Source organism: Acinetobacter variabilis (assembly GCF_000369625.1).
Classification (GTDB): Bacteria; Pseudomonadota; Gammaproteobacteria; order Pseudomonadales; family Moraxellaceae; genus Acinetobacter; species Acinetobacter variabilis.
The window spans coordinates 1-115,343 of sequence record NZ_KB850113.1 but is presented as its reverse complement, the minus strand read 5'-3'; the positions used below and the strand labels follow the sequence as shown (position 1 = coordinate 115,343).

The 115,343-nt window shown below is 43.7% G+C and carries 106 protein-coding genes, 2 rRNA genes and 2 pseudogenes (1 of these 110 running past the window's edge); 34 read left to right on the top strand and 76 right to left on the bottom strand.

Annotated features, from left to right (window positions below; all coding sequences use genetic code 11):
- Both rep and F897_RS06285 read right to left on the bottom strand, forming a co-directional pair.
- Positions 1–2,026, bottom strand: partial view of a DNA helicase Rep gene (gene rep, locus F897_RS06290; RefSeq protein ID WP_004783256.1) — the 5' portion only. It extends 14 nt beyond the left edge of the window; only the first 2,026 of its 2,040 coding nucleotides appear in the window; the start codon lies at positions 2,024–2,026; the stop codon falls past the left edge of the window.
- A gap of 135 nt (positions 2,027–2,161) precedes the next feature.
- Entirely contained in the window at positions 2,162–2,815 is a 654-nt protein-coding gene (locus F897_RS06285; protein WP_004783257.1) for a YiaD family glycine zipper/OmpA-like lipoprotein, read from the bottom strand.
- 253 nt (positions 2,816–3,068) lie between these two features.
- Between F897_RS06285 and F897_RS06280 the strand changes: the two genes are divergently transcribed.
- From F897_RS06280 to F897_RS06255, 6 genes are all read left to right on the top strand, one after another.
- Positions 3,069–4,010, top strand: a complete 942-nt coding sequence (locus F897_RS06280; protein WP_004783259.1) for an acyltransferase — start codon at positions 3,069–3,071, stop codon at positions 4,008–4,010.
- A 2-nt stretch (positions 4,011–4,012) separates the two neighbouring features.
- Positions 4,013–5,074 (top strand): hypothetical protein, encoded by a 1,062-nt coding sequence (locus F897_RS06275; RefSeq protein ID WP_005234308.1) that lies wholly within the window; start codon positions 4,013–4,015, stop codon positions 5,072–5,074.
- 163 nt (positions 5,075–5,237) lie between these two features.
- Positions 5,238–5,951: a septum site-determining protein MinC gene (gene minC, locus F897_RS06270; protein WP_004783263.1), complete on the top strand. Its 714-nt coding sequence runs from the start codon at positions 5,238–5,240 to the stop codon at positions 5,949–5,951.
- A 66-nt stretch (positions 5,952–6,017) separates the two neighbouring features.
- Entirely contained in the window at positions 6,018–6,830 is an 813-nt protein-coding gene (gene minD / locus F897_RS06265; RefSeq protein WP_004646120.1) for a septum site-determining protein MinD, read from the top strand.
- 2 nt (positions 6,831–6,832) lie between these two features.
- Positions 6,833–7,105 carry a cell division topological specificity factor MinE gene (gene minE, locus F897_RS06260; RefSeq protein ID WP_004783265.1) on the top strand — a complete coding sequence of 91 codons (273 nt, stop codon included), beginning with the start codon at positions 6,833–6,835 and terminating at the stop codon, positions 7,103–7,105.
- Positions 7,106–7,350: 245 nt separating this feature from the next.
- On the top strand, positions 7,351–7,638 hold the full coding sequence (locus tag F897_RS06255) for a PA4642 family protein (protein ID WP_004783267.1): 288 nt from the start codon (positions 7,351–7,353) through the stop codon (positions 7,636–7,638).
- Between the two features lie 61 nt (positions 7,639–7,699).
- Here F897_RS06255 and F897_RS06250 read toward each other — a convergent pair whose 3' ends face one another.
- On the bottom strand, positions 7,700–10,744 hold the full coding sequence (locus F897_RS06250; protein WP_005234305.1) for a DNA translocase FtsK: 3,045 nt from the start codon (positions 10,742–10,744) through the stop codon (positions 7,700–7,702).
- A gap of 238 nt (positions 10,745–10,982) precedes the next feature.
- Between F897_RS06250 and trxB the strand changes: the two genes are divergently transcribed.
- The 3 genes from trxB (at position 10,983) to F897_RS06230 (ending at position 13,594) form a co-directional block, all read left to right on the top strand.
- Positions 10,983–11,942, top strand: coding sequence for a thioredoxin-disulfide reductase (gene trxB, locus F897_RS06240; protein WP_004783272.1), 960 nt, complete (start codon positions 10,983–10,985; stop codon positions 11,940–11,942).
- 83 nt (positions 11,943–12,025) lie between these two features.
- Positions 12,026–12,757: a leucyl/phenylalanyl-tRNA--protein transferase gene (gene aat, locus F897_RS06235; protein WP_004783274.1), complete on the top strand. Its 732-nt coding sequence runs from the start codon at positions 12,026–12,028 to the stop codon at positions 12,755–12,757.
- Between the two features lie 21 nt (positions 12,758–12,778).
- Positions 12,779–13,594, top strand: coding sequence for an arginyltransferase (locus F897_RS06230; RefSeq protein WP_005234302.1), 816 nt, complete (start codon positions 12,779–12,781; stop codon positions 13,592–13,594).
- A 27-nt stretch (positions 13,595–13,621) separates the two neighbouring features.
- On the opposite strand, the gene rimI is transcribed toward F897_RS06230, so the two are convergent.
- From rimI to F897_RS06195, 7 genes and pseudogenes are all read right to left on the bottom strand, one after another.
- Positions 13,622–14,080 (bottom strand): ribosomal protein S18-alanine N-acetyltransferase, encoded by a 459-nt coding sequence (gene rimI, locus F897_RS06225; protein WP_005234300.1) that lies wholly within the window; start codon positions 14,078–14,080, stop codon positions 13,622–13,624.
- Between the two features lie 113 nt (positions 14,081–14,193).
- Positions 14,194–15,076, bottom strand: a pseudogene (locus F897_RS06220) (metal-dependent hydrolase).
- Positions 15,077–15,309: 233 nt separating this feature from the next.
- A complete protein-coding gene (tuf, locus tag F897_RS06215) occupies positions 15,310–16,500 on the bottom strand; it encodes an elongation factor Tu (protein WP_004781663.1) in 1,191 nt (396 codons plus the stop codon).
- 93 nt (positions 16,501–16,593) lie between these two features.
- Complete coding sequence (gene fusA / locus F897_RS06210) at positions 16,594–18,729, bottom strand: elongation factor G (protein ID WP_005234297.1); 2,136 nt, start codon at positions 18,727–18,729, stop codon at positions 16,594–16,596.
- A 131-nt stretch (positions 18,730–18,860) separates the two neighbouring features.
- On the bottom strand, positions 18,861–19,331 hold the full coding sequence (gene rpsG / locus F897_RS06205; protein ID WP_004783282.1) for a 30S ribosomal protein S7: 471 nt from the start codon (positions 19,329–19,331) through the stop codon (positions 18,861–18,863).
- 180 nt (positions 19,332–19,511) lie between these two features.
- Entirely contained in the window at positions 19,512–19,886 is a 375-nt protein-coding gene (gene rpsL / locus F897_RS06200) for a 30S ribosomal protein S12 (protein WP_004783283.1), read from the bottom strand.
- Positions 19,887–20,041: 155 nt separating this feature from the next.
- Positions 20,042–21,544, bottom strand: a complete 1,503-nt coding sequence (locus F897_RS06195; protein ID WP_005234295.1) for an EcsC family protein — start codon at positions 21,542–21,544, stop codon at positions 20,042–20,044.
- Between the two features lie 275 nt (positions 21,545–21,819).
- Here F897_RS06195 and F897_RS06190 point away from each other — a divergent pair, with 275 nt between their 5' ends.
- A complete protein-coding gene (locus F897_RS06190) occupies positions 21,820–23,049 on the top strand; it encodes a beta-ketoacyl synthase N-terminal-like domain-containing protein (protein WP_005234293.1) in 1,230 nt (409 codons plus the stop codon).
- Positions 23,050–23,072: 23 nt separating this feature from the next.
- Positions 23,073–23,525, top strand: coding sequence for a CopD family protein (locus tag F897_RS06185; RefSeq protein WP_005234291.1), 453 nt, complete (start codon positions 23,073–23,075; stop codon positions 23,523–23,525).
- A 61-nt stretch (positions 23,526–23,586) separates the two neighbouring features.
- Here the strand turns inward: F897_RS06185 and F897_RS06180 are convergent, their stop codons facing one another.
- The 4 genes from F897_RS06180 to F897_RS06165 form a co-directional block, all read right to left on the bottom strand.
- Positions 23,587–25,020 carry an amino acid permease gene (locus tag F897_RS06180; RefSeq protein ID WP_005234288.1) on the bottom strand — a complete coding sequence of 478 codons (1,434 nt, stop codon included), beginning with the start codon at positions 25,018–25,020 and terminating at the stop codon, positions 23,587–23,589.
- Positions 25,021–25,172: 152 nt separating this feature from the next.
- Positions 25,173–25,535 carry a RidA family protein gene (locus F897_RS06175; protein WP_005234286.1) on the bottom strand — a complete coding sequence of 121 codons (363 nt, stop codon included), beginning with the start codon at positions 25,533–25,535 and terminating at the stop codon, positions 25,173–25,175.
- A 20-nt stretch (positions 25,536–25,555) separates the two neighbouring features.
- A complete protein-coding gene (gene alr, locus F897_RS06170; protein ID WP_005234284.1) occupies positions 25,556–26,686 on the bottom strand; it encodes an alanine racemase in 1,131 nt (376 codons plus the stop codon).
- Between the two features lie 35 nt (positions 26,687–26,721).
- A complete protein-coding gene (locus F897_RS06165) occupies positions 26,722–27,981 on the bottom strand; it encodes a D-amino acid dehydrogenase (protein ID WP_005234282.1) in 1,260 nt (419 codons plus the stop codon).
- A 140-nt stretch (positions 27,982–28,121) separates the two neighbouring features.
- Here F897_RS06165 and F897_RS06160 point away from each other — a divergent pair, with 140 nt between their 5' ends.
- Positions 28,122–28,589, top strand: coding sequence for an Lrp/AsnC ligand binding domain-containing protein (locus tag F897_RS06160; RefSeq protein WP_004783295.1), 468 nt, complete (start codon positions 28,122–28,124; stop codon positions 28,587–28,589).
- Between the two features lie 124 nt (positions 28,590–28,713).
- Here the strand turns inward: F897_RS06160 and lysM are convergent, their stop codons facing one another.
- The 6 genes from lysM to F897_RS06130 all read right to left on the bottom strand — a co-directional run bounded on the left by lysM (position 28,714) and on the right by F897_RS06130 (position 32,510).
- On the bottom strand, positions 28,714–29,223 hold the full coding sequence (gene lysM / locus F897_RS06155; RefSeq protein WP_005234280.1) for a peptidoglycan-binding protein LysM: 510 nt from the start codon (positions 29,221–29,223) through the stop codon (positions 28,714–28,716).
- 182 nt (positions 29,224–29,405) lie between these two features.
- Complete coding sequence (acpP, locus tag F897_RS06150; RefSeq protein WP_004783299.1) at positions 29,406–29,642, bottom strand: acyl carrier protein; 237 nt, start codon at positions 29,640–29,642, stop codon at positions 29,406–29,408.
- An 86-nt stretch (positions 29,643–29,728) separates the two neighbouring features.
- On the bottom strand, positions 29,729–30,463 hold the full coding sequence (gene fabG, locus F897_RS06145) for a 3-oxoacyl-ACP reductase FabG (RefSeq protein ID WP_004783301.1): 735 nt from the start codon (positions 30,461–30,463) through the stop codon (positions 29,729–29,731).
- Positions 30,460–31,446: an ACP S-malonyltransferase gene (gene fabD / locus F897_RS06140; protein ID WP_005234277.1), complete on the bottom strand. Its 987-nt coding sequence runs from the start codon at positions 31,444–31,446 to the stop codon at positions 30,460–30,462. Before fabD ends, fabG begins: the two co-directional genes overlap by 4 nt.
- 246 nt (positions 31,447–31,692) lie before the next feature.
- Entirely contained in the window at positions 31,693–31,875 is a 183-nt protein-coding gene (gene rpmF / locus F897_RS06135) for a 50S ribosomal protein L32 (RefSeq protein WP_004783304.1), read from the bottom strand.
- A 77-nt stretch (positions 31,876–31,952) separates the two neighbouring features.
- Entirely contained in the window at positions 31,953–32,510 is a 558-nt protein-coding gene (locus F897_RS06130; protein ID WP_004783305.1) for a YceD family protein, read from the bottom strand.
- Between the two features lie 99 nt (positions 32,511–32,609).
- Between F897_RS06130 and F897_RS06125 the strand changes: the two genes are divergently transcribed.
- The 3 genes from F897_RS06125 to F897_RS06115 all read left to right on the top strand — a co-directional run bounded on the left by F897_RS06125 (position 32,610) and on the right by F897_RS06115 (position 34,283).
- Positions 32,610–33,272, top strand: a complete 663-nt coding sequence (locus tag F897_RS06125; RefSeq protein WP_005234275.1) for an elongation factor P hydroxylase — start codon at positions 32,610–32,612, stop codon at positions 33,270–33,272.
- An 84-nt stretch (positions 33,273–33,356) separates the two neighbouring features.
- Positions 33,357–33,974: an L-threonylcarbamoyladenylate synthase gene (locus F897_RS06120; protein WP_005234273.1), complete on the top strand. Its 618-nt coding sequence runs from the start codon at positions 33,357–33,359 to the stop codon at positions 33,972–33,974.
- A 36-nt stretch (positions 33,975–34,010) separates the two neighbouring features.
- Positions 34,011–34,283 carry a hypothetical protein gene (locus tag F897_RS06115; RefSeq protein WP_005234272.1) on the top strand — a complete coding sequence of 91 codons (273 nt, stop codon included), beginning with the start codon at positions 34,011–34,013 and terminating at the stop codon, positions 34,281–34,283.
- Between the two features lie 26 nt (positions 34,284–34,309).
- On the opposite strand, the gene F897_RS06110 is transcribed toward F897_RS06115, so the two are convergent.
- Positions 34,310–34,873 (bottom strand): hypothetical protein, encoded by a 564-nt coding sequence (locus F897_RS06110; RefSeq protein WP_005234271.1) that lies wholly within the window; start codon positions 34,871–34,873, stop codon positions 34,310–34,312.
- Between the two features lie 449 nt (positions 34,874–35,322).
- Between F897_RS06110 and F897_RS06105 the strand changes: the two genes are divergently transcribed.
- From F897_RS06105 to F897_RS06090, 4 genes are read left to right on the top strand one after another with little or no spacing between them, the layout of a single operon-like run.
- Positions 35,323–36,117, top strand: a complete 795-nt coding sequence (locus F897_RS06105; RefSeq protein WP_034580827.1) for a segregation and condensation protein A — start codon at positions 35,323–35,325, stop codon at positions 36,115–36,117.
- Entirely contained in the window at positions 36,114–36,704 is a 591-nt protein-coding gene (gene scpB, locus F897_RS06100; RefSeq protein ID WP_005234269.1) for an SMC-Scp complex subunit ScpB, read from the top strand. Before F897_RS06105 ends, scpB begins: the two co-directional genes overlap by 4 nt.
- A 42-nt stretch (positions 36,705–36,746) precedes the next feature.
- Positions 36,747–37,787, top strand: coding sequence for a 23S rRNA pseudouridine(2605) synthase RluB (rluB, locus tag F897_RS06095; protein ID WP_005234268.1), 1,041 nt, complete (start codon positions 36,747–36,749; stop codon positions 37,785–37,787).
- Between the two features lie 56 nt (positions 37,788–37,843).
- Complete coding sequence (locus F897_RS06090) at positions 37,844–38,365, top strand: hypothetical protein (protein ID WP_158651679.1); 522 nt, start codon at positions 37,844–37,846, stop codon at positions 38,363–38,365.
- A 43-nt stretch (positions 38,366–38,408) separates the two neighbouring features.
- Here the strand turns inward: F897_RS06090 and F897_RS06085 are convergent, their stop codons facing one another.
- The 6 genes from F897_RS06085 to F897_RS06060 are packed head-to-tail and all read right to left on the bottom strand — an operon-like array spanning position 38,409 to position 47,864.
- A complete protein-coding gene (locus tag F897_RS06085) occupies positions 38,409–40,136 on the bottom strand; it encodes an ABC transporter ATP-binding protein (protein WP_005234263.1) in 1,728 nt (575 codons plus the stop codon).
- 10 nt (positions 40,137–40,146) lie between these two features.
- Positions 40,147–41,295, bottom strand: coding sequence for an ABC transporter permease (locus F897_RS06080; RefSeq protein ID WP_005234262.1), 1,149 nt, complete (start codon positions 41,293–41,295; stop codon positions 40,147–40,149).
- Between the two features lie 7 nt (positions 41,296–41,302).
- Entirely contained in the window at positions 41,303–42,241 is a 939-nt protein-coding gene (locus tag F897_RS06075) for an ABC transporter permease (protein WP_004783323.1), read from the bottom strand.
- 17 nt (positions 42,242–42,258) lie between these two features.
- Positions 42,259–44,262, bottom strand: coding sequence for a M3 family metallopeptidase (locus F897_RS06070; RefSeq protein ID WP_005234261.1), 2,004 nt, complete (start codon positions 44,260–44,262; stop codon positions 42,259–42,261).
- 19 nt (positions 44,263–44,281) lie between these two features.
- Positions 44,282–46,084, bottom strand: a complete 1,803-nt coding sequence (locus tag F897_RS06065; protein WP_005234260.1) for an ABC transporter substrate-binding protein — start codon at positions 46,082–46,084, stop codon at positions 44,282–44,284.
- Between the two features lie 22 nt (positions 46,085–46,106).
- Complete coding sequence (locus F897_RS06060) at positions 46,107–47,864, bottom strand: ABC transporter substrate-binding protein (protein WP_005234259.1); 1,758 nt, start codon at positions 47,862–47,864, stop codon at positions 46,107–46,109.
- A gap of 725 nt (positions 47,865–48,589) precedes the next feature.
- Between F897_RS06060 and F897_RS06055 the strand changes: the two genes are divergently transcribed.
- From F897_RS06055 to F897_RS06035, 5 genes are all read left to right on the top strand, one after another.
- Positions 48,590–51,247 carry a TonB-dependent receptor gene (locus F897_RS06055; RefSeq protein WP_005234258.1) on the top strand — a complete coding sequence of 886 codons (2,658 nt, stop codon included), beginning with the start codon at positions 48,590–48,592 and terminating at the stop codon, positions 51,245–51,247.
- Between the two features lie 137 nt (positions 51,248–51,384).
- Entirely contained in the window at positions 51,385–52,089 is a 705-nt protein-coding gene (locus F897_RS06050) for an energy transducer TonB (protein WP_005234257.1), read from the top strand.
- A gap of 40 nt (positions 52,090–52,129) precedes the next feature.
- Entirely contained in the window at positions 52,130–53,014 is an 885-nt protein-coding gene (locus F897_RS06045; RefSeq protein ID WP_005234256.1) for a MotA/TolQ/ExbB proton channel family protein, read from the top strand.
- A gap of 15 nt (positions 53,015–53,029) precedes the next feature.
- Positions 53,030–53,455: an ExbD/TolR family protein gene (locus F897_RS06040; RefSeq protein WP_005234255.1), complete on the top strand. Its 426-nt coding sequence runs from the start codon at positions 53,030–53,032 to the stop codon at positions 53,453–53,455.
- Positions 53,456–53,475: 20 nt separating this feature from the next.
- Entirely contained in the window at positions 53,476–53,895 is a 420-nt protein-coding gene (locus tag F897_RS06035) for an ExbD/TolR family protein (RefSeq protein WP_004783336.1), read from the top strand.
- A 54-nt stretch (positions 53,896–53,949) separates the two neighbouring features.
- Here the strand turns inward: F897_RS06035 and ftn are convergent, their stop codons facing one another.
- A complete protein-coding gene (gene ftn, locus F897_RS06030) occupies positions 53,950–54,414 on the bottom strand; it encodes a heteropolymeric bacterioferritin subunit Ftn (RefSeq protein WP_004783337.1) in 465 nt (154 codons plus the stop codon).
- A gap of 338 nt (positions 54,415–54,752) precedes the next feature.
- On the opposite strand from ftn, the gene F897_RS06025 reads away from it, so the two are divergent.
- Positions 54,753–55,820 carry an SDR family oxidoreductase gene (locus F897_RS06025; protein ID WP_005234253.1) on the top strand — a complete coding sequence of 356 codons (1,068 nt, stop codon included), beginning with the start codon at positions 54,753–54,755 and terminating at the stop codon, positions 55,818–55,820.
- A gap of 120 nt (positions 55,821–55,940) precedes the next feature.
- Here the strand turns inward: F897_RS06025 and rlmF are convergent, their stop codons facing one another.
- The 6 genes from rlmF to F897_RS05995 form a co-directional block, all read right to left on the bottom strand.
- Complete coding sequence (gene rlmF / locus F897_RS06020; protein ID WP_005234251.1) at positions 55,941–56,915, bottom strand: 23S rRNA (adenine(1618)-N(6))-methyltransferase RlmF; 975 nt, start codon at positions 56,913–56,915, stop codon at positions 55,941–55,943.
- 224 nt (positions 56,916–57,139) lie between these two features.
- Positions 57,140–59,179, bottom strand: coding sequence for an NAD-dependent DNA ligase LigA (ligA, locus tag F897_RS06015; RefSeq protein ID WP_005234249.1), 2,040 nt, complete (start codon positions 59,177–59,179; stop codon positions 57,140–57,142).
- Between the two features lie 96 nt (positions 59,180–59,275).
- Positions 59,276–60,283 (bottom strand): cell division protein ZipA C-terminal FtsZ-binding domain-containing protein, encoded by a 1,008-nt coding sequence (locus F897_RS06010; protein WP_005234248.1) that lies wholly within the window; start codon positions 60,281–60,283, stop codon positions 59,276–59,278.
- Position 60,284: 1 nt separating this feature from the next.
- On the bottom strand, positions 60,285–63,737 hold the full coding sequence (smc, locus tag F897_RS06005; RefSeq protein ID WP_005234247.1) for a chromosome segregation protein SMC: 3,453 nt from the start codon (positions 63,735–63,737) through the stop codon (positions 60,285–60,287).
- 11 nt (positions 63,738–63,748) lie between these two features.
- Positions 63,749–64,444: a GntR family transcriptional regulator gene (locus tag F897_RS06000; protein WP_005234246.1), complete on the bottom strand. Its 696-nt coding sequence runs from the start codon at positions 64,442–64,444 to the stop codon at positions 63,749–63,751.
- 194 nt (positions 64,445–64,638) lie between these two features.
- On the bottom strand, positions 64,639–65,442 hold the full coding sequence (locus F897_RS05995; protein WP_005234245.1) for a sulfite exporter TauE/SafE family protein: 804 nt from the start codon (positions 65,440–65,442) through the stop codon (positions 64,639–64,641).
- 27 nt (positions 65,443–65,469) lie between these two features.
- On the opposite strand from F897_RS05995, the gene F897_RS05990 reads away from it, so the two are divergent.
- A complete protein-coding gene (locus F897_RS05990) occupies positions 65,470–66,225 on the top strand; it encodes a biotin--[acetyl-CoA-carboxylase] ligase (RefSeq protein ID WP_005234244.1) in 756 nt (251 codons plus the stop codon).
- A 14-nt stretch (positions 66,226–66,239) separates the two neighbouring features.
- Positions 66,240–66,980, top strand: coding sequence for a type III pantothenate kinase (locus F897_RS05985; RefSeq protein WP_005234243.1), 741 nt, complete (start codon positions 66,240–66,242; stop codon positions 66,978–66,980).
- Here the strand turns inward: F897_RS05985 and F897_RS05980 are convergent.
- The 3 genes from F897_RS05980 to ffh all read right to left on the bottom strand — a co-directional run bounded on the left by F897_RS05980 (position 66,934) and on the right by ffh (position 69,818).
- Positions 66,934–67,539, bottom strand: a complete 606-nt coding sequence (locus tag F897_RS05980) for an RBBP9/YdeN family alpha/beta hydrolase (RefSeq protein WP_005234241.1) — start codon at positions 67,537–67,539, stop codon at positions 66,934–66,936. The genes F897_RS05985 and F897_RS05980 overlap by 47 nt on opposite strands.
- Before the next feature lie 137 nt (positions 67,540–67,676).
- A complete protein-coding gene (locus tag F897_RS05975; RefSeq protein ID WP_005234240.1) occupies positions 67,677–68,252 on the bottom strand; it encodes an RBBP9/YdeN family alpha/beta hydrolase in 576 nt (191 codons plus the stop codon).
- A gap of 159 nt (positions 68,253–68,411) precedes the next feature.
- Entirely contained in the window at positions 68,412–69,818 is a 1,407-nt protein-coding gene (gene ffh, locus F897_RS05970; protein WP_004783356.1) for a signal recognition particle protein, read from the bottom strand.
- Positions 69,819–69,956: 138 nt separating this feature from the next.
- On the opposite strand from ffh, the gene F897_RS05965 reads away from it, so the two are divergent.
- Positions 69,957–70,766, top strand: a complete 810-nt coding sequence (locus F897_RS05965) for a cytochrome C assembly family protein (protein ID WP_005234238.1) — start codon at positions 69,957–69,959, stop codon at positions 70,764–70,766.
- A 51-nt stretch (positions 70,767–70,817) separates the two neighbouring features.
- Here the strand turns inward: F897_RS05965 and F897_RS05960 are convergent, their stop codons facing one another.
- The 11 genes from F897_RS05960 to paaA form a co-directional block, all read right to left on the bottom strand.
- Positions 70,818–71,597: a class I SAM-dependent methyltransferase gene (locus F897_RS05960; RefSeq protein WP_005234236.1), complete on the bottom strand. Its 780-nt coding sequence runs from the start codon at positions 71,595–71,597 to the stop codon at positions 70,818–70,820.
- Between the two features lie 140 nt (positions 71,598–71,737).
- Complete coding sequence (locus F897_RS05955) at positions 71,738–72,337, bottom strand: hypothetical protein (RefSeq protein ID WP_005234234.1); 600 nt, start codon at positions 72,335–72,337, stop codon at positions 71,738–71,740.
- A gap of 41 nt (positions 72,338–72,378) precedes the next feature.
- Positions 72,379–73,320 carry a phenylacetic acid degradation operon negative regulatory protein PaaX gene (gene paaX, locus F897_RS05950; protein WP_005234232.1) on the bottom strand — a complete coding sequence of 314 codons (942 nt, stop codon included), beginning with the start codon at positions 73,318–73,320 and terminating at the stop codon, positions 72,379–72,381.
- A gap of 60 nt (positions 73,321–73,380) precedes the next feature.
- Complete coding sequence (gene paaK, locus F897_RS05945) at positions 73,381–74,673, bottom strand: phenylacetate--CoA ligase PaaK (RefSeq protein ID WP_005234230.1); 1,293 nt, start codon at positions 74,671–74,673, stop codon at positions 73,381–73,383.
- 60 nt (positions 74,674–74,733) lie between these two features.
- Positions 74,734–75,936 (bottom strand): 3-oxoadipyl-CoA thiolase, encoded by a 1,203-nt coding sequence (gene pcaF / locus F897_RS05940; RefSeq protein ID WP_005234228.1) that lies wholly within the window; start codon positions 75,934–75,936, stop codon positions 74,734–74,736.
- Between the two features lie 441 nt (positions 75,937–76,377).
- Positions 76,378–77,169, bottom strand: a complete 792-nt coding sequence (gene paaG, locus F897_RS05935; RefSeq protein ID WP_005234227.1) for a 2-(1,2-epoxy-1,2-dihydrophenyl)acetyl-CoA isomerase PaaG — start codon at positions 77,167–77,169, stop codon at positions 76,378–76,380.
- A gap of 64 nt (positions 77,170–77,233) precedes the next feature.
- Positions 77,234–78,292 carry a 1,2-phenylacetyl-CoA epoxidase subunit PaaE gene (paaE, locus tag F897_RS05930; RefSeq protein ID WP_005234225.1) on the bottom strand — a complete coding sequence of 353 codons (1,059 nt, stop codon included), beginning with the start codon at positions 78,290–78,292 and terminating at the stop codon, positions 77,234–77,236.
- Positions 78,293–78,357: 65 nt separating this feature from the next.
- Positions 78,358–78,858: a 1,2-phenylacetyl-CoA epoxidase subunit PaaD gene (paaD, locus tag F897_RS05925; RefSeq protein WP_005234222.1), complete on the bottom strand. Its 501-nt coding sequence runs from the start codon at positions 78,856–78,858 to the stop codon at positions 78,358–78,360.
- A 28-nt stretch (positions 78,859–78,886) separates the two neighbouring features.
- Positions 78,887–79,642: a 1,2-phenylacetyl-CoA epoxidase subunit PaaC gene (paaC, locus tag F897_RS05920; RefSeq protein WP_005234220.1), complete on the bottom strand. Its 756-nt coding sequence runs from the start codon at positions 79,640–79,642 to the stop codon at positions 78,887–78,889.
- A gap of 16 nt (positions 79,643–79,658) precedes the next feature.
- Positions 79,659–79,946 carry a 1,2-phenylacetyl-CoA epoxidase subunit PaaB gene (gene paaB, locus F897_RS05915; RefSeq protein ID WP_005234219.1) on the bottom strand — a complete coding sequence of 96 codons (288 nt, stop codon included), beginning with the start codon at positions 79,944–79,946 and terminating at the stop codon, positions 79,659–79,661.
- A 28-nt stretch (positions 79,947–79,974) separates the two neighbouring features.
- Complete coding sequence (paaA, locus tag F897_RS05910) at positions 79,975–80,919, bottom strand: 1,2-phenylacetyl-CoA epoxidase subunit PaaA (protein ID WP_005234218.1); 945 nt, start codon at positions 80,917–80,919, stop codon at positions 79,975–79,977.
- Positions 80,920–81,181: 262 nt separating this feature from the next.
- On the opposite strand from paaA, the gene paaZ reads away from it, so the two are divergent.
- The 3 genes from paaZ to F897_RS05895 all read left to right on the top strand — a co-directional run bounded on the left by paaZ (position 81,182) and on the right by F897_RS05895 (position 86,076).
- On the top strand, positions 81,182–83,293 hold the full coding sequence (gene paaZ / locus F897_RS05905) for a phenylacetic acid degradation bifunctional protein PaaZ (RefSeq protein WP_005234217.1): 2,112 nt from the start codon (positions 81,182–81,184) through the stop codon (positions 83,291–83,293).
- A 206-nt stretch (positions 83,294–83,499) separates the two neighbouring features.
- Positions 83,500–84,939 carry a spinster family MFS transporter gene (locus F897_RS05900; RefSeq protein WP_005234216.1) on the top strand — a complete coding sequence of 480 codons (1,440 nt, stop codon included), beginning with the start codon at positions 83,500–83,502 and terminating at the stop codon, positions 84,937–84,939.
- A 198-nt stretch (positions 84,940–85,137) separates the two neighbouring features.
- Positions 85,138–86,076 carry a tRNA dihydrouridine synthase gene (locus F897_RS05895; RefSeq protein WP_005234215.1) on the top strand — a complete coding sequence of 313 codons (939 nt, stop codon included), beginning with the start codon at positions 85,138–85,140 and terminating at the stop codon, positions 86,074–86,076.
- Between the two features lie 19 nt (positions 86,077–86,095).
- On the opposite strand, the gene F897_RS05890 is transcribed toward F897_RS05895, so the two are convergent.
- The 4 genes from F897_RS05890 to rpe form a co-directional block, all read right to left on the bottom strand.
- The gene (locus F897_RS05890) at positions 86,096–86,770 is read right to left on the bottom strand and encodes a nuclease-related domain-containing protein (protein ID WP_005234214.1); all 675 of its coding nucleotides are present in this window, start codon (positions 86,768–86,770) and stop codon (positions 86,096–86,098) included.
- 33 nt (positions 86,771–86,803) lie between these two features.
- Positions 86,804–87,286 carry a methylated-DNA--[protein]-cysteine S-methyltransferase gene (locus tag F897_RS05885; RefSeq protein WP_005234212.1) on the bottom strand — a complete coding sequence of 161 codons (483 nt, stop codon included), beginning with the start codon at positions 87,284–87,286 and terminating at the stop codon, positions 86,804–86,806.
- A gap of 69 nt (positions 87,287–87,355) precedes the next feature.
- Entirely contained in the window at positions 87,356–87,673 is a 318-nt protein-coding gene (gene sugE / locus F897_RS05880; RefSeq protein WP_005234210.1) for a quaternary ammonium compound efflux SMR transporter SugE, read from the bottom strand.
- 628 nt (positions 87,674–88,301) lie between these two features.
- A complete protein-coding gene (gene rpe / locus F897_RS05875; RefSeq protein WP_005234194.1) occupies positions 88,302–88,988 on the bottom strand; it encodes a ribulose-phosphate 3-epimerase in 687 nt (228 codons plus the stop codon).
- A gap of 168 nt (positions 88,989–89,156) precedes the next feature.
- Here rpe and F897_RS05870 point away from each other — a divergent pair, with 168 nt between their 5' ends.
- On the top strand, positions 89,157–89,435 hold the full coding sequence (locus tag F897_RS05870) for a DUF2218 domain-containing protein (protein WP_005234191.1): 279 nt from the start codon (positions 89,157–89,159) through the stop codon (positions 89,433–89,435).
- 44 nt (positions 89,436–89,479) lie between these two features.
- On the opposite strand, the gene F897_RS17840 is transcribed toward F897_RS05870, so the two are convergent.
- The 9 genes and pseudogenes from F897_RS17840 to F897_RS05820 all read right to left on the bottom strand — a co-directional run bounded on the left by F897_RS17840 (position 89,480) and on the right by F897_RS05820 (position 96,870).
- Positions 89,480–90,478 carry a M48 family metallopeptidase gene (locus F897_RS17840; RefSeq protein WP_005234189.1) on the bottom strand — a complete coding sequence of 333 codons (999 nt, stop codon included), beginning with the start codon at positions 90,476–90,478 and terminating at the stop codon, positions 89,480–89,482.
- Positions 90,438–90,690, bottom strand: a pseudogene (locus F897_RS05855) (DUF898 family protein); the annotation flags it as partial. The pseudogene F897_RS05855 and the gene F897_RS17840, both read right to left, overlap by 41 nt.
- 160 nt (positions 90,691–90,850) lie before the next feature.
- Complete coding sequence (fghA, locus tag F897_RS05850) at positions 90,851–91,687, bottom strand: S-formylglutathione hydrolase (protein WP_005234179.1); 837 nt, start codon at positions 91,685–91,687, stop codon at positions 90,851–90,853.
- A 39-nt stretch (positions 91,688–91,726) separates the two neighbouring features.
- On the bottom strand, positions 91,727–93,127 hold the full coding sequence (locus F897_RS05845) for a C13 family peptidase (RefSeq protein ID WP_005234177.1): 1,401 nt from the start codon (positions 93,125–93,127) through the stop codon (positions 91,727–91,729).
- Between the two features lie 124 nt (positions 93,128–93,251).
- The gene (locus F897_RS05840) at positions 93,252–94,070 is read right to left on the bottom strand and encodes a class I SAM-dependent methyltransferase (RefSeq protein ID WP_005234175.1); all 819 of its coding nucleotides are present in this window, start codon (positions 94,068–94,070) and stop codon (positions 93,252–93,254) included.
- Positions 94,064–94,888, bottom strand: coding sequence for an undecaprenyl-diphosphate phosphatase (locus tag F897_RS05835; RefSeq protein ID WP_005234173.1), 825 nt, complete (start codon positions 94,886–94,888; stop codon positions 94,064–94,066). The genes F897_RS05840 and F897_RS05835 overlap by 7 nt, the downstream gene beginning before the upstream one ends.
- Positions 94,889–94,904: 16 nt before the next feature.
- The gene (gene tsaB / locus F897_RS05830; RefSeq protein WP_005234171.1) at positions 94,905–95,570 is read right to left on the bottom strand and encodes a tRNA (adenosine(37)-N6)-threonylcarbamoyltransferase complex dimerization subunit type 1 TsaB; all 666 of its coding nucleotides are present in this window, start codon (positions 95,568–95,570) and stop codon (positions 94,905–94,907) included.
- A gap of 140 nt (positions 95,571–95,710) precedes the next feature.
- Positions 95,711–96,241, bottom strand: coding sequence for a gamma carbonic anhydrase family protein (locus F897_RS05825; RefSeq protein WP_005234166.1), 531 nt, complete (start codon positions 96,239–96,241; stop codon positions 95,711–95,713).
- A 14-nt stretch (positions 96,242–96,255) separates the two neighbouring features.
- Positions 96,256–96,870, bottom strand: coding sequence for a CoA pyrophosphatase (locus tag F897_RS05820; protein WP_004783401.1), 615 nt, complete (start codon positions 96,868–96,870; stop codon positions 96,256–96,258).
- Positions 96,871–96,993: 123 nt separating this feature from the next.
- On the opposite strand from F897_RS05820, the gene F897_RS05815 reads away from it, so the two are divergent.
- Positions 96,994–97,542, top strand: a complete 549-nt coding sequence (locus F897_RS05815; RefSeq protein WP_122959126.1) for an NUDIX hydrolase — start codon at positions 96,994–96,996, stop codon at positions 97,540–97,542.
- A 45-nt stretch (positions 97,543–97,587) separates the two neighbouring features.
- Here the strand turns inward: F897_RS05815 and filF are convergent, their stop codons facing one another.
- The 6 genes from filF to filA form a co-directional block, all read right to left on the bottom strand.
- Positions 97,588–99,513, bottom strand: a complete 1,926-nt coding sequence (filF, locus tag F897_RS05810; protein WP_005234164.1) for a putative pilus system protein FilF — start codon at positions 99,511–99,513, stop codon at positions 97,588–97,590.
- Between the two features lie 21 nt (positions 99,514–99,534).
- Positions 99,535–100,674 carry a putative pilus assembly protein FilE gene (filE, locus tag F897_RS05805; RefSeq protein WP_034580820.1) on the bottom strand — a complete coding sequence of 380 codons (1,140 nt, stop codon included), beginning with the start codon at positions 100,672–100,674 and terminating at the stop codon, positions 99,535–99,537.
- A gap of 7 nt (positions 100,675–100,681) precedes the next feature.
- Positions 100,682–102,346, bottom strand: a complete 1,665-nt coding sequence (gene filD, locus F897_RS05800) for a putative pilus system OmpP1/FadL family transporter FilD (RefSeq protein ID WP_005234148.1) — start codon at positions 102,344–102,346, stop codon at positions 100,682–100,684.
- A gap of 12 nt (positions 102,347–102,358) precedes the next feature.
- Entirely contained in the window at positions 102,359–103,564 is a 1,206-nt protein-coding gene (filC, locus tag F897_RS05795) for a putative pilus system protein FilC (RefSeq protein ID WP_005234147.1), read from the bottom strand.
- 38 nt (positions 103,565–103,602) lie between these two features.
- Complete coding sequence (filB, locus tag F897_RS05790; protein ID WP_005234137.1) at positions 103,603–104,436, bottom strand: putative pilus system C39 family peptidase FilB; 834 nt, start codon at positions 104,434–104,436, stop codon at positions 103,603–103,605.
- A 189-nt stretch (positions 104,437–104,625) separates the two neighbouring features.
- Positions 104,626–105,693 carry a putative pilus system protein FilA gene (gene filA, locus F897_RS05785; RefSeq protein WP_005234135.1) on the bottom strand — a complete coding sequence of 356 codons (1,068 nt, stop codon included), beginning with the start codon at positions 105,691–105,693 and terminating at the stop codon, positions 104,626–104,628.
- A 260-nt stretch (positions 105,694–105,953) separates the two neighbouring features.
- On the opposite strand from filA, the gene F897_RS05780 reads away from it, so the two are divergent.
- Positions 105,954–107,285, top strand: coding sequence for an anthranilate synthase component I family protein (locus F897_RS05780; protein ID WP_005234133.1), 1,332 nt, complete (start codon positions 105,954–105,956; stop codon positions 107,283–107,285).
- A gap of 107 nt (positions 107,286–107,392) precedes the next feature.
- Here F897_RS05780 and hisC read toward each other — a convergent pair whose 3' ends face one another.
- From hisC to F897_RS05735, 9 genes are all read right to left on the bottom strand, one after another.
- The gene (gene hisC, locus F897_RS05775; RefSeq protein ID WP_005234132.1) at positions 107,393–108,484 is read right to left on the bottom strand and encodes a histidinol-phosphate transaminase; all 1,092 of its coding nucleotides are present in this window, start codon (positions 108,482–108,484) and stop codon (positions 107,393–107,395) included.
- Between the two features lie 118 nt (positions 108,485–108,602).
- Positions 108,603–109,904: a histidinol dehydrogenase gene (gene hisD / locus F897_RS05770; protein ID WP_164071347.1), complete on the bottom strand. Its 1,302-nt coding sequence runs from the start codon at positions 109,902–109,904 to the stop codon at positions 108,603–108,605.
- Positions 109,905–110,092: 188 nt separating this feature from the next.
- Positions 110,093–110,794 carry an ATP phosphoribosyltransferase gene (gene hisG / locus F897_RS05765; RefSeq protein WP_005234128.1) on the bottom strand — a complete coding sequence of 234 codons (702 nt, stop codon included), beginning with the start codon at positions 110,792–110,794 and terminating at the stop codon, positions 110,093–110,095.
- Positions 110,794–112,050, bottom strand: coding sequence for a UDP-N-acetylglucosamine 1-carboxyvinyltransferase (gene murA / locus F897_RS05760; RefSeq protein ID WP_005234126.1), 1,257 nt, complete (start codon positions 112,048–112,050; stop codon positions 110,794–110,796). The genes hisG and murA overlap by 1 nt, the downstream gene beginning before the upstream one ends.
- Before the next feature lie 7 nt (positions 112,051–112,057).
- Entirely contained in the window at positions 112,058–112,309 is a 252-nt protein-coding gene (gene ibaG / locus F897_RS05755) for a BolA family iron metabolism protein IbaG (protein WP_004783413.1), read from the bottom strand.
- 135 nt (positions 112,310–112,444) lie between these two features.
- Positions 112,445–112,777 (bottom strand): ribosome hibernation-promoting factor, HPF/YfiA family, encoded by a 333-nt coding sequence (hpf, locus tag F897_RS05750; RefSeq protein WP_005234124.1) that lies wholly within the window; start codon positions 112,775–112,777, stop codon positions 112,445–112,447.
- 185 nt (positions 112,778–112,962) lie between these two features.
- The gene (locus F897_RS05745; protein WP_005234121.1) at positions 112,963–114,408 is read right to left on the bottom strand and encodes an RNA polymerase factor sigma-54; all 1,446 of its coding nucleotides are present in this window, start codon (positions 114,406–114,408) and stop codon (positions 112,963–112,965) included.
- Between the two features lie 268 nt (positions 114,409–114,676).
- Positions 114,677–114,791: ribosomal RNA gene (rrf, locus tag F897_RS05740) — 5S ribosomal RNA — on the bottom strand.
- A gap of 202 nt (positions 114,792–114,993) precedes the next feature.
- Positions 114,994–115,343 (bottom strand): 23S ribosomal RNA (locus F897_RS05735); the annotation flags it as partial.

Here is a 115,343-nt window from a genome sequence, read left to right as displayed (position 1 = left end):
AGGCACGTAAATTATCCAGATAATGCTGAGCCTGCTGTTTTGGATCAATATTACCAGCCAGTTTTTTCTTACGGCCCAACCATTCCAGCTCATCTTCTGGAAGCTCATCCAGGAAGCGGCTTGGGGTCATCTGTTTCATCTGCCCACCCGCCTTACGTTGCTCAGCCAAGGTAATAGTCAAGCCCTGACGCGCACGGGTAATCCCCACATACATTAAACGCCGTTCTTCTTCGACTGTTTCCGCAGCAATCGAGTTTTTATGCGGCAGAATTTCTTCTTCCAGGCCGATCAGATAGACATACGGGAATTCCAGTCCTTTAGATGCATGTAAGGTCAGAAGGTTGACCTTATCGGTATCTTCTTCTTCCTGCTGCTGTTCCAGCATATCTAGGAGCACCATTTTACGGATGACACTTTCGATATTCTTTTCATCGACATCTTCTGCACGATTGATCAGACTCTGAATACTGCTATACAGCACTTCAATATTATCGAGTTTAGTTTTTTCCTGTGCCGGCGTCGCTGCGGATTCCTTGATATAGTCGATATAGCCTGCTTCCACCATCATCTGACGGATGATCGGTACCGGCTCATCATCTTCCAGCAAGTTACGGGTAAAGTTATTAATAAAATCGGAAAATTCTGCCAGTTGTGTCGTTGCTTTCTTTGGAATGACCATGGTTAGACGTTGATCGCCTGCTGCTGACAGTAGAGACAGATTATTTTCCTGGGCAAACAGACCGAGTTTTTCCAGCGTTACCGGGCCAATGGCACGTTTCGGCGTGTTAATAATTCGCAGGAAAGCGCTGTCATCTTCTGGGTTAATGATCAAGCGCAAGTAACTCATGATGTCCTTGATCTCTGCACGCGCAAAGAAGGACTGACCACCAGAAAGCTTGTAAGGAATCTGCATCTGGCGCAGCTGGGTTTCCAGAATACGTGCCTGGAAATTACCACGATACAGAATCGCGTAATCTTTCCAATTTTTACCATTCATCAGCTTATGCGTGATCAGGTCTTTGACTACGCGTTCTGCTTCATCGTCATCATTACGACAAGTGATGACCCGAATCACTTCACCGTGACCTTTATCTGACCAAAGCTTTTTATCAAAGATATGCGGGTTGTTGCCAATCACGGTATTGGCAGCTTTCAGAATACGACTGGTAGAACGATAGTTCTGTTCCAGCTTGATCACTTTCAGATTCGGGAAATCCTGTTGTAACAGCGCCATATTTTCTGGCTTGGCACCACGCCAGGCATAAATCGACTGATCATCATCGCCTACCGCGGTGAACTGGCCCATGACCCCGACCAATAATTTTACCAGAATATACTGTGCCGTATTGGTATCCTGATATTCGTCAACCAGCAAATAACGTACACGGTTCTGCCATTTATCTCGGACTTCAGCATTTTCCTGTAGCAGACGCGTTGGCATCACAATCAGGTCATCAAAATCGACGGCGTTATAGGCACGCAGATTTCGCTCATAGAGCTGGTATAAATGCGCAAACTGAATATCTTCTGGAGTTTCACAAGTCGTGTGAGCCTGTTCTGGCGGAATCAGATCGTTTTTCCAGTCGGAAATCATCTTCATCGCTTTGGCAATCAGTTCTTTGCTTTCAGCACCAGATAAGTTATCGCGATGCATCAGATCCATCAAAATCCGCTTACAATCATCTGCATCCAGAATCGAGAAATTATTTTTTAGCGGTGTGTGTTTGAGCTCTAAACGTAATAAATTTAAACCAAAAGTATGGAAGGTAGAGACTGAAAGGCCTTTGGCTTCTTCTCGGGTCAGCAATTTGGTGACACGCTCTTTCATTTCACGTGCCGCCTTGTTGGTAAAGGTCATTGCCGTGATCCGGTGGGCCGGAATACCACAATGCTTGACCAAGTACGCGATTTTTCTTGTAATTACCGAGGTCTTGCCTGAACCCGCTCCGGCAAGTACTAACAAGGGTCCTTGAGTATATTTCATTGCTTCAAGTTGCTTGTCATTTAACTGACTGGCGAGTGACATATGGCTTCCTCTTCTAGATTCGGCTCCGATTATAGTCATCTCATGCCCAGATGCCTAATTGAAAATTCATTTTCCTGCGTCATCTTTCAGACATAAAAAAACCACCCGAAGGTGGTTTTTCTGCAAAATCAGTGATTACTGAACGGCATATACTGCAATTTCTACACGACGGTTTTGTTCTTTACCAGCCGCAGTTGAGTTGTCTGCGATCGGGTTCGCTGAACCAAGACCTTGTGCATTAATACGAGTACGTGCTACGCCTTGACCAGCAAGGTAGTTCGCAACAGATTGTGCACGTGCTTGAGACAATGGAATGTTGATTGAGTCATTACCAGTGCTGTCTGTATAACCAGTTACCAAAATACCACTTTGGCTGTCTTCAGTTAGAACTTGAGCAACTTTATTCAATGTTGCATAGAAGTTTGGTTTGATGTTTGACTTGTTAGTGTCAAATGTAATCGCACCAGGCATTACAAGGTTAATCGAACCATCTGCATTACGGTTAACGTCTACGCCAGTACCCGCTGTTGCTTGACGTAATTTTTTCTCTTTGTTATCCAGATAGACACCCGCTGCACCACCTACCACAGCACCAATTGCTGCTGCACGGTTGTTTTGACGGCTAGTATTGGCATTACTTTTAGAAACGCCGTAGCCAGCTGTAGCACCAATTAAAGTACCTAGAGCCGCTTTATCATATTCCACACCACCGATGTTACTGCCAGTTGATTGACAACCTGTAAGTGCTACGGCCCCTGCTACAGCTGCTGAAATTACTAGTGCACGCATCGCATGACTCCTTGTTGTATGCTTTGTTGTATAAACGAGATAATGATTTAAATTGAATGGTGTAACCATTGAATTTTTGTTAATAATAAATCGTTTAGTAATATTTTGTAATGTTTATATGTAACTAAATCAAAGTAGTTCGTCACAATATCTTCATAGTTTCCTGTTCAGGCTTTTTTATTTGCCTAACTGTCTCTATATTACTCAAAATATGAAAAAATTTAAGCGATTAATCTGTGGGGACTGTTTGGATATGTCATCGAATAGCAACAAGCAACCGACTTTAAAAAAACTGGCACGTGGCCTGACGGTCACTTCAGTCATGACTGGCAGTACTTTTTTTCATGGCCCCCCGGTGCTGGCCTTGGGTTTAACCAAACTTTTTAAAAAATCCGCAAAAGTGGATGAAACCAATATCAAGATTACCAACAGCTGGTTAGGGGTCAACAACTGGCTGATTGAGCATGTGCTGAAAAACACGCAATGGCAAATCAGCGTAGATGAATCACTGGATTTGAATATGCAGGGCCGTTATTTGATGACCTGTAATCATCAGAGCTGGGTCGATACTACTGTCAATCAATACTTCGGTCTGACCCGTATGCCCCTGACGCGCTTCTTTACCAAATGGGAACTTATTTTTATTCCTTTTGTTGGTCAGGCCTTTAAAATTTTGGGTTTCCCAATGATGAAAAGGCATAGCAAGGAACAGATTGCTAAAAATCCTGCGCTGAAATATCGGGATATGGAAGAGGCACGTAAATCCTGTGAACAGCTGATCAGTCAGCCTTTTACCCTGTTAAATTATCTGGAAGGCACCCGCTTTACCCAAGAAAAGCATGATCAGCAGCAGTCTCCCTATATACATTTACTGAAACCTAAAGCCGGTGGTCTGGCATTGGCGCTCAGTATTCTCGGCGATAAAATTGATGCGCTGGTCGACATGACCATTGTTTATCCTGATGGTATTCCGAGCTATGGTGAATTTTGGTTAGGTGAAGTGCCACGTATTGCGGTAAATTTAAGAAAAATTGATATTCCTGACTGGGTACTGGGCGGCAATTATGAAGATGATGCTGAATATCGTGCACGTTTTCAAAAATGGATTGATCAAATCTGGACTGAAAAAGATCAGCTCATCGCACAAATGCAGCAGAACTTTGCCCGAGCTCCAGTCGGATCTGTAACCGAGTAATTATGAAGAACGACAACCCGGACATTACGTCTAGCTCATTTAAATTTGTTCGTAAAGGAACATGGGGCTGGAAAATTGCACTGATTTACGACATTTTCATGATGGTTTTAATCATCATCAATCTGTTCTGTCTCAGTGCCAACGCCATTTTAATGAGCGATTTTGGGCAGTGGTTGTTTGACTTCATTCGTTTACCGGAAATCTTGCAGTTTTATAAAAGTGATTTACGCCCTTGGGTCATCATTACAGAGGGTTGGTTTACCACTTTCTTGGTCTGTGAATTACTGGCACGCTGGGTTATCGCAATTGTCCTGCGTCATCATCGACGCTGGTGGTTCTTCCCTTTTGTACACTGGTATGAAATTTTATCCATTATCCCTCAGCTACGTTTTCTGCGCCTGCTACGTGCGGTTGCTATTGGCTACAACCTGCATAGTCATGGTTATAAAGTAATTCCCAACCGCTGGTATCGCCAAGGTAACTTTTATTACAACATGCTGATGGAAGAGCTTTCCAGCCGGGTGGTACTTACCGTACTGGATGGTATCAAGCGTGAACTGACCACGAGCACATCACATAAACAGTTAATTGATGATTTGGTGGAACATCACCGTAAATTACTGGCCATTGCTTTGGCAGATATCTTGCAAGAATCTTTGGGCAAGGAATTACAATCACAACGTTCCATGATCGCTAAAAATGTAGGGCAAGTCGTCAATCAGGCGATTGAAGATACTCCAGAACTAACCCAATTATTACGTTTGATTCCAATTGTGGGCAGCCGGATTGAACAGCAAATTCAAAGTATTGGTCAACGCCTGGGAGAAAATATTACGCAAGGACTGATTGAACCATTTACTCACACAGGTCAAAAAGAAAATCCGACTTTTACCCTAATTTCAGATAAAATCAGCCAGATTCAGATTGAACATAATCCACATATTGATAAATTGGTCGAATCGGCTGTTTTTGAAACACTTGAAGCAATCCGAAAACAGGTGAAAGTCAAACAGTGGCAACAGATTTTAGAAGAACATGAGCAAAATCAGGGCTCAATAGAATGATGAGTTTTCATTTGTGGAATCGGCTAAGATAAGCCGATTCTATTCGTATAAAAAAATAACTTGGATCGCTAGAGAATTAACGAAATTTGTTCTAGGATTTGCACTATTTACAACATTGCTTCGACACAAAAACCAGCACGTCAGAAGTATTTAAGGAAGAATTATGGCTGATATACGGATAAAAGGCAGAATGGTCAATGCGATACGCATTAGCCTAGATACCAATGATCATGATGCAATCCGCCAGCAACTTAGCCCAAAATTACAAGCAGCATTTCCGCCAGGCACATTGGCGGTGATTGAAAGTTCAGTTGAACAGGAACTCATTGCGCTGATTCAATTGTTAATCAGTCTGGATGTACAGCCTATGGCTGTTACTGAAGGCTTACTTGGAGATCAGGCGCGCGCCATTCAGTTCCCGGTACTGCCACCTGATCGCCAGTTAGAGGAAATTAAAGCCACCAAAGAACAGGTTGTGGAAGTTAAACCAGAACCTACAGCGGTGAATGATGATCAAGCGCCTGCTGCCCCGATCGTTGCGCATATCACTTCATATCATGATGAAATTCTGCGTACTGGCCAATGTATCGTGCAGCATAATGGCGACATTATTATCAATGCCGGTATCAACAGTGGGTCAGAAGTGATTGCTTCAGGCAATATCCATGTCTATGGCAGCGTGCGTGGTCGTGTCATTGCAGGTGTCGGTGGCAATACGGCGGCACGTATTTTCTGTCATAGCCTCGAAGCAGAACTGATTTCGATCGCAGGCACCTATTGCGTAGCGGATGACATTCCTCCGCATGTGGTCAAAAAATCAGTGCATATTTACTTGAATGATCAACAAGAGCTTGTATTTGAAGCTCTACAATTTTAATGTATAAATAAACACCAAAAACCCCATTTTAAACAGGGGATTTGAACCATAACAGGAGTGGATTCGGTGGCGAAAATTGTTGTCGTAACATCAGGCAAAGGTGGTGTAGGTAAAACTACAACAAGTGCATCTTTTGCAACAGGTTTAGCCCTACGTGGTCACAAAACTGTTGTTATTGATTTTGATGTAGGTTTACGTAACCTTGATTTGATTATGGGCTGTGAACGCCGTGTAGTTTATGATTTTGTGAATGTTTTAAATAACGAAGCACGATTACAACAAGCACTGATTCGCGATAAAGATATTGAGAATTTATATATTTTACCTGCTTCCCAAACACGTGATAAAGATGCCTTAACCGATGAGGGTGTAGCACGTGTAATGGATGAGCTTTCGCAGGAATTTGACTATATTATTTGTGATTCACCTGCCGGTATCGAGCGTGGTGCCATTCTGGCCATGTACCATGCGGATGAAGCGATCATTGTGACCAACCCTGAAATTTCTTCAGTCCGTGACTCTGACCGTATCATTGGTATGCTCGATAGCAAAACAAAAAAAGTAGAACAAAACGAAGGTCGCATCCGTAAGCATCTGTGTATTACCCGTTTCAATCCGGAACGTGCCGATAAACAGGAAATGCTGACGATTGACGATATTTCTAAGGATATTTTACGTGTACCGACCCTAGGTGTTATTCCTGAGTGTCCAAGCGTTTTACAAGCATCAAACGAAGGTAAGCCAGTGATTCTTTTCACTGAGGCTTCAGCGGGTCAGGCTTATGATGACCTGGTGGCGCGTTTCCTTGGTGAAGAGCGTCCTTACCGTCATATTGAGGTAAAACCTAAGGGCTGGTTAGCACGATTATTTGGAGCGTAAACATGGCTGGATTCTGGAGTAAACTTTTTAGTAGCGAGGATAAACCATCAAGCGCACAAACCGCAAAAGACCGTTTGAAAGTCATTGTTGCTTCTGAACAGGGTTTGGGGCGCCGTTTGAGTCAGGATAAAATTGACCAGATGAAGACAGAAATCATGCAAGTGGTCAATCGCTACGTCCGCGGAGTTGATGAACAGCACATTCAGATGCAGGTACGTTCTGAAGCAAATATTGAAATGCTTGAAATGAATATCAATTTACCTGAAGAGCGATAATCTGAATTTTGATTAGTCAAGTAAATTGATTCAAGGCAAAATATGAGCCTCAACAAAGCGTTGCTTTGTTGAGGCGCAAGACAAGAAGCTTGGCTTCGCGTAGATTTGATAGTAATTATTATTTTATCTAGTCTCAAAACGTGAAGTGATACTTCGAATGGACAAAGTGCATGATAAGACTTTGCCTCTTGCGAACTCATATTTTGCCTTTTTTCATGCCGAAGAATTACATCAAGGAGATTGCGATGGCATTATCTCAACCAGCGACCTTTAACGAAGAATGGTCAGATGAGCGTGTATATGCCTACCTGAATCAGCTTCCTCCTGCAGGCGTCAATGCAGATTTTCATGTGCTTTATCATGCATTCAAGCATATGCGTCCTTTTGACTATGAGCGCCTGTTAACCAAATTTGTCGCAGACGGTCGCGATCTTAACGCCACCAATCCAGAAGGACAGCGCATTCATGACGTGATTGCCACTTATCCACGTCAAAGTGCCGAGTTCCTGGCAGTATTAGAAAAATTTGCATAAATTGAAATGTATAAAAAAGCCTGCTTTAAGCAGGCTTTTTTTATCACTCGAGATTCTGGATTTAAACCAGAATCTCACGCTTACCATTGGCACCCATTGAGCTGACAATGCCATTTTCTTCCATCTGGTCAATGATCCGTGCAGCACGGTTATAACCTAGACTGAATTTACGCTGCAAAGATGAGGTTGATGCTTTGCGGGTTTCCAAAACAAAAGCCACACACTGGTCATACAGCGCATCTCGATCTGATCCGCCATCTCCACCATCTTCAAAGCCGCGACTAGACGGTTCTTCATCGAATGGAGTCAGGATCTCATCCACATAGTTTGGTGCACCACGTTCACGCCATGCATCACAGATTCGGTTCACCTCATCATCGGCAATAAAGGCACCGTGTACGCGCTCAGGCTCAATTTTACCCGGGCCGAGGAACAGCATATCACCATGACCTAGCAGGTCTTCTGCACCACCTGCATCGAGAATGGTACGTGAGTCAATTTTCGAGTTCACACGAAGTGCGACACGTGTTGGAATATTCGCCTTAATCAGACCGGTGATGACATCTACCGATGGACGCTGAGTGGCCAGTAACAGGTGAATACCAGCAGCACGGGATTTCTGTGCCAGACGGGTAATCATTTCTTCAGCTTTCTTACCGACCTGCATGATCATATCTGCGAACTCGTCCGCTACGATCACAATTGAAGGTAGTGGTGTCAGACGTGGCGCACGCTCCCCTGCCACAGACTCACTGGCTTTCCAGGTTGGATCAAATAGCTCTTCACCATTGGCAAGCGCCTCTTCCACCTTACGGTTATAATCACTGAGCTTACGAATTTTCAGGAAGGACATCAGCTTATAACGGCGTTCCATTTCATTCACACACCAGTTCAAGGCACTGACCGCATCTTTCATATCAGTCACGACTGGCGTTAACAGATGTGGAATATCGTTATAGTTGGCCAATTCAAGCTGTTTTGGATCGATCAGAATTAAGCGTAACTGATCAGGTGTGTATTTTAATAGCATCGATAGAATCATCGAGTTAACCGCCACCGATTTACCAGAACCTGTAGTCCCTGCTACCAGCATATGCGGTGCTTTACCCAGTTCAGTAATTACCGGATTACCTGAAATATCCTTACCCATGGCCATCGACAAAATGCCATCGGGATCATTGAATTTTGGAATCTGTACCAGTTCAATCAAACGCACCATTTCACGGCTGCTGTTCGGAACTTCAATACCGATATAAGGCTTACCTGGAATAACTTCGACTACACGTACTGAAGCCATTGACATCGAACGGGCCAAGTCACGTGAAATATTAGTGACTTTGGAAGCTTTCACACCAGGTGCAAGATCCAGTTCAAAACGTGTCACGACTGGACCTGGTTGAGCTTCGACTACTTTGGCTTTAACGTTAAATTCCTGAAGTTTGATTTCCAGAAGTTCTGATAAACGGGATAATTGCTCTTCAGTGAAATTCACTTTTTTGTTCGGATCAACTTTATCCAGCAATTCCAGACCCGGCAATGGTGACAGGTCTTTACGGCGCTCAGCGACCTGCATAGCACGTGACATTGGACGACCAGCGGCATCCGTCAGTGGCGCATCGAAGTCAAACTCGTCTTCCTCCTGAGGCTTACCGGCAGTTTCATGCCAAGCTTCAATAAATTCTTCTTTGGACAATGCTTCCCGAACTGCTGCATTAGTCGCTGCGGTTTGAGCTGTTGTCTCTACACGCTGAATCGGTGCCTGAACAAAAGCAGAAGACTGGGCATAGCTTGATGCACGTACAGGTGCGGGTTTTGGCTCATCAGCTTCAACCAGCAAGTCATCCAGATCATCAAAGTCCGCTTCCAGGCTGGTATTTTTAACCGCATGTGCAGCCATGAGCGGAGCAGCAGTGGAACTGACCGTTCCAGCATCTTCTACAATTCTGAGGGATTTTTCAGCTGCTGCTGAATTGAACGGGCTATGCACATCCGTTGCGGTTTTACCTTGCGGAACTGCTGCCAATAACTCATCAAAAATTTCATCATCATCCCAGTCCAGATTATTCTTAGCTGTAGCGGATGATGTTACTTCATGAGCACTGTGATTTGTTGGTGTAGCTGCAAATGCGTCAGGAGAAAATTCGGCCTGCTCTTCTTCTGCAGCTTTAAGTAAAGCATCGATATCCTGCTTGTGACGCTGGTCTTCATTGGAATGTAACGCACGCCACACCTCTCCTGTTGCCACCACACGATCCGGCTCTGCTATTCGCGGTGCTGCCTGTACAGGTTCTGTAACTGATGCCTGTACAGGTTCAGAGATATCTTCTTCATAGTGGTGAGGCTGGTGCGATTCTTTATCTGCAAAATCCTCAAACAGGCGCTCAGCGACATGATCGCGAACTACAGGATCGACTTCTACCAGATTATGTTCAGGTGCGGCAGTGACTGGTACTGTCACTTTTTTGGCAGCTGTTTTTACTGCTTCTTTTTTAATAACAGGTGCAGTACGGTCAAAATCCGACATACCTTCTGGCACATTACGGTAGAACAGGTCTTGCAGATAAGCAGGCGTTGCCTTGAGACTGCTCCAGGTCTTGTTCCATTTCACACCAAATGCCAAGGTAAATAGAACCACCCAAAGCACAAGCAAGAAAAAAGCTGCGCCATAGACAGTTAATAATTGTTCAAGACTTTGGCCCAGCTCATAGCCAATAATGCCGCCTGAAGAATTGTCCAGCGTATCAGCTGGAACTTGCCAGAATAGAAACAGCAATGCTGATGTGGTCAATAACAGGAAGAATTGGGCAGCATAACGGAATGGACGGTTCAGGAAGCTGCGCGGCCACCAGACCTGGATTGCTTCCATAAACAGATACACAGGGATCAGCAGGCTTGCCCAGCCGAGAAAGCCAAATAACAGGTCTGAAATCCAGGCCCCCGCAACCCCACTCGCATTTGAAACTGTCTGCGTATCACTAGAGATATGCATCCACCCCGGATCAAATGGTGTATAGGTCACTGTTGCAAGAAACAGATAAATCCCAAATGAGACTAAAAATAATGTCATTACTAAGCGCTGTGCATAGGCACTCGACACCGCTGTCATATACTGTCCTGTAACCAATTCTTCATGAATATTCTTTTGCTGGTATGCTTCAAAAAAAGCGTCGCAATAAAATGCATATTATGCACCTGTTGCATCAAAAAAGATGCATTATTGTGTACTTCTTCTATATAGCCTAAATCGATTTCGATGATCAATAATATCGACTTTAATCTCACACCACTGTTATACAGTTTCACGTATAATTCAATAAATTTCTAAATAAAAAAGGATACAGCGAATGAGCGCACGTCACTCACGACTGATTATTTTAGGTTCTGGCCCTGCTGGCTATAGCGCAGCAGTCTATGCAGCGCGTGCAAACTTAAAACCGACTCTGATTGCAGGTCTGCAACTGGGCGGTCAATTAACCACAACGACTGAAGTAGATAATTGGCCTGGCGATCCTGAAGGTCTGACTGGTCCAGCTTTAATGGAACGTATGCAGGCTCATGCAGAACGTTTTGGTACTGAAATTGTCTATGATCATATCAATGAAGTTGATCTTAATGTTCGTCCATTCGTCCTCAAAGGCGATATGGAAGAGTTTACTTGTGATGCCCTGATCATTTGTACTGGCGCAACTGCGCAATACCTGGGTCTGGAATCAGAAGCTGCATTTATGGGTCAAGGCGTGAGCGCGTGTGCAACCTGTGACGGTTTCTTCTATAAAGAACAAAAAGTGATGGTTGTAGGCGGTGGTAATACCGCTGTTGAAGAAGCGTTATATCTCTCTAACATCGCTTCTCATGTGACTCTGGTCCATCGTCGTGACACGCTACGTTCTGAAAAAATCCTGCAAGACCATCTTTTTGAAAAAGAAAAAGAAGGCAAAATCAGTATTATCTGGAATCATCAGGTAGAAGAAGTGTTGGGTGATACCACTGGCGTCACTGCGGTGCGTTTAAAATCTACTCAAGATGATTCAACTCAGGATGTTGAAGTTTCGGGTCTATTTGTTGCTATTGGTCATAAACCTAATAGCACCATGTTCGAAGGCCAGCTAGAACTGCGTGATGGCTATATTCAGGTGCAAAGCGGTACCGCAGGGAATGCCACTCAAACCTCTATCCCGGGTGTATTTGCTGCAGGCGATATTGCAGACAGTATCTATCGTCAGGCGATTACTTCTGCAGGTTCAGGCTGTATGGCGGCACTGGATGCAGAAAAATATCTTGATGCCATGGGCAAATTAGACTAAGCAGCGAAAATAAAAAGACCGTCCATCATGGGCGGTTTTTTTATGTATGATAAAAACAGTCTATTACAAGATCAGGGTTCTGCATGCATCTTCTTCCTCCTTCACAGTACATTTTCCCCAATCCTGAAGAAGCGGATCTTGAAGGCGAAGGCCTGATTTGTATCGGTGCAGACCTCTCCCCTTCTACTTTGTATGAGGCCTATACCCATGGTCTGTTTCCCTGGTTTTCTGAAGGTGATCCGATCTGTTGGTGGAGTCCGGAACCACGCTGCATTATCCGGCCAGAGGATTATCATCCAAGCAAATCGCTACTTCGAAGCATGAAAAAGCAGGATTATAAAATTACGGTGAATCATGCTTTTGAAAGAGTGATCCGTTCCTGCTCATTGCCTCGCGCTTATGCAGATGAGACCTGGATTAGTGAAGAGATCATTCAAGGTTATTGCGACATGTTTGATGCAGGTTATGGTTATAGTATTGAGGTTTGGGATGAAGATCGCGTAGTAGGTGGACTCTATGGGGTAACTATCGGCAAGGGCTGCTTTGGTGAATCCATGTTTAGTACCCAAACCGATGTTTCTAAAATGGCTTTTTATACACTGATGCTGATTGGCAGAGAAAATCAGCTACCCTGGATTGACTGTCAATTGGTGAATGATCACTTGATGAGTCTAGGTGCCTGTACAATTTCTCGCCTTACATATCTTAAATCGTTACAAGATGTGATAAAACAGCCTGCGATCAATTGGAAAAAGTATCAAGACGGTGTATTTTCAAGTAAAACAATAGCGCAGTCTGCGCGATTAAGTGAATGAAAATAACAGAGGGCACTTGTTATGAACTCTTATCAACCACAGTCCCTGCTGAACGATTTACAGTATTATATTACGCCGCCGCATGACTGTAGCTATCTGCCGAACAAGTCCGCGCGCATGGTTTTTCTTGATCCAGCGCACCGTATTGATGTAGTGACGCTGTCCGAGCTTTCTCGTACCGGCTTCCGTCGTAGTGGTGATTTTGTCTATCGGCCTGAATGCCACCTGTGCCGTCAATGTTTATCTTCACGTATTCCTGTTCATGAATTTCAGATGAACAGCTCGCAAAAAAAAGCCTGGAAACGTAATCAGGATTTGACGGTTAAAATTACCCATCCTGAACAGGCCACAGATATACATTATGCCCTCTATGAACGTTATATTAATGAACGCCATGCAGATGGTGATATGTATCCACCTAGCCGTGACCAGTTCGAAAAGTTTTTACTGCAAAGCTGTACCGATAGTTTCTTTCTGGAATTATGGAAAGATGATCGTCTGATCAGTGTATCGACTTGTGACCTGCTCGATGATGGCGTTTCAGCGGTGTATACTTTCTTTGACCCTGATGAGAACCGCCGTTCCCTTGGTGCCTTTGCAATTCTGAAACAGATTGAACACACTCAAAAACTTGGTTTGCAGTTTGTCTATCTAGGCTACTGGGTTCCACATTCAGCCAAAATGAACTACAAGTCTCAATACCTGCCACTTGAATTATTGATCGACGGGCAATGGCGCCGATTAAACCGCACCCTTACCCCGGTGGAGATTGAACATCTGGGAAACTCCTTGATGACGACTTTGCCTAGCGGATGGAATAATCCCATCATCAAGTAAGTTATTCGTCAAATAAAAGCCGGAATATTATTTAAACAAGCTGGCAAAATCGTCAGTACAAGACTTCACCATAATAATGGCATGTTCCCGAGTGCCATTCGTATTCGGATAATAGTTCTTGCGCAGGTCAATCTGATGAAAACCGGTTTTTTCATACAATTTAATCGCAGTAGTATTGCTTTCACGTACTTCCAGAAAGATCTGTACCGGATTATTTTTCAGCAACTGGATGGATTCATCTAATAGCTGATAACCCAATCCCTTACCCTGTTGCGCAGGATCAATCGCCATCAGTAATAAATTGGCTTCATCCAATACTGGCTGTAAAATGCAGAACCCTACGACCTGCCCTGCCTGCTCAATCACAGTGCTTTGATAGGCAGTAACAGCATCTTCAAATTCTTTAAAGGTCCAGGGATGGGATTGTACTTTGGTTTCAATCTTGGCAACGGCTGGTACATCCGCAGCTTGCATCAAACGAATCATCTTCGTTCATCTTATCTAGAATTAACCTCCGCATTATAAAAACTTTATTTAAAAAATCGAGCAAAAAAATGAGCAACTTAGGTTGCTCTTCAGTCTTTTAATCTAGTTTCAAATTAAAGGCCCAGTTTTTGTTTCCAGCTTTGCAATAAGCTATGGGTGTCATGATCATTTGGATGAAAACCAGGTTTAAAGTACATCAACATTTCTTTGCCCATACCGGTAATAATTCCTTTAGATGGACTATAACCATAAGTATAGATTTCTTTTAAAGATTGAAGGCTTAACTGACGGTCTTCTTTCAATAAACGCAATACGAAGTAGCTTTGTACAAAGAATAGCGTGACCATCGCTGCAACCAGTGAAGTGGTACGCAGTAGATAAGATTTTAAACCTTTACCGAAAACACCTTCGAATACATCATAGGCCACGGCCTTATGTTCATTCTCTTCAATTGCATGCCAGAGCCACATGGTTTTCATGGTGTCATCTTTCATCAATTCCTGAATATGCTGATTGGTCAGTAACTGAGATGCAATGGTCGCAGTAAAATGTTCTAGTGCAGTCGTCGCAGTGAGGTCGACCATTTCCTGGGTAATACCAACTGGCTTACCGACTGCCGCAAAGATTTTGCGTGCAGTTTGAATGACTCGGTCAGTATAATGATCTAGCGTATCAACGTCATGGCCATGGCATTGCGCTGAGGCATTAAAGCCAACATGTTCCTGGGTATGCATGGCTTCCTGACCAATAAAGGCAGAAATTTCTTTTTGCAATGCTTCATTGTCTTTAATTGCTGGATGCTGACGTACAGCGCGAACAGAATCAATAAAGAATTTTTCGCCTGCCGGGAATAATGCAGAGAGTGCAGTCATAAAGTGAGTCAGTCCTGCTGAACCATTCATCCAGTACTCTGGCACTTGATCAAAAATCAAAACTCATACGACGTACCGGAAAACTTGCGCCTGCACGGTTGGTAATTTTCACTTGAGCATTCATACACTTACTCCCATCAGTTCTATATAGAGCTGAAATCTAATTATTAAAATTCTTATAATTATATTACTGCGTTGAATTTTTCACATAAGGGCAGATAAGGTCAGTGAAATATCACTTAAGGACAGCTTGTAAATATATTGTTAGACAATTTAAATATACTTGAAAATAAGTAATTTAAATTTACAGATATAAAAAAAGCGTCCCAAAGGGACGCTTTTTTACACAATCAGCGATTATGCAGTTACTTTAGCAACTACACCAGCACCAACTGTACGACCACCTTCACGGATCGCAAAACGTAGACCTGGGTCCATTGCGATTGGGTGGATCAGTTCTACTGACATTTCTACGTTGTCACCAGGCATAACCATTTCAACGCCTTCTTTCAAAGAAATCGCGCCAGTTACGTCAGTTGTACGGAAGTAGAACTGTGGACGGTAACCGTTAAGGAATGGAGTGTGACGACCACCTTCGTCTTTAGAAAGTACGTATACTTCTGCATCGAATTTAGTGTGCGGTTTGATAGAACCTGGTTTAGCAAGTACTTGACCACGTTGTACGTCTTCACGTTTAGTACCACGAAGCAAGATACCACAGTTCTCACCAGCACGGCCTTCGTCAAGAAGTTTACGGAACATTTCAACGCCAGTTACAGTAGTCTTAACTGTGTCTTTGATACCCACGATTTCAACTTCTTCACCAACTTTGATGATACCAGTTTCAACACGGCCAGTTACAACTGTACCACGACCAGAAATTGAGAATACGTCTTCGATTGGCATCAAGAATGCTTGGTCGATTGCACGTTCTGGTTCTGGGATGTAAGAGTCAAGCGCTTCAACAAGAGCTACAACTGCGTCTTCACCGTATTGACCAGCTTCACCGTTAAGTGCAGCAAGTGCTGAACCACGGATTACAGGAGTGTCATCACCTGGGAAGTCGTAAGTAGAAAGAAGTTCACGAACTTCCATTTCAACCAGTTCAAGAAGCTCTTCGTCGTCTACAAGGTCGCATTTGTTCAAGAATACAACGATGTAAGGTACACCTACCTGACGAGAAAGCAGGATGTGTTCACGAGTTTGTGGCATTGGACCGTCAGTCGCAGCACATACAAGGATCGCGCCGTCCATCTGAGCAGCACCAGTAATCATGTTTTTAACATAATCGGCGTGGCCCGGGCAGTCTACGTGAGCGTAGTGACGAGTTGGAGAATCGTATTCTACGTGTGAAGTATTAATTGTAATACCACGTGCTTTTTCTTCTGGTGCAGAGTCGATTGCAGCGTAGTCTTTCGCTTCACCACCGAATTTTTTAGCACATACAGTTGCAATCGCAGCTGTTAAAGTTGTTTTACCATGGTCAACGTGACCGATTGTGCCCACGTTAACGTGTGGCTTATTACGTTCGAACTTAGCCTTAGCCATGAGATCTTCCTTTTTGAACTGCTCATGCAGGATCACTGCATGAGCGCTTGGTTTTTAACTATGAATTAGTTTGGGCTTATAGTAATCGAAAGATTACTCGTCGTCACCTTTTTTACCGCCAGACTGGAACTTAGAAATGATGCCGTCAGCCACGTTACGTGGAGTTTCAGCATATTTAGCAAATTCCATAGAGTAAGTCGCACGACCTTGAGACATAGAACGCATATGAGTTGCGTAACCAAACATCTCAGCAAGTGGAACTTCAGCTTTAATTGCTTTAGTACCACCAGGTAAATCGTCCATACCCTGAACCATACCACGACGACGGTTTAAGTCACCCATGATATCGCCCATGTAGTCTTCTGGAGTTTCTACTTCAACTTTCATGATAGGTTCAAGAAGAACAGGATCTGCTTTCATGAAACCGTCACGGAAGGCATAAGAACCAGCCATCTTGAACGATAATTCGTCAGAGTCGACATCATGGTAAGAACCGTCGAACAATGTCGCTTTGATGCCAACTACTGGATAACCAGCAAGGACACCATTCTTCATACGTTCTTGGATACCTTTGTCAACTGCACCGAAGAATTCTTTAGGTACCACACCACCTACAACTTCTTCAGCGAATTCGTATTCTTTACCAGCTTCAGGATCAAGCGGTTCTAAACGTACATATACGTGACCGAATTTACCTTTACCACCAGTTTGACGTACGAACTTACCTTCTTGCTCAACAGTCTTTTTGATTGTTTCGCGGTAAGCAACCATTGGTTTACCAATGTTCGCTTCAACGTTGAATTCACGTTTCATACGGTCAACGATGATGTCAAGGTGAAGCTCCCCCATACCAGCAATAATTGTTTGACCAGATTCTTCGTCAGTACGAACGCGGAATGATGGATCTTCCTTAGCCAAACGACCTAAAGCGATAGACATTTTTTCTTGGTCAGCTTTAGTTTTTGGTTCAACAGCCAATGCAATTACTGGCTCTGGGAATTCCATACGTTCTAGAGTGATGATGTTTTTCTCATCACATAGTGTATCACCAGTAGTTACGTCTTTAAGACCTACACACGCAGCGATGTCACCAGCACGGATTTCTTCAACGTCTTGACGATCGTTCGCGTGCATTTGCACGATACGGCCGATACGTTCACGTTTAGATTTAACCGGGTTATAAACAGAGTCACCTTGTTTAAGAACACCAGAATAAACACGTACGAAAGTTAAGTTACCTACGAATTTGTCGTTCATGATTTTGAACGCAAGCGCAGAGAACGGAGCTTCGTCAGATGCTTCACGAGTCGCTTTAGTTTCAGCTTTGTCGTCAAGGATACCTTCGATTGCTTTAACTTCAGTAGGAGACGGCAAGAATTCAATTACTGCGTCCAACATACGTTGAACACCTTTGTTTTTGAACGCTGTACCACAAAGCATTGGTTGAATTTCACAAGCCAATGTTTGAACACGAAGACCAGTAACGATTTGCTCTTTAGTCAAATCGCCATTGTTCAGGTATTCATCCATTAACTCTTCAGAAGCCTCAGCAGCAGCTTCAACCATGTTTGTACGCCATTCTTCAGCAGTTTCTTGAAGATCAGCAGGGATTTCGCCGTACTCGAACTTCATACCTTGTGAAGCTTCGTCCCAAATGATCGCTTTCATTTCGATCAGATCGATAACGCCTTGGAAGTTTTCTTCAGCGCCAACAGGGATTACTACAGGTACAGGGTGCGCACCAAGACGTGTTTTCATTTGTTCAACAACACGGAAGAAGTTTGCACCAGTACGGTCCATCTTGTTCACGAATGCTAAACGAGGCACTTGGTATTTGTTAGCTTGACGCCATACAGTTTCAGACTGAGGTTGTACACCACCTACAGCACAGTAAACCATACATGCACCATCAAGAACACGCATAGAACGCTCAACTTCGATTGTGAAGTCAACGTGTCCCGGGGTATCAATTACGTTGATACGGTGTTCTGGGAACTGCTTAGACATACCTGACCAGAATGTAGTGGTAGCAGCAGAAGTAATGGTAATACCACGTTCTTGCTCTTGCTCCATCCAGTCCATTGTTGCTGCACCATCATGTACTTCACCAATTTTGTGAGATACACCTGTGTAGAACAAGATACGTTCAGTAGTTGTGGTCTTACCCGCATCGATGTGCGCAGAAATACCAATATTACGATAACGAGAAATTGGGGTTTGACGAGCCATGATTTCTTGCATTCCTAAATTTTGTTGTTTAAAACAGGACGCTTTAAGCTGCTGGGCAGCTTAAAGCGATTCGATGACAAAACAGCGAAAACTGGCTCATCATCCTCCTGAATAGGGGCTGTTTTAACCGCTTAGAAGCGATAGTGAGAGAAGGCTTTGTTGGCTTCAGCCATACGGTGCACATCTTCACGTTTTTTAACCGCTGCGCCTTTACCTTCAGCTGCATCAAGCAACTCGCCAGCAAGACGTAAAGCCATAGTTTTTTCAGAACGCTTAGCAGCAGCATCTACTAACCAACGCATAGCCAAGGCAGTACGACGGGATGGGCGCACTTCCATAGGTACCTGGTATGTAGCACCACCAACACGGCGTGCTTTTACTTCGACCATAGGACGAACTTTTTCAAGAGTAGTCTCGAAAAATTCAACTGGGTCTACTTTAGATTTTTCTTGAACGCGGTCTAAAGCACCGTAAACGATACTTTCAGCAATAGATTTTTTACCATCTTGCATTACGTGGTTCATGAATTTAGCGATTGTTTGGCTGCTGAACTTAGGATCCGGAAGGATTTCACGAGCAGCGACTACGCGACGTCTTGGCATTTTAAAACTACCTATAAATATGACACTTCAGGTTAATCCAGCAGTAGCACAAAGTGTCGTGTGCATTCGCTGGCCTTACTACACGTCGCTTGAATTTTCACAAAATTAAATGCAGAAATCAGACAAGCGAGACGATAAAGGATTGCAGTTCTAGCGAAATAAGAACTTAATCTCAAAAGATTATTTCTTAGGACGTTTAGTACCGTATTTAGAACGAGCTTGGTTACGATCTTTAACACCAGCACAGTCTAAAGAACCACGAACGGTATGGTAACGTACACCTGGTAAGTCTTTAACACGACCACCACGGATAAGAACAACACTGTGCTCTTGTAGGTTATGGCCTTCACCACCGATGTAGCTAGAAACTTCGAAACCTGAAGTTAAGCGAACACGGCAAACTTTACGCATTGCTGAGTTAGGTTTTTTAGGTGTAGTTGTGTAAACACGTGTACAAACACCACGGCGCTGTGGACAAGCCTTCAACGCAGGAACTTTAGATTTTTCAACTAAAGTCGTACGACCCTTACGGATCAACTGATTTGTTGTTGCCATGTGGCAATTCTCCCGTTAATAAAAAGCCCCAAAAAAATACTACTTTTTGAGGGCATGCAATTGTATGTCAAGATGCAAAATCGGTCAATATGCCGGAGTCAGGCAAAATACGATCGCATCTCGACTTTAAGCGTTTATTTTATGGCGAAAATCACTTATTTTTTCGATTTCGTGGCAGCATTTTTTGCAACATCTTCCGTAGTTTCCTCAGCTTGCGTTTGTTTGTCTGCAGTCTCGGAGTTTTCAGGCTTGTTTGTATCCGTCTCTTCTTCAGCGGCTGCCTGTAACATTTCTGTGTCATTTTCCTGCAAGCCGAGCTCTTCTTCCAGTGCTGCATCTGCATCAAAAGAATCTTTTGGAATAGCCGGTTTTTGTTCCTGTTTAGCATCGGCGTGTTCAACCAGTTTATCGGTCAATTCATCCAGACCTTCACTGACCTTTTCATCTTTTTTCACTTCAGCTTCTTCCGGGCTCAAGCTTTCCTGCTCTTTCTTAATCAGTTTGACTTGCTTGATAGTTTGATTGCCTTCAATTGGGATTTCTTTATCCAGAATTGGCTTATCTTTATCAGCGGCTGAATGATCAAGATTTTCTATCAGCTTCGGGGTCGCCTGCTGGAGCAGGTCAACGGCTTTTTCATAGGCAGCATATGGCGACAAACCTAGATCCTGATGCTGCTGTAGATACTGACGGGCATGAGAGAATACTTCTTGTGCTTTCTGGTTCACATCATTCACAAAGCGATGACTATAGACTGCACCAATACCTGCACTCGCCAATGGAGTCAATTTGGTTAGCTGCTCTAATAAAGATAGTTTCGGGAAATGGTTCATCCATTCCCACTTCATGCTACCATCCTGATTGCTGAGCCATTTTTTCAGTGTTTCCACATCATTGCTTGATCCAAGCATAGTCTGCAACTGGGAAAGGTCATGTGTTTTCAAAGTACTGCTCAGCGCTTTAAGCCCCATCAACAGCGCCTGTTTTTCTGCAATCAGACTGAGATCAATCTGTCTAAAGATATGCTGTACAATTTCCTGATCGTCTTCCTTGCTCAGGTCAAAACCATAAGAACGTCCCACTTGATAGATAGTACGCAGTGCCATCAGTAAAGAAGCTGGAATATCAATCGCAGTTCCCAATACCCCAGTGACACCACTTACAGCGCCTTGTACCGTCGCCATCCATTTATTTTGTTCAGCAAATGCCTGAGAAATGCGTTGAGAACGCGTAGTGTCCTGAGTTAGTTCTTCCAGATCCTTCGCCCCTGCTTCATTCAGGATGGCATCAACCGAACTCATCTGGTTGCTGAACTGATTCAGGTGATTATAAAAGTAGTCAGATACTTTGTCGGCCAGCTGGGGAGAAACAAAATGCGCGACATTATTCACGGTATTAAAACGACGGCCCAGCAGCTGACGGGAAACATTTGGAAGATGTTCGCGTAGCATGTCTTTGGGATTTTCATATTTTTTTGAAGCAAAAGGGCTTTTGACTTTTGCCGAGCCGTCAACAGCATGATCGGTATTGAAGGTTTTAGTCACAGAATCTGGTGCAACATGATTTAACAGTTCCAAACCTGTTGAACTGAACTTTTTCGCCACTCCAAAGGCATTCGAAATCAGACCATTAGATTGTTTATTATTAGCATTTACCATTTTTTACCTCAGCATACACGTGCTTGTATTTGGTATAAATACTAGGTGTAGTCAGCATTTATCTCAACCTTATTCTGTTTCATTTAGTAAAAGCTCTACACAGTACTTTATAAATTCAACCTACTGTCACACGGCATAACATTTGCCATAAGATTTCAAAAATCTTTCTGCTATGATGTTCTGCATTGTGAAATAGGGGTTAGCGCTATATTTTGCTGTCTTATCAACGCCAGATATCTCCCGCTGCCCCAGAGATAAACTATAAGGATCTGTAGATGAAACGTGTTGTCATCACTGGTATGGGTATTAACTCGTGCATTGGTAATACATTAGAGGATGTGAATCACTCTTTACAAAACGGGATTTCAGGAACACGTTTTAATCCGACTTATGCTGAACTGAATTTCAAGAGCCATGTTAGCGCTGCTGCTGAACAGGATTTTGATGGTATTGACCGTAAGCTGAAACGCTTTATGGGCGTGTGTGCAATGTATGCCTACAATGCTGCTGTGGCTGCTGTTGAACACGCTGGCTTAAAACAGGAAGATCTGGCGAATAATCCACGTTATGGTATTGCGGGTGGTTCAGGTGGCAACTCGACAGCATCTGTAGTAGAAATGACAAAATTGCTGGAAGAAAAAGGTGCGCGTAAAGTTGGCCCATTCTTCGTCCCACGTAACATGTCAAATACCATTACTGCGAACGTCGGTGTGGCATTCAAATTACAAGGGATTGCACACTCGATTACCAGCGCCTGCGCAACTTCTGCCGATGCCATTGGTTATGCTTACAACCTGATTCAATTAGGCAAACAGGATTTAATGCTTGCCGGTGGTGGTGAAGAAGATCACTGGTCTCAAAGCCTGCTGTTTGATGCGATGGGTGCATTGTGCTCTAAATACAACGACACACCTGAAACAGCTTCTCGTCCATATTCAGCAGACCGTGACGGTTTCGTGATTGCTGGTGGTGGCGGTTTTGTGGTGCTTGAGTCACTGGAACATGCTCAGGCACGTGGCGCGAATATTCTGGCTGAAGTTGTGGCTTATGCAGCTAACTCTGATGGTGCTGACATGGTTGCTCCATCTGGCGAAGGTGCAACACGTTGTATCCTGATGGCTCTAGAAGAAGCTAAACAGCATGGCGTAGATAAAATTGACTATGTGAATACACATGGTACTTCTACTCCAGCGGGTGATGTTACTGAACTTAAAGCCATGGCACGTGCCTTCGGTGAAGGTCAGGTTCCTCCACTCAGCTCAACTAAATCTATGACAGGTCACAGCTTAGGTGCTGCAGGTGTACAGGAAGCAATCTACTCTATCCTGATGATGCAAAATGACTTTATTGCACCAAACATCAACGTGACTGAACTGGATGAAGGCGCAAAACCATTTGATATCGTACTTGAAAAACGTGACGCAAAATTGAATACTGTGATGAGTAACAGTTTCGGTTTCGGCGGCGTAAATGCTTGTCTCGTTTTCAAAAAATGGGAAGGCTAAGCCGCCCATTTTAGGGTGACTTGATGGATGCTCCTTCTGATGCTTTCTTGTGGGTAAAAGCATTACATATTATTGCTGTGGTTTGCTGGTTCGCTGCTTTGTTCTATCTGCCACGGCTTTATGTCTACCATGCCATGAGTGAAGATGTCGTAAGTCATCAACGCTTTGAAATTATGGAACGCAAGCTGTATCGCGGGATTATGTGGCCAGCCATGGTCGCCACGCTGATAACAGCACACTTTCTAGTCGATTGGGGTGATGCAACGCGTCATTACCATGAAGCCTTATGGTTCTATCTGAAAGTCGGCCTGGTTGGCTTGCTAGTCATTTACCATTTGATATGTGGTTATTATCGTAAGAAACTGATGGAAAATGCCCATTACAAGTCACACAAGTTCTGGCGCTTCTTTAATGAAATGCCAACGCTGATTTTATTTGCTGTGGTGATTTTAGTGGTTGTAAAACCTACTTTCTAAAATTCCCTAAAATTAAAAAATCCCCGATTGATCGGGGATTTTTTATGTCTGCACTTTATTCTCAGGAGAGAATTTGCTGATGTTTACGAAGACGTGGTTTATACAAAGTATGATAGGTAGTAAACAGAATCACCAACCACAGCGGACTAATCATCAGTGCCTTCATGGTATCTGCTTCCAGACTTAAAACAATTAAGGCAAAGAACAAGAAGATCAACACCAGATAGGACATCCAGATTCCGCCCGGCATCTTGAAGGTCGAAGTGGCATGTTTTTCAGGTTGCTGTTTACGGTAACGGATATAACACACCATAATCAGCCCCCAGATACTGATAAACAGAATCACACAGAGTGAGCTGGCCAGCGTAAAGGCTTCCATCGTGTTCGGCACAAAATACTGGAAAGCTGCACCCGCCATAATAAAGGCACAGGAAAATAACAGACCTTTAGCCGGAACTGCACGACTTGAAAGCTCAGCCAAAGCCTGGGGTGCCTGACCATCACGTGCCAGACCAAACAGCATCCGGCTGGTAGAGAACACGCCACTGTTCATGGAAGACATTACAGAAGACAGCACCACCAGATTCATGATAATGGCTGATACGGGAATACCGGCATGCAAGAAAAGAGTCACAAAAGGACTTTGATCAGCAGGAATTTCTACCCACGGCGTTACAGACATAATCACCAGCAGAGACAATACATAGAACAGGATGATTCGTGTAGGAATCGCATTCACTGCTTTAGGCAAGTTCTTTTCCGGATCCTTGGTTTCAGCCGCCATCGTACCCAGCAGTTCCACACCTACGAAAGCAAACATCGCAATCTGGAAGCCGGCAAGAAAGCCCATAGTGCCCTTAGGGAACATACCATTATAGGCCCAGACATTGGTCAGGCTGGCAGCCGATCCACTTGGTGCCTGGAAGTCGCTGAAGATCATATATCCGCCAATCACAATCAGGCCCAGAATCGCCAGAATTTTAATCAGGGCGAACCAGAACTCGATTTCACCAAACAGCTTCACGGTCAGCAGGTTAATTCCCAGTACCAGCAATACACAGCCCGCACTGATCATGGCCTGCCCCATGGGTGTAAAAGCCATATCGGGTGGCAGCCAGAAATTCAGATAATTGATAATTGCCGCTAAGTCGGCAATACCGACCAGAATCCAGCCCAGCCAGTACGACCAGCCAATATAATAGCCAGCCCCCGGACCAATCAGGTCATGCGCCATATCAATGAAGGATTTATAGTGCAAATTGGATAACAGGATTTCCCCTAATGCACGCATCAGGAAAAAGAACATGGCTCCAATAATCATATATATAAACAAGATTGAAGGCCCTGCCAGTGCAATCGTTTTACCAGAACCCATGAACAGGCCTGTACCAATGGCACCACCAATGGCAATTAACTGCAAATGGCGGTTAGAGAGCTTACGTTGTAATTCATGGGGAGATGATGATGCATCATCTTTAGAAGAGACTGTATTCATATTCGGTTCCTTTTTCACATCAAGCCTTCGCTTATCTGATCGGATTTCTTCCTGAAATCCTGATTGCAGATGCAGTTTCATTTAATGGATTAAATGATCAGGCCTGATATGCTTACAAAATCAAGTTGGGAGATATAAAAATCTGAAACAACTTAAGGGAGCGCTGCAATCACTGCAATTTCAATTAACCAGGCGGGATTCACCAAATCCGCCTGAATGGTTGCGCGTGCTGGTGTACCACATCCCTCGAGCCATTCAATCCAGAGCGCATTGACGGTTTGAAAGTCTTCCAGGTTTTTAACAAAGAGCTGTGCAGATAACAGACGGCTTTTGTCTGTACCTGCCAGTTTAAGGAGTTGATCAATCTTCATGAGCACTTCACGTGTTTGACCATGAATATCCAGACTGATGCTGTCAGGCACCTGCCCTGACAAATACACGGTTTGATTATGAATGGTGACAGCACTCATCACCTGATTGCTGTTCAAACGCTGAATATCTATATGTTCCGTCATAATTTTATCCTCTCTTATTTCTAATATTTGTTTAATCTTAAACTTTCAATCTGCACGGGCACACGTTGGGTGATGGCACACATCAGCTCATAGCCAACCGTACCCGAACCCGCGGCTACTTCATCAATCGGTAATACTGTGCCGTGAATGGATTGTCCCCACAGCACAACTTCGCTACCAATCTGTGCATCCGGGACAGAATCCAGATCAACCGCCAGCATATCCATACTGACGCGACCAATCGTTTGGGTTCGAATCCCATCTACCAAAACCGGTGTTCCAGTTTGTGTGATTCGCTGATAACCATCCGCATAACCACAGGCCACAATTCCAATCTGCATATCCTGCCCAACTATAAAAGTAGAGCCATAACCGATGCTGTCTCCTGCCCGAACCTGCTGAATTGCGATCAGTTCGCTACGCAGAGTCATGGTCGGCTTTAAGTTCCAGTGATCAATCGTATGGGCGGGATAGTCAGGTGAACTGCCGTAAAGCATGATGCCGCTACGTACAATGTCTGACTGTATATGCTGATGATGGCGCAGAATGGCGGCACTATTGCTGAGTGAGGTTTTGCCCGGCAGATTTTGAATGGTTTCGATAAAGACCAGTTGTTGATGTTCAATACCTTCCTGTCCAAGTCGCATGCCATCCGCATCGGAAAAATGTGTCATATGACTAATAGAGCGTACTTGCTGAATATTTTTTAATTCCTGAAAAGCGGAAGGATACTGCTCAGGTAAAAAACCGAGCCGGTTCATTCCGCTATTCATTTTTAAAAAGACATCAAACTGTACGTCTGGCTGTAATTGGACAAAGGTTTTTAACCATTCCAGTTGATGCTGGGCATGAATTGCAAAACCCATCTCATACTTGGCGCAGTCGAATAAATCTTCAAAGCCAAAAATGCCTTCCAGCAACAATAAGGGCTTGTCACAGCCCAAGGCACGCAAACGCTTTCCTTCAGTAAGATCCAGAAAGGCAAAACCATCAGCACTTTTTAATGCGGCATAAACCCGCTCTATGCCGTGCCCATAGGCATCAGCTTTAACTACTGCAAAGACCTGGCTTTGAGGTGCGCAGGAATGTGCAACTTGCAGGTTATGTTGCAATGCCTGTTGATGAATAACCGCGTGTATTGGACGTGGCATAAATTTCTTCCCTGAAACTGATAATCCTTAAAAGCTTAAGCAACCTGCTGATAACGATTCAGCGACAAGCCTTCAGTACTAATTTCAGGTGCTTGACCCAGTACCAAATCACTGATCAGCTTTCCTGAGCCACATGCCATGGTCCAGCCCAGCGTACCGTGTCCGGTATTCAGGAACAGATTGTTAAAGCGTGTCGGTCCAATAATTGGTGTGCTATCTGGAGTCATTGGACGTAAGCCGGTCCAGAAACTGGCCTGCGCCATGTCACCACCCGGGAACAGGTCACGAGTGACCATTTCCAAGGTTGCACGGCGATCCTCATTCAGGCCCAAATTAAAGCCTGTTAGCTCTGCCATACCACCGACACGGATACGCTGATCAAAACGAGTCAATGCAATCTTGTAAGTTTCATCCAGCACAGTCGATTGTGGTGCATGAGTCTGATCCACAATTGGAATGGTCAATGAATAACCTTTGACTGGATATACCGGCAGATCCAGGTGTAACGGCTTCAGAAAATCACGGGAATAGCTGCCGAAAGCCAGTACATATCTATCTGCGGTCAACACCTGACCATTGACCAGTACACCTTTAATCTGGTCGCCTTCAAATAGCAGTTTTTCAACATGCTGGTTAAACTTGAATTGTACGCCCATGCCTTTGGCGTAATTGGCCAGTGCATTGGTAAACAGGTAGCAATCACCGGTTTCATCATTTGGCAGATGCAAACCACCCACCAGTTTATCTTTAGCTTCTGCCAGTGCCGGTTCAACTTTGGCTAGCTGCTCACGATCCAGCAACTCAAAATCCACGCCGGTTTCTTTCAGCACTTCGATATCACGTTGCACTGCATCGAGCTGTGCTTCCTTACGGAAAATCTGCAACGTTCCTTTAGAACGGTTTTCATAAGAGATGCCGATATCACGACGTAGATTACGTAAACAGTCACGGCTATATTCAGCGACCCGCACCATACGTTCTTTATTCACTGCATAATGCTGAGCATTACAGTTTTTCAGCATCTGGGCCATCCACTGTAGCTGCCACAGACTACCATCAACATTAATAGCCAATGGTGCATGATGCTGAAACATCCACTTCACTGCTTTAAATGGAATGCCAGGTGCTGCCCACGGTGTCGAATAACCAGGAGAAATCTGGCCTGCATTGCCAAAACTGGTTTCTTCAGCTGGACCTGCCTGACGATCAAGGACAGTCACTTCTGCTCCCTGCTGCGCAAGATAGTAGGCACTTGTTACACCAATGACACCACCACCTAATACAATTACGCGCATGACATTACCCTCAATGACATTTATAGTTTATTTCACCAGTATATTTTTGGATCAATAGTGAATTTCACTGTTTTAAACTGATATATTCAGCAAATCCACTAGATTTTTCGCGTCATTTTTAAAAATTAAGGGAATAATAGATGCGTAAATTAGACCGCATTGATCGCATGATTTTAGATATCCTGCAGCGCGATGGGCGCATTGCAATCAGTGAACTCGCCTCCCGAGTCAACCTCTCCACCACACCCTGTTCCGAGCGGGTCAAGCGACTGGAACGCGATGGAATCATCATGGGTTACCATGCCCGGCTCAATCCGGAAAAACTGGAAAAGAACCTGCTGGTGTTTCTGGAAATCAAACTTTCTGCCAAATCGGGCGATGTATTTGAACAGGTCGCGCGTGACTTAAGTGAAATTCCTGAAGTACTGGAATGTCATCTGATCTCGGGAGATTTTGATTATCTGGTGAAAGCACGCCTAAAGGAAATGAGTGCTTACCGGCGTCTGCTTGGGGATTTATTAAAAAAGCTCCCCTCTTCTGCTTCCTCACATAGTTATGTGGTTATGGAAGAAGTAAAGGAAAGTTCATATCTGGATGTAGGAATCTAATTCTGACAAGGGTTCAAGTGGTAGATACAACAAAACCCCATAAGGGGCTTTGTTGTGAACCGTTTATCTGAATTAGATAAGTTTAAAATAAAATTTTATTATTTATATTGATGATTATCTAAAACTAGGCAGGAATACGTAGTACCTGACCCGGGAAAATATCATCCGCATTTTTTAGTAAAGGGCGATTTGCCTCGAAAATCTTGTTGTACTGGTTGGCATCACCATAAAATTCTTTCGAAATTTTAGATAAGGTATCACCCGATTTAACCGTATAGAACTTACTTTGAGGTTCCGGATTCGCTACAGTCAGCTGGTCATCTACTTTAGCAACATGATCAACATTTCCTACTGCTAAAATAATCTTTTCACGATCCGCCTGACTTTGTACCTGTCCGCGTACGGTTGCCAGATCTGAGGTTGAGTTATAGCTGATCGACAATCCTGTAATTGGCAGTCCTAGGCTTTTAACATGGCCTAATAATTTGTTCGCTATTTCCTGTGCAGAAGGTTCAGCCGATGCTGCTTTAGGTGCAGCGGCAGGTGCCTGTTGAGTTGCTGCCGGTGTTTGTTGTGGCTCCGCAGCTGCAGTGTTCTTTTTACCAATGCCTTTTACAAAATCAAAAAGACCCATAGTGGACTCCATTCTTGTTATTCATCAGATCATTCTTATTTGTACAAGGAAAGCAGCAGATACAAAGTTAGTCATTGGTAAGCAAAAGGTTATCGATTGTAAAATCACCCTATCTCTATTCTATAGGTACAAAAAAACCACCTTGCGGTGGTCTTTAGGTTCAGCAAAGCTGAAAATCAGTATTAACCAAGTTTTTTAGTAACATAGTCAATAGCAGATTGAACAGTTGTGATTTCATTAGAATCTTCATCAGGAATAGTGATGTCGAAGTCATTTTCGAAAGACATAACAAGTTCAACTAGGTCTAGAGAGTCAGCACCTAAGTCATCCATGAAAGATGCTTCGTTTTTAATCTCTTCGACTTTGATACCAAGTTGTTCTGCAACCGCTTGTTTAACGCGTTGTTCGATATCGCTCACAGGAATTCTCCTCATTGCTTGTGGCGTTTTTAATGCCGTTAGTTTAATTGAATCTATAAAATTTGGAAAGTTAATACATGTGCCGTTTAGCTCATGTATAAACCACCATTAACGTGAATGACTGTACCTGTAATGTAACTGGCTTTGTCCGATGCCAGGAAACTTACGGCATTCGCGATATCTTGTGGATCACCTAAACGGTTTAAAGCCACTTGATCACTCATTTTTTTGCGAATTTCTTCACTTAACTGTTCAGTCATTTCAGTTGCGATAAAGCCAGGTGCAACAGCATTGACTGTAATCTGACGACTACCCATTTCTTTAGCCAGACTGCGACCAAATGCTTCAATACCTGCTTTGGCAGCTGAATAGTTCGCCTGACCTGGGTTAGCAAAATGCGCCACCACAGAACTGATATTAATGATACGGCCGAAACGTGCCTTGGTCATACCTTTCAGCACACGTTTAGATAAACGATAAACGGCTTTCAGATGGATGTTTAAAATATCATCCCAGTCGTCTTCCGACATGCGTAATAACAGGTTGTCTTTGGTAATACCGGCATTATTCACCAGTACCAGCACAGGACCATAGTTTTGCTCAATATCGCTGACCAGTGCATCAATCGCAGCACCATCACGTACATCTAGAACTTTACCGGCACCATTTTCAGCAAATTGTGCGTTAAGTTTCTCTGCACCCGCTTCAGAAGTCGCAGTACCTACGACAAAATAACCGTCTTGAATTAATTGTTGTGCAATTGCAGCACCAATGCCGCGGCTTGCACCTGTCACCAAGGCAACTTTACGTTCCTGTGTCATGCAATTTTCCCTTCTGCCACCAATACGGTGTTCAACGCATCTTCCAGACGAGATTGAGTATCTAATGGAAGTGCTTTTTCGATATTCGGTAAACGTTTTGCCATATTGGCCAGTACATTACCTGGGCCACATTCTACAATGTACTCAACGCCTTCATCTTGAAGGAATTGTAGTGTTTTAGTCCATTGTACTGACTCATACAGCTGCTCAGTCAAAGCCTGACGAAGTTCAGTCACGTTCGCAGCTGCTTTTGCGCCTACATTTTGTAATACAGGTATGCGTGGCATCTCAATGGCAGTTTGTTCCAAAGCTGTTGCAAACTGCTCAGCGGCAGGTTTCATCAGTGAACAATGTGAAGGAACTGAAACTGGCAGTGCAATCGCTTTACCGCCATTTTCTTTGGCCAGTACCATCACGGCTTCTACGCGTTCTTTATTACCAGCAACTACGACTTGCCCCTGAGCATTATAGTTGGCTGCTTCAACTGAACCTTCGCCTGCTGCTGTTGCTTGTGCACAAAGCTCGATCACTTTGGCATCATCTAGACCCAGAATCGCCGCCATTGCACCTACGCCTTGAGGTACAGCAGTTTGCATCAACTTACCACGCAGGTTCACTAGCTTGACTGCATCACCCAGACTTAAAGCACCCGCTGCAACTAACGCGCTGTATTCACCGAGTGAATGGCCCGCCATATATTTTGGTGCTACTCCACCCAGCTCTAACCATACACGCCATAAAGCGATTGATGCTGTTAATAGTACCGGTTGAGTAAATTCGGTTTGATCCAGACCTTCACCCGTCTGTGCAATCTGCCACAGATCAAAACCCACCGCTTCAGATGCTTCAGCAAATGTATCGCGGATACCACTAAACTGTTCTGCAAGTTCAGCGAGCATGCCGACTTTTTGTGAACCCTGACCTGGGAACACAAATGCAGTTTTAGTTGCTTGAGCTGCTTGTTCGAGTTGTTTAGCAGACATAAATAAAATCCTTTCATTCAAGAGGTGCGAATCTTTTCTTAGACCTGAAAATTAGCCGATCAGATCACCTTACCCATTGTGGAGCGCAATTTAACACGTAATTTTGGCTTGGGTAATTGCCAAATACAACAAAAACCGCGACTTCACATGACGACCGCAAAACCTGGAGATAAAATCAGGCATAAAAAAAGGGAGCTTAACGCTCCCATTTTTTCTACTAAGCTTTAACGCTTAATACATCATCAATTATTCAGCAGATGCTTTAGCGAATAATTGACGACCACGGTAGATACCATCTTTAGATACGTGGTGACGACGATGAGTTTCACCAGTAGTTTGGTCTACAGTTAATGCATTCTCAGTTAAAGCGTCATGTGAACGGCGCATGTCACGGCGAGAGCGACTTTTACGGTTTTGCTGAACGGCCATGATGGCTCCTTACAAATATCGAAAAAATGGATCAGAACAAATTCGATTGTCTTATACGCATGAGTATAACACAAAAATTAGTTAAGTTTACCCTTCAAAGCTGCCAAAACTTCAAACGGATTATCCCGTTTTTCTTCAACAACTTCTTCTGCGGCAGGTTGATGCTTATGCTCACAAACGTCATGCTTAGGAGACAGCGGCATCAACAATAACAATTCATCTTCTATCAGTGCGAGCAAGTCAGCGGTGGCAGGTGCATCATATGAACCTTTCGTCGTTGCTTCACTTTCACCTAAGACGATGAAATCAGCATCCTCATCCAAGCGCTCTATCAGTGACTCATCATCCACCAGAGCTAGATGAAAATCTGAAACGAGTTCGATTTCAACGGTCTCCAGACAACGCTGGCATTCCATTGGAACTTTCGTTTCAACATGACCATCCAACCATGCAATGCGATGATAGGCATCCATTGATAGCTTACAGTCTATGTTAATCAATTGATCATCAATTGATCCAACAGCTTCACGAGCAATACGAACAAAGCGAGATAAAGGCAGTTGACCTGACCATTTAAAGCCCTGTTCAGCCCATTTAAACGGCTCAATCTGTGCCGGAAAGGTATTTGCTGACATAATTAAGGCGGCAATTCTACAAATTCATCAGAACTCTGTCAAAGATTAAGATACAATTTTGTACTTATTTTTAGACAGACCAATTGGGTAATTTCAGTCATGCATCTGTTGCAGCCGCAAACAGAAGTGAATGTTTCATCACTCGTTAGCACACTTTCAACCTCCGATTCTGACAGCTCACTACAGCAAGTGCAACGCTTACCGTGGGCGAATTTATCCTCAGAAGCGGAACAGGTTGATTGGCTCATCTTACACTTTAATCACTGGTTTTCCCACCTAAATGTCACTTTAGTCCGTGGTGATTTTGAACCGGAGTATTTCCCGGCAACAAAAGATAGCCCTGCCCAGATCCAGTTTGCGCATGGCTTCTTTAATAGTGCTCTGCATGAAATCAGTCACTGGACTATTGCCGGTGACAAGCGCCGTCTGCTGCCAGATCTGGGCTACTGGTATGCGCCAGATGGCCGTACCCAGGAACAGCAGGCATTATTTGAGCAGGTCGAAATCAAGCCACAAGCGATTGAATGGATGTTCTCCAAAGCATTTGGCCGTAAGTTCCGTGTGTCTCTGGATAATTTAACCGGTGATGGTGGCGATGGTTCCAGCTTTAAAGATAATGTCTATACCCAGGTGCAACGCTATTTTAGTGGTGAAGCCAAACTGCCACGTGATGCCAAACGCTTCATTGATTGTATCTGTGTCTGCATCCGTGCGGGCAAAAGTTTACAATCTGATGAATTTCAACGTGAAATGCTTGATTAAATTACACAAATCTACCTGTTTGTCATTGTTACTTTATACAAAGGCATTTCATAATAAGTTTAAGGCAGGTTGGAAGGAATATTTATGCTGCATTTACGTGTACACCCAGATAATCCGCAAGCTCGTTTGATCAGTCAGGCGGTAGAACGTATTCGTGCCGGTGATGTTGTGGTTTATCCGACCGATGCAGCCTATGCAATTGGCTGCCAGATTGGTAATAAACATGCGATGGAGCGAATCGCGCAGATTCGTGGTCTAGGACCTAAGCACCAATATGCCATTATCTGCTGTGACTTATCCGATCTTGCGACTTATGCTAAAGTCGACAATGCCGTCTATCGTTTGCTGAAAAATAATACACCTGCTGTGACCACGTTTATTCTTCCGGCAACCAGCGAAGTGCCTAAACGTTTAATGCATCCAAAGAAAAAAACCATTGGTTTGCGTATCCCTACCAATCCTGTGTGCCAGATGCTGCTTCAAGAGCTGGGCGAACCTTTATTAACCTCTACCCTGATTCTTCCAGACCACACCGATCCTCTTGATGATCCTTATGACATTGAAATGCAACTCGGCAAACGGATTGATGTCTTTATTGATAGTGGTCTAGGAACTTTAAGTACGACTTCTATTGTGGATTTATCAGGAGATCAGCCTGAAGTGATCCGTCGTGGTGTCGGTGATGTAAGTGCTTTTGAATAATTAAGAGGTCTTAATCCAGTTTCAGGAGGAAATAAAGTGAATCTGTTTTATCTCCTGCTGAACTTGGATGAATTTCCTGCCAATCATCTAATCTATGCCGAACTGCCTTGGACACTCGAATCCAAGGCAATATCTATCGATAAAAATTCCAAGCCAGAATTAAATCTGAATATCAACAATATTGAATACTCATACTTTCTTGAGATCGCGATGGCAAGAAAGCTTTTACAAGTTTATTCAACGAACAATGTTTGTCTGGCAGATACCTGCCAACGTGTCATCGAATATGTATTGCGAGAGCAGAATTAAAATAACCTGATCACGCATGCCAAGATTTAATAGCTCGCTGCACGATCCTGAGTAGATGTACTGACCGCTGGTGCAACCGAAGGAACCTGATTATTCAAACTTGGCATTGGGGGTAACGGATCACCTTCTTTATAATGTTTTAACTGCAAGAAGTTTGGACATTCCGACAGTTTTTGCTGATGAGTTGCAAGTTCAGCACCAAACCTGTTTTTGACTGAAACATGAAAAGTGATTTGATCCTCTTCAAGCACATTCAATAACGCAGTCCGGGCTTTGGATTCCATAGTCCTAAAAGAATCAATGGAATTACAGCTCATGGTTTTGACCATCGCAGTAACACCATCGGGTAAATCTTTACCCGTATAAAGCGTATTACGCATATAGAAACGAATATGAGGGTACTGGTCCAGTACGCTAAAATCCAGTTTCATGGCCTGCATCACTGGTTTAGCCTGCTCAACAAAGCCGGAAAAACCGCCAGACTTCAAATTGGTACGCATTTCATTTTCAAGCTGCATGAGCTGATATTGAGGATAGCCCCAGAATACCCCTAAGCCGATGACGCCGATTAACACAAGTATGATTGGCATTTTTATAATTAACCTGATCTATGATTATTATTTATCAATATTTTTTTGGCTATATTAGTTTATTTTTTAGGCGATAGATAACTGTTTTTTCTTATTTTTATCACATGTTTCCTGATGAGCTTCCACTCAGTCACTATTTAATAGGTGCTGAGAATCTTTTAAAAATTTTCTATATGAAGTTACAGTTTCTTAAGCCACCCAGACTATATTGCATTTAATTTTAGCTAATATGCTGTTTAATATCAGACTTGTGCGTTTTACCCAATTAAAAAAATAAAATTTCTCCTAAAATAAATATGGTTTTTTTGCTTTTGAATGCATATCTATTTTATTTAACGACAATTTTCCAGTACAATGCCAACTACCAAATTATGTGCTTTTTCTCCTGACAAGAGCTCGGGGAATAAGCCATTTCATGCCTTTGAAAATTCGCGTGGCTTATAATTGTAATGACTCAAATGCCCCATAACGCTATGGAATCTGCTCCAAACATCCGGGTTCTGGATGAATGGCAAAATACGATTCCAGAGGATCTGTATATTCCTCCGGCAGCGTTTGAAATTCTGTTAGAACATTTTGAAGGCCCCCTCGACTTTTTAATTTACCTGATCCAGAAAAATGGTTTTGACCTGTTGCAGGTTGATATCGCGCCGATTGCCTCCCAATATCTGTCCTATATGGATGCGATGAAATCCCTGAATATTGAGCTGACTGCGGATTATATGGTGATGGCTGCTTTACTGGCCGATCTCAAATCCCGTTTATTACTGCCTAAACCGAAAAGCGTGGCTGTGGTTGAACAGGATCCGAAACAGGATCTAATTGAGCGTCTGGAAAATTATTTAAGAATCAAGCAGGCTGCAGAACGTCTGGGTCAGATGACAATTCTGGAACGTGATACCTTTCAGACCAATGTTCACCTGGGTGAGTTTATCCAGCCGAATGAAGGTCATAGTGCCGATCTGCTGCGTGATGCCTTGCTTTGTGTCTTTAACCGTCCTGAACCGGTCATTCATCAAGTGCAACAGGAGCCTGTTTTACTGGAAGAGCGGATTGCCTATATTGAAAGCCGTCTGGAATCTGGTGAAGTCTTGTCCTTTGATCATTTACTCAAGCCAAGTCAGGGACGCATGGGTGTAGTCGTGACCTTTATGGCCGTACTAGAACTTACCCGCCAGCAAAAAATTCAAATTATTGCCTCAGGCATTGAGGCACCGCTCGCAATTCAAGGAGCACACGCATGAACACAGAACATAATATCTCCTTGTCTGCGGAAGATAATCTGCATGAAATTCTGATGCAGCTGGAAGCGATTATTTTTGCCAGTGATTCCCCTGTTTCCTTAGCTCGACTGAAAGAAGCATTTCAGGATCGCTATAGCAAGCAGGAGCTGCGCCAGTATTTACAGCAGCTTTCCATGCTGATGCATGGCCGTTCTATTGAACTGGTTGAAACTGTGCAAGGTTACCGTTTTCAAGTGCGTGTAAAATATCGTAATATTATTGCACAGACCTGGCCTGAGCGACCGACACGCCTGTCACCTTCATTACTGGAGATGCTTGCGGTGATTGCTTATCATCAGCCAGTGACCCGAGCTGATATTGAACAAATTCGTGGTGTCACGAATAACAGTCAGATTTTGCGTACGCTGTTTGACTGGAACTGGATTAAAGAATCCGGCTTTCGTGAACTCCCTGGAAGACCTGCGTTGTTAGTGACAACGCCACAATTTTTAAATGCGTTTGGCTTAAATTCTTTAGGCCAATTGCCTCCCCTGCAGGATGCCAAGGAAGCTTTTATGGCGCTCGATGCGAATGCACCGAAGTCATAAATAGGTGAACTGTTGAATAATTATTTCTAAGGTTATGCTGTCATGAGTGAAAAGTTGCAAAAGGTGCTTGCACGTGTTGGTTTGGGTTCTCGCCGTTATATGGAAGAAGTCATTGCCGCAGGTCGTGTAAGTGTGAATGGGCAGATTGCCCAAGTGGGTGAACGAATCGAACCAGGTGATGAGCTTCGCATCGATGGTCGTAAAGTGCAGTTCCAGATTGAAGACGAAATCCGTCGTCGTGTCCTGATTTATTACAAGCCAGAAGGCGAAATCTGTTCACGTAATGATCCTGAACAGCGTCCAACAGTATTTGACAACCTCCCATCAATTCAAGGCGATCGCTGGGTCATGGTCGGCCGTCTGGATATTAACTCGACCGGTCTGTTACTGTTCACAAATGACGGTGAACTGGCGAATCGTTTAATGCACCCATCCAATGAAATTGAACGTGAATATGCGGTTCGTGTCATGGGTGAAGTGACTCCACAACTGAAAAACAACATGCTGAAAGGCGTGGTGCTAGATGATGGTCCTGCGAAGTTTGAATCATTCTCTGAACTGGGTGGTGACGGGATCAACCGTTGGTATCAGGTAGTAGTGAAAGAAGGTCGTAACCGTGAGGTTCGTCGTATCTTTGAATCACAAGGCCTGAAAGTCAGCCGCTTGTTACGTACCCGTTACGGTACCGTGATTCTGCCACGTGAACTTCGTACAGGTCGCTGGATTGAACTGGATAAACAGGATATCGACAACCTGACCAAATCAGTTGAACTGAAACCGCGTCAAGGTACTGGCTTATTCGGTATGGCGAAACGTCGTAACGAACGTATGCAGGAAAAACCAATGGCTGCGCGCCGTGGTGGTTACCTGCGTCAGCAACGCCGTGATACCGATGAGCAGCCACAATACAACAACCGTGAACGTCGCGATGATCAGGGCTTTGGTCGTCGTGAAAACCAGAATGGTACCCAGTTTGCACGTCGTGACAACCGTGAAGACAACCAGTTTGGTCGCCGCGAAAACCGTGAAGGTAATGCATCACGCGGTTTATATGGCGTCAACAAAGGCTTCAAAAAGTTCTAGGCTTTAAATAAGATAGAGTCACTTCGGTGGCTCTTTTTTTTGCAAGAACAATAATAATGACCCAATATTATCATCCGGTGGCACCTCAGGCTTCCCGGCTTTATGGTTTCTACATACTAATGCTAGTTCATTTTATGCTGGTTCATTACAGCATCTGGCAAAGAGCAGATCATCAGCGCAGCTCCATCCCTTTCAGCGATATTCATTTTCTTCGTGATTTCAGTATGCAGCCTCTAAAAATACTGGATTCATGGACCTGTATACTGATCGGTTCCTCTCTGTTATTGGTACTGGTAGTCCATATTATAAAAACAAATCGGATATTGGTCATTTCTGAGCATGATATTGTTTGGTCTCTCTTTGGTCATCCTTACAGCAAGATATGCAAACTCAGTGAAGTTCAGAAGGTTGAATATATCATGATTCCTCCTGCAGATCAGCAGCAGACTGGGCTGCTCCGCTTCCATACAGCCGCACAGGATCATGATCTTAACCTTAGTCTGTTCAGTACAGCCGACCAGAATCTGATACATATGCAGCTATCTCACTTGTTTCCTGAAAACATCGTTCAGTCATAAAAAATGCCCAACAATGTGGGCATTATATTTGGAACTTAAAATATTATTGTGGAATCCCTTGCGGAATAGCACCAAGTAAACGCTTGGTATATTCATGCTGTGGCGATTGATACAGGTCATCTGAGTTGGCAATTTCCACCAGATCACCATGATTTAGCACCATAATCTGATCAGAAATATATTTCACTACTGATAAATCATGCGAAATAAAGATATAACTCAGACCAAACTCATCCTGTAAATCCTGCAATAAGTTCAGCACCTGTGCCTGTACCGATACATCCAGTGCGGACACGGATTCATCACAGATCAGGATTTCAGGCTTTAAGGTCAGACAGCGTGCAATTGCAATCCGCTGACGCTGACCACCTGAGAACTCATGCGGATAGCGATAGAAAGCTTGAGCCGGCAAGCTGACCCGTTCCAGCAGATCCAGTGCCATCTGTTTACGTTCTGCATCATCCTTACCGATATGATGAATCTGCATCGGCTCCATCAGGATTTGTCCCACGGTAAAACGCGGATTCAGCGAAGCATACGGATTCTGGAAAATGATCTGGATTTTACGCTGATAGGCTGTAAACTCTTTTTCAGTCATCGACAAGATATCTTTGCCCTGAAACAACGCCTTGCCGCCTGTGGCCTGCTGTAGACGCATCAAGAGTAAACCAATCGTGGTTTTACCAGAACCTGATTCACCAACCAGTCCTAAGGTTTTGCCTTTAGCCAGCTGAAAAGACACCCCTTTCACGGCCTGAAATTCATCTTTGCCAAATAGGCCTTTACGGCTATAGAAGGATTTTTTCAGATCGCGTACATCCAGAATGATCTCTTCATTACCTTTTAAACCACGAGAACGCTCCTGTTTTAGCGGAGCGTTCGCATGCAGGTCATGTGCCAGACTATCCTGTTTCATAAAGTCGCTAATCACCGGCAAACGCAAAGGACGGTGCGAGAGCTGTGGGCGGCAATGCAACAAGGCTTGGGTATAAATATCCTGAGGATTGTTCAGGACTTCTGTCACCGAACCTTGCTCACGAATCTCGCCATAACGCATTACAATGACCTGATCCGCAATTTCACCAACGACCGCCAGGTCATGACTGATGAATAACATCGACATTTGACGGCGCTGGCGCAGGGATTCAAGCAGATCCAGAATCTGTTTCTGAATGGTCACATCCAGTGCTGTCGTTGGCTCATCAGCAATCAAGAGTTTCGGTTCACAGGCAATTGCCATCGCAATCATGACCCGTTGTTGCTGTCCGCCAGACAACTGACTCGGATAAGCATCAATTTTGGTTTCCGGAGAAGGAATACCGACTTCCTGCAAAAGTTCCAGTGTTCTTTGACGGGCCTGCTTTTTATTCATGCCCAAATGCAGACGTAGAATTTCCGAGATCTGCATGCCTACAGTAAACACTGGATTCAATGAGGACATCGGCTCCTGGAAGATCATGGCAATTTCTTTGCCACAGATCTGACGCATTTCACTCGACTTAAGTTTCAATAGGTCCCGACCTTCAAACAGGATCTGACTGTCTTCAGCGACCTTCGAGTTCTCAGGTGCTAATAGTCCCATCACTGCCAATGAAGTCACAGATTTACCACTTCCGGATTCACCGACTAATGCCACTGTGGTATTGGCCGGAATTTCAAATGAAATTCCTTTGACCGTTTCCACGTACTGTTTATTTTCACCTTTAAAACTGACGCGCAGGTTGTCTACGCGAAGTAACGCGGGTGCTGTGCTTGGATTCATTTCAGACATCGCTGCGCTCCTATTTCAGTTTTGGATCTAATGCATCACGTAATGCATCAGTAAACATTGAGAAAGCTGTCACCAGTACCGCCATCGCCACCGATGCCGCAGTTAACTGCCACCATTTTCCTAAAATCAGCTCGCTTTGCGCTTCATTCAGCATACTACCCCATGACACTACCCCAATCGGTACGCCAAAGCCTAAGAAGCTCAGAATCACTTCGGACTTGATAAAGGCCACTGCAAGAATAGACATTTGAACCAAAGCGATATGGCTGACATTCGGGAAAATATGCACGAAGATACGGCGCATATTGCTTACCCCAATGGCTTTCGCTGCCAGCACATATTCACGCGCAGTATGCTTCATATATTCAGCACGAACCAAACGGAACACCCCAGTCCAGCCAGTCAGACCCAAAATCAGGATAATCGATAAGATCCCTTTTTGTTGCAGTACTGCTGCAATCGCTAATACAAGCAATAAGTATGGAATAGAAGTAAAGATATTGTAGAACCAGTTCAGGACATCATCGACCCAGCCACCGAAATAACCAGCAATCGCCCCCAGTACCGTACCAATCACCACCGCAACCAGCGCAGCAATCAGGCCAACCAAGATCGAAGTTTCTGCACCTTTAATGGTTTTCAGTAGTACATCCTGACCCCATTTATCTGCGCCAAAGAACAGGCTCTGTTTAAGCTCACTACTCTGATCCAGTAACTGACCACCTAATTCCTGATCAATGGCTTTCATATCTTCAGCCAGTGGATCGACTACACCATAATAATCAATCGCACCTGCACCCTGTTCAGCAGCAATTTCTGCTTCCAGTTCAGCAATCACATCTTTTAAAGGATCAACTAGATTAACTGGCACTACGGCAGATTCAGTATTTTGATCTTCACCTGCAGCTCCAGGTACAGACGGTGTATAGATAAAACTTGGGGGTGCATAACTCACCGCCACTTCCTTATTCCAGTCCTTGGCAATCATACCGGTCATGGAAAGCAGAAGCATCAGCAGATAAAACAGCACCACAAATAGGGAGAACATCGCAATGCGGTCACGTTTCAGACGACGCAACGCCAGCTGCCATAATCCGGTTGAAGCAGACTCAGGCACTGCTGAAGCATGTTGCTCTTTTTTAAATATCGCACTCAGCATAATTCACCTACTTCAACTGTACACGTGGATCGACCCATTTATAGATCAGATCGGCAATCAGGTTAAATAACATGGTCGCAGCCGCAACATAGACCGTAATCGCTTTAATCACCGGAAAGTCAGAACGCTCAACTGCGATAATTACTTCACGGCCAATGCCAGGAATACCGAAGAAACGTTCAATCAGGAAAGCACCGATCAGTAAAGCCGGAAGTCCCGCCATGACATCAGTAATGATTGGAATCGAAGCATTGCGCAGTACATGCACGCCCAGAATACGGCTTTCGCCCAGACCTTTGGCACGTGCGGTGCGGACATAATCCTGATTGACTTCATCCAGAACAAAACTGCGGTACAGACGTAAGGTCGGTGCAATACTCACCACCAGCATGATTAATACTGGTAATAGTGCATATTTGAATAAGTTTTCAGTAAAGTTATCGCTCCAGCCCTGTACCGGAAACCAGCTCAGTTCATAAGCCAAGACATACTGGAACACGATGATATATACCAGAATACTGATCGACATACCGATGGTACACAACATCATGATCATGCGGTCAGTCAACGAACCGCGTACTGAAGCTACCCCGAGTGCCAGAATGATTGAAACGATTGTTTGCAGAATCGTGAGTGGAATCAGAATGGTCAGTGATGGCCCCAAACGCGTGGTAATAATCTGGGATACCGACTCACCGGTACTCCAGCTCACGCCATAATCAAAGGTCAAAATCTGCTGGATAAAAATCCAGAGTTGTACGTAATAAGGCTGATCGACCCCGAGCTGCTGGCGGATATTTTCAATCTGCTCAGCATTGGCCATTTTACCGGCCAGGATATAGGCCGGATCTCCTCCGACCCAGTTAAATAACAGGAATATCAGCAGAATCACCCCCAGCATGGTGGGGATCATTTGCCAAATCCTTCGAATAATATATGCCAGCATCGCTTTCCTTCCTTGACTTAATGTCCTGAAATTTCATTAAAGAAAGCTTTGCTGTCCGGTTCGCGGCCCAGAAAATCCTTAACCATCTGATCGCCCGGTTTTTGTCCGCCTTGTGCCAGTACGGTCTCGCGATAATGCATGCCGACTTTCGGATCCATCAGATGATCACCATAAGCGGATAGCATGTCGAGTGCCAGTACTTCTGACCACATATAGCTGTAATAACCCGCCTGATAGCCACCCATCAAGTGTCCGAACTGACCAGGGAATTGCTGACCTGGAACAGAACCCAATGCAGTTTTACTTTCCATATCTTGCCAGAGTTTTAACGGATCAATGCTTTTCGCATCTTTACCGTGCAGGGCCATGTCGTACTGAGCATATAAAGTCTGACGGGCATAATGCAGGCCGCGGCCATAATTTTTCACGTTCTTTAAGCGTTCGGTCATGGCTTCATCAACACGAGGACAAGCTGGTTCACAGTAATCCGCTACTTTAGATAAAGTCTCGAAACGGCGCGCCCACTCTTCATACATTTGTGAAGGTGCTTCAACAAAGTCACGCTCTACCGATGTACCTGACTGCTCGGTATAACGGGTCTTCGATAAAATTCCATGCAGCGCATGACCCATTTCATGCACAAAGGTTTCCAGCTCATTACTGTTCAGACCTTTACGGTTGAAGTTGGTCACCAAAACAGAGACCGGACGGCGATGATTTAAACGGCTGCCACCATAAACACCCCAGACTGCAGCATGGCCATATTTGCCTTCACGTGGGTATTTATCGACATAAAGTCCGCCCATAAACTCACCGGTGGCTTTATCATGCACGGCATAATATTCGACTTCATCGTGCCAGGCTTTGACTTTTACTGGCTTGAATTCAATCCCATATAATTCGGAAGAAACCGCAAATAACCATTTTTGCGCCGCTTCAGTCGGGAAATAATCACGCAGTTTTTCCTGGTCCACCTTATATTTGGCCTGACGCAGTTTTTCACTCCAGTAACCCTGACTCCAGCGCTCAATCTCTGCTTTTTCCAAAGGAATTTTTAAGGTTTCTGCCTTGAACTGACGTAATTCTTCAACATCCTGCTTTTCTAATGGCGCAACTTTGGCATAGACCTCATCCAGAAAACTATTGACTGCTTCTGGGGTTTTGGCCATACGATCTTTTAAAGCAACATACGCATAGCTATCTTTATCAAAGAGCTGGGCCAGTTCATAACGCAGATCAATAGCCTTTTTCATATATTCGAGATTTTTCTCGGTACCGCGACGGGTATACGCAGTCTGATAACGTTTACGTGCTTCATCACTCTCTGCCAGCTCCATAAACGGCTGATATTCCGGATAGTCGAAGCCGAGCAGATAATTTCCCTTTTCATTTTTCTTTAAACCGGCGATATAGCTCGTAGGTAAACCTTTTAGTTCTGCAGCAGTGAATTCAACTTTTTCAGGGTTATCACGTACATTCTTGGAATAGTCCTGCCCCAGTTTGGTACTTTCTTCAATAATTTCCTTCAGACGCTTCTGCTTCTCTGCGCTGAGTTGCACCCCGGTTTTTTCAAACTGATTCAGAATATCTTTCAGGAATTTCTCATCGACCGGATCTGTGGCTTTCAGTTTCTTGAACTGGGCATACAGTTTTGGACTCTGATACATGGAAGTTAGATATTTACTGATTTTCAGCTCACAGTCATCTGCCGCCTGACGCAAGGCCGGATCAGGATCAACATTGCTATATAAACCGATAGGTGAAACAAAATCACCAATCGATGCCTGCAATGTATCCCAAGCTGCCAGATAAGGACGGGCTTCAGCCTTATTTTTGATTTTCTGGCTTTCAAATTTCTGGATATCTTTTTGCATTTTATCCAGATTGGCATCACACAATGCCGGAATTTCTGCAGCCTTGAATGAAGGCAAAAGCTGGGTTTGGGTCTCTGCCATGACGGTCTGAGATCCCCCGATCATCGCCAGACAGAGTGTGGTAAATTTCAAGTGTTTTAATGTCATCATCATCTCCAGCTTTTTCTTACTTTTTAGTATCAATATCGATATATATCCATTCTGTAGACAGAATCGGATGGGACTTGTGTCCAATAATATGAGGTTGCGTTAATGCATTACGATAGGTGCTATACAGCATCATGGTTGGCATATTGACCTCTAGAATACGGGTCATTTTGCGATAAACCAGATCCCGTTCAGGACCCGGTGGCATGCTTTGACTCTGTTCATATAAACGGTCATATTCCGCATGCTTAAAGCAGGCATTATTGGTGACATTGACGTTTTTGCCATAGAACAGCTGCATGAAGTTGTCTGCATCCGGATAATCGGCAATCCATGCAGAGCTTTTAAACATGGTTTTACATTGCTTTTCCAGCTTGATGCCTTCAGCAAATGGCATGGCCTTACTGGTCAATTTGATATGAATATTATCTAGGGTCTTTTTCCAGAATTCGCCCTGTTGCTGCCCACGACTGGTATTGGCAGTAATTAGTTCAATCACCAGAGGTTTGCCTTCAGGAGTTCTCCGCCAGCCATCCGCACTGATCTTATAGTTATAGCGATCCAGCAACATGTTGGCTGCCTTGACCGAATAGGGTGTACTGGTTTTATAGGCAGGTGAATAACCTGCAACTCCTGGCGGGATAGGCATGTGCAGTTTTGCACCATCTCCTTTAAGGAGTACGCTAATCATATTTTCAACAGAAAAAGCCATTGCCATCGCACGACGTAAGGCTATTTTTTCTGGTGTAAAACCACCCACTACCGGGTCTTGCATATTCCAGTAATGGTAGTTAATCGATGGCTCCAACATGCGCGACAGCTTGATGCCTTGCTTGGCCAGCTCAGGTTTTAACTTGTCACCATCCAATGCCTGTACGACCAGATCGCCGTCTATTTCCACCAGATCCAGTTCATTTTTCTTAAATGACAACATCCGTGATTGTGCTTCTTCAATCACACGCACATCAATGGTGCCGATTTGAGGCATTTTTTTGCCCTGCATCGCACTGACAATCGCCTGGTCTTCTGCAGTGTTAGCTTTATAGTTCCAGACAAAACCACGGTAAGCCGGATTCGGCTTTAAGATAATGCGTGACCCCGGTGTCCAGCGGTTAAGCACATAAGGCCCTGTACCGACCGGCTTACTCATCACCCAGCCAGCTTTGTCTTTGTACTTTTCGATGACTTCGCGTGCGACTGCGGCAGCCGGACCGTGGGCCAGCAACATCGGAAAGTTCTGATCCGGATTATTCAGCTTGAGTACCAGCGTATAGCGGTCTGGAGTCTGAATGCCTTCAAATGGATTTTCATAGACCTTGCCATTCTTTTTCGCCATGGCTGTCCAAGCTTCCAGCCCTTTGATCCGGCCATCCAGCAACCAGCTATTTGGTGAATTAAGCTTTGGATCTAAGAGACGCTTTAGAGAATAGGCATAGTCATAGGCGGTCAGTTCACGTTTTTTACCACCAAAGACTGGATCATCTGCAAAGTAAATGCCCTTTTTAACTTTAATGGTATAAGTCAAACCGTCTGCACTGACTTGAGGCATATCTACTGCAGTCAATGGCACCAGTTTCGCCGGTGAGGCCAGATAATCATAGGTATATAAGGTTTCGAAAATCGCTGAGTTAATCTTGGCAGAATAACGATCATGGATATAACCGGGGTCGAAACCGGTTTCAGCTGCGGGAAAGACCGTTTTTAAGACTTTATTCGGATTAGCGGGATTAGCAGCCCATGTGGGTGCAGCACCTGCTATCATTAAACTGGCCACTAAGACCCCACTGGCCAGCTTTTTTAAAGCGTTTGTATTCACATTCATACTGGTTCTTAATCTTCTCAAGTTATTTTTTAACAGGCTCAATATCCAGATATTGCCAAACTGCTCTAGTCACCGGATGTGCCTTAAAGCCCTGTACCTGTGGATGAATCAGCCAGTTGCGTACCCGGGTATTGTGCAAAATCCATGGATTATCGGCCTCCATCTGGCGGTTCATCTGCTCATAATATGGAGTGCGTTGCTGAGGCGGCAGTTTCATCGCAGTTTGATACAGCGCGTCATAGGCTTTAGAGGTATAGCAGCTCAGGTTACCTTGCTGGGCATTTGGGCCATACAGCAACTGGGCAAAATTTTCCCCTTCCGGATAATCTGCAATCCAGGCGCCACCCCACATCATGTGTTTGCACTGGGTGGCTTCTTTTAAATTGTCGGCAAAGTTACTGACTTTAAATTCAACTTTTACTCCAATTGCATCCAGGTTCTTTTTCCATAGCTCCGCAGAAATAACGGAAGAGCTTGAGCTGGTCGAGTTCATTTTCAGAACCAATGGTTTACCATCAGGCAAGGTACGGTAACCGTCGGCACCTTTCTTGTAGCCAAAACGATCGAGCAGTTTATTGGCAAGCAATGGGTTGTAGGCAATACTGCTTCTATAATCCGGGTTATATCCACCCACACCTTCAGGAAGAATCATTTCAGCTTTAACAGCATGCCCTTTATATAGCTGCTGGATGGCTTCTTTCTGGTTATAGGACAAGGCAATAGCACGGCGTAGTGCAATTTTTTCCAGTGAATCCCCACCAATCACCGGATCACGCATATTCATGATGGTATAGGTGATTTCCGGCTCTTTATTTGGATAATGCAGGATGCCTTTTTTCTTATATTCACTTTTTAGCTGCTTATTTTCCAGCGCCTGTTCAGCACCACTTGCAGTCAGTTTGTCATAGTCTAATTGTCCAGATTTTAAGGCCAGCCAGCGCGACTGTTCTTCTTCAATGATGCTGATCTTAACCTTGCCAATTTGCGGCATCTGCTTGCCTTGCATGGCTTTAACAATCCGCTGATCCCACTCTGAACCATCCCCCTTAAAGTTCCAGACAAAACCGCGATAATTTGGGTTGGCAGTCAGCTCAATGCGGCTACGCGGTACATATTTGTGTAACTGGTATGCCCCTGTTCCGACTGGATGCTGACCTACTCGATCGCCATAATATTCGATGACTTCACGTGCAGTACCAGCAAAAGCAACATAGGCTAGAATGTAAGGAAAGTTCAGATCTGAACGGGTCAGGGTAATTTGTAAGGTATATTTATCTAGAGCTTTTAAACCGGCAATCGGAGCATCATAGTTAAATTTGCCCGATTTTTTGGCCTGCTGAATGACTTGATCTACGCCAAGAATTTTACCTTCGATAAAGGAAAAAGAAGGCGAATGGTTTTTTGGATCCATCACCCTTTGCATGGAATAAATATAATCCCGGGCGAGCAGTTCACGCTTCTTGCCCTGAAAGGCCGGATCCGGACTGAAATAAATTCCTGGCTTGATTTTAAAGGTATAAACTTTGCCATCCTGTTCCACGACGGGTAAAGACTCGGCGGTATTCGGAGCCAAAATTGCAGGCCGGGCCAGATAGTCATAACGCAACAAAGGCTCAAAAATAGCCTCAGCAACGCTACCACTATAAAAATTATAGGTTTTGACCATATCAAAACCGTCATCAGGTGCTTCGAAAGCCAGGTTTAAAACTTTATCCGGATGTGCAGATGATTTTGCCCAGGCAGTTTGCCCCGAGCTCATAGCCAAGGCCAAAATCGTCATGCTAAAAAGTGCTGATTTCAAATTTGTACCTATTCTTTATCTTGAAGTTTTATTGCTATAGGAAGTTTTAAATACATCATCCCATATTTGCTTCAATGGATGGGTCAAAGCTGGACAGATGGAATAAACTGAACAAAGCGAATTTCATGCCATCCTTGCAAAAAATAGGGATTTCTTCCTGTTTTTAACTGAAAAAAGTTTATTTTTATTAATTATTTAAAACATTATGAATAACATAATATTTTCCATGAATCATTAATTAAATTTTTATCCTTAAAATTCTCACTAAAGTTTATTTCGCACAAAAATAACTCAACCCTGTTTCATCTTATTGCACTATTGTATACCTTTAGGTAAACAAAAAATAAGCATAAGTATCTGTATTTTAAATAATTTATTTTTAAAAAATATTGTATATTTTATGTAAAAATTATGCACCATGATTAAACTTTATTCAATTTCCCTCTCATTTTTGGACTACTTTCTTATTCATTAAATATTTATTTATTGCTTTGACAGGGGTCTCACTTCCTCCTTTCTTCAGATTCGATACACAGACTTCTTAATTTTTCTTCAGTATCGCTTGATAAATTCAAACCTCATTCAATTAAATCAATATTTTTCAATAAATTAAAAATATAAAAATATAAAATTTTATAAGTTGGCATTCGCCTTGCTTAGATCAACCCAGCACTACTTCACATAACAAAAGGGTGAAATTTACGATGAAAAAAAATAAATTGGTCGGATCTATGGGGGCTCCAACCGTCAGCAAAAGACTACTCAAGTTAAGCGCACTCAGCTTAAGTATGATGTGTCTGCCGCTGGCCCATGCCGAAGAAGCTGCATCTGCTGAACAGCCAACTAAAGTTCAGAAAGTGACAGTGACGGGTTCATCAATCAAGGGGGTTGCTGCACAAAGTTCTTCACCAATCACCGTCATCAAAGGTGAAGATCTTGCGAACCAAGGGGTAAGTACTGTTGAAGAAGCTTTAGTAAAAGTCAGCGCGAACCAGGCTGGTTTCTCTACTGCTCAAAACGTAGGTGCAAGTAATACTTCAGGTTCGACAGCCAACTTACGTGGTCTAGGCTCAGACAAAACACTTGTGCTTTTAAATGGCCGTCGTCTTGCCTATAGTGCATTTAGTACAGATAGTACGAACTTAAACATCATCCCTATGGCGATGATTGATCGTATTGAGATTTTACGTGATGGTGCTTCTGCAGTTTATGGTGCGGATGCGATTGCGGGGGTAATCAACTTCATCACCAAATCTGAATACAATGGCTTAGGTGTTACCGGAGCCTTACATGAAACCGAACATTCAGGTGGTGAAAAACAACAGGCTGCGATCTTCGGTGGTTTCGGTGACCTGGATGAAAATGGCTTTAACGTCATGGGCGTCTTGGACTACCGTAAATCTAACCAGATCCATGCTCAACAGCGTAAAGTCAGCCGCCGTGGTGGTGTAATTCCTGAATTAGGTATTGATGCTGGCTCTGCAAGCGGCTTCCCGGCAAACATCTATGATCCAACCACTGGTTATTTAGGTAACCCATACCCAGATGACTGTAATAATGTTCCATGGTCTTCTCCAGATGACGGCTTCTGTTATCTAAATACGCAGGCTTTAATTGCGATCAAACCACAGGTTGAAACACTATCTGCATTAGGTAAAGGGACATTCAAGCTTAATGATTCATTAAATGCGGTTGGTGAATACGTGTTTACACGTTCTGAAGTATCCACTTCAATTGCACCAGACGTTTATGGCCGTACCGTGACTTTACCATCAAGCAGCCAATACTATCCAGGTAATGGTATTACTCCGGCTATTACAGATGGCGAGTTAAGCGGTGATCCACTTCAACTTTACCTCCGTTCTCAGGCAGGTAACCGTCAAAGTATGTCAACCAATGACTCACACCGCTTCTTTGCAGGTATTGAAGGTGAGGCATTAGGCTGGGATATTAACGCAGGCGTGTCATACGCGAAAAGCGAAGCAACTGATGAATTTACAGGTGGTTACTTACACCGTAGCAACCTGCAAACTGCATTGAATGAAGGTCGTATCAATCCATTCGGTCCAGCACGTCCAGGCGATACCCCTTGGGAATCATTTGTGATTAATGGCGAAACTAACATCGCCTCTTTAGAGTCTACAACTGCAGACTTTACGATCAGTCGTCCAATTTTTGAATTACCTGCAGGTGATGTTGGCTTTGCCTTCGGTGGTAGCTTCACGACTCAGGACTGGGAAGCGAAAGTAAACTCTGAAATCGTGGCTCAAGTACCAGGTTCTGGTATTGACCCGAGCAAACCAATCAGTAAGGGTGATCGTGACATCACAGCATTCTTTACTGAATTCCAGATCCCAATCTTGCCAAGTCTGGAAGCTCAAATTGCTGCCCGTTATGATGACTATAGCGACTTCGGTGATACCTTCAACCCGAAAGTTGGTCTACGTTGGGAACCAATGAAGGAAGTCATGTTCCGTGCATCTTATAGCACCGGTTTCCGTGCACCAAGCTTGTACGAAATCAACGCGCCAATCAGTGAAACCTGGACAGGTGCGAAATACAATGACCCTGTGTTATGTCCAGGTGGCACGCCAGTCGAACCTAAATATCAGGTTGAATGTAATACCCAGTTTAAGCGTACCCAAGGTGGTTCACCTGACCTGCAACCAGAAGAATCTACATCATTCACTGCTGGTTTAGTATTTGAACCAATCAAAAACCTGGTTTTCACTGCTGACTACTTCAATATCGAGATCGATGGTCTGGTAGGTACAGTGGGTGAATCATCAATCTTTGATAATCCAGACCTTTATGCAGACCGTTTCATACGTGATAGTGAAGGCCGTATCCAGCACATCCGTACTACCCTGATGAACTCTGGCGGTTTAAAAACTTCAGGTGTAGACCTGAGCCTGAACTACCTGACACCTAAAACATCTACTGGTCGTTTCGGTTTCGGTATTGATGGTACTTACGTGATCAATCTGGACTACCAAAGTGAACCAGGCGGTGAATGGTCTAGTCTGGTAGGCAAATATGAAGACCCGGCAGTAGTTCGCTGGAAACATGTTGCCAATCTGAACTGGTCTTATGAAGACTGGAAAATGATCTTTGAACAACAGTTCACTCGTGGTTATGAAGACTACTCTGGCGAACGTGATGTGGGTGACTACACACTTTATAACTTCGCAACAACTTATAAAGGCTTCAAAAACCTGGAGTTGACTGGCGGTATCCTCAACATCTTTGATGAAGAGCCTGCTGCATCTGATGTTCTGGATAACTTCCAATACGGTTATGACCCTCGTTACTCAGATCCTACAGGTCGTACTTATTACCTCCGTGGTACTTACAAATTCTAAGACAAGCTTTCTGCAAATACAGCGTCATGCTGTATTTGCAGTATTCATATCATTTCAGCCAAACAAAAAATAATGCAGCTACCTCATCTTTGAAATAAACCGTTATTTCTTATTTGTCTTAAATTCCAGGAGTCATGATGAGCACAACGTTTGAAGATATAGAAAAAAGCTCCGCCAAAAAATTGACTGGAATTGGTGTCGTGATTTTCTTGCATATCCTGGTGGGCCTGGTGCTAATGGCAGGTATGGCAAAAGACATCATCAAACCGTCAGAAGAACCGGTTGAATTGATGATTATTCAGGATATTAAACCACCAGAACCAGAGCCACCTAAAGAAACCCCACCTGAGCCACCTAAAATTGTAGAAAAAGTGGCACAGGTTCCTGAGGTTAAACCGGTAGAAAAAGTGGTTCCGGTACAGAAAACACAGCCTACACCAACCGTCACTCAACCGGTTGCAGAACCAACGCCTGTAGCTGCAGCAGTACCATCCCCAAGTCCGGTGGCTGCACCAGCCCCAGTTGTTGCAGCGGCGCCTGCTGCTCCACCGCAACCAACTGGCGTTACACGTGGCGTATCTCAAGGTGAAGCGGGTTGTAAGCGTCCAGATTACCCGCGCGATGCATTAATGAATGAAGAGCAAGGTAATGTGCTGATCTCTGTCTTTGTGAATACCGACGGCAAAGTGAAAGATGCCAAAGTAAAAAAATCCAGTGGCAGCCGTTCACTCGACCGTGCAGCGTCCAAGGCTTTCAGCTTATGTACCTTCAAGCCTGCAATGAAAAATGGTGAACCACAAGAATCTTGGTACGACATTCCCTACGAATTTATCTTGGACTGATCCAGACAACAGATTAAAAAACAAAATGAGGAGATTCATTATGAAAAACGCACGACACACTTTAAAAAATATCACTGCTGCAAGTGTCATTGCGGCAAGTACTTTACTACCTTTGCAAACCGTATTTGCTGAAGAATCCCCTACACCTGCAACGACCGTCACTGAAACGGAAACCACAACTCCTGCGACTGTCGCTGAACCTACACCGCCAGCACCTGCTGCAGCTGAAAAACCTGCCAGCAACCCTTATGGTCTGGAAGCCATGTGGAAAGAAGGCGATATGGTTTCCAAAGTGACCCTGTTCATTCTGGTAATCATGTCAATCGGTACCTGGTACATCATGATCACCAAGTGCTTGCAACAAGGCAAGATTCGCAAACAGGCCAAAGAAGCAGAACATCAGTTCTGGGAATCTTCTTCACTGGATAATGCAGCGCAAAATCTGGATGAAGCCAGCGTATATCGTTTTATTGCTGAAAAAGGCATCAAGTCAACCAAAAACCATGGCGGTACTTTACTAGAGCGTATCGACTTTAATACCTGGGTTACGATTTCTATTTCACGCGCAGTCGACAAGATTCAAAGCCATCTAAGTGGTGGTTTGGCCTTCCTTGCAACCGTAGGTTCTACTGCACCTTTCGTAGGTCTGTTTGGTACCGTTTGGGGCATTTACCATGCCTTGACTGCAATTGGTATTTCTGGTCAGGCGTCAATCGATAAAGTTGCTGGTCCGGTCGGTGAAGCACTGATCATGACCGCAATCGGTCTGGCAGTGGCAGTTCCTGCAGTACTTGGCTACAACTGGTTAACTCGACGTAATAAAGCGGTGATGGAAGAAGTTCGTACCTTCGGTTCTGACCTGCATGCTGTACTACTGAGCGGCGAAATCAGCTCAAACAATCCTGTTCACCGCGACACAAAATAAAAATGGGGGTCAACCATGGGAATGATGGTCAATTCAAACGACAGCGATGATGAGGTCATTGGTACCATTAATACCACGCCTCTGGTTGATGTGATGCTGGTACTGCTGATTATCTTTCTGATTACAGTACCGGTTGCAATTCATACCGTACCGGTCGATCTGCCTGAAGAACGTAATGTCCCGTATGAAACCAAGCCGGAAAATATCCAGCTGGCAGTCAATAAAAATGGCGATATCTTCTGGAATGAATCCTATATTCCGGACAAGGCAATTTTACTGACCCGTTTACAGGCAGAAGCCCAGAAACGTCCTCAGCCTGAAGTGCATATTCGCGGTGATCAAAGAACAGCTTTTGAAGCGATTGATCAGGTCATCAGTACTACTCAGCAAGCAGGTATTGGCAAGATTGCATTTGTCACGACCCCGCCCGCTTCACCTTAAGATTGAGGGAGAATCCAGTTATGGGAATGAATGTTGGCTCAAATCAGGATGATGATGTAATGCTGGACGTCAACATGACACCATTGATTGATGTCATGCTGGTCTTGCTGATTATGTTTATTATCACTATTCCGTTGCCGAATAATTCGATTAATATCAACCTGCCAAATGGCACACCACCACCGACTGAGGAAAAACCGCCAGAGATTGTGAATTTGCGTCTTGATGCTCAGGGCCAGATCTTCTGGAATGATCAGCCGGTAGCGAATGCTCAAGCGCTGGAAGCCTTATTTAAAACCGTGGCGCAAAAAGCCGATCAGGATCAGATTAAAATCAAGGCTGATCGTGCAACTGAATACAAGCATATCGCGATGGTGATGGCTGCGGCTCAGCGTCTGGAAGTAAAAAAAATCGGAATTGTCAGCAACAACAATTCTTAAGTGTACAGAATCAAAAAAACCCAGCATCTGCTGGGTTCTTTATTATTCAATATCTTACATTTGTGACTGGATATAGTTTTGCAGACCAATCAGCTCAATCAAACGTAACTGTTTTTCTAACCAGTAAGTATGGTCCTCTTCCGTATCTGACATTTGCTGGCGCAGCATGTCACGGGTCACATAATCGCCCTTCTCTTCACAAAGTTTTACCCCTTGAGCCAGCTTTTCACGGACATGATACTCAAGCTTCAGGTCAGCTTTCAGGCAGGTCACCACATCTTCACCAACTTCGATGTCATCACGCTGCATATTTGGCGTACCTTCAAGGAACAGGACACGACGAATCAGGGCATCTGCATGCTGTGCTTCTTCCTGCATTTCATGGTCGATGCGTTCAAAGATTTTCGTCAGACCCCAATCTTCATACATACGAGAGTGAATCAGGTATTGATCACGAGCAGCCAGTTCGCCACCGATCAGCATATTTAAATAATCTACGACTTCTGGATTACCGCGCATTTGAATTACTCCCTGCTTTTATCATCCTATTATGGAGAAAAGATTTTCGATTTGCAAAAGCAAAATTATGGTAAATGTCTGATTTTTATATAATTAAAATGAGAAGCACTTGCATTTACGCTCTCTGTTCGACCAAATCCCATTTATAAAACAATATCTTGCATTTTTCGTTCCGTTTTTATTCAATCCAGCAAGCTGGAATATTCAAACGTTAATTTTTGTAAATATTAATAAGCACTTATCTTGTTGCTTATTTTTATTTTGGACTCACCTGTTTGGCCTGGTTCATGCATAATTGTGCCTACGATGAAAGAAGTTAAAACGACAACGGTTTAAATATGACATTACAACATAGCACAGCACCTGTTCTGGTCACCGGCGCATCTGGCTATATCGCCAGTTGGGTCATCCAGAAACTTTTAAAACAGGGTTATACCGTACATGCCACTGTACGCGATCTGAATAAAACTCAGAGTTATACACACCTAGAACAAATTGCAGACAGCAGTCCGGGAACCTTAAAGCTGTTTGAAGCCAACTTGCTCAAGCCCGGTTCTTTTGATGCGACCATGGAAGGTTGTGAAATTGTCTTTCATATGGCCTCGCCTTTTGTGGTCACCAATTATAAGGATGCGCTTAAAGACATTATTGAACCAGCAATTCTGGGTACGCAAAATGTGCTGAATAGTGTCAATAAAACTGAATCTGTCAAACGTGTGATTGTCACCTCAAGTATTGCCTCAACGTATGGGGATGCGATTGATATTTTGCAAACCGAGCACACTAGTTTTGATGAATCTCACTGGAATACCACCAGTTCAGAAACCCATCAGCCTTATCCGTATTCCAAAGTCATGGCAGAACGCAAAGCTTGGGAAATGGCGGAAGCGCAGGATCGCTGGGACCTGATCTGTATCAATCCGGCACTGGTCTTTGGGGAATCCTTAACGCCTAATACTCAATCAGGCAGTGTGGAAGTTCTGCAACAGTTTGCCAATGGCATGACTTTACTCGGCGTTCCACCGATGTGGAATGGTGTGGTGGATGTTCAGGATGTTGCTGAAGCCCATATCCGTGCCGCCTTTAATCCGGAAGCGCATGGCCGTTATATTATCTGTAGTGAGACTTTAAGCCTGCTAGAAATGGGGAAAATCCTGCGTGAAGCATTTGGTCCAAAATTCCCGTTTCCGCGCAACCAGTTGCCAAAAACGGCTTTCAAGATTTTTGGTCCTCTGGCAGGCTTTAGCCGTAAATTTGTTGAACTCAATATGGGTTATCCAATTTTCTTTAATGCCCAAAAAAGTAAGGATGAACTCGGTCTGGAATACCGTCCGGTAAAAGAGAGTCTGGTCGAACATTTCCAGCAATTACTGGATGATGGTCTGGTAAAAAAATATATTCCTTAATCGTACTCGCTCAAACCCGATCTGACAGTGACCGATTTTTATTGTATCTGTCAGATTAAGTTTGAGCTTATGCATCAAGTCATTTATCGGCAAGCTTATGACGACTGCTTAAAAATCTACTTAAGCAGAAGTCCAACGCGCATTTTTCCACGCTTGCTGTTGCTTTGTATTTAGAAAAGTCCAAGCCACAAAACGACTCTCTTTTTGCCCCTGCGTCATTTTAATGGTTTTTACATCCACTGCACCGCACTTACGTAAGGTATTTAATAGCATAGGCAATGTGGTTTTCTTAGAAACCAGTGTACTAAACCAAAGACATTGCTCAGCAAACTGTGTACTCTCTTGTACCATCTGGCAAACAAAGCGTTCTTCTCCACCGTCGCACCACAACTCGTTCTTTTGTCCACCAAAGTTTAACACCACTTTAGACCGATCAACCGGTTTGCCAAGTTTGCGTAATTTTTGCGTTGCTGTGGCATTTGCTTCATCTTGCGAAGCATGAAATGGTGGGTTACACAGGGTCAAATCAAAACGATCTGAAGGTTTAATCACACCTTTGAAAATATTGCTCGGTGTCTTTTGCAATCGAATCTGAATCCCCTTCCTGAGATTCGGATTTGCCTCTACAATAAATTGAGCACTTTTAACCGATGCCGAATGAATGTCTGAGCCGACAAATTTCCAACCATAACTACGATGCCCAATGATCGGATAAATACAGTTCGCACCTATCCCAATATCTAACACCTGAACTGCACGCCCTGTTGGAATCTGACCTTTATTGCTATCACTTAACAAGTCCGCCAAATAGTGAATATAGTCCGCTCGACCTGGAATCGGTGGGCAAAGATAATCTTGAGGAATATCCCAATATTGAATGCCGTAAAAATGCTTGAGCAATGCTTTATTGAGCATTTTCACAGCTTGAGGATCAGAAAAATTGACTGAAAGATCGTTATATTGATTCGGGCTGACAAAAGGCGCAAGTTCCGGACAGCTCTGGATGAGTTGAGGAAAATCGTAACGACTGCGATGCAGATTTCGTGCATGTAATTGCGATTTTTGTTGCGGAAAAGATTTCTTTGCTTGCGCCATGTGTATGCCAATAAATCAAAGGGAGAACAAAATCAATCAGGCAGGATTTATACCTGCAAATGAATCTATTGTACGTGAATTCAACTTACATTGCCGAACCCATCCTTGTATTTGTCTATCCTCCCCTCTCATTCACCTATAGTTTTGAATTAGCAATAAAAAAGACACCTTAAGATTCATCATCCTGGGTGTCTTTTTTTATTTGAGTCATTGTTTAGAACTGATTATTCTTCGATTTGCCCATGCTCTTTCATCAAAGCAATAAATTGCGCTTCATTGATCACGGGCACACCGAGTTTTTCTGCTTTATCGAGCTTAGAACCCGCTTTTTCACCCGCCACCACACATTTGGTTTTACTCGATACACTGCCACTGACCCGTGCACCTAAGGCTTGCAACAGTTGTGTTGCTTCATCACGTCCCATAGAACTTAAAGTTCCAGTCACTACCCAGCTTTCACCATTCAGTGGTTGGCGCGTTGGTGCAATTGGCGCATCCCAATGAATACCGGCAGCCAACAAGCGATCCAATACTTCCAGGTTATGCGGTGCCTGGAAGAAATCAACAATCCACTCTGCGGTAATATCACCAACATCCGGTGTTTTCTTTAAAGCGTCTACATCAGCACTACGTAAAGCGTCGAGAGTCTGGAAAGTATTGGCCAGCATACGTGCTGTCGTTTCACCTACGCCACGAATCCCGAGCGCATAAATAAACGCTGCCAATGTAGTTTTCTTGCTGTTCTCAATCGAATCAATGAGATTTTGAACGGACTTTTCACCCATTTTTTCGATTTGCAGTAATTGCTCACGATGCTCATGCAAGTGATAAATATCCGAGACATCTTTTAAAAGATTGAGATGTAACAGTGACTCCACCCAGCGATCGCCCAGACCTTCGATATCCATAGCCTTACGTGAAACAAAGTGACGGATGGTTTCGATGCGCTGCGCCGCACAATACAGTTCACCTGAACAACGTGCCAGTGCTTCACCTTCCGGCATGACGACTGGAGAACCACACACCGGACAGTTCTCAGGTAAATACACTTCTACAGCATCGGCAGGACGAAATTCTGGCCAGACTTTTTCAACCTTAGGAATCACGTCACCACTACGATAAACGCTGACGGTATCTCCGATTCTTACATCCAGACGGTGAATTTCACCAATATTATGCAGGGTCACATTGGAAACCGTCACACCGCCCACGGCAACCGGATTTAAACGTGCCACAGGGGTCAACGTTCCGGTACGGCCCACTTGCCAGTCAATATTTTCAACGGTGGTCAGTGCCGCCACTGCCGGGAATTTATAAGCGGTTGCCCAACGTGGTTCACGGCTCAAGAAACCCAGTTTTTGTTGCTGTTTCAGGTCATTGACCTTAATGACCATACCATCGATTTCGACACTAAGCTTTGAACGTTCTTCAATGATCTGCTCGTAAACTTTTTGCACTTCCTGGATGCTACTGCAGATAAAATGCCGCTCACCCACAGCAAAGCCAAATTGCTGTAGCCATTCCAGACTGCCTGACATTGTGGTTTGACCATGATGTGGTACACACTGGGCAATTCCATAAGCATAGAAAGCCAAAGGTCTAGAAGCTGCAATATTCGGATCAAGCTGGCGTAAACTGCCGGCCGCAGCGTTACGTGGATTGGCAAAAGTTTTTTCGCCTTTCGCTGCATTGGCCGCATTCAGACGTTCAAAGCCGGATTTCGGCATCAGCACTTCGCCTCGCACTTCCAGTAATTCTGGAATCACGCCATTCACTGGAGACAGAAATTTCGGCAGGTTACGAATGGTTTTAACATTCTGGGTAATATCTTCGCCAGTTTCCCCATCACCACGAGTGACACCACGAACCAGTACGCCATGTTCATACCAGAGGGAAATTGCCAGACCGTCAAATTTCAGCTCAACATCGTATTCAATCTTTTGATTGGGTAAACGCTCTTCAATACGGCGTGCGAAAGCAAACAGATCATCCTGATTAAAAACGTTGCCTAAAGACAGCATTGGCACCGCATGCGTTACGGTCAGAAATTTGGAAAGTGCCTGACCGCCTACTTTAACTGTCGGTGTGTCTGGCTGTTGTAAATGTGGATATTGTTCTTCTAAAGCTTTGAGCTGATGAAAGAGCTGATCATATTCACTGTCTTCAATCGTAGGTTGATCCATCACATAATAAGCATGATTATGCTTGGCAATCAGTTGAATCAATTGACGCATTTGCGCAATGACAGTGGCATCTTGGGTCATAATTTCACCATAAAAAAGGGCGGAAAATCCGCCCTATACAATATTCAGCTTTTCGCTATTATAAAAATCGGATTCTGCAGATTCAATATTGGAATATTAAACTTCTGCAGTCTGTCCAGCACGATAATCAATCGCCTGATGACGCCAGAATTCACGTAATTGCGGGGTCATTTCCTGCTGGTTCTGATCATAAACCAGACCATCCACTTCACGCGCAATCAGACGTGAAATGCTGTCCATGGTATCGAAGGCGTTCTGTACATCGCTATGCGGTAAAGCTAGGAAGAACGCCAGACCTTTGACTTCTTCAGTCGACAAAGTTTCTAAGTCAAAACCTTCCATACCGGTATCCGCCATACGCAACACCGAAAATAGCAGTTTCGAGCCATCTTCACTATAACGATGGAAACATGCTAACTCACCATAACGCAGGCCATATTTCAGTAAAACTTTTAGGGTTTTTTCGCCTGAAAGAGCACGGCCTTGTGGATAAACATGCAATGAAATAATCGTTTCAGCATTAGCCAGCGAACATTCTTCATCCACAATTTTTTGCTCATGGAGATGTGCATCGAGAATACTGCTTTCATCATTAAAGTCAGAAATTTCAGCTTTTTCAATATTACTATTCAGGCTAAATTCAGCTGCTTTAGGCTCTTTTTCTGTTTCTGCTACTTCTACTGTTTCAGGCTTATTTTCTTGTTCAGCAGATGTTGCGGTTTCTTCAGTTTTGGCTACTTCCGGTTCTGCTTCTTCTGCAACCACCGGTGTGTCGAGTCGGCTTGCTGCTTTAGTTTCTGGCTGGGCGGTTTCAACCAAAGTTGGCTCTACTTTGACTGCTTCTTGTTGTTCTGTCTCAGGTGCAATGTTGTCTACTGCTTCTTCATTCAGACTCGGTTCCACACGTGCAGCTGCCGGACTTTCTGTTTTAGACAGTTGAGATCGTACATGCCTTGGAATAACCGGAGTCTGGCTGTCAGGATCAATATGCAGATCCGCATCCAGTGACGGTACAGCCTCCGCAGGTTTTTTCAAGATCAGTCTTATGCCGAATAGCATAATCACAATTGCAATAACAATCCCGATAATTGTGGTGATTTCCATGTTATACCTCCGCAGCTAAGCCGTATTCTTTTGCCTGTTCCAAATTTACTGTCACTAATTTTGAGGTTCCCGGTTCAGGCATGGTTACACCTAAAAGATCAGTCGCCATCATCATTGCAAGTTTGTTATGGGTAATATAAATAAATTGCACTTGTTCAGAAAGCTCTTTGACTAAATTACAAAAACGTCCCACATTGGCATCGTCCAGCGGTGCATCCACTTCGTCCAATACACAGAATGGTGCCGGATTTAGGCGGAAAATTGCAAAGACCAGTGCTAATGCGGTTAAAGCCTTTTCACCACCAGAAAGCAATGCCAGTGAGCTGTTGCGCTTGCCCGGTGGGCGAGCCATCAGTTTTACACCCGATTGCCATCCATCTTCAAGACTTAAACTCGCTTCACCGCCCTCAAATACTTTCGGGAACAGGTTTTGTAGCTCGGCATTGACCTGATCGAAGGTATTCATAAACAGCTTACGGGTTTCCTGATCAATACTTTTCATTGCTGCCTGCAGCTGTTCAACGGTATTTTCCAGGTCCTGAATCTGATGGCTGAGTTCGTCATAGCGTTTCGAAACTTCTTCATACTCTTCAGAAGCTGCCAGATTCACTGCACCCAGTTTATCGAATTGAGCCTGTGCTTTTTCCAGTTTGGCCTGATGTACTTTTACATCAATATTCAGCCCTGAAATTACTTCACTATTCAATTCTTTCAGTTGTTCTGAATAATGCTGTAAATCAGATTTGGTAGCTTGCCAAGCCAGACGTTTGGCTTCGAGTTCAGTACGCAATTGTTCATCTTGCTGCTGGAAAGTGTGGCGCTGCTCAGTCAGGTGCTGCTGCTTGCTTTGGATCTGATTCAACTCGATCTGCCAGTCTGCCCAGGTCTTTTGCAGTTTTTCCGTAATCAGCGCCTGTTCATTAAACTGGCTCTGTAAAGCTGGCAATTCCAGCTGTACCGGATCAACAAACTTTTTAGCCTGTTCTATTTGCGCAATAATCTGCTGATATTGTTCTTTTAAAAACAGCTGGTCTTTTTCTAGCAGTTCAGCCTGCTGCTGGCTTTGTACTGTTTGACGGCGCAGTACTTCTAATTCCTGCTGCGCTTGCTGAGTGACTAGCTGTGAGTCTTCAAGTTGAGCATTGAGTTCTTCCAGCTGAAATTGCAAGGTCTTGTAATTGGGCAGTGCCTGTTCCAGTTTCAGATTCAGTGCATGCAGATCAATTTCCAGATCATCTTTCTGCATCGCATCTTCTTCCAGCTGCTCATCCAGTTGCTGTAACTGGTTCTGCAGTTGCTGTTTTTGTACCGCAAAGGCCTGTGTCGCACTTTGGACTTTGGCAATGTTCAGATCAAGCTGTTGTAACTGCTCTTGTGCCTGCTTCTGCTGCTCATTGATGCTTTGAATCTGGCTTTGCAAAGTTTTTACTTGAGCAGTGAGTTCAGGTAACTGTTGCTCTAGATCTGCGAATTTCGGTTCAAGCTGAGTCAGTTGCTGCTCAATTTCATCCAGACGGATACGATGACTCAATGCCCCTTGTCCCGCCTGACTGGCTTCATCATAGTCCAAGGCAATTACCCAATCTGGTCCAACATGATAGCCATCTAGACTAAGAATTGATTGGCCTGTACGCAACTGCGTTTGTAAACCAACTGCCTGTTTAAAGTTCTCAGCTACGGCCACCTGTTGCCAGAGCGAATATTGAGGCGCTTCAATCCAGTCTGCTAAACAATGGAGTTCAGCGATCTGAATATTATCCTGTATCATCTGAGCTTTAAGCTGGCGTGCACTATTCTCTAAAAAATGCTCAGTTTCTTCTAATACTTGTGCAGAAAGCCATTTCGCCAGGAACTTTTCAATCAGGCTGGCATGAGCTTTGGCCTGTGGATTCAGCTTCAACACCTGCATTAACTGCACCACATCCGCTTTGACGTTTGGATTGGCTTTGGTCAGTAACTGGCTCAGGTTTTTGCGTTCTGATTGCAGCACCTGAATTTCCGATTTCAGCTGTATGAACAATTGCTGCTGACTTGCCTGTTCTGCCTGTAGCTGCTCAAGCTCAGTTTTCAGTGTTTTGAGCTGAGACTCAAAGCCAGTGATTTGCTGTTCAGCTTCAGCTTTATCAGCCTGATACTGTTCCAGCTCTTCTTGCTGCGCTTGCTGCTGAATTTGTGCTGCCTGCTGCTGCAAGGTTTCTTTTTGCTGTTCAATCCGGACAATATTTTTAGCCAGCTGTTCACTTTGCGCCAGCATTTGCTGTTTACGTTGTTGCTGTTGCTCAACCTGGGTTTTAATTTGAGCAAACTGGGCAGCAATTGTGCCTTGCTGGGATTTCAGATCAGTCAGACCCTGGTTTTGTTCCTGACTTTGACCTTCCTGCTGCTGCAATTGTGCAGTCTGATCTTCGAGTTGTTGATACAGGGTATCCAGTTGCAATTCAATCAGCTGTAAACGTTCTTTGGTCTGCGCTTTTTGTTCTTCCAGCTTCACCAGACTGCTTGAGTTCTGCTGCAATAAGGACTGCTTTTGCTGCAAGGTCATTTCCAGTTCGCTGAGCTTTTTCTCGGCCTGTTGCCATTCAGTTTGTAGCGGTGTGGACTGTTGAATCAGGCGCTGGAACAGTTCACTGGTCGCTCCCAGATCATGCTCAACAGTAGTCAATTCAGAACGTACCAGCTTAAAATTCTCGCCCAGCGTATTCATCTGCACAGTATATTCTTCTTGCAAACGCTGGCTTTGTCCACACTGGAACGACAGGATTTCAATCTTGATGGTACGGATCTGGCCTTCCAGTTCTTTATATTGAATCGCAGTTTCTGACTGGCGTTTTAAGGTTTTAAGCTGAGACTTTAACTCTGAGGCAATATCTTCCAGACGCGACAGGTTCTGCGTCGTGTGATCCAGATGCAGCATGGTCTCGCGGCGACGTGCCTGATAACGGGAAATACCGGCAGCTTCTTCAATAAAGACTCGCATTTCTTCCGGCTTGGCATCCACCAGACGGTTAATCATGCCCTGTTCAATAATTGCATAAGAACGCGGTCCTAGACCGGTTCCCAGAAAAATATCGGTAATATCACGACGTCGGCATTTGGTGCCATTCAGGAAATATTCAGACTTACCATCACGGTTAACCTGACGACGCACTGCCAGCTCATTATAGGCATTATACGCACCGCCCAGCTTGCCATAGGTATTATCAAAGCGCAGTTCTACACTGGCGATGCCCACCGGTTTGCGCTTGGCTGTTCCGGTAAAAATCACATCCTGCATGCTGCCACCACGTAGTTGGCGCGCACTGGACTCACCCATTACCCAGCGTATGGCATCAATCACATTTGATTTACCACAACCATTGGGTCCCACCACTGCAGTCCGGTTATCCTTGAAGTGTAAGGTGGTACTGTCAGCAAAAGATTTGAAGCCTGAAAGTTTTAAACTGCTTAAACGCATAGTGTCCTGATTTAACGTCGTGAGCGTCTGGCCCACGCGAGTTCAATTTGTTTCATCCGTGTCAGAGATTCCAACACAAGGTTGCGCAAGTGTCGACAAAAATCTTCCATAAATAACGTCGCCTGATGGGATTTACGAATTAAAATCGCTTCCGTCACCAGTTTAAATAATTCAAAAGATTCCTGTAGCTCACGTCTTGAAATATTCAGGGTCAGAAAATAGCTACGGCGTAAAGATGGCAGCAGTTCCTGATAGTAGCGCATCAGGTAAAGATTACCGACCATCTCCTGTTGCTGGGCCATTCCCTGAAAGATCAAATCATAAAACTTTTCGGTATGGCCTTGGCGGGTTTCGGCTTCCAATTGTTCTAATAATAGCTGAATGCGCTCTGCCTCATGACTGCGCCAGGTCTCTGCCATACGATGTACCATCTGCCCCAGCAATAAAGAGGTCAGGTCAAACAGGGCACGAACCTGCATGGCCGACATTTCCGAGACAATAGCGCCGCGACGCGGGAAGATTTCAATCAACTGGGTACGTTCAAGCAAGAGCAAGGCTTCTCGGACTGATCCCCGACTGACGTCAAGCTCCGATGCAATTCTGAGTTCCTGGATGCGTTCGCCTTCAACCAGTTCACCCCGGATAATCTGTTCACTGATATGCTTGGCAATCTGTTCAGACAAACTGTGTGCTTCTTGTTGTTGCATACTGTTCCTGTCTTATTTTTATTGATGCAAGTGCAGTCATTCTGGATGACTTTTCAGTTATTAAACGGCTTTTTTGCAGAAAATACTTTGACATTGTCAGACAATCTTGTGTCTATACAGCCAACCCAGTCAAAGAAAAAGGAGAATAGTGACCCATTCTCCTCAAAAAATTTAGCTAATAAAAAATGAGTAGTTCAGGTAGTAAAGCCTTGATAGATAAAATACAGACCAACTGTAGTCAGTAAGGCCGCAAAACATTTTTTTAATAGAACTGGTGATAATAAATGCGCCACTTTTGCACCAAATTTTGCAGTAATAAAACTCATCACACTAATACCAATAAACGCATAAATATGAATATAACCAATCGTATTTGGCACTTCGACTTCAGCTTTCTGACCAAACCAGATGAAACCTAAGGCACCGGCCACCGCGATCGGCAAACCGCAGGCAGCAGAAGTGGCTACCGCTTTCTGGATGACGACACCACAACGATTCAGGAAAGGCACAGTCAAACTGCCGCCACCAATCCCGAATATGGCCGATGCCACGCCAATGCCACCACCCGCTGCCAGCTGTAATGCGGCTGAAGGCAATTTCTGATTCGGATCAACCTGATAATGTGCGCCTCTAAACATTCTGAATGCAATCCAGACTGCAAAGAAGCCAATCAGCAATTGCAGACCTTGGCCCGATAAATAATCTGCAATTCCAGCTCCTAAGAATGAGCCAATGACCAGGCCGGGTGCCAGATTACGCACTACCTCCCATAACACTGCCCCTCTCTGATGATGCGCCATCACCGAACTAATTGAGGTCACAATAATCGTGGCCAGAGAAGTTCCGACTGCCATATGCATAATCACGCTTGGATTGTACTGGAGCTGGGTAAAAACAATGTACAGGATTGGCACGATAATCAGACCACCACCAACGCCAAACAGGCCTGCGGCAAATCCTGCAATTGCACCAATCAATAAATATATGATTAACTCCATAACGACATTTACCACGTTTAGATTCAAATGGATGTAGAAACTCGCGAACTGCAGCAACGTTTAAGTCAAGCAGGCCAACTCCCTGAAGTGCTGCTGATCAAGCCCATTACCACATCGACCAATGACGATGTCCGGGAACTAGCAACCAAAGGGGTACAACAGGTACTGGTGTGTAGCCGCGTGCAAACCCAAGGACGTGGACAGCGTCAACGTCAGTGGATTTCTCCTGAGGGGAACATCTATTTAAGCACATTGCTGCATACACAAAAAGCAATCGATGGTCGTCTGGCGCTGGAAATTGCATTAAATATCCTGCAAATGCCAAGTCTAAAAGGACTGGACTTGCAGGTAAAATGGCCCAATGACCTGTACAGCCTGCAAGGGAAATGGGGCGGCATTCTGATTGAACCGATTTCGACCCAACAGGTGGTGGTCGGCGTCGGGATCAATATCAGTCCACTCACGGAAAGCGTTCCAGACCAGCAGGTGACTTCTCTGACTGAATTGGGACTACAGCATGCTTCACGTGTGGATCTGATTGCCGAGTTGTATCTGGCTATTCAGCAAGCGGGTGAATGGTTTAATTATGGCAGTCAGAATCTACCAGCACGGTTTAAGCAATATGCCGCATTTTTCCAGCAAACAGTTGAATTTACCGATATTCAAGGCCAATATTCCGGAACTTTCCTCGGCATTCAGGACGATGGTGCCGTTATTATCGAAACGGATGCAGGTACGCAGATATTTTATCAGGGGCAACTCCGTCTTAAAAACGGCGGCTGAACAGGCATCATTCAATGAAAAAACTATGGTTGGATATCGGCAATACACGGCTCAAATACTGGATTACGGAGCAGAACCAGATCATTGAACATGCCGCGGAAATGCATTTACAATCCCCTGCCGACTTACTTCTTGGCTTGATTCAGCACTTTAAAAGTTTGGGTCTGCATCAAGTCGGAATTTCTTCAGTACTGGACAAAGCGAATAATGTCCGTATTCAATCGATTCTGACCTGCCTGAACATTCCTGTGGTTTTTGCCAAAGTACAGGCACGCTATGCCGGTCTGATCTGTGGCTATGATGATCCTTCACAGCTTGGGATTGACCGCTGGTTGCAGGTGCTGGCCGTTGCCAAGTCAGCCGATCAAAATTACTGTGTCATCAGCTGCGGGACTGCCCTGACCATTGATCTAGCCCAAGGCCAAGAACATCTCGGCGGTTATATCCTGCCGAATCTGTATTTACAACGCGATTCCCTGATCCAGAATACCAAAGGCATTAAAATCCCAGATGTAGCTTTCGAGGAACTCAGTCCTGGACGCAATACCATTGATGCCGTGCATCATGGCATTTTATTCGGTCTGCTCAGCACCATTGAAAAAGTACTGCAAGATTTTCCGGCACAGCTGATCCTGACTGGTGGAGATGCTGCACTCTTTGCCCAGCATCTCGAACGGTTTCAGCCCGTGATTGAACCAGACTTATTACTTAAAGGCCTGCAGCATTTTGCAGATCATTTGCCAGACACAGTTTGAGGAGCTCGAGTAACTTTGAAAAATCTGCATAGCCATCCAGCTTGTTAAAATGCCCTGCATTTTTGATTTCAAAAATCTGTGCATTCAGGCTATGGCCCAAACGCAGTGAAATCGGTGCAGGCACATAAGGATCATTGCTGGAAAGCAGCATTACAAAGCGTTTGGCACCATGTGATAGATTGTTCAGATCTAACTTTACTGCCTGCACCATTTTATTTAGTTCCGACCAGGCCACCAATGGTGTATCAAAAGCTGCGACCAGCATGAGCCCGCCAATTTTCAATTGCGTACGGCTATAGTGATCTTCGAGAAACTTTAGAGCACTTAAGCCACCCAAGCCATGCGCAACAATGAAACTATGCTCATCCAGATGCGGAATCTGCAGTTTCAGGTTGTGCTGCCATTCTTCCAGATCAGGTTGAAAAGGGTTGGCCAGCATGATCCGTTTGGCCTCGAACCCTGCGTCTTTGATCTGCCGGCTTAACCATGGATACCAGTGGTCATTTGAGGTCGCCTGATAATCAGGCACGATATAGACTTTCTTCGTTATATTTTTCATAGCATTGTACTTATTATATTGAGAGCAAAATGCTCCGACAAAAGTTAAGTTTTTAATTATTTATTAGCGGATGAAATTCAATATTCCTTATTCAACTTCATCCTGCCATCATTGAACCAATCTATTCATCATCTTCCCTATTCATTGGAAGATTGGATCAGATAAGGCTGAATCACTCGCCAGACTTCCGGCAGTTCAGTACAGCCTTGCGAATTAATGAAATGCCCTTGATGCTCGGCACAGACCACGATAGCATCTAGACTTTCCGCCTGCGCCAGGCTAAAGTCAGGCTGAACCCGATCATCACCTTCCGAATAAATCACTATACGTTCATCAATCTGACGTTTCAGTAAATCAAAATCCACTTCAGCCGCGTCAATGAAAGGATTAACTTCTTCCAGACGTCCCAGTCTACCATTAAAACCGGCCACTAAAACCAGTTGTTTGATTTTTTGATTTTTTAATTCGCGACTTAAATAATGTAATGCAGCCAGACATCCTAAGCTATGTGCAATAAAAATACTGTTTTCGTCAATCCCGTCAATCTGTTCACGCATTTGCTGTTCCCAGACCTCCAGTTTTGGCGTAGTCGATGGGTCAAGTCTGAGTACTTTCAAGCTGACATGTTCCTGCTGGGCTTTTTCCTGAATCCATGGAAACCAGTTTTCTTCAGGACTTGCGGTATAGCCATGCACCACAATCACTTGAGTCATTAGATACATCCTTCTGTATTATTTTATTTCGAATGTTTTCGAGTCTGCCTGATTTTTCTGGAAATTTGGGTAAGCAAATGTTGTTTCGTTTAAAGTGGATATAAAAGAAAATACAGACAATAAAAAAGGCGCTATACGCGCCTTTCTTATTTAAAACAGTTATTTTTTGTCGTTGCCGCCGAACAGTGGACCCATACCACCGCCGCCACCAAACTGTTTTTGCAGACCGCTCAGTGATTTCATCATTTTTGCCATACCCGACGGATTGGCAAATTTCTTCATCATCTTCGCCATTTGCGCATGCTGCTTGATCAGCTTGTTGACTTCTGACACTTCCATACCGCAACCTGCTGCAATACGCTTTTTACGGCTTGGATTCATCAGGTCAGGGTTACGGCGTTCCTTAATGGTCATTGACTGAATAATCGCTTCCATTTTCTTCACTTGCTTTTCAGGATTCGCCTGCGCAATCGCATCTTGAATACCAGAATTGCTCATACCTGGAAGTTTGTCCAGGAAGCCCATCATGCCGCCCATCTTGTTCATCTGCTCGAATTGCATCAGCATATCTTCAAAGTTGAAGCTACCGCCTTTCTGCAATTTCTTCGCCATTTTTTCGGCTTTTTCTTTGTCGATTTTGCGTTCAACTTCTTCGACCAAAGAAAGCACGTCACCCATGCCCAGAATACGCTGTGCCACACGTTCCGGATGGAATGGCTCAAGGGCATCCAGTTTTTCGCCCATACCAAGAAACTTGATTGGCTTGCCAGTAATCGCACGAACAGAAAGTGCTGCACCACCGCGCGCATCACCATCGGTTTTAGTCAGGATCACACCCGTCAAAGGAAGCGCATCGTTAAATGCTTTGGCTGTATTCGCCGCATCCTGACCAGTCATGGCATCGACCACGAACAGGGTTTCAGTCGGATTAATCGCTGCATGCAGCTCTTTAATCTCTTCCATCATATCGTCATCGATATGCAGACGACCTGCGGTATCGACAATCAACACATCGGCAAACTGGATTTTTGCCTGTTCAATTGCACGATTAACGATACTGATTGGCTTTTCAGTAGCACTTGATTCAAGGAAAATCGCGCCAACTTCGCCAGCCACTGTCTGTAACTGCTTGATCGCAGCCGGACGATAAACGTCGGCAGACACCATAGCCACTTTTTTCTTTTGACGTTCTTGCAGAAAGCGTGCAAGTTTGGCTGCAGTCGTGGTTTTACCCGCACCCTGCAAACCGGCAAGCAGTACCACCACCGGTGGTTTCGCTGCAAGGTCAAGGCTTTCATTGGCCTCGCCCATCATTTTGGTCAATTCGTCATAAACGATTTTGACGAAAGCTTGCCCTGGTGATAACTGAGTCATCACTTCCTGGCCTAATGCTTCTTCCTTAACTTTCGCGATAAATTCACGAGTTACAGGTAACGCAACGTCGGCTTCAAGAAGTGCCATACGTACTTCACGTAACGTATCTTTAATATTGTCTTCGGTTAGCTGCCCTGAGCCAGTAACATTTCTTAAACTCTGCGTGAGTCGTTCTGTTAAGGTATCAAACATTGCAAAATCCGCTTAAAATAGCCAGTAGCAAAAAATTGTTTCTTAAAATAGAAAATTTATGCATAGAATGCTATAGGATACTGTAGTTCGCACTGAATTTATATAAATGAATATTCATCACCCTTAAAAAGGTTTGACATGCTTAGCCTACCCTTGGTTTACACGATCTTAGCATTAATCGCTTATACCTCCTCTTTTTGGTATCTGTTCATTCATTTAATGACTAAACGTACTCCAAATCAATGGTTTGTCGGCTTAACAGCTTTAGTTGGACTGGTACTCCATGCTTTGGTTTTATCAGGTGACATGTATACCCCGATGGGGATGAATTATGATGTATTTGCCTTACTTTCCTTTACTTCAGGGCTAATGTTGCTGCTAAGCATCATTTATAGTACCTATCGGCCGATTATTGCGCTAAACCTGATTGGTATTCCCGTCGCTGCGACCGGCCTGATCCTCGGTTTTAGTTTCACCCAGCCAGCGAAAGTCATTGCACAGAATTCCCTGGGTCTGGATATTCATATTATCTTGTCCCTATCTGCTTACGCTGTGTTATTGATGGCGACGATTCAGGCCGTGATTTTGCGGTTTCAGGACCGTGAACTGAAGAAAAAACAGAAACGTCGGATTTGGGTGAATCTGTTGCCATCCTATCAAGATATGGAATCTTTATTGTTCGATATGCTGATGACCGGTTTCATTTTACTGACACTGGCATTGGGTTTCGGCTTCTTTACCATTGATAATTTCTTCGCCCAGCATCTGGCCCATAAGACTGCCTTTAGTATTGTGTCCTGGCTGGTTTATGGCGCATTATTGATTGGACACTGGAAATTTGGCTGGCGTGGCCAGAAAGCAGTTCGCTTTACCCTGCTTGGGTTTGGCCTGCTGGCGCTCGGTTTTATCGGTTCCAAATTTGTGCTGGAAATGCTTTTAAACAAATAAGCTGATTGATCTTCAATATTATAAAAACTCAGCTAAGACTGGGCTTTTTATTTAATTATCCATTCCTTTATCTGGATTTATCCTTCCCACTCGTAGCGATAGCGGCCAGCTCACTACCCGGGGCAATTCTGGGTCTTCCCATTCTGGCAATAAGGCATCTGCCAGTACATTCAGCGGATTATGTCCGAGTGCCTGGGTAGCTGCTTTTACGGCTGACCAGGTACTCATATAGCCTATCAATTGGTAAAAGCTCCACTCGACTTGTAATACCGTCGGCTGTACAGCAATTTCATGAAATGGGAATGGTAGATTTTTGTATCCTTCATCAACATGGCGGCGTTCAGGTGCCCAATAAGGCGCGATCGTCACTTCATAAAAATGTCTGAAATAATGATTCAGATGTTCTTCATCGATGCTGAATACCCCATAATTAATAAGAGCTAAAATGGTATTAGGTTTTGCAATACGGCGAACTTCCGCATAGAACTTGTCCAGATCCAGCCAATGTGCAGCCTGTGCAACTGAAATCAGATCCACACTCTGGTCAACACATGGGATTTCTTCGGCTAAGGCCTGATGATATTGAATTTTCGGATGAGGTTGGGCCTGTGCGATTTGTTTGCTACTCGCATCAATGGCAATCACCTGATCAAAATAATGTGCCAAAACCTCTGAAAACTGTCCTGAGCCACAGCCAACATCTAAAGCTACTTTCGTACTCGGTGCCAACTCTGCCAATATCTTTCCCAAAGTATCCGGATAATGCGGGCGAAACAAGGCATAATCTTGGGACTGCTGGGAGAAATGGTCTTTAAATTCCCGACTTTCCATCTGCACTTTCCTGACCTGTTTTCTCACAGCTTAACTCGATCCGGAAAGGCGACAATAGTAATTTGGTTTCATTTCCAATAATTTTAAAACTAAAAAATTAGCGTATTTTAATTATCTAAATTTTTTAAAAATCAGCGAGTTTAACTATTTTGCTTGATTTGATAATCCGCTTTAAAGTTCTGATAACTACGTCGCTCTGCGGAATTTTCGGTTAAAGCTTCTACTTCCTGCATGGTATTCAGGCAACGTGTAGTGAGCTGGATATATTGCTCGGTGCCATGGCTTTTCCAGGCAATTTCTTTTTCTTCTAAAGGACGGATGACTTTTGCCGGACTGCCAAGTACCAGATTATTTGCTAGCACTTTGAATTTAGCCTTAACTGTACTGTTGGCCCCAACAATGACATTCTCCCCGATTTCGGCCTCATCCAGAATTACACTGTTCATACCGATCAAGGCATTTTTTCGTACCACGCAGCCATGCAGAATGGCACCATGACCAACATGGCCATATTCTTCAACCAAGGTCACACTGTCCGGAAATCCATGAATGGCACAGGAATCCTGTACATTGGCATTTTTCTGGATATGAATCCGGCCAAAATCGGCACGCAACGAAGCGAACGGACCAATATAAACTCCGGCTTCAATGATCACATCACCGATCAGCACAGCCGTAGGATGAACATAAGCTTTAGGGCTGACGACAGGAATAACCCCATCAATCGCATAACATGGCATAGACTCCTCCTTGAGCTACTAGGTTCATGATCTTTTAAATATCAAAAAGTCAATTCCGGCTGCTTTAAGCCACCAAAACGTTTATAAAATTGTGGATGTGCAGGTGGCATAAGACCTTCCGCTGTCCGGGCAGTTTCCAGGAAAAACTCATCTCCTGCTGCAAATACTGTCTGATATAGATTGGTACTCAGGTTGCGCGCAATCAGTGACAACCAGTCTGTTGGCAACAGTTCAAATGGCAGATTCGGGTCTTTTAGTAAAATACGGCGATATTGATGGATCAACAGGATACGAATCTGGAAGGCTTGTACCGGATCCAGTTCCTCTTCATTTTCCACCAGATAGAAAAACTCGCGGAAATCGCTAATAAATTTTTCATAACGCTGATGCAGTTCAGGAATTGGCCAATTGGTTTCAACCATGCGTTTAATGGTTGGATAAGATTCCTGCCAGAGCTGTAAAGTTTCAGCACGAAACACTACGACCTGATCGGTCATCTTGTTATTCAGTAACAGGTTTTGCAGTTTCTGCTGATCACACCCCGGATAGGCCATGACATTGGTCGCGATATTGGCAAAGCCTAACCATTCCAGTTCTTTTTTTAGCGTTTGTTTATTTTCTAGTTCAACTGAACTGAGCAGAACCAGATCCCATTTCTGATCCCATTCATTATGCTGGAAACTATAAATTTTCTGGTCTGCGGTAATAAAACGCTGACGGCTGCTTTCGGTAATCCGGTAATAACTGGTGCGGCCAATCTTTTCTGAACTCAGCCAGCCATTTTGTACCAGACGGAATACGGCGGTACGCACAGAACGCTCATTGAAGCCAAATACATCCATCAGCTGAATCAGGCTGGCAAGACTAATGACTCCCCCACGGTGATAAATGCTGTCACCAAAAATCGTCATTACCAATGAGGTTCCACTGAGGGTCTCATTCTGAATGAAATCATCAATTACTTGTTTTAATTTCGGATTCATTACGTTCAATTTACCTTGTCAAAGCCGGATGACAGACCTGAGCCTGTCATCCAGACGTATTTAAGCGGACTTTCGGATATCAAACACCCGCTGAGCCTTACCTTCAGAACGTGGCAAGCTACCTTCCGGTAAAACTTCCACACTGACACTAATCCCGACCATGGTCTTGATTTGTACTTTCAGCTGATTTGCCAATTGGTGTGTCATATTTATAGCATTATCTTTACGCATTTCGGTACGAATATGCAATGTATCCAGATGACCCTGTTTACAAATCTGAATCTGATAATTTGGAATAAGCTGCGGAATATGCAGGATTTGCTCTTCAATTTGTGATGGGAACACATTCACACCACGAATAATCATCATGTCATCACTGCGACCTACAATCTTGTCCATACGACGCATGGTACGTGCTGTACCAGGCAATAAGCGTGTCAGATCACGGGTACGGTAACGAATCACCGGCATACCCTCTTTAGTAATGGTGGTAAATACCAGTTCACCCAGCTCACCATCAGGTAATACTTCACCAGTTTCCGGATGGATAATTTCAGGATAGAAGTGATCTTCCCAAATGGTAGGACCATCTTTAGATTCCAGACATTCCATCGCTACACCCGGCCCCATCACTTCAGACAGGCCATAAATATCCAGTGCATCAATACCCAGACGTTCTTCGATTTCACGGCGCATTTCATTGGTCCATGGCTCTGCACCAAAGATCCCGGTCTTGATCGAACAATCCTTGGCAGTCCCGAATTTTTTCTCCAGACACTCAATAATATTCAGACAGTAAGATGGCGTGACCATTAAAGCCGTTGGCTTGAAATCATGAATCAGCTGGGCCTGCTTGTCGGTCTGACCACCTGACATCGGGATTACGGTGGCACCCAGACGTTCTACCCCATAATGTGCACCCAACCCGCCAGTAAACAGGCCGTATCCATAAGATACCTGAATCGTATCTTTACTGCTGAGTCCGGCTGCGCGTAACGAGCGTGCCACCACATCTGACCAAGTGTTAATGTCATTCTGGGTATAACCGACTACAGTCGGCTGACCTGTGGTCCCTGAAGAAGCATGTACACGGACAATCTGCTCCTGAGGCACAGCAAACATGCCAAATGGATAGTTTTCGCGAAGATCCTGCTTGGTGGTGAACGGGAATTTGGCCAGGTCTTCCAGAGAGTTAAAATCGTCTGGATGCACGCCAGCATCATCGAATTTCTTTTTATAAACCGGGCTATTCTGATAAGCATGTTGCAACATCTTTTTCATACGCTTTAGCTGAACACTGCGTAACTCATCAACCGATACTTTTTCAATTTTTTCCATTGCATTGTTATTCATATTCTTACTCCTGACGCAGTCTTCCTGACCACGGTTTAATTCATTGATTGAATGATGTGTTTAATCCATATTTTCTAAAACCAGTGCAACACCTTGACCGACACCGACACACATGGTGCAGAGTGCATATTTGCCTTTACGGCGTTTCAGTTCATGCATGGCAGTAATCACCAGACGGGTGCCGCTCATACCCAGCGGATGGCCAAGAGCAATAGCACCACCGTTTGGATTGACTCGTGGATCGTCATCCTGAAGTCCTAGCTCACGTAGCACTGCAAGCGCCTGTGCGGCAAAGGCTTCATTTAGTTCGATCACATCCATCTGTTCTAGACTTAAGTTTGTCTGTTTTAATACTTTCTGCACTGCGGGCACTGGACCGATACCCATATAACGTGGTTCTACTCCTGCACTGGCGATTCCTACCACCCGTGCTAGCGGTTTCAGCCCATATTGTTCTGCGAAATATTTATTACCCAGTAGCACACAGGCTGCACCGTCATTGACACCAGACGCATTACCCGCAGTTACCGAACCACCTTCCTTGCGAAATGGTGCTTTTAAAGAAGCCAATTTTTCTAAAGTAGTATCGGCACGTGGATGCTCATCTTCAACAATCACCTGAGTAGCACCTTTGATTTCTACTGGCAGAATTTCTGCCTGAAAAATACCATTCTGCTGTGCCTGTGCAGTTTTTTGCTGGCTGCGATAAGCAAACAGATCCTGATCTTCACGATTAATCTGATATTTTTCAGCTACGTTTTCTGCCGTTTCCGGCATGCTATCTACGCCGAAACCTGCCTTGAATTTTGGATTGATAAAACGCCAGCCAATAGTGGTGTCATAAATTTCCGGAGTACGGCTAAATGCTGTGGTTGGCTTGGATTGTACAAATGGCGCACGGCTCATGGATTCTACCCCACCGGCCACTACAAATTGCGCTTCACCCGATTTAATTGCACGTGCTGCCAGACCGACAGCATCCAGACCGGAAGCACAGAGACGATTTACAGTAATGGCAGGCACACTTTCCGGCAGGCCCGCTAAAAGTGCTGCCATACGCGCGACATTACGATTATCTTCACCGGCCTGATTGGCACAGCCTAAAATTACCTCATCAACTTCTGCCCACGGCAGATTAGGATGCTGCTGTTTTAAATACTGGATCGGTAAAGCAGCAAGGTCATCGGCACGAATACTACTCAAATCACCTGCATAACGACCAATTGGGGTACGAATACCGTCAAAAATATAAGCATGTTCCATCGTTCTTGTTCCTTAGCTGGCCATCCCTTAGTCTGTTGGCGATCCTTGTTGCGCCTGTCCTAGCGCTGTCTAATTAGTTCAATATATACTAGGATGTATCACTCTTCACCAAAAATACGATACATATTTTTTAATATTTTTAAATTTGTGCCATATTAAATTCTATTTACTCATTCAAATTATTTATCTGAATAAATAAAATAAAAAAAATTAATAGATCAATATCTTGAGTAGAAAATAGTGCATAAATCTATATTTTTCAGATTTCATTTACTATCAAGGTACCACTACATATAACATAAGACCTAACTAACCATCAGACCAAATAGGTATCATATTCATACCCGTCAGGAATAGTTCAACTCGACCAAGTTGCTAAGCGATAACTGAAAGGAAAAAATCGCACAACTTTGAGCCGAATCAAATCCATCTCCGGCAGATTTAGCAGCCCTTATATTGTGGTGTTCGTTTTTGCATAAAGGCCTGAACGCCCTCACGATAATCACTAGAACGGCCCGCCAGACGTTGCAGATCGCGCTCCAGAATCAGTTGTTCATCCAGATTATTGTCTGCGGCGGCATGAATCGCTTTCTTAATCAGGGATAGACCATAAGTCGGCTGAGTCGCCAGATGTTCAGCCATTTTTTCAGCTTCTGCTTTTAACTGATCATCTTCAACTACCTGCCAGATCATGCCGAGTTGCAGCGCACGTTCAGCCGAGATTTTGTCACCCAACATCGCAAGACCCATCGCTTGAGCACGGCCAACCAGACGTGGCAGGAACCAGGTACCCCCTGAATCTGGCACCAGACCGAGACGGCAAAAAGCCTGAATAAATGAAGCAGATTTGGCAGCTACCACGATGTCACAAGCCAGTGCAATATTGGCACCTGCACCCGCTGCCACGCCATTCACGGCACAGATTACCGGTTTTGGCATTTCAGCAATCAGTTTAATCAGCGGGTTGTAGTATTTTTCAATCGATAGCCCGAGATCTGGCGCATCAGCATTTGGATCAACCACACGATCATTCAGGTCCTGACCGGCACAGAAACCACGACCTTCTGCAGAAATCACTACAGCGCGAATTGCTGAATCTTGCGCCCAGCGTTTTACGACAGAAGATACTTCCTGATGCATGGTTTCATTAAAACTGTTGAGCTGTTTTGGACGATTAAAAGTCAGGTAGCCCACTGCATTTTTTTCTTCAACAATAATTGTTTGGTAATCCATTACACACCTTTTAAGTTTCTATTTCGTTCATGCATTTATCTGCATGGTGCTTAATTTAAAATCTTTACTCGTCGAAACTGAGACGAACATTTTGAGTGGTTGGACGCGCCTGGCAGCTCAGCACATAACCTTTCTGGATTTCTTCTTCTTCCAAGCTATAGTTGATCGCCATTTCCACTTCACCTTGCAGCACCTTACATTTACAGGTTGCGCATACCCCGCCCTTGCAGGCATAAGGTAGATCTGCTCCAGCACGTAAAGCCGCATCCAGAATGCTGTCATCCTGTTTGGACACTTCAATGATCAGCTCACGGCCATCCAGAATGATGTTGACCTTTTCCTCGGTACGGCTTTCGATCTGCTGTGCAGATGCTTTTGGTGCAGTACCGGTATTGAAGCGTTCCGTGTGAATTTTGCTGCGTTCGATCCCGAGGGTTGGCAACACGGTTTCTACCGCATTCATCATTTCTTCAGGACCACAGGCGAAGCAATGATCGGTTTCTGCTGGAAGCAGGCCCGCCTGAAACAACTGCTGCAATTTTTCTGCATCAATACGGCCATTGAAAATCTCGCTATCATTCAGCTCACGCGAGAAAATGTTGATCAGTTGCAGACGCTCTTTAAAGCGGTCTTTCAGATCCATGATCTGTTCAGAGAACATGGTCTGTTTCCAGGAACGGTTACCATAAACCAGTGTAAAAGTGGCATCTTGCTGACGGCTCAATACTGCTTTGACAATAGACAAAATTGGTGTAATGCCACTGCCTGCAGCAAAGCCCAGATAGTGTTTGCCACCAGCCTTGGCCGCTTTCTGGAAAAACACACCTTGTGGTGGCATCACTTCTAGTACATCGCCGACTTTCAGGTTTTCATTGGCCCAGGTCGAGAACTGGCCCTGATCAATTTTCTTGATCGCGATACTCATGTCTTCATCAGTATCACTACAGATCGAATAGCAACGACGCAATTCTCCCTGTTCTGCCATGTGACGGATGGTCAGGTGTTGGCCCGGCTGATACTGAAAACTATCGGCATGTTCTGGACTCAGTTCAAAAGCAATGCAAATTGCCTGTTCAGTCTGAGGCTGAATCGATTTGATGGTTAACGGAATAAACTGGCTCATTTCAAAATCCTTCTTGAGCTGTGGCGATCTCACGCTTTATTGTTATGGCTTGTGCGCTTAAGCCCTTAAATACATTTAAAATAGTCAAACGGCTCCAGGCATTCCTGACATTTGTACAGCGCCTTGCAAGCGGTTGAACTGAATTCACTGAGTAATCGGGTGTGCTGGCTATGACAATGTGGACACTGGATGCCATCGCTGAGTGCGACATGGGTACCGCAGCTGTTTGAACCACCTTTGGGCGGGGCAATGCCATATTGCTGCAGTTTCTGTTTGCCTTCCTCACTCATCCAGTCGGTGGTCCATGCTTCTGACAGATCGACCACAACTTTGACCGGCGTCAGCTCATGTGCTGCAAATGCCTGGGTGATTTCCGCCTTAAGCAGATCGGTTGCCGGACAGCCACTATAGGTGGGGGTCAATCGGACGATGATTTCATCCTGCGGGTTGATCTCCACCCCGCGAATCATGCCCAGGTCAAGGACCGACAGGACCGGAATTTCCGGATCGGAAACCTGTGCCAGGATATCCCAGCATTGATCTTCTACATGTCTGATCAGATTCATGCCACTCACTCCCTGTGATGTGTTGGATTTACCAGTTCATACTTGGATAGCTGCGCTGCATATATTGCAGTTCCGCCAGTACATAACCCAGATGTTCGGTATGTAGTCCCTGCTTGGCGCCACTACGGTAAGCACCACTTTCTGGCAAGCTCAGTTCAAAACGTTGCAACTCGGCAGATATGGTTTCCAGCCATTTCGGTTTCAGCAGTTCCAGATCAGGAATCAGGTAAGCATCAACCAGCTGACGCTCATCTGCAGTCAGACTGAACAGCTCTTCAGTAAAGCGCCATAGCTGGTTCAGACCATTCTGGATTTTTTCATGTGCTTCTGCCGTACCTAAGCTCAGGCGTTCCATCCATGAGGTTGAAAAACGCAAATGGTATTTCACCTCTTTCAGCGACTTGATGGCGAATGAAGAAATGTTTTCATTCCTACTATTGCTGAGTGCTGCAAACAGCAAAGCATGGTAATGATCCATCAACCACTGACGCACGATGGTTTGACCAAAGTCACCATTTGGCTGTTCACTCAACAGCAAATTGCGGTATTCACGCTCGGTACGGAAATAAGCCAGTTTGTCTTCATCACGGCCCAGTCCTTCAATTTCACCGGCAAGACTCAGTGCTGTACGTGCCTGACCCAGTAAATCCAAGCCGATATTTGCCAGTGCAATATCCAGTTCCAGCTCCGGTGCATGACCGCACCACTCTGCCAGACGGTGTGAAAGGATGAGCTGGCTGTCGCCAACATGTAGTAAAAATTGTGCTAATACCTGATTCGTCATTGCTCTGCCCTCCACCTTACATGTGCTCGATGCCATCTGGAATGTGATAGAAGGTCGGATGACGGTAGACCTTGTTCAGTGAAGGATCAAAAAACTCTGGTTTTTCATCTGGTTGAGATGAGGTAATCAGTTCAGATTTCACTACCCAGATACTTATCCCTTCATTGCGGCGGGTATAGACGTCACGGGCATTTTGCAGGGCAATTTCATCATCAGGAGCGCGCAGGCTGCCGACATGGCGGTGGCTCAGACCCTGTTTGCTGCGAATAAATACTTCGTATAAAGACCAGTTATTCTTGTTCATTTGCATATCCTTGTGCTATTCCGTTGCCTTAGGCAATTTTTCTGTTGTCTAACTGCTGCTGTTGCTTGCTGGCATAAACTGCTGCTGATTCACGTACCCATTTGCCATCTTCCCAAGCCTTGCGACGCGCTTCGATACGTTCATGGTTACATGGACCTTTACCTGCCAGCACATCGAAGAATTCATCCCAGTTCACTTCGCCAAATTCATAGTGGCCTGTTTCTTCATTAAACTTCAGATCTGGGTCCGGCACAGTCAGGCCAAGCTGCAATACTTGCGGTACGGTGTTGTCGACGAATTTCTGACGCAATGCATCATTACTGAATAATTTGATTTTCCACTGCATGCTTTGAGCACTGTTTGGAGAATTGCCATCACTTGGACCAAACATCATCAGTGCCGGCCACCAGAAACGGTTCACTGCATCCTGTGCCATCTGTTTCTGTTCTGGCGTACCTTGTGCCAGTTGCATCATGGCCTCAAAGCCTTGACGCTGGTGGAAACTTTCTTCTTTACAGATACGCACCATGGCACGTGCATAAGGACCATAAGATGTACGACACAGTGCCACCTGATTGACGATTGCCGCCCCATCTACCAGCCAGCCAATCGCCGCTACATCTGCCCAGGTCAGGGTTGGATAGTTAAAAATGGATGAATATTTCATGCGGCCAGCAATTAGCTTTTCCATCATATCATCACGGTCTGCACCAAGCGTTTCTGCTGCACTGTAGAGGTACAGGCCATGTCCTGCTTCATCTTGCACTTTAGCCAGCAATACCGCTTTACGTTTCAAAGTCGGTGCGCGGGTAATCCAGTTACCTTCTGGCAGCATGCCAATCACTTCTGAATGCCCATGCTGGCCAATCTGGCGGATCAGGGTCTTTCTATAGGCATCCGGCATCCAGTCCTTCGCTTCAATAGAAATGTCCTGCTCTATCTTCTGATCGAATGTTTGTTGTTGCTTATTCATGTTTGTTTCACTTATCCCAAGTGCTGATACACTCAAATTAAAACGATACAAATATAAAATCAATACTATTTTTTTAGTATCATATATTTTTAAAAAGCATTTTACTCTAAGTTATTGTTTATATTATTTTTATTTTTTTTATTACATGAAGTTTACTTTTTTAATCATCGATTATGATTGACATTTAAGCTTTTAGATTGCAGTTTATGAAACATCAAAAGTAAAAACAAACTCAACAACGTATCATAAATGGAGTTATACAATGTTGGAACTGGACAGCACTACCCAGAACACGGATCTTCAGGACGACACACAGGCGCATTATTCAACTAAAGTTAAAGTATTGAGTTCACTGGCTTTAGGCGGTGAACATAGCGCACAAAATGACTTACGTACGGTCTATCACGCCATTAGCGGTGAAGCGATTTACCAAGTCAGTAGCCACGGCATCGACATGCATAACGTAGTGCAATATGCCAAACAGAAAGGTGCTGCCATTGCCCACTGGACTTTCCACCAGCGTGCCAATGCCCTGAAACAGGTGGCACAATATTTACTGGAACGTAAGGAAGATTATTACTGCCTGGCAGCTGCAACCGGCTGTACCCGCAAAGATGCCTGGATTGATATTGAAGGTGGGATTGGCACCCTGTTTGCCTATTCAAGTCTGGTTCGCCGTGAACTCAGCGATGAAACTACACTGGTTGAAGATGCCTGGATTCCATTATCCAAACAGGGCAGCTTTGGTGCCAAACACATCCTGAGCCCAAAAGCCGGTGTAGCAGTGCATATCAATGCATTTAACTTTCCAATCTGGGGCATGCTGGAAAAAATTGCACCGACTCTACTAGCCGGCGTGCCATGTATTGTTAAACCGGCAACAGAAGGCGCAGAACTGACACATGCAGTGGTTAAAGACATTTTAGCCAGTAATTTACTGCCAGAAGGTGCTCTGCAGCTGATCTGCGGACAGACTTACAACCTGTTTGATCACCTGAATGCACAGGATACAGTAACCTTCACAGGTTCGGCTGCTACCGGCCAGAAACTACGTGCACATCCACACCTGAATGCCCACTCCATTCCATTCAGCATGGAAGCCGATTCGGTGAACAGCGCCATCCTGACCCAGCAAGCCAACGATGAAACCATTGACTTGTTTGTGCGTGAAGTCTTCCGTGAAATGACGACCAAGGCCGGACAAAAATGTACTGCAATTCGTCGTGCCTTTGTGCCAGCAGCATTACTCGATACTGTACAGCGGCGCCTGACTGAAAAACTACAGAAAGTAGTCATCGGTGATCCTGCACAGGACGGCGTAACCATGGGTGCTCTGGCCAGCGTTAAACAGAAGCATGATGTTGCTGCTAAGGTAGAACAACTGGCACAGGAAGCTGAAATCATCATGGGTAGCCACCTACGCCAGGATTTTAGCATCCAGGTCGCACACCCAGAAAAATCTGCTTTCTATCCGCCAACAGTGCTGTTATGTAAAGATCCAGTTCAGGCCCAGCAGATTCACAATATCGAAGCCTTTGGCCCAGTGGTTACACTGATGCCGTATAGTGACCTGTCACAACTGGCAACATTAGTAGCTCGTGGTGAAGGAAGTCTGGTTGCTTCAATTGTGCGTAACCATGATGAAAATATTGAACAGCTACTCAGCAAGATCGCGCCTTGGCATGGTCGTGTGCATATTCTGGACCGTGAGAGCGCCAAGGAAAGTACCGGTCATGGTTCACCACTCCCATTGTTAGTGCATGGTGGTCCGGGGCGTGCTGGCGGTGGTGAGGAACTCGGCGGCCTGCGTGCAGTGAAACACTATATGCAGCGTACTGCTATTCAAGGCTCACCAAATGCGCTGACTCAGGTCGGTCATAGCTGGACCGCGGGTGCGGAGGTATTTGAAGACCGTGTGCATCCATTCAAGAAATCTTTCGACGAACTGCGGATCGGTGAGCGCCTGCTGACTGCACGCCGTACCATTACTGAAGCTGATATTGTCAACTTTGGTGGTTTAAGTGGTGATTACTTCTATGCACATATGGACAAGATTGCGGCTGCAGAATCCTTGTTCGGTGAACGTGTCGCACATGGTTACTTCATTGTTTCTGCCGCTGCTGGCCTGTTTGTTGATGCTGCTCCAGGTCCTGTCATTGCCAACTACGGTATGGATAACCTGCGCTTCGTAGAACCTGTGAAAATTGGTGATACCATTCAGGTAGAACTGACCTGCAAGCAGAAAACACCAAAACCACTGCGTGATGAGCAAAAACCGCATGGTGTTGTGGTCTGGGACATCAAAGTGAAAAACCAGCGCAATGAACTGGTCGCGACTTATGACATTCTGACTCTCGTAGAAAAAGCCGCTTAAGCACTATTTTTAGACACTTAAAGCAAAAAGGGAGTCTATTTGATTCCCTTTTTTATTTATTTAAAAATAATTGTATCTTTTTAATCCAGACATATTGACGGCTATGCAAATTACTCCTAGATTAGACTAATTGATACATGTAAAAAATAAAAATAATTAAATATGTATCAAATAAACCAATCACTATAACTTGCACAGGATGTTGCATGATGAATGAAAAAACATTGGTCATAGACAAGGTTGACAATGACGTCCAACCACTCGATTCTCATCTAAAAATTACTACGCCTATCCCTGAACAGGTAGCTACAGAAATTCCACCAGCAGCTTCAGAACGTAGCAGCTATCAATGGTATGTCGTGATCATCTGTATGGTGGCCTATATTCTGTCTTTCGTAGACCGTCAGATTTTATCCCTGATGATTGAACCGATTAAGGCTGACCTAATGCTGAGTGATACCCAGTTCAGCCTGTTACAAGGGCTGGCCTTTTCTCTGTTCTATGCATTTATGGGCGTACCAATTGCCGCACTAGCCGATAAAAAATCCCGTGTGAAAATTATTTCGGTCGGGATCGCTTTCTGGAGTCTGGCAACTGCAGCCTGCGGCCTAAGCAAAAACTTTATCCAGATGTTCCTAGCTCGCCTCAGTGTCGGTGCAGGTGAAGCCGCACTTTCTCCTGCTTTTTACTCAATCGTGGCAGATCTGTTTCCTAAACATAAACTGGGCCGTGCGCTAGGCGTATATGCTATTGGCGCTTTTATCGGTTCAGGACTGGCGTTCCTAATCGGTGGCTATGTGATTGGTCTGCTCAAGGATGTCAGCTTCATTACTTTACCGGTAATTGGTGAGATCAAAACCTGGCAACTGACCTTTATGATTGTCGGTTTACCGGGTGTATTACTGGCCTTAATGATGATTCTGACCGTACGTGAACCAGAACGTAAAGGCCTCAAAATGGATGCCAATGGTGTCGCAGTTAAAGCATCTTTTAAAAATTCTATGGGTTTTATCAAAACCCATAAAAAAACTTTCTTCTGTCATTTTATTGGCTTCTCTTTCTACACCATGATGCTGTATTCCCTGCTCGGCTGGGCACCGGCCTACTACATGCGTCACTTTGGCCTGGATGCAAGCCAGACCGGATATATCCTTGGAAGTATTATTCTTGTCGCAAATACTTCAGGTGCTCTATTCTGTGGCTGGCTCATCGACTTCTTTTCTAAACGTGGCTATAGCGATGCAGCGATCCGTGCCGGTGCAATTGGCTGTGCTGCCCTGATCATTCCAAGTGTGCTATTTACTCAGGTCGACAATATGCAGTTTTCATTCGCATTGATCTTTGTCGCGATGTTCTTTTCCACCTTTCCGATTCCGGCATCAGCCGCTGCTACCCAGATGCTGACACCGAACCAGTTGCGCTCTCAGGTATCAGCAAAATTCCTGCTAATTTCCAACCTGATTGCACTCGGTGTGGGTACAACTGCGGTGGCGCTGATTACTGACCGTTATTATGAAAATACCTTAATGGTGGGTAATTCGATTTCTATCGTCAATGCGATAGCCGGCCTAATTGGTGTATTCCTGCTGTATAAAGGCTGTCAGTATTATCGTGAAAGTATGAAATTCGAAAAACTGGTCGATTAAGACAATCTTAGATTTTTAAGATTTAAATCCAGACCTTAAATCAGCCGATTTAAGGTTTTTTTATTTAGATAGCAAAAGTTCAATAAGTACTCATTCAGGATTAATCTTTTTCTGCAATTCATATGAAAATTAAACTGCCTGGACTTTCCCACCAAAAAGCCGTATAACACCGTTTTTCGAATTAACAGGTGTTGACCATTGAAACTTGTTCTTGCACCCATGGAAGGCTTAACTGACCCGATTATGCGTGATGTACTGACATCCGTCGGGAGCTTCGACTGGTGTGTAACCGAGTTTATTCGTGTCACGGATTCGGTGCTGCCAGATCATATCTATCACACCTACTGCCCTGAACTGTTAAATAATGAGGGCAAAACTGCTACCGGTACGCCAGTGCATGTACAATTTCTGGGAAATAACCCGGAAATGCTGGCAGCCAATGCAGTGAAAGTCGCTGCTATGGGCGCGCCTGCAATTGACATGAATTTCGGCTGTCCAGCCAAAACCGTAAACCGTCACCGTGGTGGTTCAGTACTACTAGATGAACCTGAAGTCGTTTATGAATTGGTCAAAGCTGTTCGTGATGCAGTGCCCGCACATATCCCGGTTTCGGCGAAAATGCGTCTGGGTTATATGGATCGCAACTTCATGATGGAAAATGCGCATGCCATTGAAGATGCTGGAGCGGCCTGGGTCACTGTTCATGCGCGGACCAAGGCCGATGGCTATACTCCGCCAGCCTTTTGGGACCAACTGCAACCGATCCGTGAAGCCTTAAAAATCAATGTCATTGCCAATGGTGAAATCTGGACCAATGCCGATGCGAAGCAATGTCAGCTAGAATCAGGCTGTGAAGACCTGATGATTGGCCGTGGTGCAGTCACTACACCTGATCTGACCCAATGTATTCGTCAAAATTCTGATGAGCCGCTCATCACCTGGAATGAGCTGCTTGAACTGCAAATCCGTTTCCTGAATGGTTCCTATAAAAAGGAAATGAATATGGTCGGCCGTTACAAACAATGGCTGGGGATGATGTCTAAGCATTATCCTGAAGCCAAAGTACTCTGGGATGAGGTCAAACGGATTAAACAGCTGGTTGAAATTACTGAAAAGTTAAAAGCCTCGAAAAATTAAGAAAAATCCTTTGAATGATTCAAAGGCTTTTCTGTTCGGATTGCCACCTGTTTAAATTTGCGACATGTTCACGGTTGGTTTTCCAGGATTTTTCTAGTACTTCCTTCTCCAAGCGAATCTGGATACGTTTAATCTTGGTATCAGAAATAACTCGCTGATTAAAGCTTTTTACATAATCTGTCCAACCTGCGCCTCGAAACACATAATTTGGCATTGGGGTTTTGAATACCGCATCTGGCATAAATACAATCACAGAATGCAGCTGGTCTGGCTCGATAATATCAGCTAGCAACTGCTCCAGAACTTTGATGTGCTTATAATTCTGATGAATCGGATTTTGAAATTTATAGCTATTTTTATAAAGTTTTTGCGTCCGGGTCTTTTGTCGCTCGCCACCAAAGATCCAGCCTTTATAGTTTTTGGTTTTAATCACAAACAGGCCATAAGGACTTAATAAGAGGTGATCAATTTGGGTTGTTCCTCCGTCTCCATCCGGAAGAGTCAAATCATTTAATAATTGATACTCAGGGTCTTTCAGATAAAGTTTGACATGCGTGGCAACAGCGAATTCTCCCAGCTTCCCTTTTAAAAATGGTTTAAATAACTTAAATACGATGGAACCAATAAAAAGTAGAAGAACCCACCATAAACTGGACCAGAGTTGGCCTAAGATTTGTGTTGCGAACAGATCCATATTTTAATTTTCATTAATTTTATGATTTTGATCTTAATGGGTTCTCTCAATATTTAACAGAATTTCTTTTTTATCCAGACCGCCTGCAAAGCCTACTAACTTACCGCTACTGCCAATCACCCGATGACAAGGTGCAATAATCGAGATCGGGTTTTTACCATTGGCAGCACCCACGGCGCGTACTGCTTTAACATTACCGACCTGTTCAGCGATTTCTCGGTAACTTCGGGTCTGTCCATAAGGAATATTCAGCAAAGCCTGCCAGACTTTTTTCTGGAAATCTGTACCAGCAAAGTCCAAAGGCAAATCAAAAACATTGCGCTGACCGGCAAAATATTCCTGAAGCTGACGCCGAGCTTCTATCAATACTGGATGCTGTGGATCTTCAACCAGAGTTGCCAACCTGACCCGATTCGGTTTTTCACAATCCCAGAGTACAGCCACCAGTGCCGTTTCATTGGCGACCAGCTGCAACTGCCCTACAGGCGAGTCCATATAAATATGACTGAGTTGCATGGCCCTACTCCTACAGAATCAAGCTTGCCAGTTTTTATTTTACTCGAAATCAAAACTGCTCAACAGCTCTTAGGAGGAGGATAATTTCATCAAAACAAGTCCGGAAATAATCAGCCCCGCAGCCAGCATACGCATAGCAGAAGCAGGTTCACCTAAAACTATAACACCGACCAGAAATGAGCCAACTGCGCCAATGCCCGTCCAGATGGTATAGGCAGTCCCTAAAGGCAAAGTACGCATGGCATAGGCCAGTAATACAAAACTGAGCACCATAAAAACAATCGTAAAAATACTCGGTGTGAGTTTAGTAAAACCCTCTGAGAGCTTCATGGAATAGGCCCAGACAATCTCAAATAGTCCAGCGAATACAAGTATAATCCAGGCCATATTGCCCTCCTCCTAATTAACAGGGTCAGGCCGTCCTGACGAATTTTCTTGTTGAATTTAATAAACTTAATCAACAAGGGAGGTCGTTCCCCCTAAAAAAAACAGGCATTCTATAAAGCAGACGGTAAAACCAAACTGCCGTTTACAAAATTTGACTGAATGAGAATTAACTTAACCATGTCTTACTCAAATGCTCAGGACAACTTGAAGATTTCAGCCTATCTTAAGGAACGCAAACACGGGAAATCGTGTTATGACATTACAGAGACTTGAGTAAGAAAAACAAACAAGGAATAAATCCATATTATTAAGTTATGCACATGAATTAAATTTAAAAAAAGCGTGGAGATCTTACACAATGAAACACATAACCAAGACCTATTGATCACTTTTTGTTTGGCTTGATTATTAACCTTTGATGAATAAACGATCACCAAAATCAAGGGTTGACATAGGTAAAAAGAACTCCAGTCGAGTTCTTTTTATACAAATTTTGTCTAAGATACAATCAATCAGGCTACAAACGATTACAAAATATGCAACATATCCATATGGTTATCAACATAGATATCTACACACTTATCCATAAAGTTATCCACAGATTTATACACCTTAAACATTTTAGAGATTAAAGTTGAATTTGACCGACTTTAGCCAGCTCACTACGCATATCATCAATCACAGCTTTATAATCCGGCTTGCCAAAAATCGCTGAACCAGCCACAAACATATCTGCACCAGCTTCTGCAATTTCACGAATATTTGCTGGTCCCACACCGCCATCTACTTCTAAACGGATATCACGACCTGAAGCATCAATGATCTTGCGTGCTTGACGTAATTTATCCAAAGTCATTGGAATGAATTTCTGTCCGCCAAAGCCGGGGTTCACACTCATTAGCAGTACCTGATCAACCTTATCCAGTACATAATCCAGATAATGCAATGGTGTCGCTGGATTAAATACCAGACCGGCTTTAGCACCACCCGATTTGATCAATTGTAAAGAACGGTCAATATGATCAGATGCTTCCGGATGAAACGTAATAATATCTGCGCCTGCTTCCAGAAAGTCACCAATCATACGATCTACAGGTTTCACCATGAGATGCACATCAATAGGTGCCTGAATACCATATTTTTTCAATGCCTTACATACACCTGCGCCAAAGGTTAAATTGGGTACATAGTGATTATCCATAACGTCGAAATGCACAACGTCTGCACCGGCCTGAAGTACATTTTCAACTTCTTCACCTAAACGGGCAAAGTCGGCAGACAAAATAGAAGGTGCAATTAAATAAGGCTTGGACATGAAAGGACCTGGCTAAGTGAAATTGGATTTTTCCCATTATATCAAATCCGCTCCGGCTACTGTGATTCGATGTTGCAAGATTAAAACGCTGTGTAACGCTTTGAGGCTTATGCCAGCATCACTGCTTGGTTTAAAGTACAGGATAATGATGAATAGTGTAGAAAACTGATGAAAAGTATTGCCCATATCCAGACGCAACAAGCTTCACGAATTGCCAAACGCCTGGCCAATCACTGGAAAAATAAATTTAATATTGATGAAACCGGACAAAATTTCCTGATTCATTTTCCAAGTGCAGAAGTGAGTCTGACACCCGAGGCAGATCATCTTACCGTAACGATTCAGAGCAATGCTGATTCCACTGACCTGAATAAACTTGAAAATGTAGTGCTGGATCATCTGATCCGTATGGGACAGGAAAATCTGACTGCCGACTGGCAAAGATAAGCACTAAAAAGCCTTGATAATCAAAGCATAATAATGATCAGAAGCTAAAAATGATGATTCGCCTGTTCATTAAAAGCATGAATCCGTTTAATTCTTTTATCCAGTTCGGGATGTGATTCCAGATATTTTTTAAACTTCCCGATCAGGCGAATCCATTTCAGTTCAGTTTCTGTCAGGTGCCGGTCTTTTCCATCGATATTGAGAGTGAAATTTTTCATTTTTAAGGTTTGTGATTCCTCTGCCAGTATTCTGGCATTTTTCACCCGCTGCAAAAAGTTCGACAAATGAATACTGGAGATCTGCTGTTGATGCAAATGTTGCATGGCATAATCATCCGCAGCAAGTTCAAGCGCCTGTGAATATCCCGCATCGGCGAGTACCGCTATAGATGCCGCCACCACATCACTTAAATCTCCCGTTACCAAGGCAAATAATCCTGCTGCACTCAAGTTGGAAATCACTTTTTGCATACTATGTTTTTGCACCAGATGACCTTGTTCATGTGCCAGTACTGCAAGGACTTCTTCATCTGCACCGCTGAGCTTGACCAGTTCATCGGTAACAATAATGGTATTGTTTGGAATCGCTGCTGCATTAAGCCCCATAGTTTCTCCACCTTGACGGAAAATAATCTTTGCAGGTTGCCCTACCGCGATTTTTTGTTCGTACAATTTTTTTAGACGTGCTTGATGCTCTGCGGAGAGCTTGGATGACTCAGTTTGCTCAATTAATTTCTGCTCAGTTTGATTTCCTACCTCGATCAAGGTCTGTTCGGGAAGTAATTGAGCGAGCTGCTGGGCGGTATGAGGAATCCCCCATTTAAGAATAAAAATTACCGCACATATCACGATAATCATCGAGAAGAAAATCAGGAGTGGAGAACGTTCAAATTTCCATATGGCATGATAGATTTCTTTGGATTTAATCTTCAGCCAATGCGGTGCTTTGGTCAAAAATTCAATCCGGCGATCTTCAGGCAGTTCGATAATCGGTTTACGCCCCCCGACCCCGCCAATATCGGCTTGGCATGGCAATGAAGTCAAAGCGATGTTTTTAACAATTGGGTATTACCGTAGAAATAGCGGATACGGCGTGCCTTTGCCCAAGGGCTATACAAAGTAAGCGTAACGATGGTTAACATCAGATTCACCATCCAGATTCCAAAATATTCCGTGGCACTGCCATGAAATCGGAAGTTATGTTTTTCTAGTGAAGGTGATGGCTGGTCAATCTCTAGTTCAGGCTTATTGTGCATCGTGTTCTTAACTGCAACTGGTTCTACCTGATTTTTGAATAGCAACTTATATGCCATTTTTATTATATTTATTTGATATTCATATAAAAAACTCCAAAAACATGACCTATTTTTGGAGTTTTATTGCACTTTTAAGTTTGCTTCACTTTTATTGCTTGGCTTATGGATTTAATTGCACGGCATGGAATTGTAGGTGGTCATCTACAAAGCTTTGAATAAAATAGTAACCATGATCATAACCCTGATGTTCACGTAAGGTTAATTTCTGGTTCACGGCATCGCAGGCTTGCTGAAATAACGCCGGATTCAGCTGGCTATAGAACTGGTCAGAAAAGCCCTGATCAATCAGGATGTCGCTAAACAGTGCACCCTTTTCCTGAACCAGCGCAGTTGCATCATGCTTCAACCATTCTTCGCGGTTTTCACCCAGATAATTCGAGAATGCTTTTTCACCCCATGGACATTGGCTCGGTGCACAAATCGGTGCGAATGCCGAAACTGAACAGAATTTTTCCGGATATTTAAAAGCCAAAGTTAAAGCACCATGTCCACCCATGGAATGACCGAAAATCCCGATCTTATCTGCCTGCACTACAAACTCTTCACACACCAGTTCATACAACTCATCGACGATAAAGCTTTCCATCTGATAATGTTCAGCCCACGGTGCTTGAGTGGCATTGATATAGAATCCGGCACCCTGCCCGATATCCCAGTGATCCCCTTTGGCAACATCATCTCCACGTGGTGAAGTGTCTGGTGTAATCAGAATCAGGCCAAGCTGGGCAGCCAAACGCTGGGCATGTGCCTTGATTGCAAAAGTCTCTTCAGTACAGGTCAGGCCAGCTAAATAGAATAAAGCCGGGCAATTTTGGCCTTCCAGAGCTTGTGGCGGCAGGAAGATGCCAAATCTGGTTGGTTTTTTTAATATTTTAGACTCAAAGCTATAAATCCGCTGTTCACCCTCAAAGCTTCGATTATTCTGTACCAGTTCCATCATCATTCCTTTTTCTATTTTCTAAAGTTGTAGATTGGTTTATGGAGCCAAAGCGACAGACGGAGATGCTGAAGTGGTCGTCGCTGGAGGGAAAAGACGCTGTTCCAGTTGTGGCAACATCAATTCCATGTTTTTGCCAATCACCCATTGTGGTTCTGACCGTTCAAATCCCTGAGCTGCTTCCCATTTAGCCACTGTAGTCTTGGCCTGCTCAAAAGAGGCTTTCAGACTGTTATTTTCACGCATGGCCTCATCAAAGAAAGCACGACCGAAATAAGTATAGTCAGCTTCGTTCGAACAACCGAATGACTGACGGTCAGCAGCAGAAGCAGTAATGATCAAGGTATTATCATTCTGCAAAGCCGAAGCGAAACTACCTGAGAAACAGGCAGAAATAACAATCACTCGCCAGCGCACACCTGAGGCATCCAAAGTATCACGCAACCATTCTGGATCAACTGATGCCAGGTCTAACGGTGCATTTTCCATTTCAAATTCATTTGGCAAGCCATGTGAGGTCATATACAGAAACAGCACATCACTTTCCCGGTTCATCTGCTGGCCAATACGACGCAAGGCCAGTTCCATGCTGGTTTTAGAAGCAAGCGGAATTTCAGTCCGTGTTGCTGGATGATTTACCAGCATAATCGAACGGCCGAAAGTCCCAAACCGGGTATCAAACTGCTTTTTAATCCGCTCTATTTCTGAATAGAACACATCCTGATAACTTGCGCCAGCGACGCCCATGAAGTACCAGTGCGATTGTGCAAATTCGCCATATTCAATTGCATCTAGTGCCTTGTTCAGCAAGATCGGCTGAGTATAGAAAGCATCTTCAGCAAAACTTGGTGGAATTTCTTCAACTTTCCAGATGGGCTGATCTTTCACCGAAATCTGCCACACCACCAAAGTAAACAGGGTGGCCAGCATAATCAGTGCCCGTTCCCACCACGGCCATTTTAATTCACGTGAAATTACCCAGACCACAGCCAGACTTTGCCAGACAAACAGCATGACAAATAGGGTCGGAATATAGGCGTAGAAAATATAGGGTAGATAATCCAGATCACCCAGATACTGGATCAGGCTCTGGAACAGCATGATATGCGTATCCAGCACTAGCCAGAGTAATGCAGGTACCAGCATCAAACGAGGATTATTCACTCGCTGGGACAAGAAAATCCCGACAATCAAGGCAATAAAGGGCCAAAGTGCATAACTGATCAGACCTTGAGAGTTAAAATCTCCCATGCGGCCGGAACTGAGCCAGCTAAACAGGCTATTAGCACAGCCGCCCAAAATGCCCCAGAACACCAGTTGTAGAATAGAGGGACGCACCAGTTGCAGCGAACGCCGAGATCCCAGAAATAACCACATCCCGGCAATTTGGTTGCTTTTAAAATCGTGCCAAAAATTGATGGAGGGTTTAAAGTCGATCATATGATTTCAGGGAGATGAGTGGCTCGCTAATGTGCCCAATAAGTTTATGCTTGATATAAGTTTTATCAATGCCAATTTTTAAATATATAACAAATCCTTGATCTATTTTGAAGCAATTCTCATATTAAGTAACCAGTTCATGCTGAAAATAGGCATCAAAACGGCAAGCATCACCAGACCATTGATGATTTGGCTCTTTTCCAGCTAAAAATACGGCCAAACGAGGACGTTTCACCACCACCCGCTTGCCAATTTTTTGTGCCAATTCTAAGAGATTATCTCCCAGATCCATTTCACCATCTTCCGGTAAAAGCAGATGTAATAACTGCATTTGTTTTTTCACCTGTGCCTGCTTTTTCGGTGCCTGCTGGTTCTGGTCACGTTGTGGAAACATCGGGTCCAGATAAACCACATCGACGACCGCATTCTGCTCAGCCTGTGATTTCAGATAGTCTGCAGAATCTGAAAAAACCAGATGAATCCGCTTAACCACCGAACTTAGAAAAGTATCCTTTTTCGCTCGGTGATGACTGTCTTCAAGCAGGGTAAATAAAATAGGATGTCGTTCGACCAAGGTCACCTGAGCACCCAAATGTGCCATCAACAGACTGTCATGACCTAGACCAGCTGTCGCATCGATAAGAGTCGGCTTTTCTCCCAAATTACAAGCACGAGCAATCATTTCCGATTTTAAAGAGGCACGTTTTAAGCGCCCTACTTCTGCTTGCCAATCTGGTTGCATTTTCATGCCATTGGCACAGAGCCATAGGCCGTCAGCATCAACACACAGCGCCAGTTCGGGATGTAAACGCAAGAAACGTGCATTCAGCTTTTCAATAACCTCAATACTAACCTCTACATCACGAGAAGAAAGCACAGCCTCGAAGTGCTGTGCTTTCTTTTGATACTCGAATTCGGTATATAAGCGAATCGTGCTTACCATAATCTCCAACCTGTAAAGGCAAATAATAAAATCAGTAAACCTGAGGCAATGCGATACCAGGCAAAAACCATGAAATCACGTTTTGCCACATAGGCTACCAAGGCACGGATTAATAAAAGCGCCGAGATGAACGATACGATGATACCGACTGCCAGAACTGTCCAGTCTTCTGTGGTACTGTAAACATCATAGCTTTGATAAAGATCGAGCAGGCCTGCACCGATAATGACCGGAATCCCCAAGAAGAATGAAAATTCAGTTGCAGCCTTACGTGATACGCCAAGGAACATCGCCCCGATAATGGTCGCACCTGAACGTGAAGTTCCCGGTATCAGGGATAAGACCTGAATCAGACCGATCCAGATTGCATCTTTCACGGTCAGATCTTCAACTTCCTGGGCACGTACCTTGGGTGGATTCTTTTCAATCCAGATAATGATCAGACCACCAACGATCAAGCCAATGGCAATCGCAATATTATTGAATAGCAGCTCTTTTACGGTTTGCCCTAAGGTCAGGCCAATCAGCACAATGGGAATAGAGGCCAGAATCAGGCCAATCCCTAAACGGCGTCCTTGCGGTTCACCACTTACGATGCCAGTTGCTGCACCCCAAAGCCGTGCCCAATATTCATAAATAACCGCGGCAATTGCCCCCATCTGAATTGCGACGACAAAAACATCGCTTTTTTCTTTGGTCCAGAAATTCATTAATTCTGAAGCCAAAATCAGATGCCCAGTACTGGAAATAGGCAAAAACTCGGTGATACCTTCAACAATACCCATAATTGCTGCTTTCAGCAGCAGTAAAAGATCCATGCTTAATCCTGATTAATTATGCTTTGCCTTGTTCTGGAATTTTTTTCCATGCGTTATCACGTAAATATACCGGAAGTGCCAATTCTGCACTGACCCAATTTTCTGTTTTTGCTGCTGCACGCGCAATCATGGCAATATCCTGTGCTGTTGCACTGACATTTTTATATTCGGATGCTGTTTCTTGAACTAGATTGGCACCTGAACCCACCACAGTAAATTTAACTGCTTCAGCACCTTGTTCATAACTCAAAAGCTGTTCTTCATCAACAGCCTGCATAATCCCTTGAGCATCTAACTGATAACTGGCGACATAGACTTCATTCATCCGTGCATCCAGTACTGCAGTTACTGCAGTTAAACCATGCAAACGATATGCCGCTTGCGCCAAAGCCTGTAAAGTGGATACCGGAATTACAGGCAGATCATTTGACCAAGCCAAAGCTTGAGTCACAGCCGCATTGATACGAACACCACTAAACGATCCCGGGCCACGACTAAAGGCAATCGCTGTCAGATCAGATACAGTCAAGCCCAGATCATTGAGGCCTTGTTCAATCATTGGAAGAATGGTTTGCGTTTGTGCCTTGGCGCGCGCATCAAGCTGAAAAAATAGTTCTTGAGTATCATCGATCACAGAGACGGAACACTGCTCATTGGCAGTCTCCAATGCCAGCACTTTCATGCACAACCTTAATTCAGAGAATATAAAAAACGTCGAATATAATACTCCACTCATATCTTCTAGGCGAGATTTTCCCAAGCCAGATACAAAAATGCCTAGAAAATTCTAGGCTTAACTGAGGACATTATTCAGATAACAGCCTAAAGCTGTACTTCTTCCAGATCCTGAAATTTCTGGAAATGCTCAGCATAGTGCATGGCACTCATTTTTAGTTTCTGAATACTGGCGTCATCTAAAGTTTTCACGACTTTGCCTGGTGAGCCCATCACCACCGAATTATCAGGAATTACTTTCCCTTCTGGAATCAGGGCATTGGCACCAATAATACAATTCTTGCCAATCACGGCATGATTCAAGATCACTGCCTGAATTCCAATCAGGCTATTATCGCCAATGGTGCAACCATGCAGCATGGCCTGATGACCAATGGTCACATAATTCCCGATGTTCATTTCAATGCCAGCATCGGTATGTAGCACTGCATTTTCCTGAACATTGGTGAAGTCACCTAAACGGATTTTGCTGTTATCGGCGCGAACGACGGCACCAAACCAGACACTCACCTGTTTGCCCAGTTCGACCTGTCCAATGACCGTCGCTGTAGGTGCCACCCAACCATCCCACGGCTGATGCGTTGCTTTTGGTGAATGTCCCTGAAATTGATATAACATGGCTGAAATCCTGTTCAACGGTTAAAAAATTTTGAGCGTTTAAACGCAGGTGAGTTAAGTAAAAATGGCCAGTCTTTTTTATAGTCCAGCCCGTACTGAAATAGTGAAATCAGCATACGTGCGGTCAGTCCCCAGACAATCTCATTTTCCACTCGCATACTGGGAAAATATAAGGACTGCTGGGCAAAACGTACTTCATAAGGCATCGGCTGGGCTTCCAGCAAATGCTGCAAGGAAGCAAAGAAAATCCGGTCAATTTCTGTCGGCTGAGGAATGAGTTGAATGGTAGGCGGAATTAAACCGACCACAGGCTTAACCAGCATCCCGTTACGTGCCTTTTGCATCGGGAGATCCCCGATCAGATGAACATCAAATGGATTAAGCGCCGTTTCCTCATACGCCTCTCTTAAGGCCACTACAATATTACTGGTATCTTGCGGGTCGCGTTTACCACCTGGAAAAGAGACTTCTCCTGCATGATTATTCATATAAGCTGAACGGCGTGTCAGCAAAACTTTGGGATCAGCTTCATCTGTGATCGCAATTAATACAGCAGCTTGTGCAGTTTGAATCCGTTTGGAAAATCGTAAATGTTTCTGCAAGCGTTGTATTAATCCCAGCTCATCCATTCATTCAGCTCCCTATGCGACTATAATTTCATCATAGCTGATTTTTGATTTGGCGGGATAGAAATGATGCCAAATTTTGATTTTTCAGTTATCCTGACCTTACTGTTATCATTGATGATGAATATGAACTTCTGTGTGAACTGTGGACATAAAACAACAGAGAAAATTCCTTTAGGCGATCAGAAGGTTCGCAAGGTTTGTACTACATGCGGATATATTCATTACATTAATCCAAAAGTGATTTGCGGTGCATTGGTGCTCTGGGAAGATAAAGTCCTGCTCTGCCGCCGTGCAATTGAACCACGTTATGGACTGTGGACCCTACCTGCCGGCTATATGGAACTGTTTGAAACCATGGAACAGGGCGCAGCTCGTGAAACCCGTGAAGAAGCCGAAGCTGAAGTGGATATTGAACAGCTGTACTGCATGTACAATATTCCGCGGATTGGCCAGATTTATGTCCTATTCAAATCTCAACTGATTGATGGAAAATTTGGTGCAGGTGAAGAAACCATTGAAGCACGTTTATTTAACGAAGATGAAATTCCCTGGAGTGAACTGGCTTTCCCAAGTGTAGAGCATACGCTTCGTCATTATTTTGAAGACCGTAAAACCAATAACTTCCCGATGCACCTAGAGACCTTGGGAACTCGTTTGGATCACACAGGTTAAAATGTCTTTTTATAAAAAAGCCCATCAAATGATGGGCTTTTTTCATTATTTTGTTTTGATGCTATAACAATCCGCTAATTTAAATGAAACACTTCCGCCACTTAGCTTGGCCAGATTGGTCTCCTCCGTCGTTTCATCAGTATTATTGTTATTATAAACTTTCTGGAAGCTGGCATAAGTATTCGCCCAACCTACGCTTTCTCCAGCTGAGTTGGTAAAGCCCACACGACTGGTTCCATTCAGTACATTAGATAAATTGAGTAATGCCCCACCAATCACAATCTTATCATCTGTATTGGTTGAAGCCTGAATAGTGGAGTTCATACCTACTAGGGCACCATTTAATGAACCAAATACAGGATCAGCGAAGACCAGTCGCATAGATACTGTTTTTTCATCTATAAATGCACGGCCTAAGGTACCGAGACGATATTGTTGAACGCCGTTATTGTCTTTAAGTCCAGCCGGCAAGATATCTCCCTGGCAACCATTAATGCTATCAGTTGCAAGATTGGTAGCGGACTGCATATTGGTACGCACATCACCATTACTATCAATCACAACACCCACTGTAACAGGGCTAATTGAGTTTTCGCTAAATTTAAACTCCATGTTGCCATACATTGGGAAAATATATTCTTCATCTGGCTCTACATTTTCAGCTGTTCTAAAAACTTGACGATCCAGATAGCTGATCGGGAAAATTTTATAAAGATCAATTGAGCCACTATAGTTGTCATCATCGGCATTAAAACGCCATAAGCCAAGACTGGCACGGTCAGCATCGCTGAGTTCAGTTTTACCTGTAGCCATCTTATAAAATGCTTCTTTACCGGCAATCACATAATCGCTCAGCAAACGACCTTGGTAAATTTCTAATGGATTGCTGTTGTTAGCCACATTCATTTTATATGGTGCATTTGATGAAAGCATTCTCGTTGCAGGGCTAATCCAGCTGGTTTGCGGTACTGCAGTAATTTGCTGTGGTTTGACCTTACGGATCAATTCCGCATTAATGCCACCCAAAGATCCCAGATTATTGGAGCCCAGTTTTAGCTGAGTGTCACGCCACTGTAGTCCACTGCCGAAGGTATAACCTTGGCGGTCTGTAATCAGGATAAAATGTCCAAATAAATATTTAGTCGTTTTATCTTTAATGTCACATACAGATTTATTACAACCCGCCAGACCATCGGAACCAGTCAAGTTACTACTAATAATGCCTGAAGTTGAGAACAGAGAAAATTCCGGTTGATATACTGCTGCACTGGCAATATTGGCCAGTTTTTTTACGACTTCAAAGGCCTGATCATCACTAATCTGGCTAATATCAATAAAAGGTTTAAGGGTTTCTGCTAAATTTGCATCTGTCAGGTTGATATCTTTATTAATTTTGCCCAGATTCTTTCGCATATCCTCTGTGATATACAAGGGCTGTACATCCGTCGGATTATAGATACGGCCTTTTTCCAGTGCCAAGGTCTGCCAGATTTTCACCAGTTTCATCGCCACCTGTACGGTTGGATCTGTCTGTTCGATTCTGGCAATGTTACGACCGGTAATTCCCTTGGCAATATCAAGTACACTTAGTCGGGGTAATTGGCTCGCTGTACTGAGGTTCATATATTCAGAGAGCTTGACAGTACCCAATTTGATTTTGGTATCACTAAAACTTTTTAGATAAAATTCAATAGTATCTGCTTTTTGACAAGTGCCTGAGGTAACACCATCATTTTGGTCAAATAAAGTAATGAAGGTATTTTCTTTATCACCACTACAATTAAAGTTAAGACCATCAATTGGATATTCAAGCCCCCATTCCAGACAATTCGTTGTAGTAGCAGAGCATGAACCATTCGTGGTGGCTTCATCATTTTGTTCTGGTATGACATTCGCACTTTCACCTCCGCATCCGCTGAGGGCGGCAAATAAAGCAGTGAAAGCAAATGGATATAATATTTTATTTTTCATCTTATTCTACTCGAATCGTCCTTATCGAATGGCGACTAGTTTTAGTTGTCCATAATTTGTCAGCATCTTGTCTTCAACATCTATAGCTGAAGCGAGTGGGGTCATTAATACATATTGGCTTTGCGCAGGAATCTGAATAATTCCCTGTATCTTCTCATGTTGAATAATATTGGCTTGTGCTTCCTGATTTTTGAAACCGCCCGCCCCTTCTAAAACACAGCCTCGTTCATCCAGAAATACAACAAATGGCCAGTAATAGGCAGGATTATTCTGACGGGAAGCATAAGACTGAATCTGAATATTTTTAATATCAGATTTTAGCTTCACAATTTCATAATCAAACTCATCTGATTTCAGTGGTGCCCGTGGCCACAGATTAATGGATTTACCTGCACTAATCTCTTTCGCATTCTTAACTTTTTTATCTTTAAAACACTGCTTACCTAAGCTTTCTACAGATTCAGGCTGAGAAATACGGTAGTAGGTTTGGGCCAGTACGACTGGACCAGAATCTACAGCAGGTTGTTGAAATAAGGATTTTATAATCGACTGTCCCACTCCTTTTTCACGCTCAATCGTCTGTACACGTGTTGACCCAATATTTTTATCAACTATCCCTTCAGGCATACTGTAGAAACGTTTTTTACCTTCCAGATTAAATTCTTTATTTTCCAGATATTCACTATCCACATATTCCACCCCTTCAATCTGACTGAAACCCTGTTTTTGAACAGGATCAGGTAATGCCTGAATGACAGGTTCAGAGGTTTGAGGCTGTGTCACTGGTGGTAAGTATTGCGGTAATTTAGACTCAACGTGTTTAGTCGGTTGTACTGGTTGTACTGGTTGTACTGGTTGTACTGGTTGTACAACTATATTATTTTTTTGCTGAACTGTTGCCACACTTTTTTCGACTATCTTTGGCTCGGATTTTTTCAGATCCTGTGCAGTAGATGTAACGGGTGTAACTAATTTTTTCGGAGTAGTGGCCGCTTGGTTTTTTGTTGTTTCTTTCTGCTCATTATTTTGACGTGGCACAACTAATGGTCGCCCATCGGGCCCAATGATCGTAATAAACTCTCTGGCATTTGTATAAAAAGACCATGGTACCAGACTTAATGCCAGTACCATTTTTATCCCTAAGTTCCCTGTTCTGATCATTTCTTCCTTACCAACGGGTGCGATAGTTCAAACCTAAAATTGTGATCTTGGTATCTGTTTTGACATTCAAGCCTGCATATGGATTCAGTAACAGGTTATTTACCCCGGTCTGGTTCGCTAGGCTACTGGTATTTGCTGGAATATTATCTTTACTGCGTAAGAAACCAATAGATAGATCCAGATCCGTATCTGCGTCAAAACGGTAGCCCACTCCTAAACCAAATAGCTGTGCACCATTAATCGGTACCATAGTATTGCGTTTATCTTTTGGAATGGCACTGGTACGTGGTTCATAGCCAGCACGAAGTTTCAGTCGGTCAGTTGCTGAATACTCTACTCCGATCCCGAAGTTCCATGGCGACTCAAACCTAAGCGGTAATGCAAGTGAAGAATCCGTTACATTGGCAGATAACAGTTTGGCAATCTTCAAGGCAGACAGGGTACGGTCGAACTCAAACTTGAATTGGTCCCAAGCAGCATAATCTGTCCAGCCAATATCAAAATTGACTTGTAGATCTGGCATTACCTTATATTTGATCCCCGCCTGAAAGTGAGCTGGGTATTCGAAATCCATGGAAACCAGACCCGATTCACTTGAAGGGATATAATTTGGAAAACCAAGAATTGCAGCTAAAATCTGGCCAGTTGGGGAGGTCATCAGACCTTTAATCATTTCCTGTGGTGCTTTGGCATTATCGATATGATATTTACCTTTTAAGCGCATTTTGGCAGCACTCTGGTAAACCATACCAAAACTGAAATCTTCAGTTGGTTCCCATAGAACACCTAGGTTATAGCTTGGACTTAAATTTTGTTCTAATGAAAGTTGCATTTGGCCAAATTTACCAAATGGGTTCATCCCTTCATCAGCATTACAGATCCCGAGCAACAAGATATCAGTAATGATGTCAGAATTTTCTTTAAATGGTGTACATACGACTTCATCAATCATACGCAACATGCCAATCAGCTCATTGGGAAAACGTAAATCTGTTTTCATGGCAATGGCTTGATAAGACATCCCGATTGAAGCACCAATTGAAAGCTGGTCGTTGACTTCATAACCAATTGATGGAGATAAATATGTAATCCGCTCCAGAGCAACCTGTTGTCCCATAAAATTGGCAGGATTACCATCTTCATGACCAAAACCTGCCACTAGTGGTGCATAAACGGCAGTTGCATACGTTGCTTTAGAACCTGGTGGTTTATAAGAGACCCCCATGGTAGGTGCTGCCATCGGGAGGCCTTCCCCCAAATCCACCATTTTTTTCAGGATAGGTACGTAGAGGCTGACATACTCTACATCACCCTTCACTGGGCCTTTAAAATCTGTACATAAATCAGAAGATACTTCAGGACCATCATTACAGACCATTGGATCATCTGAATAACCAAACACGTTATATCCAGCAGGAACAGTAAATTCACGCTGAATATCAAAGTTCGCAACAATAATTTGCTGTTCGGTCTGTAAGCCCTCAATTTTAGCCAATGCAGCCGGGTTAAAGTGAATTGCATTCACTCCTGGCGGATCTGCAGTAACCGCGTTCCCCATAGACAATGCACGCAGGTCAACAGAAAGGTTGGTACCTAATTGTGCAAAGGTATAACTTGAACAGCCCGCAAGAATAATTCCTGTTAATAACGGGCTAAGTCGAATGTTTTTCATACGACACCCCTATTAACTGAATTTCTTACCGAAACCTAAAATATCAAGTGGGAATGAAAGTCCCAGTGAAACATCTGGTGCATCTTCGGTCAGCCCCAATCCGACCGTACCATTTACAATGGTTTCTGGGGATACACGCACCCCTAAAGAAATCGCAAAAGTCGAGCTAGTCTGATCAGCGGCTGAATAGCTTTCACCCGTGTGATACTTAAATTCGGCACCAGTATTAAAGCTTTGCTGATATGACATAGTCATGGAAACATCATAGTTAAATGAATAAGCGAAACCGAAAGCAAAACCACCACTAATCCCTGGTTCAAACTCTTCAATAATTCGTGTACCGCGACGCTGATCTAAGCCTGATTCCTTAAACCCATAATTTGCAGAAACTGAGGCAAATAACACTACCGGGTCAATATATTTACGAGTACTCGCCCCCACACCGGCTGAGTAATATCCTTTACCTGCAGCCAGATCTTTTGCTGCATTAATTTCATATGGGCTATCACCTGTTTTCGTCGACAAATTGGCAAATAAAATAAGTGGTAAACGACCTGCTTTTAAAGGGAAGGGCTCCCAACGTGCACCCAGACTAATATCCCCTAATCCGGCTGTAGAGGTATCTTTTAATAAATCTGTCTTAGCCACCAAAGGTAAGGAAGCTGTTAAGGTCAGGTTATCTTTCACCCCGTACTGAAAAGTGAAAGTATTGGTCAGGCTATGTGTTGCATTTTCCTGAACACGGAGCTGATACAGCTGGCCCTGTGCCATTTCCATATCGAGTTGTGTATCTCGATAATAGGTATAATCAATATCGTAATAGGATGAAATTTCGCCTTGTTTAATAAGTGAGTATTGACGCTCATTTGAAGTAAATACTTCTTCTAGACTTGCTTCCTGAGTAGCATCTCCTTCTTTTTTCTGTAAGGCTTGAGATGCATCTACTGCTTGAGTGGCTGGAGCTTCAACAGGTGCAGCTGTTTCAACAACAGCTTCTTCCTGAACGGTTTCATATCCTCCAAGTTCAGGCTCTACTACAGCTTGAGTTGCTGCTGGTTCAGGCTGAATATCAATGGATGCAGCAGTCTCGACTACTTCTTCCTCAACCGTTTCATACTCACCCAGTTCAGGCTCATCCGCAGCCCATGCCACTCCCATAACCATCTGAATGCTGAGCGCCAAGAATGTCTTGTTCATCCATTTACTGTTCATATCCATTTCACCATTTTTAATTTTTCTATAGCCATCTTTTCGTTTTATTTATTCTTGTAATAAAGTCTGAGAAAATTATATTGATATTCCCCAAATTTTTCTGAATCTACATTACGGTTACGATCCATACGGATAGTCGATGCTTTATCGGCAATTTTATCCATATAGAACTGTGGATACTGCATATCAACTAAAGCATAACGGTTAATGGTTGCATCTTCGACATGACGCATATCCGAATCTTTTAATGCCAAAAAGTTTTTTCGATATTGTTCAGGGACATTAATTAAATATAAAGTATTGTTTTCCCAAACTTCCTTAAATCGCTGTTCATCAAAACTGATATTACCCAGTGCTGGATCGGCAACATACACCCGTCCATTTTTATAAGCTTTGTACACGACAAAATGTTTAAATCCTGCATAGGAAATAGGAACAATGGCGGGTTGTCCCTGTTTAACCAGATCTTCAAATTCTCCGCGATAGCCACCACTTTCCAGGCCTAAGGCAGCAACAAAACGCTTCATATCAAGAAGGGAAAAGCTACGACGTTCGATGATTTTATCCGTTTCACCAAATTTCATTAGGCCATTCATGACTTGCTGCTCATCCAGCCGAGTACCTACATAGCCATTTAATAAAGTCGTAAGTGCTGCTGAACCACAACTATAATCATAAGCCTGACGCACAATTCCCTGAAACTGGTCTAACAGTGCAGGTTTGACTTCCACATGTTCGCGGTGCATACGTACGAAAGAATCATTTCTTGAATCAAGAACTTCAGTATAGTGAACAGCGCCTGGTGGCTGTTTTTTAATATCCAGAGCTTCTTTGGCAGCGTAATACATCAATGCCGAGCCCAATGCAATCTCTAACATATTCTTTTACTTTTCTTATCATTGGCATGATGTGCCTAATTTTTCTTTTTATAGAGTCTTCACTCTACTTCCCTGTAACTAGAAAGATATCTTCTTTTTCAAAAAAATACAGTCTTTTTTTATTTTTTTAGATAGATGTTGTAGTCATAAAAAAAGCGCGTGTAAACACGCGCTTTTTTAAGGTAAAAATTAGTGACCAGAAATGGTAATAATTGCACCTTTTGCATATTGGCCAGTTCCCGGGCTAAAGTAAGTTTGCAGACCTTGGATTTCCATATCACCAATTGATGCTGCATTTTGGCTACCTAGGTGAATACCTTTCACATAGTTATCATGTGCACCACTTGTACTCACAATACGAATGAAACCATCGTTTGCAGTTGATTCGCCAAATACACTGATGCTTTGGTTCAATGTCAAATCTTTAGAGTTAGCATCTGTCAACTTAATGCTTTCAATGAAGATTTCACCTGGGCCTGAGGTGTTTACACCTGCAGCAACTTGTTGACCAGCTGTTGAATTATCGAAAATACCCAAATCTGTAATTGTTAAGCCCCCAGTCATTGTTGCATTCAGCTTAATCATTGCACCCTGTGGAGCAGCACCTAATTGAATATTGGCAGACATTGGACCTGTTTTAAATGATAGGCCAGATAAAATCGCATTTTCCTTACCAGCACCACCACGGCGAATACTAGTAGCTGAAGCTAAACCACTTTCATAATCTGTAAGAGATGAAGCTGATCCCACAACCCCAATTTCACCGATGTTAATATCTAAACCAGATACTTCAGCGGCAATGTTGATAAACGGGTTACCAGCACCAGCATCTGAGTCAATGGTTAAATCTGCAAGGTTACGTGAAGCTAGTAAATACGCACCATTGTCATCGTAGTTTGCACCAATCACGATACCATTAGCTGCTGTTCTACCCTTACCATTCGCTTTGATATAGATTGCACCTGCTTCACCAGTACCTCCCACAATACCATTAGCAGCCTCTCCAGGGCGAAGAACAGCTCCATCATTATTATAAATTTCAATAACACCCGCTTTTGCAGTAGAATCTTCAGCTAAACCATCATTATCATGGATAAATAGTTTTTCAATTTCAATTTTTGAAATACCGATACCGATTTTCAAACCGTCCTGACCTGTAGTCGCGCTTAGAGATGCATCGTCCAGTGATTGCATCGCCATTGCGTTTGCACTAAAAGCAACTGAAGCAGCTAAAGCCAATTTTGTGAATTTTTTCATTGTTTACTCTCCCAAGAGTACTATTTTTTTGGTTGTGAATCACTCAGTGCTGACGTTGTGTTTTTTATTTTCTGACAACGCAAAGCATCTTTCCTTGAGTAATTTTGCTCGCCCACTTAACTTAACGTCGAGTCATATTTTGATCAACTGTCGTTGGTCGCAATATTGAGCTTACCGACAAACGGTATTTGATGATTTAGAAATATTTTTTCCTATTCTTGATATAAAATACCGGGTCATATCGGAATATGCGCTACTGAATGAACGAAGCTCCTTACCATTGTCCTTTAAGTTTTGCATCTCTTCAGCTTAAAGATCTATTGCATGCATTAAGTCCCTTAGATCACCTGATATATTTAAATAATAATGGACAGCCTTTTATTGCCTGCTGTGCACAGAAATATTTTATGGTGCAGGATGGACAAATTCAGGCATTTAAGAGAGTGGATATCGAGCAATATCAGGCTGATATAGCTAAACTCATCTTAGAGCTTGAGCAAACTCCAGATATTAAAGCGAATGAATTTTCTGGGGGTTATATTGGGTTTATTGGCTATGATTACGCTGCTCAACAGCATACCCAATACCCGCAGCGGCCTCAACCTGGCCTATTTATCGGTCAGTTTGATTCTTATATTAAGTTTGAAGCTGATCAATGGGTATTCTATAGCCATGATCCGCAAGCAGCAGATATTTTCAATCATCTTCAAAATCTATTAAATCAATCACCTATACAACCGAGGTTTCAATTAAAAACTCTTTGCAGCCCACGTTGGGATAAATCTCGCTATGCACAGGCATTTCAGGATATTCAGGATTATATTCTAGCCGGTGATTGTTACCAGATTAACTTAACCCAAGAATTTACAGCACTTGCTGAAGGTTCATTATTAGGAACTGCACATGCTTTCTGGACATTAACCAATGCGCCATATGCGGGCTATCTTCGTATTGGTAATTTTGAATTATTGAGCTGTTCACCTGAACTGTTTATTGACTTTGAAGCACATCGAAAAATTGTCACCAAACCGATTAAAGGTACCATGCCACGTTTTGCTGATCCGGTGCTTGATGAGCAATCCAAACAACGATTAAAAGACTCAAAGAAGGATCAGGCTGAAAATGTCATGATTGTAGATTTACTACGCAATGACCTCAGTGTTTATGCAGAAACAGGTTCAGTCAAGACACCTAAACTATTCAATATTGAGTCATTTAATCAGGTACATCATATGGTCAGCGAAGTCGAAGCGACCTTAAAAGAAGGTGTGCATCCTTTTGATGTATTACTGTCTGCACTTCCAGGTGGATCAATTACCGGTGCACCAAAGATTCGCGCCATGCAAATTATTGAAGAGTTAGAAGGTGCTCCACGTGGAGCGTATTGTGGTTCATTAGGTTATTTTAATTTTGATGGAACAGGAAGCTGGAATATTCTGATTCGCTCGATTCAGAAATATCAGGATGAGGTTTCACTTTGGGCTGGTGGCGGAATTACGATTTCTTCTGACTGTGATGCGGAATATCAGGAATGTTTTGATAAGGTTGATGCCATGCTGGATTTACTCAATACCTGGTATAAACCTAAATAAATAAAAAAGCGACTCGGTTGAGCCGCTTTTTTATAAATCTCCCCTAACCTCTCTTTAAAAAGAAAAAGGTCCCCTCCTTTATCAAAGGAGGGTTAGGGTGGATTTAATTAAGCTAAAATATCATTTTTCAATGTATCTACTAAACGCTGATTTTGCTCATCTGTACCAATGGTAATACGTAAAAATTGATTGATACGAGGTTTATTAAAGTAACGTACGATAATGCCGCATTCCCGTAATTCAGCCGCTAACTCACCTGCATCTTTTGATGGTAGTGAAGCAAAAATAAAGTTCGCGCTTGATGGCAAGACTTTGAAACCAAGCTCATTCAACTGATTAACCAGTTTTTCACGACTGGCAATGACTTTAGCATTTTGTGCTTCAAAGTATTTCTGATCTTCGAATGAAGCCACTGCAGCCGCAATCGCAAAACGATCCATTGGATAAGAGTTAAAGCTGTTCTTTACCGCTTCAAGCGCTGCAATCAGATGGGGTTGGGCAATCGCGAAACCTACACGTAGGCCAGCTAAAGAGCGGGATTTTGAAGTCGTTTGACAGACTACTAAATTCTCATATTTTTCAATCAAACTCACTGCTGATTCAGCACCAAAATCTACATAGGCTTCATCAATAACGACCACTGAATCAGGATTCGCTTGCAGAATTTCTTCAATGGCAGACAAACCAAGCGCAATACTGGTTGGCGCATTCGGATTGGTGATGATAATACCGCCATTTGGCTGTTTATAATCATCTACCACAATTTCAAAATTTTCATTGAGTGGCAAGATTTTGGTTTTGACACCAAAGAACTGGCTATAAACCGGATAGAAACTATAGGTAATATCTGGATAAAGCAGTGGCTGTTCCTGAATAAAAAAGGCTTTAAAGATATGTGCTAGAACTTCATCAGAACCGTTACCGACAAAGACATTTTCAGCAGCCACATTTTGTTGTTTAGCTATGGCATGTTTCAATTCAGATGCATCGGGATCTGGATAAAGGCGTAAAACATCTGCGTCATTGGCTAAAATTTTTTGCACCGCTTCCACGACTTTCGGTGATGGCGGATACGGATTTTCATTGGTATTTAATTTTAAAAGGTTTTGAATTTTGGGCTGTTCGCCTGGAACGTAAGGCTCTAGCTCACGGACTTCAGGGCTCCAAAAACGCATTTGCTCTATGGTGATATTCGACATTTTCTATTCTCAAATTCCCTCTCCTTATAGGAGAGGGTTAGGGAGAGGTTAAATAATTCCCCTTACCTAACCTCTCACAAAGGGAGAGAAATATCTTTTATTCAATATAAGTATTTAATTACTGATAGCGATAACGTGCTGAGCGTGCATGCGCATCCAGATTTTCCTGCTGTGCCAGAACATCTGCAGTTTTCGCAAGGGTTTTCACACCGTCTTCAGAACACATAATCAGGCTTGAACGTTTCTGGAAATCATAGACACCCAGTGGTGATGAGAAACGTGCTGTACCCGATGTTGGTAATACATGGTTCGGACCTGCACAATAGTCACCAATCGCTTCAGGCGTATAACGTCCCATGAAGATTGCACCCGCATGTCGGATCTCTTCAGCCATTTGCTGTGCTTCATCCAGACACAGCATTAAATGTTCAGGTGCCACCTGGTTAATTAGCTCAATACCTTCAGTACGATCTTTCACAAGCACTAATGCACCACGATTGGCAATTGAAGTGCGGGCAATTTCTGCTTTTGGTAGAGCTTGCAAATGTTCTTCAATTGCTTGTTCTACTTCATTGAGAAGCTGTTCATCAGGCGTAATAAATACAGCTTGAGCAACAGTGTCATGCTCAGCTTGAGATAACAAATCCATCGCTAACCATTTGGCATTGTTCTGCCCTTCTGCATAGACCAGAATTTCTGAAGGACCAGCAATCATGTCGATACCGACCTGACCAAATACTGCACGTTTTGCCGCAGCCACAAAACGGTTACCTGGACCAGTGATTTTATCGACACGTGGAATGGTTTCTGTACCATAGGCCAATGCAGCAACTGCTTGTGCGCCACCAATGGTAAATATACGGTGTACGCCAGCCAGATAGGCAGCAGCCAAGACTAATGGGTTCAGTTCACCATTTGGAGCAGGCACCACCATAACAATTTCACCTACACCTGCCACATGTGCAGGAACAGCATTCATTAACACCGAAGATGGATAAGATGCTAAGCCACCTGGTACATAGATCCCTACGCGATCCAATGGCGTCACTTTCTGACCCAAGGTATTACCTAGAGCGTCGACATACGTCCAACCATCCTGTTTTTGTGCCTGATGGAATTCACGAATGCGGTTTGCAGCCAATTCTAAAGCTTCACGCACTTCCGTCGTCAAGCCTTCAAAGGCTGCTTTAAGTTGCTCTTGAGTCAGTTCTAAACCTGAAAATTGATGCGCTGGATGTCGATCGAACTGCTGAGTCAATTTAAGAACATGAGCATCACCATGCTGACGTACGTCAGCAATAATTTGGTCTACAGTTTTTAAAAGTTCAGGATCATTCACGGTTTCAAAAGCCAACAAGTCAGCAAATGCCTGCTTGAAGTTTTGATCTTGTGTCGATAAACGTCGCATCAATTTACCTATAAGGTTTGAATTCGAAGGCTTTAGTTTACCTGTTTTCAAAGACTTTGTCGGTAGCTAGAACAGACTTGTGCTATGAGTTTTATTGGAAATAGCTTTTGATAAAATTGATGAAAGCATTGAACTTCTTATATTTATAATCAGCAATAAAAAAACCGCCCAAAGTGGACGGTCTTTGATAAAGCTTAAATTTAAGCTTTTTTCGCCTGTTCTCGTGCTTCAACTGCTTGCTCAAGCTGAGCAAGAATCGGATTCAGCAATGCCTGCTTACGTTTAAAGCTGGCTTTGTTCACAATCAGACGTGAAGAGACTTTGCAAATTTCTTCAAGTGGTTCAAGACCATTGGCACGCAGTGTATTGCCTGTATCAACCACATCAACAATGTAATCACCTAAACCCACCAGTGGTGCAAGTTCCATTGAACCATAAAGCTTGATCACATCAACCTGTTCACCGAGGCTCGCGTAGTATTGACGGGTCAGATTCACGTATTTAGTCGCAATTTTTAAACGGCCTTTCGGACGCTCCATGCCGACTTTACCTGCTGTCATCAATTTACAGTTGGCAATTTTCAGATCTAATGGTTCATAGACATTTTGCGCGCCATGTTCCATCAACACATCTTTACCTGCAACACCGATATCTGCCGCGCCATTTTCAACATAAGTCGGCACATCAGAAGCACGTAAAATCAGGATACGCACCTGTTTATGCGTGGTTGGAAAAATCAGCTTACGTGATTTATCCGGATCTTCCAGCAGGTTAATCCCTGCTGTTTCAAGCAGAGGTAAAGTTTCTTTTAAGATACGGCCCTTGCTTAATGCTAACGTTAAACCATGATCAAAATTGCCCATTACGTCAAAGTTTGGATCATCGTTTCTCATATCACTCATTAACTTACTCGCTTAATTTGGGCACCTAAACCTTGTAACTTTGCTTCGACATCTTCATAACCGCGGTCAATATGATAAATACGGTCAATCAATGTTTCTCCTTCGGCTGCAAGTGCTGCAAGAACTAAAGAGAATGAAGCACGTAAATCTGTTGCCATCACAGGCGCTGCAGAAAGTTTTTCTACACCCGTTACGACAGCATCATTACCTTCGACCTGAATATTGGCTCCCATACGGGCCAATTCAGGAACATGCATAAAACGGTTTTCAAAAATCGTTTCAGAAATTGTGGCAAATCCACGGCCAATGGCATTGACTGCCATTAACTGGGCTTGCATATCTGTTGGGAAATCTGGATGTGGCAAGGTACGGAAGCTCACCGCCTTCGGACGTTTGCCCATCATATCCAGTTCAATCCAGTCATCCCCACGAGTGACTTCTGCACCCATTTCCTCAAACTTATCCAGTACAGCTTCCATTAAAGCCGGATCTGTATGTGTGGTTTTAACACGACCACCCGTAATAGCTGCAGCAGCCAGATAAGAACCGGTTTCAATACGGTCGGCAACCACTGCATATTCACAGCCATGCAGGCTTTCTACACCGGTAACCACTAGGGTATCGGTATCCAGACCTTCAATTTTCGCACCCATCTTGATCAGCATTTGAGCAAGATCGGTAATTTCAGGTTCGCGCGCCGCATTGCGAATCATAGTCACACCATCCGCCAATACTGCAGCCATCAGAATATTTTCAGTACCACCCACAGTCACCATATCAAATACGACTTCACCGCCTTTCAGACGACCATCGACTTTGGCATGGACATAGCCGGCCTCAACCTCAATCTCGGCACCCAAAGCTTCTAGTGCTTTCAAATGCTGATCGACTGGACGGGAACCAATCGCACATCCACCTGGTAAAGATACTTTTGCACTACCGTAGCGCGCCAAGAGAGGACCAAGCACCAAAATAGAAGCACGCATGGTCTTTACGAGTTCATAAGGGGCAAACTGGTTATCTAAGGTAGAGGTATCTGCAATAACTGTATCGCCTTCATAGCTAATCGTGATCCCAAGACCTGCAATCAGCTTCACCAAGGTATTTACATCTTTTAGATTTGGAACATTTCTAAGTGTGATTGGCGTATCAGCAAGAATCATTGCTGCTAATAATGGAAGCGCTGCATTTTTTGCACCAGAAATACGCACTTCACCGTCGAGCTTAATACCGCCCTGAATTAAGAATTTATCCATTAATTGATTAAGCTCCAAATAAGCTTGCTTTACGCCATTCTTCTTTGGTCAATGCACGAATGGTCACAGCATGCACTGCACCACTGGCAATATGGGAATTGAGAGGAGCATAAACAGCTTGTTGACGTGCAACCGGACGTTTACCTTCAAACTGATCATCCACAATACGGAGATCGAATTTTCCGCCCTGACCACTCACAGCAACATCCGCCTCAGGAAAAGCGGCTTTTAAAATTTCAGCGAGCTGTTCATTATTCATCACAAGACCTCTTATAGGACTAAGGGTGTAAAACGAGTCATTTTACTATAAATGTAAAAAATAATTCATTAGTCACATACATTATATATATAAAAAAAGAGGCTTTTAAAAACCTCTTTTTCCCCATTTGGTCGCTTAAATGGCTAAACTCTGATGATCCAGCTGCATTTCGCGATATCGGTCAATCTGTTTTTTTAATTTTTCCGTCAAAATTTTAATCGAGGTATACATGTCATCAGCATTGGCATGGGCAAAAAACTCAATACCCGGTAAACGGACAATCGCTTCTGCGATATGGTTACTACTGCCTCTTTTTGAGCGCTTATCAATCTGATGATCTTTGGAAAGCTTAACCTGCATGCTGTTCACCTGATCCAGATGTTTGGTCATCTGTGAAAATTTCGTTTTTATAGTTTCTTCAATCGCTGGCGTAATTGATAAATGATGTCCACGAATTGTTATTTGCATAGTTCTATCCCTCACCTTCATTAGGATCAGAAGAGTCACAGTTAAAAATGAAAAGAATACAATAACTTGCTCAAGCAAAATCGTGATTTAAAGCATTTATTCAGATCATTTTTACTATTTCTCAAAAGAAAAAAAGATTCATTACAATGTCATAATGAATCTCTAGAATAATCAAATTTCAAAAACTAGATCAAGACTTTTCGCTCAGAAGAGGAAGGAATATGTAACGATTCACGATATTTCGCGACCGTACGTCGTGCTACATCAATCCCCTCTTCTTTCAAAAGATTGGCAATTGCATTGTCAGATAAAGGCTTACGTGCATTTTCTTCAGCAATCATTTTCTTAATTTTAGCACGGATTGCAGTAGATGAAGCCTCTCCCCCAGAAGTTGTTCCCACATGACTCGAGAAGAAGTATTTCAGTTCGAATAAACCACGTGGGGTCAGCATATATTTGTTAGTTGTTACACGGGATACAGTTGATTCATGTAGTTCCACTTCTTCAGCAATATCCCGTAAAACCAGAGGTTTCATACCTTCAGGACCAATCTCTAAAAAGCTTTTCTGATGTTCAACAATACAGGTCGCTACTTTCAATAAAGTTTTATGTCGTTCATCAATACTTTTAATAAAGTTTTTCGCTTCCAGCATCTGATTACGCAGGTATTGATTATCTTCACTTTGATCAGCACGACGAATCATATTGGTATAAAAAGAATTTAGTCTTAACTTTGGCATCACATCAGGATTCAACATCACCTGCCAGCAGTCATTCTTTTTCATTACCACGACATCTGGGATCTGATAATCAGATTCCTTACTTTCAAACTCCAGTCCCGGATATGGCTTAAGAGTTTTCAGTAAATCAACGGCACAGCGCAATTGTTCCTGATTTAAGCCAGTTTGTTTAATGAGTTTTGGTAATTCATTGGTAATCAGCAACTCATAATGTTGCAGCAATTTGACCGCATCATTACGACAAGGGGTATTAACTGGTAGGCTATCTAGCTGAATCAATAAACACTCAGCGAGATTTCTAGAACCCACTCCAATCGGATCAAGACGCTGAACATGCTTGAGAACAACGAGTACTTCATCCTCTTCGATTTCTTCCTCATAATCCATGGAAGATAAAAGATGCTGTACTGATGCAGTAATCTCAGAAATTTCTGCATCCAGAAAACCCTTTTCATCTAGAGAATCAATAATGCAGTAGGCAATCAGCTGATCAATGCGAGAAAAGTGCAGCAGATTAATCTGCTCGAGCATATATTCTTGTAGGCTTTGCTGGCTTTGACGATTGTCTTCCCGCTCTTCGAACTCTGCTGCACCCAGACTTGTAGGTTGATGAGTATAGACATCATCCCAGTCGGTATCTACAGGGAGATCGTCCGGAAGATGGTCTGCATTAAGTTCATTAGTTAAATCCTTTTGACCCGCATCAACAGTAGAAAGACTTTCAACACTGATTTGCTCTTCAACTTTTTCTAACAAAGGATTACTATCAAGTTGTAGCTGGATTTCTTGCTCTAGTTCCAGACTGGATAATTGTAATAAGCGGATTGCTTGTTGTAACTGTGGAGTTAATGACAGCGAGTTGGCAATTCGTAATCCCACTGATAGTTTCATATGACCCCCTAATAAAAATCTCGTTTTATAAGCAATTTTCATGCCGTTTTAACTTTTATAACATAGTTTGATAAAAAAACACACAAAACTATAATGATTTCATGAACCTTAACGTCATTTTTATATAATTTTATAAGCATTATTAATCACTTATTTTTATTAAACAGTAATTAACCAATTTGTAAATTAATATAATTTGACTTAATTTTTTAAATCCCACTCATAAAAAAAAGCCCCCTGCGTGAGCAGAGGGCTTTTTGGAATAATGAGCTGGCGATGACTTACTCTCACATGGGAGACCCCACACTACCATCAGCGCTAAGAGGTTTCACTTCTGAGTTCGGGAAGGGATCAGGTGGTTCACTCTTGCTATGGTCGCCAGCACAACTGGGATGATTACTCGCTACGGTCTTATCTACGTTGCTTGCGCTTCGTTTGCCTAGCTTTCTTCAAATAGAATGCATTAACAGATTTATCCGAGTCGCAGTAGTTTGTTCGATTAGCTTAACTAAATCAAGGCTTTATCTGATCGTTAGATCAATATGAAATCAATTGATGCTTTATATACAACTGCTTGGGTGTTGTATAGTCAAGCCTCACGAGCAATTAGTATTGGTCAGCTTCACATATCGCTATGCTTCCACATCCAACCTATCAACGTCGTAGTCTTCAACGGCTCTTTAGGAGACATAAAGTCTCGGGGAAATCTTATCTTGAGGTAGGCTTCCCGCTTAGATGCTTTCAGCGGTTATCCCTTCCGAACATAGCTACCCGGCGATGCGACTGGCGTCACAACCGGTACACCAGAGGTTCGTCCACTCTGGTCCTCTCGTACTAGGAGCAGATCCTCTCAAATTTCCAGCGCCCACGGTAGATAGGGACCGAACTGTCTCACGACGTTCTAAACCCAGCTCGCGTACCTCTTTAAATGGCGA

Excerpts from the sequence above, each read along its gene's own strand:
- F897_RS05900 (WP_005234216.1), top strand. The coding sequence starts at position 83,500 with ATGATGAATGAAAAAACATTGGTCATAGACAAGGTTGACAATGACGTC.
- F897_RS05780 (WP_005234133.1), top strand. The coding sequence starts at position 105,954 with ATGAACGAAGCTCCTTACCATTGTCCTTTAAGTTTTGCATCTCTTCAG.
- fabD (WP_005234277.1), bottom strand. The coding sequence starts at position 31,446 with ATGTCTGCTAAACAACTCGAACAAGCAGCTCAAGCAACTAAAACTGCA.
- minC (WP_004783263.1), top strand. The coding sequence starts at position 5,238 with ATGGCTGATATACGGATAAAAGGCAGAATGGTCAATGCGATACGCATT.
- F897_RS06190 (WP_005234293.1), top strand. The coding sequence starts at position 21,820 with ATGAAACGTGTTGTCATCACTGGTATGGGTATTAACTCGTGCATTGGT.
- sugE (WP_005234210.1), bottom strand. The coding sequence starts at position 87,673 with ATGGCCTGGATTATACTTGTATTCGCTGGACTATTTGAGATTGTCTGG.
- F897_RS05825 (WP_005234166.1), bottom strand. The coding sequence starts at position 96,241 with ATGTTATATCAATTTCAGGGACATTCACCAAAAGCAACGCATCAGCCG.
- F897_RS06160 (WP_004783295.1), top strand. The coding sequence starts at position 28,122 with ATGCGTAAATTAGACCGCATTGATCGCATGATTTTAGATATCCTGCAG.
- F897_RS06055 (WP_005234258.1), top strand. The coding sequence starts at position 48,590 with ATGAAAAAAAATAAATTGGTCGGATCTATGGGGGCTCCAACCGTCAGC.
- F897_RS06255 (WP_004783267.1), top strand. The coding sequence starts at position 7,351 with ATGGCATTATCTCAACCAGCGACCTTTAACGAAGAATGGTCAGATGAG.
- F897_RS06065 (WP_005234260.1), bottom strand. The coding sequence starts at position 46,084 with ATGAATGTGAATACAAACGCTTTAAAAAAGCTGGCCAGTGGGGTCTTA.
- hisG (WP_005234128.1), bottom strand. The coding sequence starts at position 110,794 with ATGAGTGATATGAGAAACGATGATCCAAACTTTGACGTAATGGGCAAT.
- F897_RS06085 (WP_005234263.1), bottom strand. The coding sequence starts at position 40,136 with ATGTCTGAAATGAATCCAAGCACAGCACCCGCGTTACTTCGCGTAGAC.
- filA (WP_005234135.1), bottom strand. The coding sequence starts at position 105,693 with ATGAAAAAATTCACAAAATTGGCTTTAGCTGCTTCAGTTGCTTTTAGT.
- scpB (WP_005234269.1), top strand. The coding sequence starts at position 36,114 with ATGAACACAGAACATAATATCTCCTTGTCTGCGGAAGATAATCTGCAT.
- rlmF (WP_005234251.1), bottom strand. The coding sequence starts at position 56,915 with ATGGCGCAAGCAAAGAAATCTTTTCCGCAACAAAAATCGCAATTACAT.
- F897_RS06010 (WP_005234248.1), bottom strand. The coding sequence starts at position 60,283 with ATGGAAATCACCACAATTATCGGGATTGTTATTGCAATTGTGATTATG.
- F897_RS06070 (WP_005234261.1), bottom strand. The coding sequence starts at position 44,262 with ATGACATTAAAACACTTGAAATTTACCACACTCTGTCTGGCGATGATC.
- F897_RS06075 (WP_004783323.1), bottom strand. The coding sequence starts at position 42,241 with ATGCTGGCATATATTATTCGAAGGATTTGGCAAATGATCCCCACCATG.
- murA (WP_005234126.1), bottom strand. The coding sequence starts at position 112,050 with ATGGATAAATTCTTAATTCAGGGCGGTATTAAGCTCGACGGTGAAGTG.
- paaE (WP_005234225.1), bottom strand. The coding sequence starts at position 78,292 with ATGAGCCAGTTTATTCCGTTAACCATCAAATCGATTCAGCCTCAGACT.
- F897_RS06060 (WP_005234259.1), bottom strand. The coding sequence starts at position 47,864 with ATGACGATTTTGGCCTTGGCTATGAGCTCGGGGCAAACTGCCTGGGCA.
- F897_RS05965 (WP_005234238.1), top strand. The coding sequence starts at position 69,957 with ATGCTTAGCCTACCCTTGGTTTACACGATCTTAGCATTAATCGCTTAT.
- F897_RS05845 (WP_005234177.1), bottom strand. The coding sequence starts at position 93,127 with ATGATCGACTTTAAACCCTCCATCAATTTTTGGCACGATTTTAAAAGC.
- F897_RS06040 (WP_005234255.1), top strand. The coding sequence starts at position 53,030 with ATGGGAATGATGGTCAATTCAAACGACAGCGATGATGAGGTCATTGGT.
- F897_RS06080 (WP_005234262.1), bottom strand. The coding sequence starts at position 41,295 with ATGCTGAGTGCGATATTTAAAAAAGAGCAACATGCTTCAGCAGTGCCT.
- F897_RS06180 (WP_005234288.1), bottom strand. The coding sequence starts at position 25,020 with ATGAATACAGTCTCTTCTAAAGATGATGCATCATCATCTCCCCATGAA.
- fusA (WP_005234297.1), bottom strand. The coding sequence starts at position 18,729 with ATGGCTCGTCAAACCCCAATTTCTCGTTATCGTAATATTGGTATTTCT.
- hisC (WP_005234132.1), bottom strand. The coding sequence starts at position 108,484 with ATGTCGAATATCACCATAGAGCAAATGCGTTTTTGGAGCCCTGAAGTC.
- filE (WP_034580820.1), bottom strand. The coding sequence starts at position 100,674 with ATGATCAGAACAGGGAACTTAGGGATAAAAATGGTACTGGCATTAAGT.
- F897_RS06130 (WP_004783305.1), bottom strand. The coding sequence starts at position 32,510 with ATGTCAGCAAATACCTTTCCGGCACAGATTGAGCCGTTTAAATGGGCT.
- filD (WP_005234148.1), bottom strand. The coding sequence starts at position 102,346 with ATGAAAAACATTCGACTTAGCCCGTTATTAACAGGAATTATTCTTGCG.
- F897_RS06280 (WP_004783259.1), top strand. The coding sequence starts at position 3,069 with ATGTCATCGAATAGCAACAAGCAACCGACTTTAAAAAAACTGGCACGT.
- F897_RS05835 (WP_005234173.1), bottom strand. The coding sequence starts at position 94,888 with ATGGATCTTTTACTGCTGCTGAAAGCAGCAATTATGGGTATTGTTGAA.
- tsaB (WP_005234171.1), bottom strand. The coding sequence starts at position 95,570 with ATGAAAGTGCTGGCATTGGAGACTGCCAATGAGCAGTGTTCCGTCTCT.
- alr (WP_005234284.1), bottom strand. The coding sequence starts at position 26,686 with ATGCCACGTCCAATACACGCGGTTATTCATCAACAGGCATTGCAACAT.
- fabG (WP_004783301.1), bottom strand. The coding sequence starts at position 30,463 with ATGACACAGGAACGTAAAGTTGCCTTGGTGACAGGTGCAAGCCGCGGC.
- F897_RS06120 (WP_005234273.1), top strand. The coding sequence starts at position 33,357 with ATGCTGCATTTACGTGTACACCCAGATAATCCGCAAGCTCGTTTGATC.
- F897_RS05990 (WP_005234244.1), top strand. The coding sequence starts at position 65,470 with ATGGATGTAGAAACTCGCGAACTGCAGCAACGTTTAAGTCAAGCAGGC.
- F897_RS05985 (WP_005234243.1), top strand. The coding sequence starts at position 66,240 with ATGAAAAAACTATGGTTGGATATCGGCAATACACGGCTCAAATACTGG.
- F897_RS06175 (WP_005234286.1), bottom strand. The coding sequence starts at position 25,535 with ATGACGGAACATATAGATATTCAGCGTTTGAACAGCAATCAGGTGATG.
- F897_RS05890 (WP_005234214.1), bottom strand. The coding sequence starts at position 86,770 with ATGGATCTGTTCGCAACACAAATCTTAGGCCAACTCTGGTCCAGTTTA.
- rpsG (WP_004783282.1), bottom strand. The coding sequence starts at position 19,331 with ATGCCAAGACGTCGCGTAGTCGCTGCTCGTGAAATCCTTCCGGATCCT.
- F897_RS06195 (WP_005234295.1), bottom strand. The coding sequence starts at position 21,544 with ATGGTAAATGCTAATAATAAACAATCTAATGGTCTGATTTCGAATGCC.
- paaA (WP_005234218.1), bottom strand. The coding sequence starts at position 80,919 with ATGAATAAGCAACAACAAACATTCGATCAGAAGATAGAGCAGGACATT.
- F897_RS05960 (WP_005234236.1), bottom strand. The coding sequence starts at position 71,597 with ATGGAAAGTCGGGAATTTAAAGACCATTTCTCCCAGCAGTCCCAAGAT.
- ligA (WP_005234249.1), bottom strand. The coding sequence starts at position 59,179 with ATGACCCAAGATGCCACTGTCATTGCGCAAATGCGTCAATTGATTCAA.
- F897_RS06050 (WP_005234257.1), top strand. The coding sequence starts at position 51,385 with ATGAGCACAACGTTTGAAGATATAGAAAAAAGCTCCGCCAAAAAATTG.
- rpsL (WP_004783283.1), bottom strand. The coding sequence starts at position 19,886 with ATGGCAACAACAAATCAGTTGATCCGTAAGGGTCGTACGACTTTAGTT.
- ftn (WP_004783337.1), bottom strand. The coding sequence starts at position 54,414 with ATGCGCGGTAATCCAGAAGTCGTAGATTATTTAAATATGCTGATCGGT.
- F897_RS05995 (WP_005234245.1), bottom strand. The coding sequence starts at position 65,442 with ATGGAGTTAATCATATATTTATTGATTGGTGCAATTGCAGGATTTGCC.
- ffh (WP_004783356.1), bottom strand. The coding sequence starts at position 69,818 with ATGTTTGATACCTTAACAGAACGACTCACGCAGAGTTTAAGAAATGTT.
- minE (WP_004783265.1), top strand. The coding sequence starts at position 6,833 with ATGGCTGGATTCTGGAGTAAACTTTTTAGTAGCGAGGATAAACCATCA.
- F897_RS05815 (WP_122959126.1), top strand. The coding sequence starts at position 96,994 with ATGAACTTCTGTGTGAACTGTGGACATAAAACAACAGAGAAAATTCCT.
- rimI (WP_005234300.1), bottom strand. The coding sequence starts at position 14,080 with ATGATTCGTTTGATGCAAGCTGCGGATGTACCAGCCGTTGCCAAGATT.
- lysM (WP_005234280.1), bottom strand. The coding sequence starts at position 29,223 with ATGGGTCTTTTTGATTTTGTAAAAGGCATTGGTAAAAAGAACACTGCA.
- F897_RS05980 (WP_005234241.1), bottom strand. The coding sequence starts at position 67,539 with ATGAAAAATATAACGAAGAAAGTCTATATCGTGCCTGATTATCAGGCG.
- F897_RS06110 (WP_005234271.1), bottom strand. The coding sequence starts at position 34,873 with ATGCCAATCATACTTGTGTTAATCGGCGTCATCGGCTTAGGGGTATTC.
- F897_RS06035 (WP_004783336.1), top strand. The coding sequence starts at position 53,476 with ATGGGAATGAATGTTGGCTCAAATCAGGATGATGATGTAATGCTGGAC.
- paaX (WP_005234232.1), bottom strand. The coding sequence starts at position 73,320 with ATGAATCCGAAATTAAAACAAGTAATTGATGATTTCATTCAGAATGAG.
- paaK (WP_005234230.1), bottom strand. The coding sequence starts at position 74,673 with ATGAATAACAATGCAATGGAAAAAATTGAAAAAGTATCGGTTGATGAG.
- filB (WP_005234137.1), bottom strand. The coding sequence starts at position 104,436 with ATGTTAGAGATTGCATTGGGCTCGGCATTGATGTATTACGCTGCCAAA.
- trxB (WP_004783272.1), top strand. The coding sequence starts at position 10,983 with ATGAGCGCACGTCACTCACGACTGATTATTTTAGGTTCTGGCCCTGCT.
- tuf (WP_004781663.1), bottom strand. The coding sequence starts at position 16,500 with ATGGCTAAGGCTAAGTTCGAACGTAATAAGCCACACGTTAACGTGGGC.
- F897_RS05955 (WP_005234234.1), bottom strand. The coding sequence starts at position 72,337 with ATGCCATGTTATGCGATTGATGGGGTTATTCCTGTCGTCAGCCCTAAA.
- F897_RS05975 (WP_005234240.1), bottom strand. The coding sequence starts at position 68,252 with ATGACTCAAGTGATTGTGGTGCATGGCTATACCGCAAGTCCTGAAGAA.
- rpmF (WP_004783304.1), bottom strand. The coding sequence starts at position 31,875 with ATGGCCGTTCAGCAAAACCGTAAAAGTCGCTCTCGCCGTGACATGCGC.
- F897_RS05870 (WP_005234191.1), top strand. The coding sequence starts at position 89,157 with ATGAAAAGTATTGCCCATATCCAGACGCAACAAGCTTCACGAATTGCC.
- F897_RS06185 (WP_005234291.1), top strand. The coding sequence starts at position 23,073 with ATGGATGCTCCTTCTGATGCTTTCTTGTGGGTAAAAGCATTACATATT.
- fghA (WP_005234179.1), bottom strand. The coding sequence starts at position 91,687 with ATGGAACTGGTACAGAATAATCGAAGCTTTGAGGGTGAACAGCGGATT.
- pcaF (WP_005234228.1), bottom strand. The coding sequence starts at position 75,936 with ATGGAACATGCTTATATTTTTGACGGTATTCGTACCCCAATTGGTCGT.
- F897_RS05820 (WP_004783401.1), bottom strand. The coding sequence starts at position 96,870 with ATGGATGAGCTGGGATTAATACAACGCTTGCAGAAACATTTACGATTT.
- filF (WP_005234164.1), bottom strand. The coding sequence starts at position 99,513 with ATGAAAAATAAAATATTATATCCATTTGCTTTCACTGCTTTATTTGCC.
- F897_RS06230 (WP_005234302.1), top strand. The coding sequence starts at position 12,779 with ATGAACTCTTATCAACCACAGTCCCTGCTGAACGATTTACAGTATTAT.
- aat (WP_004783274.1), top strand. The coding sequence starts at position 12,026 with ATGCATCTTCTTCCTCCTTCACAGTACATTTTCCCCAATCCTGAAGAA.
- hpf (WP_005234124.1), bottom strand. The coding sequence starts at position 112,777 with ATGCAAATAACAATTCGTGGACATCATTTATCAATTACGCCAGCGATT.
- paaC (WP_005234220.1), bottom strand. The coding sequence starts at position 79,642 with ATGACGAATCAGGTATTAGCACAATTTTTACTACATGTTGGCGACAGC.
- filC (WP_005234147.1), bottom strand. The coding sequence starts at position 103,564 with ATGGATATGAACAGTAAATGGATGAACAAGACATTCTTGGCGCTCAGC.
- rluB (WP_005234268.1), top strand. The coding sequence starts at position 36,747 with ATGAGTGAAAAGTTGCAAAAGGTGCTTGCACGTGTTGGTTTGGGTTCT.
- smc (WP_005234247.1), bottom strand. The coding sequence starts at position 63,737 with ATGCGTTTAAGCAGTTTAAAACTTTCAGGCTTCAAATCTTTTGCTGAC.
- F897_RS06090 (WP_158651679.1), top strand. The coding sequence starts at position 37,844 with ATGACCCAATATTATCATCCGGTGGCACCTCAGGCTTCCCGGCTTTAT.
- rpe (WP_005234194.1), bottom strand. The coding sequence starts at position 88,988 with ATGTCCAAGCCTTATTTAATTGCACCTTCTATTTTGTCTGCCGACTTT.
- paaD (WP_005234222.1), bottom strand. The coding sequence starts at position 78,858 with ATGAATCTGATCAGACATGTAGAAGATCAATGCTGGGATATCCTGGCA.
- F897_RS05885 (WP_005234212.1), bottom strand. The coding sequence starts at position 87,286 with ATGCAACTCAGTCATATTTATATGGACTCGCCTGTAGGGCAGTTGCAG.
- F897_RS05840 (WP_005234175.1), bottom strand. The coding sequence starts at position 94,070 with ATGGTAAGCACGATTCGCTTATATACCGAATTCGAGTATCAAAAGAAA.
- F897_RS06250 (WP_005234305.1), bottom strand. The coding sequence starts at position 10,744 with ATGACAGCGGTGTCGAGTGCCTATGCACAGCGCTTAGTAATGACATTA.
- F897_RS06275 (WP_005234308.1), top strand. The coding sequence starts at position 4,013 with ATGAAGAACGACAACCCGGACATTACGTCTAGCTCATTTAAATTTGTT.
- F897_RS06125 (WP_005234275.1), top strand. The coding sequence starts at position 32,610 with ATGCATCTGTTGCAGCCGCAAACAGAAGTGAATGTTTCATCACTCGTT.
- paaB (WP_005234219.1), bottom strand. The coding sequence starts at position 79,946 with ATGAACAAGAATAACTGGTCTTTATACGAAGTATTTATTCGCAGCAAA.
- F897_RS06000 (WP_005234246.1), bottom strand. The coding sequence starts at position 64,444 with ATGCAACAACAAGAAGCACACAGTTTGTCTGAACAGATTGCCAAGCAT.
- paaZ (WP_005234217.1), top strand. The coding sequence starts at position 81,182 with ATGTTGGAACTGGACAGCACTACCCAGAACACGGATCTTCAGGACGAC.
- F897_RS05745 (WP_005234121.1), bottom strand. The coding sequence starts at position 114,408 with ATGAAACTATCAGTGGGATTACGAATTGCCAACTCGCTGTCATTAACT.
- ibaG (WP_004783413.1), bottom strand. The coding sequence starts at position 112,309 with ATGAATAATGAACAGCTCGCTGAAATTTTAAAAGCCGCTTTTCCTGAG.
- F897_RS06045 (WP_005234256.1), top strand. The coding sequence starts at position 52,130 with ATGAAAAACGCACGACACACTTTAAAAAATATCACTGCTGCAAGTGTC.
- F897_RS06025 (WP_005234253.1), top strand. The coding sequence starts at position 54,753 with ATGACATTACAACATAGCACAGCACCTGTTCTGGTCACCGGCGCATCT.
- F897_RS06165 (WP_005234282.1), bottom strand. The coding sequence starts at position 27,981 with ATGCGCGTAATTGTATTAGGTGGTGGTGTCATTGGTGTAACAAGTGCC.
- F897_RS06105 (WP_034580827.1), top strand. The coding sequence starts at position 35,323 with ATGACTCAAATGCCCCATAACGCTATGGAATCTGCTCCAAACATCCGG.
- paaG (WP_005234227.1), bottom strand. The coding sequence starts at position 77,169 with ATGGATTACCAAACAATTATTGTTGAAGAAAAAAATGCAGTGGGCTAC.
- F897_RS06285 (WP_004783257.1), bottom strand. The coding sequence starts at position 2,815 with ATGCGTGCACTAGTAATTTCAGCAGCTGTAGCAGGGGCCGTAGCACTT.